Below are 80979 nucleotides of genomic sequence, written 5' to 3'. Positions count from 1 at the left end.
GCTATTTACAAGGAACTTCATCCCCAGAGGGGATAATCACTGGAGGAGCCGGATGCGACGACCCGCATGTCCGGATCTGTGAGAGGCCTATGCGCATGCGCATAGGCCTACTCGATTTTAATATATAAGAATTTATAAGTTTTCACTTATAAATGTGCTTATATATCACCGCGAAACGTCAGCTTTTGCCAAAGAGGACGGCGACAGCCGTTTACGCTTGTTGTGTTTTTGCTATGACAAGATGCCTGTGCTTCAGAGTGTGCATAATTTTCGGGAAGTAAGGAAAAATATTGGTTACACGATACAAGAAGCAGAGGCGGGGTGAATTTGGAGCGTATTAGTCTAAATCAGCTTGGATCCATGATTGTATTGTTTTTAATCGGCAGCTCCTCGTTGTTTTTGCTCGCGAGCGATGCTGACAGGGATGCTTGGCTGGCTGTTATTGTTGGTATGCTTTGCGGATTAATCATCCTATGGGGCGTAAATTTAACCTTGTATCGCTTGATGCCTCAAAGGAGTCTTATTGAGATTATTTTCGAATTATTAGGAAAGCCCCTCGGATATGTCGTATCACTGTCTTATGTTATATATTTCTGCTACAAATCGGTTCGGAATGTTAGAGAGTTCGGCGATTTAATGATCATGTATTTGCTTCCCAATACACCATTGACAACGCTGATCTTATTTATTTGCTTATTGTCCGCCTATACCGTATTTCATGGCGTAGATGTTTTGTTTCGAATGGCGGAAGCCGTTTTGCCACTTGTAATAATCATTTATCTTATACTATTTTTACTGGTGGCTGGTTCGGGTTTGCTGCATTTTGAGAACTTATCCCCAGTCCTTGAAGATGGATTCATGCCCGTGTGGGATGCGGCCTTTCCGGAGTTGATTTCTTTTCCGTTTGGTGAAATTATTTTGTTTTTGATGTTTTGGAAATATACAGAGCAGACGGCTGGCATGGTGAGCTTTACTATAAAATGTTTCTTGTTCTCGGGCTTGTTCATTACCTTCACCAACGTGTTCATTTTTGCTGCGTTAGGCAGCCTTGCCGGAACGGTAACCATTCCATTGATGCAGATCACGAATTTGATCGATTTTGCTCGTTTTTTAGAGAGAATAGATCCGATGGTCGCCCTGCTGCTTTTTACAGGAGTCTTTTTTAAGCTGACCGCCTATTATTTTGGTGCTGTGCTGGCTTTGTCTCAGATGTTTAAATGGCATAGCAAATATGTAATTGTCCTAATCGGGGCAGTCATTTTTTTGGGTTCTCTTTTGTTCAGGAACTATATGGAGCATATATGGTTCGGCTTCCGCTACAATGTAAAATACCATTTCCCGGTTTTTCAAATCCTGTTTCCCCTGCTGCTGCTTACGCTGGCAATCATCAAAAAGAGATGGAGTGAAAAGGTGCATGCAGAATGAATGAGGAAATCAAAAAGGGAATCGAACAAGATGATAAAGACCTAAAGCGTTTGTCTGCCGATTTGGAGATTAATATTAAGATGGTAACCGACGAGCTCGGCATGGAGCCGGATATCATGATTAGACATTTACACATGTTTAAAAGCAGCAGAGTTGCTATTTTATACATTGCGGGCATGACGGATGTCAATGCTGTTAATTTGCTTGTAATGAGCATGATTACCGAGTCTCCGGCGGGCAGCGGAGAGGATCAAGAAGAATCTCCATTTCAGAGCTTGATGTTCCGGTCTCTTGCGATAGGCGGCGTTCGTAAGGTTGATAGCATAAATGAAGTATTGCTTGCAATGCTGGAAGGCAATACGATCGTGATGCTTGACGGGTCAAATGAAGCTATCGCTGCTTATACCTGCGGCGTGGAGAAGCGGTCAGTCGAGGAGCCCAGCACGCAAACCGTCGTACGCGGGCCAAAGGAAGGATTTACGGAGACGCTCCACATCAACACGGGGCTAATTCGCAATAAAATAAAATCGACTAACCTAAGAATGGAATACCGAATTATCGGGCATCAGACTCGAACGACAGTTGCTCTGATCTTCATGAAAGGAATTGCAGATGAGAAGGTTTTGGCGGAAGTACGCAGGAGATTGGATCTAATCGATACGGACAGTATATTAGAAAGCGGCTATATTGAAGAGTTTATTCAAGACAAAACGTTTACCCCATTTCCGCTGCTTCAAAATACAGAGCGGCCGGATGCGGTAGCCGCTGGCTTGCTTGAGGGGCAGTTTGCAATCGTTGTGGATGGAACGCCGTTCGTTCTGCTTGCACCTGTAACGTTTGTTAAGTTTTTTCAATCAAGCGAGGATTATTACCAGCGCTATGATATTGCAACTTTTTTAAGAATCATCCGATTTTTTTCATTTTTTGCTTCGATGCTTTTACCATCTATCTACATTGCGATCACGACCTTCCATCAAGAAATGCTGCCGACCCAGCTGTTAATAAGCATCGCTGCGCAGCGGGAAGGCGTGCCGTTTCCTGCATTGGTCGAAGCGATGATTATGGAATTTACATTTGAAATTTTACGCGAAGCCGGCGTGCGAATGCCTCGAATCATCGGACCTGCGATTTCGATTGTCGGGGCTCTCGTGCTCGGTCAATCTGCCGTGCAGGCTGGACTAATTTCAGCGGCGATGGTAATCGTCGTTTCCTTTACAGCCATTGCAAGCTTCGTTATTCCATCCATCAATATGGGCACGGCCGCGCGTCTCATTCGCTTTTTATTAATGATTCTTGCAGGTACCTTTGGCGTATTTGGCATCTTAGCGGGTCTGATGATGATTCTGACTCATTTGTCGTCGCTTCGATCATTCGGCGTTTCTTATTTGACGCCAATTTCGCCGCTTAAACCAGGTAATTTAAAGGATGTATTTATACGAGTTCCATGGTGGGCAATGAAGAAACGTCCAAGTTATGACAATCATGAGGGAACAGTTCGTCAGGGAACGCCGAGCAGCATTTCAGACAAAGCTGCTGATCGATCTCAGAAAGGCGGTGAGAAGAAGTGAAGCAGCGGATAACAAGCCTACAGGCGACCGTAATCATTGTGCTTGCGATCGTTCCAAGTTCACTGCTCTATATCCCTAGCTTTGTGATCCAAATTTCAAAGCAGGATGGTTGGATATCCGTGCTGCTCACGCTCGCCGCCTCTCTGCTGCTTGCCGTCGTTATCGGATATATTTGCCGCGAAGGGGAAAGGAAACCGCTGCTGGAATGGCTCCGAAGCCGGTTTGGGAAAGGGATTGCAACGGTTATTGGGTTGTTTTTATGCGGCTATTATGGGATAACGGCCGCTGTTGTTGTAAGACAGTTTTCTAGTTTTATGTCTGAACAAACGCTGCTGCGAACTCCCCTTTTTATGTTGGCTGCGATTATTGTGCTCGTATCCGGGTATATCGCCTCGCAAGGGATAGAATCGCTCTCTCGGGTACTTTTTGTCGTGTTCTTGTTTTTCGGATTGTCCGTGGGAGTGAACGTGACTTTCATCTATGGGCAGCTTGATTTCCAACAATTTCTCCCTATCATGGAGAGCTCTCCGAATCAGTATATCGCCTCTAGTTTCATGCCCTTAGGGTGTTTTTCCGGAATTGCTGTGCTCTTGCTGCTTCTGCCGTTTCTAGAAAAAGCCGCATCCGCAGTAAAGGTGGCGGTTTGGGGAACCGTGATATCCGGCTTGCTCATGACCCTCGTTACGGCAGTGACGATTGCGGTGTTTGGAAGTAAAATCATCGGCGCAATAACCTACCCTGCATTTGCAGCTATCGGTACGGTTGAAATCGGGCAATTTATTGAACGAATTGACGTATTGCTGGTATCGGCATGGACGGCCTCCATGTTTGCGCAAGTGTCCGTTTTTATGTTTGGTTTCTTTCAACTGGTTTCTCAAACTTTTAAGCTCACAGCGCATGCCAGCCATTACATAGCCGGCGGCATGGTTATTCTTTCCATGGCATTGTTTGCCTGGCCCAGCAGTGTCGTCGTTGCAGAATTCAGCTATACGACGCTGACTATATACTTCTTATTAAACAATTATGCAATCTGCTTTCTTATCTGGTGCGGGCTTCGTTTGACGAGACGTAAGGCGAGGCCGAGCGAGGAGGCTGTATGAGAATAGCGCGTATGTTTGTTTTACCGCTCATGATAATATTGTGCACTCCAATGCTGTCAGGCTGCTGGAGCAGGATTGAATTAAATGAGCTTGCCATTACTTCAGCGACCTCCATCGACAGGAAGGGCGATGATTGGCTTGTTTCATTCCAAGTGCTTATTCCTTCCTCCATCTCTTCCGGGATCGGGATTACAGGAGGCGGCTCCGGCGCTCCGGTTAACGTTTATTCGACGACCGGGAAAACGATAAGGGAAGCAGACTCACGCAGCTTTTTTGAGAGTCCTCGTAAGCTGTATTTTGCACATAACCGTGTCATCATCGTTAGTGAAGAGACGGCACGGCGCGGATTGAATCCTATCTTGGACGTATATTTAAGAAACACGGATACACGCGAAACGGTTGACGTATTAATCACGCCCGGCAGCTCACGAAAGATACTAGAGCAAATGATGCAAATTCAGAAAATATCCGGCGATGGCATCAGAGAGATCAACCACTTGGAATCCATGCACACATCCGTGCTTCCTGAGGTGAAGCTGTTTCAGCTGGCAATGAATTTGTCCAGTGATTCAGCGAGCGCTATACTGCCGGAAGTGTACTTGTCAGGCAAAACGGATGTCTCCTCGTTGAAGGTATTTGAAAGCACGACATTGCCCGCAAAAATCAAGCTGGGCAGAGCTGCCGTTATCAAGAAGGACAAAATGGTCGGCTGGCTGTCCAGAAAGGAAGCGCTCGGGGTAGCTTTTTTGCGAAATGAAATAAATCAAACGTTATTAACCTATGCATGTCCCGGGGAAAAAAACAAGCATTTAACGATACAATTGATAAACTCGGGAACCAAGCTTGATCCCTCTCTCAAAGATGGAGACTTAAATGTAAAGGTAGGCATAAAAGGCAAGGCAGTGCTAACGCAATCAGATTGCAGTTCAATGGATCTGTATAAACCGGAGGTCATAGCCGAGCTTGAGAAAGCAGCCGAACAGGAAATTCTTCGTTATACAGATGCAGGATGGAAGGCGGCTCAACGGCTGCAGACGGATGCGGTAGGCTTTGCAGATATGGCGCATCGCAAGTATCGTAAGCAGTGGCGTACATGGAAGAAGGATTGGGACGGGGTTTTCTCTAATATCCAAATAAAAGTGGAAGCCGATATTACGCTGACCAATGTGGGGCTTAGCAATCAGCCGGTTAACGTCAATAATTTGCGAGAGGGTAAAAAATAAAGGGGGAGTGTCATGACTTTAATTACGGTAATAGTTGCAGTGACGATTATCGCTGTTCTATGGGCAGGGATCAAACCGTTTATTAAACGAGGCCTATATCGTGATTATGTGATTTATGCAGTCATGACGCTGTGGTCCATCTATTTATTTGCTTCCCAGTGGTACGATTGGCCGCCATTTACAATCATAACATTCATGACCTTCATGCTCGCTCCGATCAAACGTTTTTTGAACATCATGAGCTGGATGCGCTAAACGGATTGGCTTGTGAAAAATAACAGCGATAACGGTTATTACCACTTCGTAGGGGCAATACTATCAATTACGCATGCTTAATATGGAGAGGTTGCATAAATGGAAAAATTAACATTATTTCCATAAATGTATTATAGTTGCCGCGAGTTATTATTAGGAAACTAACTATGGCGGTTAAGACCGTTTGCGCTTGAAATATAAGAATGGATATAAATTTTATATTCCATGTAGCCTTATATTTCTACGCGAAACGAGCCTTCACTATTTTTGACGGTTACGGCCGTTTACGCTTGAAAGGAGCGGATTGCTAATGAGTTTAAGTGTTGTATTGATGTTGATCCAAGTGTTTTTTGCAGTCGTTATCGGCTTGTATTTCTGGAATTTGCTGCGCAATCAGAAGACGAACCGCTCTGCGGTTGACCGAGAGTCACGCAAGGAGATGGACAAGCTAAGAAAGCTGCGAAGCGTTTCTCTTACGAAGCCTCTCGCTGAGAAAACAAGGCCGCAGGCGATGCAGGACATCGTAGGGCAGCGTGACGGCCTGCGTGCCTTGAAGGCGGCGCTGTGCAGCGCAAACCCGCAGCATGTTATTATTTATGGTCCGCCAGGCGTCGGGAAGACAGCAGCTGCGCGTGTCGTATTGGAGGAAGCGAAAAAAAATCCTTCGTCACCGTTTTTGCCAGAAGCAAAGTTCACGGAAATTGATGCGACAACGGCTCGCTTTGATGAACGGGGAATTGCCGATCCATTAATCGGTTCCGTTCATGATCCCATTTATCAAGGCGCAGGCGCGATGGGCGTGGCAGGGATCCCGCAGCCAAAGCCTGGCGCAGTTACGAAAGCGCACGGCGGGATTTTGTTTATTGACGAAATAGGTGAATTGCATCCGGTTCAAATGAATAAATTGTTAAAAGTACTCGAAGACCGCAAGGTATTCCTGGAGAGCGCTTATTATAATTCGGAGGATTCGAACATTCCCGTGTATATTCACGATATTTTCCAAAACGGGCTCCCTGCAGATTTCCGCCTCGTGGGCGCGACTACACGTTCGCCGCAGGAGATACCTCCAGCTATTCGCTCTCGCTGCATGGAAGTATTCTTCCGTCCACTCCTGGCTGAGGAGATTGGTTTGGTAGCGGAAAATGCGGTGAAGAAAATTGGTTTTGCACCATGTCCAGAAGCGATCGATGTTGTCAAACGGTATGCGACAAACGGACGTGAAGCTGTAAATGTCATTCAGCTAGCAGCAGGCGTAGCGCTCTCTGAGAAGCGGGACAGCATCGCTGCCGGAGACATTGAGTGGGTCGTGAACAGCAGCCAAATTCCTCCGCGTCCTGATCGCAAGGTGCCTGAAGCGCCGCAAGTCGGATTCGTGAATGGTCTAGCGGTTTATGGTCCGAACATGGGAACGCTGCTCGAGATCGAAGTGAGCGCGATACCAGCGGCTGCCGGCAAGGGGCAATTTACGATTACAGGCGTTGTGGACGAAGAGGAGCTGGGCGGCGGATCGCGGACGCTCAGAAGAAAAAGCATGGCAAAAGGATCGGTCGAAAATGTGCTAACCGTATTAAGACGCATTGGGCTGAATCCGCAGGATTTTGATTTGCATATCAATTTTCCTGGAGGCACGCCAATCGATGGACCGTCTGCCGGCATTGCAATGGCAACTGCCATTACATCCGCGATTAAGGGAATTCCAATTGATAATAAGCTGGCGATGACCGGCGAGGTTGGCATTCATGGAAACGTAAAGCCCGTAGGCGGCGTATTGGCTAAGGTAGAGGCGGCGTTCCAAGCCGGTGCGAATACGGTAATTATTCCGAGAGAGAACTGGCAGGCGATTTTCGCGGATTTAGAAGGTCTAAAGGTTATTCCAGTCGAAAAGGTAGAGGAAGTGTTCAAATACGTGTTTCCCGGTGCCGAGAATTCCTCAGTACGGGTGGAAGCTCCGTTTGGAACCGATCTTTTTATCGCTTCCGCCGTTCCATATTTGCAGGCTGATTCCGTAGAATGATAAACTAGGGTAGATGTTAACATTTGGAGGTGCTGGTGTGGGACCTAGTAAAACGAAAGGTCGTCGGCTGCCCTTGCTTCCGCTAAGAGGGCTACTCGTTTATCCCAGCATGGTGCTTCACCTTGATGTGGGTAGGGACAAATCGGTTCGGGCGTTAGAGCGCTCGATGGTCGAAGATCATATGATATTGCTTTGTTCACAGTCTGAAGTGAACATTGAGGAGCCGACAGAGGAAGATATATATAAAGTCGGCACTATTGCGAAAGTAAGGCAAATGCTGAAGCTGCCTAATGGCACGATCCGCGTATTGGTGGAGGGTGTCTCGCGCGCGGAGATATTGGATTATTTGCCGAACGACGAGTTTTATGAGGTATCCGTAAAAGAATTGCCGGAGCAGGAGACGGATGATCCTGAGGTAGACGCCCTTATGCGCTCCGTCTTAAATCAATTCGAGCATTATATTTCTTTATCGAAGAAGGTTACGCCCGAAACGTATGCGGCAGTATCCGACATCGATGATCCGGGCAGGCTCGCGGATGTGATTACGAGCCATTTGTCTCTCAAAATCAAGGATAAGCAGGATATCCTTGAAACGGTTGATGTGGGGGAGCGCCTTGAGAAACTGCTCGATATTCTCAATAACGAGCGTGAGGTGCTTGAGCTTGAGCGCAAAATTAACCAACGCGTCAAGAAGCAAATGGAAAAAACGCAGAAGGAATATTATTTGCGCGAGCAAATGAAGGCGATCCAAAAAGAGCTTGGCGAGAAGGAAGGCCGTGCAGGAGAGGTCGAGGAGCTGCGGTCGCAGCTTGCTGAGTCGGGCGTTCCTGAGCTGGTGAAGGAGAAGATCGAGAAGGAAATCGATCGGCTTGAGAAGATGCCTTCCACTTCAGCAGAGGGCGGCGTCATTCGCAATTATATCGATTGGCTCCTATCTTTGCCATGGAACAAGACGACGGCTGATGATTTAAGCTTGAGCAAGGCAGAAGCGATTCTTAATGATGATCATTACGGCCTTGAGAAGCCTAAGGAGCGGGTGCTTGAATATTTAGCCGTACAACAGCTCGTCAAGCAGCTGAAGGGTCCAATCCTCTGCTTGGTAGGGCCGCCCGGCGTCGGCAAAACCTCGCTCGCTCGTTCTATCGCGAAGTCGCTTGGCCGCAAGTTTGTGCGTATCTCGCTTGGCGGCGTACGTGATGAAGCCGAAATTCGCGGTCACCGTCGTACCTATGTAGGGGCAATGCCAGGCAGAATCATTCAAGGCATGAAGACGGCTGGCTCTTCAAATCCGGTATTTTTGCTTGATGAGATCGATAAAATGGCAATGGATTTCCGTGGAGACCCGGCTTCGGCGCTGCTCGAGGTGCTTGATCCGGAACAAAACAACACGTTCAGCGACCATTTTGTTGAAGTTCCTTTTGATTTATCCAACGTTATGTTCGTAACGACAGCCAATGCGCTGCACAATATTCCTCGTCCGCTCCTAGACCGGATGGAGGTCTTGTATATTCCCGGCTATACGGAGCTCGAGAAACTGCAAATCGGTAGGCGTTACCTGCTGCCTAAGCAGAAGAAAGAGCATGGTTTAACAGAGGAGCAGCTCTTGTTGACTGATGAGGTTCTGCTGCAGCTCGTTAGGGAATATACCCGCGAGTCCGGCGTACGTAATTTGGAGCAGCAAATAGCCGCAGTATGCCGTAAGTCGGCAAAGTATTTCGTAGCCAAAGAACAGACAGAAGAAGCAGAGCCGCTTGAGGTTACAAGCGAGCTGCTGAAAGAATGGCTTGGCCCCGCGAAGTTCCGTTACGGGCTTGCAGAAAGTGAAAATCAAATCGGCGCTGTGACCGGTCTAGCTTGGACCGAGGTTGGCGGTGACACGCTTGTTATTGAAGTTACAGTCATGCCGGGTAGCGGAAAGCTAACGTTAACTGGTAAACTAGGAGATGTGATGAAGGAATCGGCTCAAGCGGCATTCAGCTATACGCGCTCGAAAGCGATAGAGCTTGGCATTGATCCGAGCTTTCATGAGAAAAACGACATTCATATTCATATTCCCGAAGGTGCCATTCCAAAAGATGGCCCATCGGCCGGCATTACGATTGCAACAGCGCTTATTTCAGCTCTTACCAACCGCTATGTAAACAAGGAAGTAGCGATGACGGGAGAAATCACGCTTCGTGGCCGCGTGCTGCCGATAGGCGGTTTGAAAGAAAAATCGCTCGCCGCGCATCGCGCAGGCATTCGCACGATTCTGTTGCCGAAAGAAAATGAACGGGATTTAAGGGATATTCCCGACAGCGTACGTCATGATATGCAATTTTTTCCTGTCAGTCATATGGATGAAGTTCTGCAGCATGCGTTGCTTCCGGTTCAAACGGAGGAGAAGGCAGGTACAACGATTTTATGAAAATTACACAAGCTCAGTTCGTCATCAGCGCAGTAAAACCGCATCAATATCCAGAGGACGCCTTGCCAGAGATAGCTCTGGCAGGGCGTTCGAATGTAGGAAAATCTTCATTGATTAATAAACTTATTTTACGCAAAAACTTAGCCAGAACCAGTTCGCAGCCGGGGAAAACGCAGCAGCTGAACTATTACCGGGTTAATGACCTGATTTATTTGGTCGATTTTCCGGGCTACGGTTATGCAAAGGTGTCGAAGACGCAGCGTGTGCAGTTCGGTGAAATGATCGAGCGGTACATTCGCGACCGCGAGCCGCTTAAGCTGCAGCTGCTTGTAATCGACATTCGGCATGAGCCCTCACAACAGGATCAGCAAATGTATAAGTGGCTAAAGCACTATGAAATTCCAACCTGTATCGTCGCAACGAAGGCAGATAAGATTCCGAAGTCGAAATGGGACAAGCATATTAAGATGATAAAAAAGACGCTTGAAGCAGATCCGCGTGATTCGGTCGTTTTATTTTCTTCGGAATTGGGTATTGGAAGAGAACAGCTTTGGGATATCATTAACGAAGCGATTGCTACATGAGGTAGCAAGAGCAGCAAGTTCTTCTATAAAGCAGAGGATACAGTGAAAAAGTCGGCCTTCCTCGTGAATTCTACCGTTATTTTGTGGAATATGCGAGAATATCGGGGATGAACGGCAGGAATAAAATGTTCGGATCACGTATAATATACTTAAGCAACAAGACCAGTGTTACAAGACTAAAGCGTGCAAGTTCAAAGAATTGAGGAGATTTTTATGGCTAAGCGGCTAGCCACAGAGTATGTAAATGCCAAACTGCAATTGACGAATGAAGAGATGGCTGAATTTATCCGTTTATTCGAAGAGCAGCAAATTCACCTTCAGGTGTTGGTGCTCGACAATGGGAATCAGGAGCTCGTTCTCGAAGATGTAGCAGGGAGGGAAGAAGTCCGACTGACCTTTGAACGTCAACAAGACTATTATGTATGCGTACTATCTTGCCGTCTTGTGCAACCGAGGCTGACCAATGCTATGCGAAAAGCGCTATCTGCTTTCCGCGGCAACGCGATCGTCAACCGAATCTACAGTCATTATACGATGATCTATCATTATACGAATGGTTCCGTTCACCAAATTGTCGAAAGCTCCAAATCAGGTGACCGTGTCGTGTTCGAATTTAAGGACACGCTTGGACAGCTGGAGAGAGTTTTCCGCAGTCGACTGATCGAGCGTGAAATCGGCTTGCTCAGCAGCGCTGTCAATGAACTGCTTGATCTCCGCAACCAAACGAAGGAAGCGGACGAAATCGGTAAAATCGATGAGCGTCTAACCGATCTGACGAGAAAGCTCTTCATTTTGGAAGCATAAAGAAGAAGACAAATAGAGAGGCCGCTGCTGCGGCTTCTTTTTTTTATTTCCAATATATTTCAGCAAGGCGATGTGCAACATTCTTTGCGTTTCTGAAGTTAGTAGCAGGGTAAGGGAAAAAAGAAACAAACGAACAAACAAACCTAGAGTGATTAACAGGAGATGACAACAATGAATCAAACCAAACGTTTTAAACAGTTCGCAATCGGCATATCCTTTGCGATTGCATTATCATTGACGGCATGCAGCAATAAGGACGCTAATGCGGATCCCACACCCCCGCCAGCAACAGAGACGCCGAGTGAGCAGCCGGATACGGATACAACCGCTCAGCCGAGCGCAGAGCCGTCCGTGGAGCCAAGCAAGGAAGCGGAAAGCAATGATAGCCAAGACGAGGCTGGCGGGTCTGAGATCGGTGAGCTGATCGGTTCCATCTATGACCAAGCAAAGGAAGGCAAGATCCCCGGAATTGATTTTGCGGCCCATTCATCGCTTTATGATGATATCGAGAAAAAATGGGGCAAAGCAGATACCAATGAATCCGCCGGCAAAGGAATGTATGCAACTTACAAAGATAAGGGCGTTGCTTTTGGCTACAACAAGGGCATGATTGTGTTCGACGTAAGATCCTATGCAGACAGCCTCCATGCGATCACGCTAAAGAAGCTGGAAATTGCCCTTGGCACAGCGGATGAAAAAACGGTAAGCGGATCGGATTCGATTTATACGTACGAGGTCAACGAACAATTTCAGCTGAGATTCGTGATTCCCGAGGCGACAGGACAGGTGGATCATATATCTGTTTACAGCCCTGACGATACAAAAAATAATATGGCGGGGTGACAAAGGTCCCGTTGCGGGATAAGCTGCCGTGTCATACATTGAAAACGGGGCTGGCGCAATAAAACGAATTTTGGACTTTGAAAAAAAACTATTGCAATTATCTCCGATAGATGTTATTTTTATTCTCGTTGAAAAGATTGTTGATGTTAATAATAGGAACCAGGATTCACTCAGGACATAGTTATGTTGCGAGAGATTAATCCCTCGAGAAGTGAATGACGTAGGTCCTAGCGGATGAAATTTTTCAAACATTTTATTCCTAGGAAGGGGGAACCGGAAGATGGAATACTCAACTTTCGGAAGACACGTTGCTGTTGATACTTGGGGTGTAGACTTTGATCTACTGAACAGCGCTGAATTTTTGCAATCACACATGGTAGAGGCTGCTGAAGCATGTGGTGCTACTGTATTGTCGGTTCAAGCAAAACAATTCGATCCTCAAGGCGCAACGGTGCTCGTGCTGCTGTCGGAGAGTCACCTCTCGATTCATACGTATCCTGAGAGAGGCTTTGCTGCGCTAGACTGTTATACCTGCGGTGAAACTGTAGATCCTCAGCTTGCGATTGACTACATGCTCGCTGTACTGAAGCCAAAAGCGACCTATGCGAAGAAGCTTGTACGCGGTATGGGCGAACTGCAAGTGGAAGAGCCACAAATGAAACAAACTGAGCTCGTATAAGAGCTTTAAAACTTATTACTCATAGCGAAATAACCATGGATGAAATCCATGGTTATTTCTTTGCATGAAAAGGGAATAATGAGTCTGTACTTTTCAAACATTATTCATAAATGAACATTATCTGAAGGACTAACTATGCTATAATAATCGATAACATCAATGGTTGATTAGCATAAGAGAAGGAGGCAGGTGACCGCGCATGCACATTATCGCAGTAGGACTGAATTATCGAACGGCTCCCGTAGAAGTGAGAGAACAATTTGCGTTCGCGGAAAGGGATTTGCCGGAGGCATTGATACAGCTCATTCAGACACAAAGCATAATGGAATGTGTCATAGTAGCGACCTGCAATCGTACGGAGCTTTATGCGGTAGTTGACAGGCATCATCTATGCGGGCATTACATTCGCAGCTTTATGGAAAAATGGTTTAAGCTGCCACGTGAGCATTTCACTAACCATTTATATATGTACGAAGATGAGAAGGCGATCGATCATTTATTCCGGGTTACCAGCGGACTTGATTCGATGGTCATCGGCGAAACGCAAATTTTGGGCCAAGTGAAAAATGCTTTCCTGCTTGCACAGCAGCAGAAGACCACTGGCACTGTATTTAATATGCTGTTTAAACAAGCTGTTACGCTTGCTAAGCGCGCCCATTCCGAAACGTCGATCGGCGAATCGGCAGTTTCCGTCAGCTATGCCGCAGTCGAGCTTGGCAAACGTATTTTTGGGCAGTTCAATAAAAAAACAGTTATGGTTATCGGCGCGGGCGAGACTGGCGAGCTTACCGCTAAGCATTTGTACGCGAACGGCGCGGAGCGTGTTGTCGTCGTTAACCGGACGTATGAGCGGGCGACTCAGCTGGCTGACAAATTTAACGGCGTTGCTTGGTCCATGGAAGAAGCGGCCGAGCGGATGCATGAAGCGGATATTATCATTAGTTCAACAGGATCGGATGGCTATGTGCTATCGCGCCAACAAGTTGCGGCTGCCATGCAGCGCAGAAAAGCGAAGCCGCTCTTTATGATTGATATTGCGGTTCCGCGCGATTTGGATCCGTCGATTGCTGCAGTCGAGAACGTCTTCCTATATGATATCGATGATTTGGAAGGCATAGTGGAGAGCAACTTGGAACATCGCCGCCAGGAGGCAGCCAAGATCGAAGCCATGATTGCGGAGGAAATGGAATTATTTGAGCAGTGGTACAAAACGTTAGGCGTTGTTCCGCTTATCCGGTCGCTGCAAACCAAAGCAGCCGGCATACATGAGGAAACAATGAATAGCTTGACGAATAAGCTGCCTGACCTCGGCGAGCATGAACTTAAGGTTATCCGCAAGCTTACGAAGAGTATCGTGAACCAAATGATGCAAGACCCGATTTTGCGTATCAAAGAAATGGCCGGTGAGAAACGAGCAGACGAAGCGATGGACATGTTCGTTAAGCTGTTTGCACTGGAGGATGAGCTTGCTAAAACGCGTCAAGCGGAGCTTGAAGCGGCAACAGATACTGTCGCTGCAGCAAAAAAGAAAAATGTTCAACCCCATGCAGCTGCGGCGGTATTAGCACCTATTACAAGATAGAGGGCTGCAAGGTGGAGGAGCTATGGTGACGCAAAACTTTTTATATGATGCGATACTTTATATCTACGCCCTGAGCCTGCTGTTTTACTTCTCCGACTTTATGAATGCAAGTCGGAAAGCGAAACGGATGGGTACAGGGCTGCTTATTTTTGTTTGGGTATTACAGACTGGTTATTTGGTTTCCCGCATCGTCTCGCATTTACAAATGACCGCCGTAACGGCATTCGAATATTGGTTAGGATTTTCTTGGCTCTTAGTTACGATATCGTTAGTCATCAGCCGGTTTATCAAAATCGATTTCATCGTGTTTTTCGTTAATGTCGTTGGTTTTGCGGTGTTGGCACTGAATCTATACAGCAGTCCAGGTAACGGTCAATCGCTAGGGGTTTGGAAAACAACAAGAGAGCTGTTATACATTCATATCAGTCTTGTGCTATGCGCCTATGCAGCATTAACGATTGGAGCCCTATTCGCCGGCATGTACTTGTTCTTACATAATCAGTTAAAACGAAAGCGATGGACCAACTTCGTGCGCAGGCTGCCAAGCTTGGATTTGATTGAGCGCTATGGTGACCGGGCAGTGATTATTGGAGTTCCCTTGCTTGCCATGTCGCTTGCTATCGCAGTCACCTCATTGCTCGTTGAAGGTAGGGCCTCACTTCTGCTGGACTGGAAGGTGCTCTCTTCCTTTGGAACCTTGATCGTATATATCATTTACGTGTATCAGAGAGCCATGCTGAAGCGGCCTGGACTCCAGCTCGCCCGGTTGTACATCTTTTCATTCAGCTTGCTGCTGTTGAATTTATTTTCTAATTATTTATCGTCATTCCATTAACGGAACAATCGAATAAAGCACGGGAGGCACAGCTCCGATGAATGGTTTTTACCCGGTGGTTATGCAGCTTAGAGGCAGACGCTGCGTTGTCATCGGCGGCGGCGGCATTGCGGAGCGGAAGCTGCTTGGTCTGCTGGATGCCGGAGCAGATGATGTAAGGGTCATTAGCCCTTTGTTAACTCCAAAGATGGCAGAATTAGCGGCCGAAGGGAAGATTAGCAGCTGCCAGAGAGAATACGTGGATGGCGACCTGAGCGGAGCATGGCTGGTTTTCGCGGCAACAAATGACAAACGCGTAAATGCAGTCATCGCAGCTGCTGCGGAGCGGCTTGGCATTTTGGTCAATTCGGCGGATGAAGCAAGCAACGGCTCGTTTATTTCCCCCTCAACCTTGCGAAGAGGGGATTTACTGCTTTCTGTTACAGCATCTGGGGCAAGCCCAGCGCTATCTCAGCGGATTAAGAAGGAGCTTGCAGTGCAATATGGTTTGGAATACGAAGAAATAACTGCCCAGCTCCGCCGCTTACGCGAAACGGTTTTGAGCAAAGGAATGGATGAGCAGCAGAGACAGGCCGTACTGAAGCTTGCAGCCGAAGAAGCCATGCAGCATAAACGGTACAATAGGGACATCGAGGAGTGGCTGCAGAGCTTGCTTCATCGGATAGACAGGGGGCTTACATAATGGATAATAATCAAGGAAAACGCGTCATCGTTGTAGGGACGAGGCAAAGCGCGCTCGCATTGACGCAAACCGGGCAAGTGATAGACGAACTGAAACGGATTAGCGAAAAGCATGGCTTTGATTACACGTTTGAAGTGAAAAAGATCGTGACCAAGGGAGATCGTATTCTCGATGTCACATTGTCCAAGGTTGGCGGGAAAGGCTTGTTTGTAAAAGAAATCGAACAAGCGCTCGTGGATGGAAAGATCGATTTGGCGGTTCATAGCATGAAAGACATGCCTTACGAGCTGCCGGAGGGGTTAATGAACGGAGCGACTCCAAGGCGCGTTGATCCGAGAGACTGCCTCGTTACCCGCCAAGGCGGCGGGCTTGATGATTTGCCTCAAGGCGCGAGAGTGGGAACAAGCAGTCTTCGCCGCTCATGCCAGTTGAAAAACGCAAGGCCGGACCTGCAGTTGGAATCCATTCGCGGAAACATTGATTCCCGTATCCGAAAGCTGGAAACCGAAGGCTTCGACGCGGTTGTGCTTGCATCTGCAGGTCTAACGCGCATGGGCTGGCAGGATCGTATATCCGCGAACATACCCGTAGATGTATGCTTGCCTGCTGTCGGTCAAGGTGCGCTTGGCATAGAATGCCGTGAGAATGACCAGCAGATTCGTGAGCTGCTTGCGTTATTGAATGACAAGGAAACCGAGCTTACCGTTAGGGCAGAACGAAGCTTTTTAGGCTCACTGAACGGCGGTTGCCAGGTTCCTATTGGTGCATATTGCATCATGGGCGATGAGGTTGAGGGCCAAAACGGCATTCGAAATCTGACGATGACAGGAATGGTCGGCTCGCCTGACGGAGCAACGTTGCTGAAGGAAGTCATGCAGGGGACTGACCCTGAGCAGCTGGGCAAGGATGTTGCGGCGGCACTCGTAGCACGCGGTGCGGACCGCATTTTAGCTGAAATTGGGGGATGACAGACTTGGTCAAGGGAAAGGTATACTTGGTTGGCGCTGGACCGGGAGATCCAAAGCTGATCACGGTGCGAGGCCTGCAATGCTTAGAGGAATGTGACGTCGTCGTATACGACCGTTTGGCAAGCCCGAGATTGCTTCGCTATGTGAAGCCGGGGACGGAGCGGATCTATGTAGGAAAGCTGCCAGACCGGCATACGATGAAGCAGGAGGAAATTAATCAGCTTCTCGTGGACTTAGCGCTGCAGGGCAAGATTGTCACGCGCCTGAAAGGCGGCGATCCAACGATATTCGGACGCGTTGGAGAAGAAGCTGAGCTGCTCTATGATAACGGAATCGAGTTTGAGATCATACCGGGCATTACCTCTGCGATTGCCGTTCCTGCATATGCAGGGATCCCGGTTACACACCGTGACTTTGCTTCATCCTTGTCCATCATTACGGGCCATGAAAGCCCGGACAAGCTTGACCGTTCCATTCATTGGGATAAAGTAACAAATGCAACGGGAACGCTTATTTTTCTAATGGGCGTTGCCAAAATAGGATATATTGCCGATCAGCTTATGAAGCATGGCAAGCCGCCGCAAACGCCGGTAGCGCTTGTGCGCTGGGGTACCCGAGTGGAACAGCGTACCATTGTCGGGACGCTGGAAACGATCGAAGAGATCGTTAAAGCGGCTAATTTCCAACCTCCGGCCGTAATTGTCGTTGGCGAGGTTGTGCTTCAGCGTGAAAAGCTGAAATGGTATGAGAAGAAGCCGTTGTTCGGTCTGCGCGTGCTTGTAACGAGGGCTAGAGCGCAGGCGAGCGAGCTCGCGGATCAGATCGAAACGCTAGGCGGAGAGCCGTGCGAGTTTCCCGTCATTGAGACGATCGAGCCTTCCGCTCCCGATGTGGTTGAAGCCCTTCGCGAGAAGCTTGAGCTTGCTGAGCAATATAACTGGCTTATGTTCACCAGCGTGAATGGCGTAGAGTATTTCTTTGGCTGGCTTTGTAAATTCCAGATCGATATCAGAAGATTTTTTGGCGCAAAAATTGCAGCGGTAGGCCCCAAGACAGCGGCAGCATTAGCCGCTCGCGGTTTAATCGCCGAGGAGCTTCCGCTAAAATTCCATGCGGAAGGACTGCTTGAGCAGCTTCGGCCGCAGCTGAAGGCGGGAGAGCGAGTACTGCTGCCGCGAGGAGATCTTGCCCGCGAAGTCTTGCCGCGCGAGCTGAACGCCTTGGGCCTGCTTGCCACAGAAATAGATGTGTATGAAACCGTGCTTGCAGAACAGCAGGATGAACTGGCGCTGGAATGGATACTCGAAAAGGCGATTCATATGATCACTTTTACGAGCTCTTCTACCGTAACAAATTTGCTTGAAGTGTTAAGACGCAAAGGGATTACGAATCCAGTGGAGTTTCTTGCGGGTATACCGATTGCCAGCATGGGTCCCATAACGACAAAGACCGTAATCGCTGCAGGGCTAAAGGTAACCATCGAGCCGGAGGATTCAACATTGGACGGCCTTCTCCAGGCGATCGTTGATTATCAGCAAAAACAACTAGCAATAACGGTTAGGGAGGAATTATAAATGATGAGCTTTCCGACAGTCAGAAACCGCAGATTGCGCAAAACCTCCGCTCTTCGGAACCTGGTAAGGGAAACGGCGCTGAGCGTGAATGATTTTATTTATCCGATTTTCGTAACTCACGGTCAAAATATAAAAGATGAAATTCCGTCAATGCCTGGCGTTTATCATCTTTCGATGGATCTTTTGGAGCAAGAGATTCGCGAGGTTGTGGCAGCGGGCATCCAATCCGTACTGCTGTTCGGCCTTCCGGAACATAAGGATGCGCTGGGTACCTCGGCATATGCTTCGAACGGTATCGTTCAACAGGCCATTCGCGCTGTAAAAGAATGGGCGCCGGAGCTTGTGGTCGTTGCGGACACCTGCTTATGTCAATTTACCGATCACGGCCATTGCGGTATCGTTCATTTGCATGAAGAATCAGGGATAGCTGAAGTGGATAACGACTCATCCTTAGATTTGCTGGTACAGACCGCAGTGTCGCAAGCAGAAGCCGGCGCTGATATTATCGCGCCTTCGAATATGATGGACGGCTTCGTGCTCGCAATTCGTCAAGGGCTTGATGATGCAGGCTTCAGCGATGTTCCGATCATGTCGTATTCGGTGAAATTCGCTTCGGCCTACTATGGCCCTTTCCGGGACGCAGCCCATTCCGCGCCGCAATTCGGCGACCGCAAAACATATCAGATGGATCCGGCTAATGTGCGCGAGGCGCTGCGGGAAGCGGAGACAGACATTGCAGAGGGCGCGGACATGCTGATGGTAAAGCCTGCACTAGCCTATTTGGATATTTTGAGACTGTTGAAAGATAAATATAATTTGCCGGTTGTCGCTTATAACGTAAGCGCTGAGTACTCGATGGTAAAAGCAGCGGCCGCTAATGGCTGGATCGACGAGAAATCGATCGTATTAGAAACCCTGTTAGGCATGAAACGAGCTGGCGCCGATCTCATCATCACGTATCATGCAAAGGATGCAGCACGCTGGTTAAAGGGAGAGGTGTAGGCAGATGAATGATCATTCGAATCTTAGAAATGACGCACGCTCTGTTGCTGCATTCGCAAGAGCGAAGAAGGTTATACCTGGCGGTGTGAACAGCCCCGTTAGAGCTTTCAAATCGGTTGGTTTGAACCCTGTCTATATGGAACGAGGGCAAGGGAGCCGCATTTATGATATCGATGGCAACAGCTATATTGATTACGTAGCTTCATGGGGGCCGCTCATCATGGGTCATGCCCATCCGGAGGTCGTGGAAGCCATTAAACGGACGGCCGAGAAAGGGACAAGCTTTGGCGCCCCTACCGAGCTGGAAACGTTGATGGCCGAGCTCGTTTGCGAGCGTGTTCCTTCGGTGGATATTGTCCGCATGGTAAACTCGGGTACGGAAGCAACCATGAGTGCGTTAAGACTCGCGCGCGGATACACGAAGCGAAGCAAGATTTTGAAATTTGAAGGCTCGTACCACGGACATGCGGACAGCTTGCTGATCAAAGCAGGCTCAGGTGTTGCAACGCTTGGCCTGCCTGACAGCCCGGGTGTACCTGAGCACGTAGCTTCGCATACGATTACGGTGCCTTACAACGATATCGAATCGGTAAAGCTCGCTTTCGAGAAGTTTGGCGAAGAGATTGCATGCGTTATCGTTGAGCCGGTTGCCGGCAATATGGGCGTCGTTCCGCCATTGCCTGGTTTTCTGCAGGGACTTCGGGACGTAACGGAGAAGTACGGCACCGTTCTTATTTTTGACGAGGTAATGACTGGCTTCCGTGTAGGCTACAACTGTGCGCAAGGACTTTATGACATCCAGCCGGATCTCACCTGCTTCGGCAAGGTAATCGGCGGTGGCCTGCCTGTTGGGGCTTATGGCGGAAAGCGTGAGCTGATGGAGCTGATCGCGCCTAGCGGTCCTATATATCAAGCTGGTACTTTATCCGGTAATCCGCTTGCGATGGCTGCAGGCTATGCGACGCTTAGTCTGCTTACACCTCAGGTTTATGAGCAATTGGAACGCCAAGCGGTGAGACTGCAGCTTGGCTTTGAAGCGAATGCACGCAAGCATGGCATTCCGAACACGATCAATCGCGTGGGCTCGATGGTATGTCCGTTCTTCACCGATTCGACCGTCATTAACTTTGAATCTGCGAAAACCTCCGATCTCGAGCGATTTAAGGCTTATTTTGCATCGATGCTTGATTTGGGAGTTAGCGTGGCTCCTTCCCAGTTTGAGGGCATGTTCGTCTCTGGGGTTCATACGGATGAAGACATCGATGCTACGATCGAAGCGCATGATATCGCATTTAGCCGCTTGTAAGGCCAAGCGCAGCATAGGGTAGAGGATTGAGGCTCGTAAGTAAGCAGAAATCCGCTGCAGTAATTACAATTGGGAGGAAATGACATGCTTGATGGTCATATGAAGAGGAACGGGCAATGGCTGGAGCTAGACAGGACAGCTATGGCAGCTATTACCGCCTCTCCAACCATTGATCCCCATTCGGAAAAGGATCCGGCAGCTCTGCCGGAGCTTGCGCAGCCGCGGGCTGGCAGCCATCCGCATCTTGTGCGGCAGTGGCTGCTGGCCCGTTCCTATTTTCCGCAGAAGTGGATTAATCGGTTATTTTCGATCGGAGGCATACAGTGGAACGGGGAAATGCTTCAATTGCTGGCATTCCCGCCGGTTGATCCGCGCAGCGATGCTGCATACCGAAATATTCGGCCGCATGCGCACGAGGGAATGCCGACGGTACTTTATGAAGATGATTTCTGCATCGTGCTCGACAAGCCTGCCGGAATGGCCGTACACGGAACTGCTCCGGGACAAAGCGGCACCTTGGATGAAGCGGCAGCTAGACATCTTCTAAGTAAGGGAGATCCGCTAAATGTGCGTCACATCCATAGGCTTGATGATGATACTTCCGGCCCCGTTTTATATGCCAAAAATGACCTGGCCCAGTGGAAGCTTGACGAGGCGATGAGGGCAAAGGCAATTGATCGGCGTTATATCGCAGTGGTGCAAGGGCAGCTGTCCAAGCCTAGCGGTACGATTGATGCGCCGATTGGAAAGGACCGGCATCATCGCGCAAGACGGCGGGTTTCCGAGAATGGGGATCAAGCGATCAGTCATTACGAGGTGCTTGCCTCAAATGCCCAAATGTCGCTCATACAGGTAAAGCTGGAGACAGGCCGAACGCATCAAATCCGGGTTCATCTCAGCTATATCGGCCATCCGCTGGTCGGGGACGGCTTATATGGTGGCGATACAAGGCTGCTGAGCCATCAAGCGCTGCATGGGGAGAAGCTGGTATTTCCGCATCCTTGGACGGATTTACTTAAGGAAGTCTCTTCGCCTTGGCCGGAGTGGCTGACTGAGCTTTCAGAAAAGATACATCATCGTTCAAAATGATAGTCATGCTCCTGCCCAACCTACCATATAGATAAGTAGTGAATGTAATGTTAGACCAAGCATTCAGTATGAGAGGGGAGGACTGAGGCGTGTCGGATCAAACGAACGGATTACGCTTTGACGTGTATGAGCGCGTCCATTTGCCCGATGATGTTGCGGCAATTGACGAGCTGGAGGAAATTGAGCTTGTTCCCCGTATTCAGGTGATCGATCAGGGGGATCATGCCGTGCTTAGAGGGCAGCTTCTTTTGAGCGGGGTATATAGGAGTCAAAATGATTCCGAAAACTCGTTGACGCTGGAGCACTGGATTCCCGTCGAAATTACGCTGCCGATGAACCGAATATCACGACTGGACGATATTTCGATTGAAATCGATAATTTTGACGTCGATTTATTGTCCGCGCGCACCTTAAACATTACGGGCGTTTTATCCCTGCGCGGGATTTCTGCCCAGCCGGTTCAAGAGCATGAGGAGATCTGGCGCGAAGAGCCATTCACTGTCGTGCATCAGCGGGAAGCATTTGACGAACGCACAGCGGAGTTTTTTTACAACCAGAATGCCGCTAACGAACAGCCGTACATACTACCGGAAGAGCAACAATTTGCTGCGCAAGAAGAGATTCCATACCTGCAGCAGCCGGAATTGTCGGATGAGTCGGAAGCTACCGTTACGATCTCTTCTATAGCTTCCGAGTCAGGCTGGTCATCATCCCAGTTGTTCGCGACCCCGGGTCAGCAGGCAGAAGAAGAAGAGGCTGAGCTGGCTGACGAGCGGGAAATCACGTTAGCCTCTCAGCAAACCAGCAGCGAGGGCTGGCTTGCAACGTCCTCAACGTTTGCGAATGCCGCTCCGAACGTCGAGCAGAACGAATACGAGTTTATCGGTTCACAGCCAGCGTTTGATCAGGAGCGGGAGGAGCAGGAGTCGGAGCCGGAAGCAAACGAGCCGCCTCCATCGCCTTTTGCAGAAGCATTGCCGCCTCAAAGGATTGAACCTGAACCGGAGAAACAGGAGCTGCGGATTGCTCTTACAGGCAAGCAGCCTCAGGACGGAACGGGCTCGCCTGCCGATGTCGGTATTCTCACGCTGCTGCAGACGAGCAGGCGGGAGCAAGCGGTTCGCGAGGCTGCCGAGCAAGTGATCGCTCAGCAGCGGGCAGATGAACAAGCAAGGGTGCAAGCATCAGGAGACGAGATTGAGTGGAAAAACTTATTTCTTGGCAAACGCTCTGAGGATACGGAATTTCGAAAAATCAGAATGTGTATCGTGCAGCGGGATGAGACGCTCGACGTCATCGCCTCTAGGTACAGCTTAAATCCGAGAGAAATTCTAATTTATAACCGTTTGGATGATTCCGGCGTGTCGGAAGGACAGCTGCTTTACATTCCATAACGGTCAGGTAGGTCGGAAATGCCCTTATTGCTCAAAAAGTTGAGCGATAGGGGCATTTCTTGCGTTAGTTTGGTTGACTCAGCCGCATAACAAAGGTATGATTAAAGGTATATATGCGTTATAACGACGTTGAAGGGGAATAGTATGCAGCAAAGCCTTCAGAGAGTGGAACCGTTACGCTGAGAGGTTCCGCAGGAAGTGACTGCTACGAGTCGCCCCAGAGTTGCCTGAGCCAAGTAGGAGCAACCTGTGCTCTACCGAAGTCAGGCCGGCCGCAGCCGTTATCTGTTTGAGTGTCACGCGGATCTTGTTCGCGTGGAACAAAGGTGGTACCACGGAAGCTAAACCTTTCGTCCTTTATGATAAGGGCGGTAGGTTTTTTTTGTTTTTGTAGATCGATTTATGGAGGATGGAACGAATGTCAGAAAATCAAACGACAACTGCAATGCCGACAACTTATGATCCGAAGGCAGCTGAGCAGAAATGGTACGATTACTGGATGCAGGGAAAATTTTTCGAGGCAGGCAAACGTCCGGATGCAGAAACCTACACGATTGTCATACCGCCGCCTAACGTTACCGGAATGCTGCATATCGGTCATGCGTTAGATTTTACGCTGCAGGATATTTTGATCAGAACGAAGCGGATGCAGGGGTATGATGCGCTTTGGCTGCCTGGTACAGACCATGCGGGGATAGCGACTCAGACAAGAGTGGAGCAAAAGCTGCGAGAGCAAGGAATCTCTCGTTATGATCTAGGCCGTGAAGCATTCCTAGAGAAGGTGTGGGAGTGGAAGGAAGAGTACGCGAATACGATTCGTGACCAATGGGCGAAAATGGGCCTTTCCCTGGATTATTCAAGAGAGCGGTTTACGCTAGACGAAGGCCTTTCGAAGTCTGTTCGCGAGGTGTTTGTCCGTCTTTATGAGAAAGGTCTTATTTATCGCGGTAAAAAAATCATAAACTGGGATCCTGCCGCACGCACGGCGCTATCCGATATCGAGGTTGAGCATAAAGAGATTAACGGCCATTTGTATCATCTCAACTATCCGCTCAAAGACGGATCAGGCTTTATCACCGTAGCAACGACTCGGCCGGAGACGATGCTGGGAGACTCGGCGGTAGCCGTTCATCCCGAGGATGACCGCTATAAGCATTTGATTGGTCAAATGATCGTGCTTCCGGTTGTTGGGCGCGAAATCCCGATTATTGCCGATGAGTATGTAGATAAAGAATTTGGTTCAGGCGCTGTGAAAATAACGCCGGCGCATGACCCGAATGATTTTGAGGTTGGCGAGCGCCACAGCCTGCCGCAAATCATTGTCATGGACGAGACGGGAACGATGAATGCTGAAGCAGGACCGTATCAAGGCCTCGACCGCGCGGACTGCCGCAAGCAGCTCGTTAAGGATTTGCAGGAGCAAGGCGTATGCATTCGAATCGAAGATCATGTGCATCAGGTTGGACACAGCGAGCGCAGCGGCGCGGTAGTTGAGCCGTATCTTTCCACGCAATGGTTCGTAGCCATGAAGCCGCTGGCTGAAGCAGCGATCGCTGCCCAGAAGGCTGGTAAAGGCGTTAACTTCGTACCGGAGAGATTCGAGAAAATCTATTTGCATTGGATCGAAAACGTACGCGACTGGTGTATTTCCAGACAGCTGTGGTGGGGTCACCGGATTCCGGCTTGGTACGATGAAGCGACCGGCGAGATGCATGTATCCCGTGAGGACATGGCGGGAGATCACCTTAGCCAGGACAATGACGTGCTTGATACGTGGTTCAGCTCCGCGCTGTGGCCGTTCTCCACACTAGGCTGGCCGGAACAAACGGAGGATCTCAAGCGTTTTTATCCAACGGATGTGCTTGTAACAGGCTATGATATCATCTATTTCTGGGTGGCTCGGATGATCTTTACCGCGCTTGAGTTTACGGATCAGTCGCCGTTCAAGGATGTGCTGATTCACGGTCTCGTTCGCGACTCTGAAGGCCAGAAGATGTCGAAGTCGAAGGGCAATGGCGTTGATCCGCTTGAGGTTATTGAGAAATACGGCGCGGATGCGATGCGCTATATGATTTCTACAAGCAGCACACCGGGACAGGATTTGCGTTTCCGCTGGGAGAAGGTTGAGCAAGCGCGCAACTTTGCGAACAAGATATGGAATGCCTCACGCTTTGCGCTGATGAATCTAGAAGGCGTTGAAGCCGAGGATATTGATATTACGGTTAATCTTGGCACAGCAGATCGTTGGATTTTGCATCGCTTGAATGAAACCGTTCGTGATGTGACCCGTCTAATTGAGAGCTATGAATTTGGTGAAACCGGACGGATTTTGTATAACTTCATATGGGATGATCTCTGTGACTGGTATATTGAATTCGCTAAGCTTAGCCTTTACGGTACGGACGAAGCGGCTAAAAAGGCAACGCAATCGGTACTCGCGTACGTCCTTGACCGCACGCAGCGCCTGATTCACCCCTTCATGCCGTATATCAGTGAAGAGATTTGGCAGCATTTGCCTCATAAAGGCGACACGATCACGTTGGCTGAATGGCCTGTGTATGATACGGCGCTTGAAGCGCCGGATGCCGTTAAAGAGATGGAGCTGTTAATGGAAATGATCCGTGCGGTACGCAACATCCGTGCGGAAGTAAACGTGCCGATGAGCAAAAAGATTGAAATGCTGATCAAGCCCTCCAGTGAAGCGGAAGCCGCGATTATGTCCCGCAATGAAGAGTTCATTAAACGTTTCTGCGGTACTTCAAGTTTGGAGACAGGTCTGCATATCAGTGCCCCAGACAAAGCTATGACAGCTATCCTAACCGGAGCAGAGCTTTATTTGCCGCTTGCAGGTTTGATCGATATCGAACAAGAGATCGCCCGTCTCGAAAAGGAGCACCAGCATTTGAATGCTGAGGTGGAGCGGATTGAGAAGAAGCTTGGCAACGAAGGTTTTGTAGCGAAAGCACCGGCTAAAGTCATTGACGAAGAACGCGCCAAAATGAACGATTATGCAGACAAACGCGACAAAGTACTAGCTAGAATTGCGGAATTGCGCGGATAACGCTGCAAACGGAAGAAGGAACGATTAGGATGACGAATCAACAGATAGAGCAGCGGCCTGCAGGGCCGCTGCAATCCTACCGGGAAGCGGTGGATTGGATTACAGGGCTAATTCCGTTTGGTATTCGTCCAGGTCTTGAGCGGATTGAAAAGCTGATGGAGCTGCTGGAGAATCCACATCGCAGGCTGAAGTTTATTCACATTGCAGGAACGAACGGCAAAGGCTCGACATGCGCATATTTGACCAGCGTATTGCTGCGCAGCGGATACGACGTAGGAACCTTTACATCACCGTATATAACGAAATTCACGAATCGCTTTCAATATAACGGTATCGATATCGACGAAGAAACGCTTCTTAGGCTTGCGAATGAGCTGAAGCCTCATGTTGAGGCGCTTGCAGAAACGGAGCTTGGCTCGCCAACAATGTTTGAAGTATCGACCGCGCTTGCCATCCTTTTTTACGCGAAGGTTACTTATCCCGATTATGTCGTATGGGAGACAGGGCTTGGCGGACGGCTTGACGTGACGAATATCGTACAGCCGGTTGTTACGGTAATTACGAATATCGGTCATGATCATATGGATCGGCTGGGCGATACAATCGCAGCAGTTGCCAGCGAAAAGGCCGGCATTATCAAAGCAGGCATACCGGTCATTAGTGCGGTGGCACAGCCTGAGGCGATTGACGTGATTAAGCGTGTCGCTGCGGATAAGAAAAGCACGCTCTACCTGCTTGGTGAGCAATTCCATGAAACTGCGCTGTCGGTTCAGGAAAATGAACAAACCTTCCGTTTCGATAATTTATTCCGAAGCATTGAGCCGTTAACGATTACGCTGAACGGCGCGCATCAACGAACGAATGCAGCCGTAGCGGTTATGACCCTTGAGGTGCTGCGTCAGTACAATGCGCTTGTTGTTGAGGATGAAATTTTAGCTGAAGGACTTAAGGCAGCCGCATGGCCGGGACGTCTGGAAATGGTATCTCAGCAGCCTCGTATTCTTATTGACGGCGCACACAATCCAGAAGGCGCAGAATCGCTGGCGGATGCGCTAAAAAACACTTACAAGTATGATCGTTTGCATCTTATGATGGGTATGCTGGAGAATAAGAATCATCAGGATGTACTTAAGCATATACTACCAATAGTGGATACGCTTATTGTGACCGAGCCTGATTTCCGAATGAAAAAAGATGCCCCAGCTTTAGCTGATTTGGTCAATGAAATGCGGCAGCAGCAGCCTGATAAGTATGATTTCGAGCTTGTAGTGGAACAGAATTGGCATACAGCATTACAAAAACTACAACAGTTAACCGGGGAAACAGACCTTGGGGTCGTAACAGGCACGCTTTATTTAATAGCTGACGTTCGCTCCCGCATTTTGTATAACTCGGATTCTGAAAAAGGTTGGTGAACCGTCTTTGAATACGGCAGAACACGTTCATTTCATCGGAATCGGCGGTTACGGAATGAGTGCCATTGCCCGCGTTATGCTGGAAATGGGCTATAAGGTGACCGGGTCCGATGTCGCGCGTCAAGAATTAACAGAGAAGCTTGCAGCAAATGGTGCCAGCATTTATATCGGTCATCAGCCGGAGCATGTAAAGGGAGCAGATTTGGTCGTTTATTCAACGGCCCTCTCCAAGGATAACGTTGAACGGAAGGCTGCAGAGGAGCTAAACATCCCTGTTTTGCACCGATCACAAATGCTTGCAAGGCTGATGAATGCAGGCAAAGGGATCGCGGTAGCCGGCGCGCACGGTAAGACGACAACCTCTTCGATGATTGCGCTTGTCATGGAAAACTGCGATGCGGATCCAACCTATATTATCGGCGGAGAAATCGTTAATGTAGGGACTAACGCAAAAGCAGGCAAAGGTGAGTATGTCGTGGCCGAAGCAGATGAGAGTGATGGATCGTTTCTCCACTATCATCCAACGTTAGCTATCGTAACGAATATTGAGCCGGATCATCTTGAAAACTATGAAGGCGATTTCGGTAAGCTGAAAGCGGCTTACGTACAATTTTTGCAGCAGGTGAAAGCGGACGGAAAGGCGATTGTATGCGCGGATGACGAGACGGTTAACGAACTGATACCGCAAGTGTATAAAGGGAATATCGATAAATCGCAGCTCATCACCTACAGTATAGATAACGAGGCAGACTATAAAGCCCAGAACATCGTGCTTGGAGACCGCAAGGTATCCTTTACGATGACGCATAAGGGAGCAATTCTAGGAGAAGTGGAGCTTTCGGTTCCAGGTCTTCATAATGTGTATAATGCTATGGCTACGATTATTACCTGTCTGGAATCAGGCTTGAGCTTTGACAAAATCGCGGTTGCGATTCAATCCTTTAGAGGCGCCAAGCGCCGCTTTCAGGTGCTGGGTGAAGTTAATGATATTCTGGTCATTGATGATTATGCCCATCACCCGACTGAAATCAAAGCTACTATCAGTGCAGCTAAGGCAACAGGAAAACGCATTATTGCGGTATTCCAGCCGCAGCGCTATACGCGGACATTTTTCCTGTTCGAGCAATTTAGCCGTGCATTTCCTGAGGCGGACGAAGTCATTATTACCGATATTTACTCACCTGCGGGCGAGCTTCAAATTGAAGGCGTGACCTCTCTCAAACTAGTAGAGCTGATAAAGAGCAACAGCAATGCAAACACATTGTATCTTCCGACTAAGGACGAAGTTTTCGAATATTTGTCTGGACGGGTCGCACCAGGCGATCTAGTCATCACAATGGGAGCAGGCGACATTTGGAAGGTAGCGGACTCGCTGGCCAAATCGTTGAAATCGAACCATTAAACAATTAATGCCCGGCGGTTCCTTTCCGGAATCATCGGGCATTTTGTATTTTTAGCGCTAAATATGAGTAATGGCAAATGCAGAAGCACAAGTGCGAACATATGCATGCTCAAATGCAACAGCTAAACCAAGAGCAGGTGCATGAGCAAAAGAACATGCAATAGAACAGGCAGTAGAACAGGCAGTAGAACAGGCAGTAGAACATGCAGTAGAACATGCAGTAGAACAGGCAATAGAACAGCCATAAGCAAACGGAGAAGCACACGCAGAAGCAAACGCAAACGCAGAAGCACAAGCAAATGCGCGAGTACAGACACTGGGTTCCTATACATATTCCTTCATTCAGGTAAATGGAGGGCGACAAAATGATGTAAAATAACTGGATGAGCACCAGTTTTAATTAAGTTTTCTCCTACGTTGCATAAACTGCAATGTAAACCTAACATGCTGCGCCGACAACCTGCTACATTGCAGAAAATGCAGCAGAAAGTACTCCTACAGGGTAGAAATCGATCGAAATCAAGTATTCTACTGCATAAACTACATTGTAGGTTGATTGTTGCCGCGCTGCGTCGAATTCTATTGTATAAAGTGCAATGTAGCTAATGAGGCGGTATTGTGGGAGAGCGGACTGATGAAGCTCTTAAGGTTTTATATTTTCCTGATTGCTTTAGAGGGGGAATCAACGGAGTAAGTAAAGCTCACTATTCAGCGAGTACGATAAATGATTACCAGCTGCGCAGATGTAATAAATGTGAGTTAACGAATCGGAAGCAAGGTTTTGCAAGAGTAAGTTAGGAAAGCAGGCAAACTGGCTGGAGTGAGTATTATCAGAAACATTAAGGAGGTGGTCGGATTGACTGATATAAAAGCATTGATTGATATTCTTGAATCAAGCGAGCTGGAGCTGCATAAGGATGAGCTCTTAATAATAAATTCCTTTATTTCGGAAATGGATACGAACCAACAACTGCGATTGAACGGCGATCTGACCCATAAAGCAAACTATAGATTATTCCATGCCATGAATCAGACTGTCCTCATACCGGGTGCTAAGGAGCACATCGCTTTTTCTTATTTCTCCGCAAGCTTCGCAAAAGAGCATAGGGTAGGAGATCACCTTTTGGAGGAGCTGCTTCAAGCATTTTCTGCGACTGGATATTTGGCTCTTGTTAGTCTATTAATTAACGCGTTAAAAAGGGATCGACTTACGGTTATTCAGTTGGAAAAAGCCGAAAAAATGATGGATAATGAAGTTTTTATTAAAGAAGCGTCGGCGTTTAGATATCGAGTGGCAGTAAAAGAAGGCAAGCTTTTAAATACGGATGATTTGCTGAAACTGTTGAATATGAGAGCGTATACGACTCTGGATTTTGTTTTAGAACGGAAAGCAGTAACAAAAGAAGCATTAGGGGGATTTTGGGAGCCTGTGATTGTTGAGAGGGATAAAAAAATCAAGGAGAGTTTATATCGAAAAGCAAAGCAGTTACTATCAGAATTAGAGTGAGCTGCCATATAGGAACCGGATGGGTTATCCTAACAAAATTTTATGTTTATAAAGAATATTTTAGAAAGATGTAACAAGTCATTGATGATTGACTGAATTAAAATGATTGGCATTTATTTATTGATGATGCCGCCGAGTCCTCGAAGACTCAAGTTGAATGATGAATTTATGCTTTTATTGCAAGGCAGAGCCTCAATCAGCTCCACCGTTTCGTTAAAATATTTCATAATTTTCCTTGTTAGTGAGCACAAAGGTATACAGTATGTATATCAATCACCAAACCGCCAAACTTTCATAAATCCTCAAAGCTTGTCTAGATCGTCTCTCCAAGTTACTATTCTAATTTTTACTCATTCCTCGCTTATTCAGATATACGCCTAGTGAGACCCTGAGAAACGCTGCTCACCTACACAATTCATCGCCTTATGAAGCAGTCCAATCGTTCGCATCATTTATTGCGGGAGTTATTCCTGCTAAATGATCAAATGCAGTCGAATGAGCAGAATTAGCAGGAGGAGTGATTCCTGTTAATAGCAATCGGCGCATGCTGAATGAAGTCTTGTTAACCTAGAAACGACAGGGTTAAAGGCGTTATAAAAGCAACCGATGTTTACCGCCAAAGGTGATCCCCTTTTCCACACTGCTCATAATCGCAACCGTATTTTCGTCGAAAGTTAAGGTGCTAGGGCCCGGAAGGGGTGTCATTGGTTCTCACCCATAGCCGGAGGAAATGCCCTAGGTTCTCCCCCTTGGAAGGGATGTTTGGAGAGGGCATATAAAACGCAGAACTGCTCCCGTCATCGGTCTAAATCTCTTAAAAGTCTCATAGATTAATACTAGAAGAAAGGGACAAGGAGTGGTTATTATGACGCAAAAAAATCGGATTACATACCGTTTTGATCGGAACGGGCAAACTGTCGACGGAGATGGGCAAAGCAGCCATAATCAGCAGGAGGTCCATGAGAGCAAAACTGCATCCACGGCCAGCACAGCTCCGAATTCGAATAAATCAGCTAAAATGAATGTGATCCCATTATATCCTTCCACAGAGCAGCATGCGATTAGTGAAGTCAGCCCTTGGAACAGCCCGTTTCAAGAGGACATTGCCGCTTTGGAGCAGCTTATTAGGAATGCCGATGCCAAGCACGAAGCATCAGCGCCGAAACAGACGATTGCGCCAAAAAAAAAGACAGCAATCGTAAAGCCAATCGACTCGCCAATCGTGAAGCCGATCTTGAAGCCAATTGCAATGGAGACAAACGACGAGCAAGAGAATGATCTAGATGCTGATGATGAAAGGTTTTTTTCTGCAAATGAAGCGCGTGATACTTACCGTCCTTATGAGGATGAGCATTTGTACGAAGAATCAAGAAATAATAAGCTCCAATATTCCAGAATGAAAAGCAAGACAGGGGCACCTTCATGGTTTAATGTGTTTTTATCGGTGGCGGCTGCGCTTGCTACCGGCGCTTTGTTTGGCTATTTGCTGCTGTCTTTATTTACGGGTGCAAGCATCTTCCCTGGAGGAGCTGGGAACAAGCCGGATTCACAGGCGGTTACAGGCAGCGTATCGACCAATGAAACAGGAGCAGGCGTAAACGATATAAACGAAGACGATGGCACAACACAGCCGGCCGTTGACGATAACTCGGAGCCAAAGCCTGACGCTAACACGGCGACGGTTAGCCTTAAGGGGCTGGACCGGACCTACTATATGCTGCAGTTCGGCGTCTTCAGCAATACAGAGGGCAGGGACGCTGCGCTTGATCAGCTAGCGAAGAAAGGTCTTGCAGGTGCTGCAATGACTAGCGCTGCTGATTATCGCGTCTACGCAGGCATGGGAAGTGATCGCAGCAAAGCGCAGACCGTTCGAGGATTGCTTCCGGATATCGATCTGTACGTTAAAGAAGTTAGTATTAATTATCCGGAAAAAATACCATTTACAGGTAAATCAACAACGGCGCAAAGCTTCTTCGAACAGACTGGCGCAATCGTCCAAATGTTGGATGAATTAACATTGGCCCAGCTGGAGCAGCCGGCATTGTCGCCCTTGAGCAAAGCAGCAGCAGCCTCCTGGCAAGCCGAGCATCAAAAATGGACAGAAAATGCAGCAGCGATGCGAATAGGTATAGGTGATACGGATGGAAAAGCGTATCTTGATCAAATCATACAAGCTATAAATTCAGCTGCTAAAACGATGATAGAGTATGATAAAAAGCCGTCTCATGCTCATTTATGGTCAACGCAAAAGGCGGTCATGAATGCGGTTATTGCGCAAAAAGAATGGTTTGAGTCCATCAACGCATTGTAAACGAATAGGTTCATGCGTATAATGGTCTTAGGTGTCATTTCATGGCGAGAGGCGTTGAAAGATGAAGAAAAACGGCTGGATTCTTCTCATTTTTATCATACTTGGCTTATTAGCTGGCGCTTTAGTAGCGCGGTGGCTGGCCCCTGTTTCTGGCATCTCTTTTTTAACGAAACCAATCGAAACGTCATGGTCTCCCGCTATTGATCTATATGTGCTCAGTTTCAACCTAACGCTTCATCTTCAGTTCAGCTTATTTAGCATCATTGGAGCTGTTATTGCAATATGGTTGTACCGCAAAATGTAGAGCAGCGGCTATTGACCGCTAGAGGAAAGCATGAAGGAGCGCAGCAATTATTTTATGGCATATAACCAATCACGCAACGAAGCGTTCAGCCAGCTAGTACTGGCCTCTTCGTCACCGCGCCGGAAGGAACTGGTCGCATCGCTGGACCTTTCTTTGCCGGTTTATATTTTGTCTACTGACACAGATGAAACAATCGAAGCGGGGTGGTCACCGGCACAAGTCGTCGAGCAGCTCAGCTTGCGGAAAGCGAATGCAGCCATACCTTTGCTGCAACAAAAGCAGGAGGATCAAGCGTCAATAATCATTGGCGCGGATACGATTGTTGTCCTTGACGGTGATGTTCTTGGCAAGCCTGCTGATGATGAAGAGGCGCGAACTATGCTGAGGCGCCTACAAGGGCGCGCTCATGAGGTGTATACCGGGGTAGCTTGCGTGAACTCTTCCACTGGCGAAGCAAAGGTTGCGCACCGTATGACCAAGGTGATGATGAAACCTCTTAGCGAGAATCAGATTGCAAGATACGTAGCTACCGGCGAACCACGCGACAAGGCAGGCTCTTACGGCATACAAGGCTTAGGTGCCACCTTAGTGGAGCAAATCGACGGCTGTTATTTTAATGTCGTTGGGCTGCCATTATCACTGCTGTCTGACATGCTCGCTGCCTATGACATTGCTGTTTTTTAATATATAAGAATTTATAAGTTTTTGCTTATAAATCAGCTTATATATTTCCGCGAAAGGCCTGTTTTTCCTCAAAGGGCGGTATCTGCCGTTTGCGTCTGAACAAACGCTTTTATGATTTCGATCGGATTTTTTTTCAAGAATTAGGCAGGATATGAATAAACCATATTTTGAGAAGGCGGGGGTTGGGACATGTTGCCGCAACCAATGATTTTGCGTGATGTCCCCCATGAAGAACGTCCAAGAGAGCGCATGATGAAATATGGGGCAGAAGCACTCAGCCATACCGAATTGCTTGCTATTTTATTGCGTACGGGAACGCAGCGCCAATCTGCAGTACATTTGGCGGGCGCGATATTAAAGCAATGCGGCAGCTTGCGTAACCTGATGGATATGAGCATGGAAGAAATGACAGCCATTCGAGGAATCGGTCCCGCCAAAGCGATACAGCTTCGTGCGGGCATTGAGCTGGGAAGAAGGATTTCACGAAGCCAAATCGGCGAGGCGGTTATCGTACGCAAGCCGCAGGATGCTGCGGACTATGTGATGGAGGAGCTCCGCTATTTGAAAAAGGAGCACTTCGTATGTTTGTTTTTAAACACCAAAAATCATATTATAGCCCGCGAAACCTTATCGGTCGGTACGCTTAACGCATCGCTAGTTCATCCTCGTGAAGTATTTCGTGCAGCCATATCGCGCAGCAGCGCGTCTATTATTTGTGTTCATAATCACCCAAGCGGCGATCCGACGCCAAGCCCGGAAGACATTTCGTTAACGAAACGCCTAGCGGAGGCCGGACAGCTAGTCGGAATAGAAGTGCTTGACCATTTAGTTGTCGGAGACGGTAGATTCGTAAGTTTGAAGGAACAAGGCCATATGTAATATAATAAAGTGATGTGGCAATTAGAAGGGAGCAACAACATGTTTGGTGGTTTTTCGAAAGATTTAGGTATTGATTTAGGGACAGCTAATACGTTGGTTTTCGTTAAAGGTAAAGGAATTGTGGTAAGGGAGCCTTCAGTGGTGGCCCTTCGTACGGATACAAAAACAATCGAAGCAGTAGGCGAGCAAGCGAAAAAAATGATCGGAAGAACGCCAGGCAACATTCGCGCCGTTCGTCCTATGAAAGACGGCGTTATCGCTGATTTCGAGACGACAGCAACGATGATTAAATATTTTATTCGTCAAGCTCAGAAGCAGCGTTCTTTATTTCCCCGCCATCCAAACGTAATGGTATGCGTACCATCAGGTATTACAGCGGTGGAGAAGCGTGCCGTAGAGGATGCTACTAAGCAAGCGGGAGCTCGCGAGGCTTATACGATTGAAGAGCCGTTTGCCGCAGCAATTGGCGCTGACTTGCCCGTGTGGGAGCCAACAGGCAGCATGGTTGTCGATATTGGCGGAGGCACAACAGAGGTTGCCGTTATTTCATTAGGCGGTATCGTTACGGCGCGTTCCATTCGCGTAGCGGGTGATGAGATGGATGAGGCAGTTACGCAATACATTAAGAGACAATACAATCTCATGATCGGCGAGCGCACGGCTGAACAGCTGAAGATGGAGATTGGTTCAGCACTTCCGTTCGACCGTCCGGAGAAGATTGAAATCCGCGGGCGCGATCTAGTATCCGGCTTGCCTAAGACGCTTGCCATCACATCCGATGAAATTACGGAAGCATTAGCTGATACGGTCAATGCCATTGTAGATGCGGTTAAAGTAACGCTTGAAAAATGTCCTCCGGAGCTTTCCGCCGATATTATGGATCGGGGAATCGTGCTTACAGGCGGAGGCGCTTTGCTGCGCAATTTGGACAAGCTGCTGCAGCGTGAAACGGGCATGCCGGTAATCGTTGCTGATAATCCGCTTGACTGCGTGGCGATCGGTACAGGCCGTTCGCTTGATAATATTCATTTATTTAAGGCAAGAAGCTCAGCATCTCGTTCGAGACGCTAAATACGGTCCGCTGGGGAAACGGATATGAAATGGGCAGGTGATCGAGCTGTTTAGGCTAATGCGAAATAAGCGTATGTTTATGCTTATGATCGGGTTTATTTTGTGCATAGCGGTCATCGGCTTCTCGCTAAGTGATCGCAAGGAGTTATCATGGCCGGAGAAATTTCTAAAGGACTCGGCAGCATACGTGCAGCAATGGTTTTACAAGCCCGCTGGTTATATAGCGGGCTTCTTTGAGGATATCGGCAATTTGCGCACGATTTATGAAGAAAACGAGCAGCTGCGCATTACGGCTGCTGCCTACTCTCGCGATAAAATTACTTATAATTTCATAGAGAAAGAGAATAAACGTCTGCAAGAGGAACTATCGTTCACAGAACGGCAGAAGGAAATGTATGAATACAAATATCTAATCGCCCAGGTCGTCTCTGTTAGTAACGAAGCGAATAATCGAACGATGACGATCAATTTAGGCTCCAAAAACGGTATCAAGCCGAATATGGCCGTGACAACCATCGATGGATTGATCGGATTGGTCAGCTCGGTAACGCCATTTACGGCAGCAGTGAAGCCGATTACTGAGCTCGATGAGACTTCGCCGACGTCTAATTCCATCGCTGTAACGATCTTGGGTCGCGAGAATGAGTCCTTTGGCGTTTTGAGCAGCTATAACAAGGAAACTTCAAGACTCATCATGACGAAAATCCCGGAAGACGATAAAATGAACATCCAGGATACTGTCATCACATCTGGTTTAGTTAATGGTTATCCTAGAGGACTGGTTGTTGGGACTGTGGAATCCTTGCAGCTCGGCGATTTCGGGCTTACTTACACGGCTTCGGTAAAGCTGGCAGCCAGCTTCGATCACTTGACTGAGGTGTTTGTCGTTCAGGTGCCTGAATTGGAGGCTGCCGAGAAATGAGCATGAACCGAATTATCCTGCTGATGGTTCTCCTTTTCATCATCGAGGGAGCTGTGATGCCATGGATTATTCCAGCTGGCTTCGGGCATCGGATCATTCCTCACTTTGTTTTCGTGATTGTTATTTTCTCGGGGCTGTACAGCAAACGCCATTTGGCCTTGCTGCTGGGCGTCAGCTTCGGCATGCTTCATGATGTCGTTTATTTTGGACATTTGCTTGGGATTAATGCATTCATTATGGGGTTAATGGGCTATTATACGGGCGTGCTTCTTGAGCGCCGCCGTTCAACGATCATGATGGCTATCTCCGTTATTGGTTTTGCCTGTATCTTGTATGACAGTGTCATTTACTTTATTTACAGCGTTTTTCGGATTACGAATGAAAGCTACGCTTGGGCACTCATTGATCATATTCTTCCGAGCTTGTTCTTACAGCTGGCTTTTGCGCTTGCATGTTATGTGCCTGCGAGAAGATTGTTTGAGGGACAGACGAAAGCGAAAGCGGAAAAGGATGAGGAATAAAATAATTGCTCAGGCAGGATTTTGTTAGGCGTATCAAGAATCCATTAGGTTGGGGAGGGACGAACGTGACCGATAAGCAGCATATTATTATAAAAGGTGTAAAAGAAGGTCTCGTCTTCCTTCTCGACGATAAATGTGAATTCGCGACGCTCCTAGATGAACTGCAGTACAAGCTGGAGAAAACGCATCAGCAGCTGCTCACTGGTCCACTCGTACACGTACACGTGAAGCTTGGCACTAGGCATGTCACAGATGACGACAAGGATCGAATCAAAAACGTGATACGATCTCAAGGAAACCTCATGGTTCAATCTGTTGAGTCCGACGCTCCTAAGGTCGATTCTCTGTTAGGACAAAAACCTAACCTGCAAGTGCTCACGTCGATCGTACGCTCTGGCCAAACCTATGAGCATGATGGGGATTTACTTTTAATCGGCGATTTGAATCCAGGCGGCACACTCATGTGCACAGGTGACATTTATGTGCTTGGGGCATTGCGCGGCACAGCGCATGCGGGGATTGGCGGACGGACCGATGTCATCATTGCGACATCGCTCATGCGTCCAACTCAGCTTCGCATTGCAGATGTAATCAGCAGACCGCCAGAGGAATGGATGACCGGCGATGCATCAATGGAGTTCGCCTTCTTAAGCGAAGGCCGAATGCAAATCGATAAGCTAGCGCAATTATTCCGCATACGGCATAATCCTATAATGTTTAAAGGAGTGTAGAATATGGGAGAAGCGATTGTTGTAACATCAGGTAAAGGCGGCGTTGGTAAGACGACCACCTCGGCAAACCTGGGTACCGCGCTAGCTTTGCTTGGCAAGAAAGTATGCATGGTTGATACAGATATTGGGCTTCGAAATCTAGATGTGGTCATGGGACTAGAAAATCGGATCATTTATGATTTGGTTGACGTCGCCGAAGGCCGTTGCCGTTTAAATCAGGCGCTCGTAAAAGACAAGCGCTTTGATGAACTTTATATGCTGCCAGCCGCTCAGACGAAGGATAAGGATTCAGTTACGCCTGAGCAGGTCCGCAATATGATTTTAGAGCTCAAGAAAGAACATGATTACGTCATTATCGATTGTCCCGCGGGCATTGAGCATGGCTTTCGAAACGCAATAGCAGGGGCTGACCGGGCTATTGTTATTACGACGCCGGAGAATGCGGCGGTTCGTGATGCTGACCGTGTAATCGGTTTGCTTGAGCAAGAGAAGATACCTAGTAAGCTTATCATCAACCGCATTCGTCAAAATATGATGAAAACCGGTGAAATGCTCGATATCGATGAAATATGTCAAGTTCTGGCCGTCGATCTTGTTGGCATCGTACCTGATGACGAGAAAGTGATTTCTGCCGCAAACAGCGGAGAGCCGACCGTTATGAATCCGGCTTCGCGCGCAGCTATCGCCTATCGGAACATTGCACGCCGTATCCTTGGCGATATGGTTCCGCTCATGCTGCTTGATGAGAAAGCTGGAGCATTTAAACGTTTCCGCAAGTTCCTTGGAATAGGATGATTACGAATTGCTTAACAAACTAAAAAAGCTGGACTGGGGAATTCTAATCATTTTAGTATTCCTCATGATTATCAGTACGGTTGTTATCCATAGCGCTACCGCAAATTTCCCGAAATATGCCGGATCAGATACAAGACAGCTCGGTTATTATGCTTTAGGTTTTTTTGTCGCAATCGGGGCAACGCTGTTCGATTACCGAATCGTGCTGAAAAATTGGTATATCCTGTATGGCATTGGCGTGATCATGCTGATACTCGTATATTTTTTTGGAGCGGTCATCAACGGGGCAAGAGGCTGGTTCGTCATTGCAGGTCAATCCTTTCAGCCCGCGGAAATCGTCAAGATTGTGCTTATTATCGGAATCGCTTTTCTGATGGGACGCAGGCAGGGAGACCGGCTGACGGTTACGCAAGATTTGCTTCCGATAGCCGCATTCGCTTTTTTGCCGTTTATGCTCGTTATGATTCAGCCTGATTTAGGCAACGCGATTATTTATCTGGTTATCGTGCTTGGCATGCTTTGGATCGGAAACGTAAAGTATACGCATGTTGTTGCGGGGCTTGCTGTCGTTATTGCGGGCTTAGTCTTGTTTGTTTCTCTTTTCAATATGTTCAACCAAGAAATTTTTGATTACTTGGACGATAATGACATGGGACACTGGCATAAGCGGATCAATACGTTTATCAATCCGGAGACTGCTACGGCAAATGACAAGCATCAATCGGAAAATGCACAAATTGCCATCGGCTCCGGCGGTTTAAGCGGTGACGGTTATTTGCAAGGGGACATGAAAAACGGCGGCTTCGTGCCATACCCATATTCTGATTCGATCTTTGTCGTAATCGGAGAGGAGTTTGGTTTCCAAGGCTCGGCGATTCTCCTGCTCCTCTATTTCCTGCTCATTTATCGCATGATCATTATTGCTTTCAAATGTTATGATTTGCGGGCCTCCTACATCGTCATCGGGATCGTATCCATGTATGTGTTCCAGGTGTTCCAGAACATCGGGATGATGATTGGCGTTATGCCGATTACTGGAATTACGCTGCCTTTTGTAAGTTATGGAGGAACATCACTCCTGCTAAATATGCTGTCTATCGGACTCGTATTTAGCATAAAAGCGCATCAAGAAAAATATGAGCTGGCCGATTAAGGCCATCCTGCAGGCAAAGCTGCTTCTGAACGGATATCCTCCGTATCGGGGCGGCTTTTTTGTCGTTACCGCGTCCGCATACTTGTCTCACTCTCCACATATCCATGTATAAAGAAACAAGCTGTCGCAATGACGATGGAAGCGGGGAGGAAAGTGAAATGCCGATGAAGGATAGCGAGAAGCAGCGGGGACAGCAAAAAGGCAAATTTGGATCGGATCGATCGTCACGGGACTCGCAAATCGAGGACCTGTATGCCAATTCAACGGTACCATTAAAGCATGAATATTTTATGGGTGAGGAGCAGGAAGAGCTTGATCCCGAGGTGGTCTGGAAAACAAATCCGAATCCATGGGCTAGCTGGGGAGACGAAAATGGTTTTATGGATAAAAGGACCTTTGTCAAGCCGCCGGATCTCACGGGGAAAAAGGATCCGCGATATGGACCGGGCAAGCATTCCTTTCGCAAGGAGCTGAAATGGAAGCTGGCGGTTGCGCTTTTGCTTTTCGCAGCCGTCTGGGCCTTGTTCCATTATGACAATGAATACACGCTTAAAGGACAAGCGCTCGTTAAACAGGCGCTTACCGATGAGATCGATTTTGCGACAGCTGCTGCATGGTATAAAGAAACGTTTGCGGGTGCTCCATCCTTTATTCCTATCTTTAAGGATAATAACGGGGATGCTGTAGGTGCTGACGGGACGGTTAAGCTGCCCATCGTTGCTCCCCTGGAGGATGGTTCTCTCGTTAGAACCTTTGCGGAGCTGCTGAGCGGCATCGAGCTGGCCGGAAAATCAGAAGGACAGGTCGTAGCTGCTGAAACGGGGCGCGTGCTTTTATTGACAGAACAGGACGAGAAAGGATCAACGATCGTTATTCAGCACGCCAATCAGCGTGTAACGGTGTACGGGCTGCTAGGTACAACAAAGGTAAGCGTGAATGACTGGGTTGAAGCGGGAGATCCGATCGGCAATCTGTTAAAGGCAGAAGGTACCCAGCCGAGCTTGCTTTATTTTGCCGTGAAGCAAAACGATCTTTACATCGATCCAGTGGGTGTGATACCGATTGATTAAATGGAAAGGGATTGTATGGTCGGTCCATCCGTTATTTGTCATCATTATGCTTGGATCGGTCATGACCGGATATTTTGCCGAGCTCATTACGTTGTTTTTGCTCGTTCTGGTGCATGAGCTTGGCCATGTATTCGTAGCGCTTGGCTTCGGCTGGACAGTCCGGGAGGTAAAGCTGCTGCCTTTTGGAGGCGTTGTGGAGGTAGAGGAAGCTGGCGGCTTGCCCGCAAAAGAGGAAGCAATTGTAGCTATCGCAGGTCCGCTGCAAAACGTTTGGATGGGGCTTGCCGCTTGGGGCTGCGGGCAGCTCGGGTTATGGGACCCGGAATGGGCTACTTATGTTTGGAAGGCAAATTTGATGATTGGTTTATTTAATCTTTTGCCCATTCATCCGCTTGATGGCGGGAAGCTGCTGCAGGCAGCCTTAAGCTACGCGGTTAATTACTACAAAATGCTGCTGTGGTCTGCTCGCATCAGCATGCTGTTCAGCATGCTGATGATCATAGCCGCATTTCTTCCGTGGCTGGTGTATAAAGATGGCATCCAGCTCAACCTGTTGATTGTCGGCTTATTTCTTGTCATGACGAATTGGACGTATTATCGCAGCGTTCCCTTTTTATTTTATCGATTTCTGATGTATCGCGAACGCATTTCCTTGCAAGCTCTCACGATGGGGCACATTGCTAGTCCGATCATCGTGAACGGAAAACAGTCGGTCATCTCGGTAGCGCGGTTGTTTCAAAGGGAAAGATACCATTTAATTTATATGGTGGAGGCGCAGAGCAAGGAAGTTAAGGTGCTGCCGGAGCAGAAGATTGTCGAAGGCTGCTTATCAGAAAATAATCCCAACCGTGCAGTGTCGGAGCTTTTCAGTTAAAATAGATGAAAAGCATATTGGCAGGTGACAGCCCTAAATGAAGCAAATGTTGATGCACGTACATGGAGAGATGCTGCAAACCGCAGTGCTGGAGAATGGCCGCCTGGTCGAATTTTTTATGGAAAAATCAAAAGCAAGCAGTTTGGTTGGCAATGTCTATAAAGGTCGTGTCGTAAACGTTCTGCCTGGCATGCAGGCGGCATTCGTTGATGTGGGACTAACCAAAAATGCTTTTTTGTATATAGATGAGCTGCTCCACCCTCATTTGGAGAAGCAGCCTCAGCAAAAGCCGCTCATTCAAGACCTTGTAAAGCCGGGCCAAGAGCTGCTTGTTCAAGTGATGAAGGAGCCGCTTGGCGGCAAAGGGGCTCGCGTGACGACACATTTTACGCTGCCTGGCCGATGGCTTGTCTATATGCCGAACGCCGACTATGTCGGCGTCTCTAAGAAAATCAGCACGGAGGGCGAGCGGGCACGTTTGCGTTACATCGGAGAGAAGCTGCGGGAACAGGAAGAAGGCATCATCCTACGAACCGCAGCCGCGTCCGAGAGCGAGCTGTCCTTGCAGACTGACGTCATGCAGCTAAGAGAAATTTGGCATAGCATCGCTCAGCGCAGTTTGGACGCAAAGCCTCCCTGCGAGCTGCATAGGGAAGCTGGCTTAATGCGGCGTGCCGTACGAGATACCTTAACAACCGATATGGATGAAATTTGGATTGACCATGCCCATAGATTTGAGGAAGCATCGGCTCTGCTTGAGGAAATGACTCCTCAGCTTCTTGAGCGGCTGAAGCGCTATGAGCCAAAGCAAGGCATTCCCTTATTTGACGCGTACCGGGTGACTGAGCAGGTGACGAGGGCTTTCGAGCGCAAAATTCCGCTATTATGCGGCGGCCATCTTATCTGGGAAGAGACGGAAGCGCTGACGGTTATCGATGTGAACACAGGGAAATTTACGGGCACCTCGGGGTTAGAAGACACCGTTTTCCGCACTAATATGGAAGCGGCCGAGGAAATTGCGAGATTACTCAGAGTAAGAGACGTAGGCGGAATTATAATTATTGATTTCATCGATATGGTGCAGGACAAGCATCGCGAGCAGGTGATGCAACGACTGAGTGAGAAAGCTCGCAATGATCAAACGAAATGTACGATTTTGGGATGGACCAAGCTCGGCCTGATCGAAATGACAAGGAAAAAGGCACGCGAGAATGCTGTTCATCAGCTAACGGATCGCTGCTCTGCCTGCGGTGCTCATACAGTCAAACGTAGCGACGCATATAAATAATCGAATTTTTCTCTTAGGATCAATTGATATAGCTTGCATAGTATGGTACAATCTTTGGGTGTGTGTCTCGTACCTCGTAAGGAATGAGATGTACAAGTACCGCTCCGATTGGGTAAATAAGCGTATGCGGCGCAAGCTGCGGACCACCTGAATTAGGCGAGTCTTCGAAAATAAGGAGGTGCACCAACAATGTTCGCAATCATCGTAACAGGCGGAAAGCAATACAAAGTTCAGGAAGGCGATGTTATCTACATCGAAAAACTGGATTCTGAAGCAGGCGAGAGCGTAACGTTTGATCGTGTTTTGGCGGTTTCTAAAGGTGACGGTCTTGTAACTGGAACTCCGGTTGTATCCGGCGCTACAGTAACAGGCAAAGTCGAGAAACAAGGCAAAGGCCAAAAAATCATCGTTTACAAATACAAAGCCAAAAAGAACTACCGTCGTAAGCAAGGTCATCGTCAACCGTTCACAAAAGTAACAATCGAGAAAATCCAAGCATAAGAGGAATTTCTATGATAACCGTTACCTTTGTACGAAGAGCCGCTGACAGACGTATCGTATCTTTTGCAGTCGAAGGACATGCTAAATATGCGAAACCCGGCAAAGATATTGTTTGCGCGGGTGTATCGGCCATATCGGTTGGTACCGTTAACGCGATCGAAGCTTTAGCAGGAGAAGAGCTGCCTGCCAAGATGAAGAACGGCTGGTTATCGTCGGATATTCCGACGCTGGCAGATGAGGCTTCAGACGGCCGGATGCAGCTGCTGCTGGAATCGATGGCGGTTATGCTTGACACTATCGCAAAATCATACGGCAAGCATGTCGTCATTCATGAACTTCTTAATGCGTAAGCTTTCGAAGTAGGTTTGCATCACAGACCTTAATGTTCATGCTTCCGAAGTAGGTTTGCTCCACAAACCTTTAAGAAGGAGGGAATAACTATGTTGAAACTGAATCTTCAGCTTTTCGCTTCGAAGAAAGGTGTAGGTTCCACGAAGAACGGACGTGACTCGCAGTCGAAGCGCCTTGGAGCTAAACGTGCTGACGGTCAAACCGTATCCGCTGGAAGCATCTTGTTTCGCCAACGCGGAACAAAAATTCACCCAGGTACTAACGTAGGCATCGGGAAAGACGATACGCTTTATGCAAAAGTAGAAGGCGTAGTGAAGTTCGAACGTTGGGGACGCGACCGCAAAAAAGTGAGCGTGTATCCAGCAGTTCTAGCTCCGGTAGCTGCAGCAGTAGAAGCTTAATACAACCTTATATATGCACCAAGACCCGGCCTGCATCGCTAGGCCGGGTTTTTTTATTTCAAGGCTGATGACCGTTGGACGGCCGCATGATATACTGGATAAGCTAGGAAATACGAAGAAAGTAGGTTTAATCGATGGGACGCTTAACAACGGCGAAATATTACGCGGCGGGTACTATTTTGTTGCCTTGCGCTGCTGTACTTATTTGGCCCACTAAAGTGTGGTTAACTGCTGTCTTTCTCGTTTGGCTTATAGCTGTTGCGACTTACTGGATACGAACGGAACGGAAAGAGCATGCGGAGCGGACTACGCGGACGATACAATCGCTGCATAATTCTGCAATTCGAACTCTCAATCATCATCGGCATGACTGGATGAATGACCTGCAAGTGGTATTTGGCTATATTAGGCTAAAAAAGCTGGATAAAGCCGCCGAGTATGTGGAGAAAATAAGTGAACGGATGGCCGTGGAGAGCAGTATCTCCAAGCTTGGCGTTCCGTCTCTTATTAGTTACATTCAATCGTTTCGTACGATTTCGAATTCGCTAGAGCTTCAGCTCGTCATTAAAGGCGATATTCATTTAGACGAATTAACGGCAGATGCCGATCAAATAGCCGAAACGCTCATTCATACGATTAACGCATATCGGTTTGCGGCGAAGCCTGGCTATGGTAATGCTGCTGTTCTTACGCTGGAGCTGTCGCTGGAAGAGGATGCGTTAAATGCAACTTTCTATTATGATGGCGAACTAATGAATGAACAGCAATGGAAGCAAAAAATACAACAGCAGTTGGAAGGCGCGCCAATGCAACCGATCAACTTCGAGCAGCCATATGCAAAGGTGCTGCTGAGGGCGGAAATGCGCGCATGAACGGGGGCACAACATGTTTGTCGATAAAGCGAAAATATTTGTAAAAGGCGGCGACGGAGGCGATGGTATCGTATCGTTTCGCCGCGAGAAGTATGTCGAGCAGGGCGGACCTGCCGGCGGCGACGGAGGCCGCGGCGGTGACTTGATTTTTCAAGTTGACGAAGGACTTCGTACGCTAATGGATTTCCGATACCAGAAACATTTTAAAGCGAACCGCGGCGAACGCGGAAAAGTAAAAAGCATGCACGGTGCAGGTGCCGAAGATACAATCGTTCGTATTCCACCAGGCACTGTCATTGTCGATGACGATACTCAGGAAATCATTGCGGACATGACGCGTCACGGTCAACAAATCGTTATTGCAAAGGGCGGGCGTGGCGGACGCGGAAACATTCGGTTTGCCACCCAAAATAACCCGGCTCCGTACATTTCAGAAAATGGCGAAGAAGGGCAAGAGCGCTGGGTTGTGCTGGAGCTTAAGGTCATGGCTGACGTTGGACTTGTCGGGTTCCCAAGCGTAGGCAAATCAACTTTGCTTTCCGTCGTTTCGGGAGCAAAACCCAAAATTGGAGCTTATCATTTTACGACGATTACGCCTAATCTAGGTGTTGTAGACGTAGGTGACGGCCGCAGCTTCGTCATGGCTGATTTACCTGGTCTGATCGAAGGCGCACATGAAGGCGTGGGACTTGGTCATGAGTTTCTCCGCCATGTGGAACGGACACGGGTGATTATTCACGTGATTGACATGTCTGCTTCCGAAGGGCGCGATCCTTTTGAAGATTGGGTAAAAATCAACGAAGAGCTAGTGCTCTACAATGAAAAGCTAGCGGATCGACCGCAAATTATTGCAGCAAACAAAATGGACATGCCGGACTCTGCGGAGCAGCTTGAGCTATTCAAGCAGCAGCTCGAAGAAGCCTGCGGTGACCGCCAGTATGAGATACTGCCTATTTCCTCGCTAACTAAGCAAGGGGTACAGGAGCTGCTGTATAAAGCGGCTGATGTACTGGATACAGTATCCGAGCAGGTTGAGATCGAGGACGTGAAGGATGTTGCTGAGCGGAAGGTCTACACTTATGAGAAACGTGAAGAAACGACATTCACCATCCATAAGGAAGATGAAGTGTATGTGATCGTGAGTGAAGGCATTGATAAGTACATGAAGCGGATGAATTTGACGTCCTATGATGCGGTTATGCGCTTTGCTCGTACAATGCGCAAAATGGGCGTGGATGCTGAGCTTCGCAAAATGGGCGCCAAAGACGGCGATATGGTTCAAATCGGTGATTTCGCTTTTGAATTCTTCGAGGGCAGCGACTACAACCCGAATGGTTAGTTGATCCATAAATAAATTAGTAAGAACAGAGACGGCGGAAGCCGTCTTTTCTTATTTACCTATTGCCCCAAGTCGCATATTTCGATATAATGTCCACTATAGATGAACAATTGTCTTTTTGAGGAGGACGAATAGTGACTAAACGCTATTATGTCGTTCGGGAGGACATTTTACCGGAAGCGATTATGAAGACGATACAAGTTAAGGAGATGCTTAGCAGGGGCGAAGCGGCAACCGTTCATGAAGCGGTGGAGCGCGCTGGTCTTAGCCGAAGCGCTTTTTATAAGTATAAAGATGGCGTTTATGCGCTAAATGAGCTCGAGCGGGAACGAATTGCAACGATCTCGATGGATTTGGAGCATCGCTCAGGCGTGCTCTCGAACGTGCTCAGCATGGTGGCTGGCTTGGAAGGAAATGTCCTGACGATGAATCAGACCATTCCGCTTCAGGGTTTTGCCAACGTCGTCATTTCAGTCGATATATCGCAGCTTTCCGGGGAACTGTCATCGTTGGTCGAAATGCTTCGCAGCCAGCCTGGCGTACGCAAAGCTTCGGTCATCGGACAAGGATAACAGGATAGATAATGGAGGGTATATATGAAGTCAGTTAAAGTTGGATTATTAGGTCTTGGTACTGTAGGTACAGGCGTCGTTCGCATCGTTGAAGGTCATCAGGAGGATCTTGCCAGTCAAGTCGGCTCACCGATCGTGATTGAAAAGGTGCTCGTTCAGAATAAAAGCAAATCGCGTAATATCGCAATAGACGCTGATAAGCTCACCGAGGATCCTTGGGATATTATCCGTCATCCCGAGATTGACGTAATCGTTGAGGTTATGGGCGGTATTGGCCTTGCGAAGGAATATATCTTGGAAGCACTCTCGCTTGGCAAACATGTCGTAACAGCAAACAAAGATCTGATGGCGCTGCATGGACCTGAGATTTTGGCAAAAGCGCAAGAGAATCGCTGCGACGTTATGTACGAAGCAAGCGTTGCCGGCGGTATCCCGATTATCCGAACGCTCGTTGAAGGCTTCTCTTCCGATCGCATCAACAAAATCATGGGAATCGTGAACGGGACGACGAATTTTATTTTAACCAAAATGAGCCAGGAAGGCGCCTCTTACTTAGACGTACTCAAGGAAGCGCAAGAGCTCGGTTATGCGGAGTCTGATCCGACTTCGGATGTCGAAGGACTTGATGCAGCGCGCAAAATGACGATTCTTGCTACAATCGGCTTCCGTGCGAATGTTGCGCTCGAGGATGTGTCGGTTCAAGGGATTTCTTCGGTAACGAAAGAAGACATTTTGTATGCGAAACGTCTCGGGTATGAAGTTAAGCTGCTTGGTATAGCAGAGCGCCAGGATGATCTGATCAGTATCAGCGTGCAGCCGACGATGGTAAAACAATCACATCCAATTGCTTCGGTTAACGGCGTGTTCAATGCGGTTTATGTTTACGGGGAAGCCGTTGGCGAAACGATGTTTTACGGAGCCGGAGCGGGCGAGCTGCCAACAGCAACCTCGATCGTCTCTGACTTAGTTGCCGTCGTGAAAAACCTGAAGCTCGGCGTAAACGGCATGCAAGGAAGTCTTGCTTACAAAGAGAAGAAGCTCAAAACAGATGATCAGATTTCATCAAAATATTTCTTGCTGCTTAAAGTAGCAGACCGTGCTGGCGTTCTGGCACGCATCACGCAAGTATTCGCTGACTTTGAGGTTAGCTTGGAGTCCGTGCTGCAGCAGCCTACGCCGTCTAATCCGGAAGCCGAAATTATCATCATTACCCATGACGCTAACAAAGCAGCTATTAAGAAGGTACTCGCGACGTTCGAATCGCTGGATGTTGTTCACAAAGTGAAGAGCGTTTACCGCGTAGAAGGGTAAGCCTCATGAATAATCGCAGAGTCATTGTAAAGATACCGGCAAGCACAGCCAATTTAGGCCCAGGCTTTGACACGCTGGGAATGGCACTCTCCTTATATGCATGGATTGAGCTTCGCGTCAGCGAGCAAACGGAATTTCATTTTTACGGCGACCAAATGAAAGGCTTGCCGAAAGACAAGTCCAACTTGATCTACAAGGTTGCTCAGCTTGTGTTCAAAGAAGCAGGTGTCAGCGTACCCGAGCTTTCGATCTCGATGCACAGCGATATTCCGCTGACGCGCGGACTCGGCAGCAGCGCATCGGCAATCGTAGGGGCTCTCGTAGCGGCGAATGCCCTAATCGGCGGGCCGCTCTCTGACGATAAGCTGTTTCAAATAGCGACAGCATTAGAGGGGCATCCTGACAATGTCGGAGCGTCCTTATTCGGAGGCATCGTAGTTTCTGCTTGGGATGGGGAAAGAGCGGAATATATCCGTATCGAGCCGGATCGCAGGCTCAAAACGCTCGTGGCAATCCCTGCGTTTCAGCTGTCGACGGAAAAAGCGCGACATGCGCTTCCGACGCAAATCAGTATGGCAGACGCTGTGTTCAACGTCGGCCGTAGCTCATTGCTCGTCGCAGCGCTTGCAAGCGGCGATCTCGGCATGATCCGCCATGCGATGAAGGACCGGCTGCATCAGCCTTACCGCGCAGCGCTGATACCAGGCATGGCGACAATCTTGGAGCGCGCGGTAGAATTTGGGGCGCTGGGCGTAGCGCTTAGCGGTGCTGGACCGACGCTTATTGCCTTTGCCCAGGATAAAGCCGAAGTGGAACAATCTTTGGAACAATTTCTGCTTGATACGTTGAAGCAGGAGGGCATCGAGGCAAAAACGCTCTGGCTGTCACCTTGCGTTCATGGTCCTCAGATTACAGTTGAGGATATATCGAATCAACCTGCCATTCCTCTTCCGGACAGGATTAAAGGAGCAATGTAGCTATGAAGACGATAGCGGTTTTACCTGCCGGCTCCGTATCGGACGAAGCGGCTAGACATTTTTTTTACGGCGAAGAAATTAATTGGAAGCATCACAGGCTGATTTCAGACGTGTTCTTATCCACGGTTAATGGAATAAGCGATTACAGCATTATTCCGATTGAGAATACGATCGAGGGCTCCGTAAGCTTACATATGGACTGGCTCGTGCATGAGGTGGATCTTCCGATCCAAGCAGAATGGGTTTACCCGTCTATTCAAAATTTGATTGGACGCGAATCTGAGCTGCTGGACGAGACCGGGGCAATCGATTATTCGCGGATTACCAAAGTAATTAGCCATCCTGTTGCAATCGCCCAGTGCCTGCAATTTTTGCGTACGAAACTGCCCCATGCGGTGACAGAGCATGTCAGCAGCACTGCAGAGGGTGTTAGAATCGTTCAAAATAACCCGAATGCCGGATGGGCAGCTATTGGTACGATGACCGCTGCCGCGAACGAGAAGCTTGATGTTATCGCTAGCGAAATTACAGATCATGATAACAATTACACTCGTTTCTTGCTGGTTGGAACAGAGCCATACACGGCACGTCAATCTGATCAGATAAAAACCAGCATATTGATTACGCTGCCCGAGGACTATCCTGGTGCGCTCCATCAGGTTCTTGCCGCATTTGCATGGCGCAAAATCAACTTATCTCGCATTGAGTCGCGTCCAACAAAGAAAAAACTCGGCAATTATTATTTCTTTATCGACATCGACATGGCGCTTGATACGGTGCTTCTGCCTTCTGCTATTCAAGAAATTGAGGCAATCGGGTGTCAGGTCCGTGTTTTAGGGAGCTACCCAAGCTTTACGGAATACAAAAAATAAAGCCAGCAAAGGCATTAAAAGCTAGATTGAAGCATTTTTGAGAAGCAAGCCGAGTTCGCCCACAGGGGGTGAGCTCGGCTTTTTTACTATTTTTTTTGTGAAAGTGGAGACACCTGCCCATATTCTGCATAGGATGTAAGGATTGATAATAGGCATTAGCAGTGCCTGGTTATTTAGAACGTGACAGGAGGTTAACAGCGAGTGAGAATCCATATTGTGAAGAAAGGCGACAGCTTATACTTGATCGGTCAAAAGTATAACGTTTCGCTTGAAGAGATTTTGAAGCTGAACCCGGGTATAACGAACCCGGACGCCATTGAGGTGGGGATGAAGCTGAAGATTCCGTCAAGCCATACGGGAGGATCAGGAGGCGGTATGGACATTATGCATCAGCATATCGTGAAACAAGGGGATACGCTTTGGAAGCTTTCTAAGGCTTGGGGAGTGCCTCTTGCAGACATGATAAAAGCGAATCCGCAGCTTAAAAACCCTAACGTACTTCTTACAGGTGAGGTTGTAAACATACCAAAGGTAAACACCGTGGATGAAGACGCCGGCGGTCATGGTGCCGGTCATGGCATGGCACAGGGTACCAGCGGTGCACACATGCTTCATCCTACATCCATTATGCAAGGCGTTCAGGGCTGGGTCGGAAAGCTTTCCACAGCTCCTATCACGGGGAAAACACCTACAGGACCAATCACGGGCAAGACGCCGACGGCTCCAATCGCTCCTGCACCTGTAGCTCCTACACCCGTAGCTCCTGCACCTGTGGCTCCTGTACAAGAAAAGAAGCCTACAGCTCCTATCGTGAAGCCTGTAGCGCCAGCGCCTCTTCCTGCGCCTAAAGCTGCGGCTGTTGAGCCAGCGAAAAAAGCGCTGCCTATCGAGAAACCGGTGGAGAAAAAGCTTAAACCGATTCATTCGGAGTATAAGCCCAATGTTGATTTGTTCAAACAATACGGCATCCCGGCAACGGAAGCTTTATCCTTGTATGATTTACCCAAAGCTCCCGAATCCGTATCTCCGGCCCAGCAGCAGCCTACTTACGGTGGATACGGTTATGGCCAGCCAATGACGATGCCAGCTCAAATGGGACACGGATATGGTCATCCAATGACGATGCCGGCTCAAATGGAACACGGGTATGGCTATGGCAACTGGCAGCAGCCTGTTCCATTCGGAAGTACGGTAAGCCCGCTCAGCGAAGGAAATGAAGCACCGTTCGATTGTCCTCCGGGAACGGTATTCGTCGGAAGCTATCCATCGCCTTCGACCATGCCTTTGGGTGCAGGAGCAGGCTGGGGTTATGGATATCCTGGCGTAAGCCCTCTCCAGCATGATGTAAATGAAAACAATCATATGGTTGCAGGAGCATCAGCGCATCCAAACCAAGGTTTCGTATCCCCCCTATCGGCACAGCCGAACCAAGGAATGGTATTGCCGCTGATGGCCCAGCCGAACCAAGGAATGGTGTCGCCGTTAATGGCCCAGCCGAACCAAGGAATGGTGTCGCCGTTAATGGCCCAGCCGAACCAAGGGATGGTATCGCCGCTATCGGCGCAGCCGAACCAAGGAATGGTGTCGCCGTTAATGGCCCAGCCGAACCAAGGAATGGTATCGCCGCTGATGGCCCAGCCGAACCAAGGAATGGTATCGCCGCTGATGGCCCAGCCGAACCAAGGAATGGTGTCGCCGTTAATGGCCCAGCCGAACCAAGGAATGGTGTCGCCGGCTGGAATGCATCCTGATTATGGTTACGGTTATGGCTATGGGCATGGCGGTCATGGGATGGTAATGCCAGCCCAAGCGCAGCATGACGGAGGCTACGGTTACGGCTATCCTTCGTATCCGCATTACCCAGGTTGGCCTCAAACGGCTGGCGCCTTCCAATCCAATCAAGATGATTGCGGCTGCAAAGGCCATCGATCGGATCAAGCCTCCGCTAAGCTAGCGGATACGGATATTGAAAAACCGGCTAAGACGGTCGTACAAAAGAAAAATGGGAAAAAAGCGGTTATCCGCACGGTATCTTCCCGTCCAAACAAACCGAAAAATCGCGGCAATCAGCCGTGGATTAATCGCTAATAACAAATGAAGACTTCCCTGATGGCCATTTGCGTCCATTAGGGTTGTCTTCTTTTGTGAAGAGGACAAGTAGGCTGCAGCCTAGCATCTAATAGAAGTTTGCTGCTATGTTTATGTTTAGATTTTGTGCGAATAAATCATTTTGAATATTTATGAAATACTGGCGCATACTATCAAAAAATATAATGAAGGGGTCTTCCCAATGATGGAATTCAGCCTTTGGAAAAACTTAAAGAAGCATCTTCGAAGAAAACGCCGACCGACATGGACTTTAGGCGCGGTTGTGCCTTTCTTGCTTGCCGGATGGCTCATAGTTTCCCAAGATGATATCGTTTTTGCAGCACCGGCGCAGTCTGAAAAACAAAGTATCATTCAAAAGCTCGAAAATGAAGATGGACCGCTGACGGTGGAGGTGCATCGTATTTATGTGTGCGGAGAAGAATCAAAGCCGCTAGGGCGGATGATGGGCCAACAAATTGTTCAGCTTCTGCTTGAACATCCGGAGTGGAAGACGGTGCTCGACCACGAGAATAAAACCGTTTATGTCGAGCAGCGCGTAGAAGACCTGTCCGAGCACTGCAAAGCCAATGCTTATATGGGCATAGACAAGCAGGGCAATCTAAATTTGTATGACGGAGTACCGAAAAAGGAAAAGGTGGTACGCACCTTCTTTCAGCTTGACGTGCGTTACATGGAAAGCAGTCTGCCCCAGGATAAACTGGATCAGCTTACCAAAGGCATTCGAATAAGCGACATGGAAGAGTATAACAGCGTATTGTCTACTTACAGTGATTATGCCTCACCGAAAAACCAGAAAGTTATGAAGCCGGCTTACTGACCGGCGGACCGCAAAGAAGGCCGCACATCGCTGTGCGGCCTTCTTTATTTATGTCTATGGCCTGAAATATCAAACGCGCGTTCTCATTCCCGTTATCTTTTGCTATAATGGATGAAGCAACTTTCAGCGAGTACGCTGAGCAAGCAAGTTTTTTGAGGAGATGGACTTTTGCGCGTTCTTGGTATTGACCCTGGTTATGCAATCGTAGGTTTTGGATTCATAGATAAAATCGGACACAAGCTTACGCCCGTTCAATACGGTGCGATTCAAACGGAAGCACATACGCCCCCGGAGCAGCGTTTGCTGCAGGTTTACGAGTCTGCGGGCGCCTTGATGGATAAATATAAGCCAGATACGGTCGGCGTGGAAAAGCTGTTCTTTAATCGAAATGTGACTACCGCCTTTGATGTGGCACAAGCTAGAGGAGCCATTATTTTGGCTGCCGCACAGCGCGGTTTGCCAATCGGTGAATATACGCCGCTACAAGTAAAGCAGGCCGTTGTCGGATATGGCAAAGCAGAGAAGAAACAGGTGCAGGAGATGGTTAAAGTATTTCTGAAGCTTTCGGCAGTACCGAAGCCGGACGATGTAGCCGATGCGCTTGCAGTGGCCATTTGTCATGCCCATTCCGTCGTACTGAACCAGAAAATAAACGAGGTGAAACGCTAGTGATCGACTTTTTGAGAGGCAATGTTGTTCATCTGGAATCCGAATATATCGTTCTGGACGTAAGAGATACAGGTTATCGCGTATTTACTCCTAATCCGTATGCGTTTGCAAAAAAAGAGGAGCCCGTAACCGTCTATATTCATCATAACGTTCGCGAGGACGCTGTATTGTTATTCGGATTCGAGACGAGGGAAGAGCAATCGTTGTTTCGCAAGCTGCTTGAGGTTTCGGGCATTGGACCGCGCGTTGCACTGGGTATTTTGTCGGGAGGAAGGCCAGACGCCGTTATTGCAGCCATTCAGCAGGAAAACCTGGCTTTTCTAACGAAGCTTCCAGGAATCGGCAAGAAAACGGCGCAGCGGATGATTCTTGATCTCAAGGACAAGCTGATCGGAGCAGGACTTGACGGAGGCTTGCTGACAGCCGCAGGCGTTGCGCTTGACCTTACTTCAAGCAGACACTCAGGCCAGGGAGCGGGAACGGCGTGGCAGGAGGCAAGAGAAGGCCTTGCGGCTCTCGGTTACACGGCTGTGGAGCTGGATAAAGCATGGAATGGATTGCAGCATAGCGTCACGGCAGAGGAATCTGTCGATTCTCTAATGAAACGGGCGCTGCAGCAGCTGTTTAAAGGGTAACGGAGGGAGATAAAAGCAAATGGATGATAGAATCATTTCCGCCAACCTGATGATGGAAGATCAGGCGGTTGAGCTAAGCTTGCGTCCCCGCTATTTAGCCGAATATATCGGACAATCAAAGGCCAAGGAAAATTTGAAGGTATATATCGAAGCAGCGAAGCTTCGCAAGGAAGCATTGGATCATGTTCTGCTTTACGGTCCGCCTGGACTGGGTAAAACAACGCTGTCGAACATTATCGCGAACGAGCTGGGGGTCAGTCTGCGCACCACATCGGGGCCGGCCATTGAGCGCCCGGGTGATCTTGCTGCGCTGCTGACGAATTTGCAGGAGGGGGACGTCCTGTTCATTGATGAAATTCATCGCTTGCACCGGACCGTAGAGGAAGTTTTGTACCCGGCGATGGAAGATTTCGCGCTTGATATTATGATCGGTAAAGGGCCAAGTGCCAGGTCCGTTCGATTGGACTTGCCACCGTTCACCTTAATTGGCGCGACAACGAGAGCCGGCTTGCTCTCGGCGCCACTTCGCGATCGTTTTGGAGTCGTGAGCAGGCTTGAGTTCTATACGATCGATGAACTTGCATTTATCGTTGCAAGAACCGCCGAGATCTTGAATGTCAGCATTGTGGGTGAGGCAGCTTCTGAGATTGCCATGCGTTCCCGGGGAACCCCGCGTATCGCGAATCGACTGCTAAAGCGCGTGCGTGATTTTGCGCAGGTTCGCGGCGATGGGGTCATTACGCATGATATTGCCCAGTCAGCGCTTGAACTGCTGCAGGTCGATCCGATGGGACTTGATATGATTGATTTCAAGATGCTGCAAGCCATGATGACAACTTTTGCCGGCAGACCTGTTGGCCTGGATACAATTGCAGCAACAATCGGGGAAGAAAGCCAAACTATTGAGGATGTATATGAACCTTACTTGATGCAAATCGGGTTTCTGCAACGCACGCCGCGCGGACGAATCGCTACAGAGCAAGCCTATCGGCATTTAGGTCTTCCGATTCCAGGGAGGTAACGGCAATGAGCAATACGGGCAACCGTGCTTCAGAGAAGCTGTACGTCATTTATGACGGATATTGCAATTTATGCCTTGCTTCCGTGGCCAAGCTGAAGGAACTCCATTCCAAAGCGGATTTGATATTTATATCGATTCAGCAATTAGAAACGGATCATGATACTACTCGGCTCATTCCTCGCATTGATAAGCTGGATTTTGCCGCGCTTTATGAGAAAATGCATGTTGCCGATGAGCGTGGGCAGTTGTTTGCAGGTGCTGACGGGATTGTACGCATTTTAAGAACGGTAGAAGGCTTTCGCTGGCTGTCCGCTTTCTATCGAATGCCAGGCATGAACCGAATCGCGGACCGCATCTATCGATTTGTAGCAAAAAGAAGATACGAATGGTTTGGCTCTACTGAGCAAAGCTGTTCCATTGACGGCTGCGATTTGCCGCAGGATAGAGGGGAGAGAAACTAGCTTGGCAATTAAACGGTCAATCAAGCGATACACGATCATGGTCTTAACGATTATACTGCTCGCAACGGTTTGGACTGCTTCACCGTCACAAGCAGCTGTGCCTAAGCTGGATAATATTCGCGTAGCTTTGTTTATGCAATTGCCTGGGAAATATGATGAAACGACGGCTGCGGCAACCTTTTCGTCAGCTGGAGGCATGAGCATTGGCGAAAGACAACCGGATGGTGTTCAACAATGGTTCAATGTGGATGCAGGCGCAATTGCTCGTTTTGCTGTGGACAGCTTTAAGGTAAAGGTATATGAGTCATCAACCTTTGCTTCAGCGCTAGCTGTACAAAAGAGGCTGCAGGCTTTGAAGGGAGCGGCATTTCTAACCTCGCTTTCCAAGAACGGCGCAATCGTTTATCAGGTCATTGAAGGTACATACAAAACAGCCGCAGAAGCCGCTGCCGCTCAAACCAAATGGACAAGCGATAGCGAGCTGTCTAAGCTGGCTGGCGGATTTAAATCCGTGCTGCAGGGACCGCTTCATTTGGAGAACGCGGCTTTACCGAATAAAGCAGCAGCAATCGCAGCTGCAAGCAGTTTTGGTGCAGTTGGGCTTGATGCTTTCGTAGCGGTTCGGTCGACACAAAGTGGAACAGTCAATTATTCGGTTATGGTAGGCGCTGCAGTGACAGAGGCAGAGCTTCAAATCGTTCGAGCTGCAGCTGCAAAGGCTGCGGGCGGGAGCGCGTTAACCGATAGTGATTCAAGCTCAGCTTATTTATTGGTGCGAAACGATCACACCGTAAGTGCTAAAGCGGAGAGCAGCTCGGAGCTTTATATGTTTGCAGGCAGCGGAGCGGAAATATCGGTTTCGCCAATCGGCTCGGAGCCGATTAAGCTTACGGAAAGAAGTAACCGCAGCTATCGCGGATTTTTTGAGCTTAGTGTGCTTAACGGACGCATGGCAGTCATAAACGAGCTTCCTTTTGAGCAATACCTTTACTCAGTCGTTGGGGTGGAAATGTATTCGACATGGCCGGCAGAGGCTTTGAAGGCACAAGCTGTAGCGGCCAGGTCCTACGCACTTAACAAAGGCTTCGGTTTTCAAATCGCTCATGTGGTAGATACGACTCTAAGTCAGGCCTATTACGGTGTCGGCTCGGAACGTCCTACAACCATAGCAGCTGTAGAAGCTACGGCTGGAGAAGTCGCTTTGTATAACGGCAAAGTCATTGAAGCTTTATTTGTGGCAAGCAGCGGGGGAATGACAGCCGATGCCAAAGAAATATGGGGAAATGCCGTTCCTTATTTGCAGCCTGTAAAGAGCCCGGATACTTCATCAGAGGTTGGATTACACAACTGGTACCGCGTTGTCCTTCCTACCGGAGCTATCGGTTATGTTCGCGATGATTTGCTCGATGAGACCGGACAAACAACGGCAGCCGGCAGCGCTATTATGCAGGTGAACACGAATGGAACAAAGGTACGAAAGCATCCACAAATTCAAGATACGATCCCGGTTGTAGCACAAGCAGACAGCGGAACGCAGGTTGTTGTGTTGGAGAAAAGAGTGGAAACGGGTTCTATGTCTTGGATAAGAGGGCCCTATACCCCGCAGGAAATGCTGACTGTTATTAACGCCAAAGTAAAATCAAAGATTGCCGGTCCGCTTCGCACCTTGGAAATAAGCCAGAGCGGAGCATCAGGGCGCGCAACTGAAATTATGGCTAACGGCGAGAAGCTTAGCGTTAGCTATCCGGATATGTTCCGAAGTACATTAGGCGTACAAGGCTCGCTGCCAAGCACCTTATTTCAAATTGAGGAAACAGCAAAGGTAGCGATGCTCAGCGCAGGCTCCGCTACACGGACTAAACCGGCAGATACGGCTCCTATCTATATGATCGGCGCGGGTGGAAAGGTTACCGAAGCAAATCAGGATAACCTATTTATTTTGGATGGCAGCAAGCATCTGCGTGCCGCAACAAAAGAGCCGTCATTCCGTTTTATAGGCACAGGAAACGGACATGGCGTCGGGTTATCGCAATACGGTGCTTTAAGCCTTGCGCAGCAAGGGTATGACTATCAATATATTTTGAAATACTACTACAAAGATGTAACCATCGCTAAGGAATGATTGAATCGATATGAATGTAGAATGGTTTGATTTTGACTTGCCAGAGCGTCTAATCGCTCAGACACCGCTGCTGGATAGAACAGCCTCGAAGCTGCTTGCTCTGAACAAGCAAACAGGTGAGATCGCGCATAACAAATTTACAGATTTGGAGCAGTATGTCGGGGCTGGTGACGTGCTTGTTTTAAATGATACTAGAGTTATTCCTGCTCGGTTAACAGGAATCAAGAGCGACACCGGAGCCAAAATCGAGCTGCTGCTGCTAAAGCAGCTCGAGGGAGACAGCTGGGAAGCGCTTGGCAAGCCAGCCAAGCGGCTGAAGATTGGCACAGCGCTATCGTTTGGCGATGATGGGCATGGCAACCCCCTGCTGCGAGCAGTGATTGAGCAGGAAGGCGAGATGGGCGGAAGAACGATTCGGTTTCAGTATGAAGGAATCTTTCAAGAGCTTCTGGACAGACTGGGAGAAATGCCGCTGCCGCCTTATATCAAGGAGAGGCTGGAAGAGCGGGAAAGATATCAGACCGTTTACTCGAAGCATGCGGGATCTGCGGCGGCCCCAACGGCAGGCCTTCATTTTACCGATGAGTTTCTTGCAAGATTGCAGGAAAAGGGAGTCCAGTTAGCCTACGTGACACTCCATGTTGGATTGGGGACTTTCCGTCCAATGTCAGTCGATTTGGTGGAGGATCATGAAATGCATGCCGAGTATTATGAGCTGAACGAGCAGAATGCGGCAATAATTAATGAAGCTAAACGGAGCGGGGCACGTATAATTGCTGTAGGGACAACCTCGTCTAGGACACTCGAGACTTTGGCGGCGCGTTTTGAAGGGAAACCGCTTGAGGCTTGCAACGGTTGGACTTCCATTTTCATTTTCCCAGGCTATGAGTTTAAGCTCGTTAATGCACTTCTCACCAATTTTCATTTGCCAAAGTCAACGCTGGTTATGCTTGTAAGTGCACTGGCAGGACGTGATGCCGTCATGCGGGCTTATGAAGAAGCGATTGCTCATGAATATCGTTTTTTCAGCTTTGGCGACGCGATGTTTATTTACTAACTAGGAATAGGAAGCGTGAATTGTGGCTGTAAAATATGAATTAATCAAACAATGCAAGCAATCGGGGGCACGCCTTGGACGTGTGCACACTCCACACGGTATTATTGAAACACCGACCTTTATGCCGGTAGGTACGCAGGCTACCGTCAAGACGATGAGTCCAGAAGAGCTGAAGACGATGGACGCTCATATTATTTTGAGCAACACGTATCATCTTTTTCTAAGACCGGGACATGAGATTGTAAGAAATGCCGGCGGACTGCATAAGTTTATGAACTGGGATCGGCCGATCCTTACAGACAGCGGCGGCTTTCAGGTGTTCAGCCTAAGCGAAATGCGTAAAATTACAGAAGAGGGCGTACACTTTCGTTCCCACCTCAATGGCGATAAGAAGTTTCTTTCTCCAGAGGTGGCAATGGAGATACAAAATGCGCTGGGCTCAGATATTATGATGGCTTTCGATGAATGCCCGCCCTTTCCCGCAGAACATGAATATGTGAAAAAATCATTGGAGCGGACAACAAGATGGGCTGAGCGGTGTCTCGAAGCGCATGCACGGCCACATGATCAAGGACTCTTCGCCATCGTACAAGGGGGGATGTACAAGGATTTGCGCATTCAAAGCGCAAATGATTTGACTTCCATGGATTTCCCGGGGTATGCTATTGGTGGACTGAGTGTAGGCGAGCCTAAGCATTTAATGTATGATGTTCTTGATTATACGGTTCCCATTTTACCAGCGAATAAACCGCGTTACCTGATGGGAGTCGGATCGCCGGATGCACTGATTGAAGGGTCTATCCGCGGTATCGATATGTTCGATTGCGTACTGCCGACACGAATAGCCCGAAACGGGACAACGATGACAAGTCAAGGCAGACTCGTTATCCGCAATGCGAAGTATGCGGAGGATTTTGGTCCGCTGGACCCGGAATGCTCATGTTATACGTGTACGAACTATTCAAGAGCTTATATCCGGCATTTAATAAAAGCGGATGAGACGTTTGGTATGAGGCTGACGACTTATCACAATTTGCATTTCTTGCTTCAACTCATGCGGGACGTTCGGCAAGCGATCATGGAGGACCGGTTGCTTGATTTCCGGGATTCCTTCTTCACAAGCTACGGCCTGTTCGATAATGAGAAAGGGTTTTGAAAGGGGGGATTTCGATGTGGCAAGCAGCAGGTGAAGCAGGACAAAGTAATATTCTAGGTATGATTTGGCCGTTTGTGCTTATGTTCGCGGTGTTTTATTTCTTACTTATCCGTCCGCAACAGAAGAAACAGAAACAGCGTTCTTCAATGCTTAACCAATTGAAAAAAGGCGATAAGATTTCAACAATTGGTGGATTGCATGGAACGGTCGTTGAGCTTAGCGACGATACGGTTGTACTTCGTGTAAACGATACAACAAAGATGACGTTTGAGCGCAGTGCCATTAACACCATTATTAACTCTGCACCAGCAGTAACTGAATAAGGTATAGGTGAAAGAAAACGGCTGACATGCATGCATGTCAGCCGTTTTCTTTTGCGTATACCCGCTTATTTTTTTAAATTCACGCCGATCATACCGCCGAATGCGCCTGTCAAGAGAGAAGCGCCGAGCAGCAAAGCGCTGTGCAGCGAAAGTGATGCATTTGAAGCAAGGAAGCTGATAATGATCACGATAGCGCCATAAATCAACCCGAGCAGCGCTCCGTTATACCAGCCTTTACTTTCAGAGCGACGGCCAGAAGTAAAGCCTCCAGCTAATGAAGCAAAGCCATGAACAAGCAATGCATTCGTGGATAAGCTGCTTTCTTTCATTCCCGTAAAATGCAAAAGCAGCGAGAGCAGCAAGGCGCCTACTGCTAGCCAAATGATTGAAAAAAGCACTCCAGCAAGCAGAGGTGAAGCAATTAATGGCGGTTTAGCAGCTTGTTTAACCGAGCTCATCCAATTCCCCCCAGCGATTGGTATGTATTACTTATCCATATGGTCAAGCTAGTCAGAATAGTACAACTATCGGCATGTCTTCAAAGACATTATTAGCACGCTTAGGATCATTGCCATATATTCGTGTAAGGATCAGAGTATGATGTTATCGAACGCTGGTGATGATACCTTTACGGACAAAAGGAGCTGTCATCAGCTCGCAGACAAAAGTTGAGGAGGCGGTTTCCGCTTGGAATTCTGGAGCCTGTTGATCCGGACGGTGATCATTTATTTTGTGGTGTTTTTGATCATGCGTTTTATGGGAAAGCGAGAGATTGGTAAGTTATCCGTATTCGATTTGGTTATTTCAGTCATGATCGCAGAAATTGCTGTCATTGTTATTGAAGATACGGATCGCGCGTTATGGAGCGGTATTCTGCCGATGGCAGTCTTATTGTTCATTCAAGTGGTCAGTGCCTTTATGACGATGAAAAGTCGAAAGTTAAGGCTGCTTTTTGACGGTAAGCCAAGTGTCATCATTGACAAAGGTAAGCTGAATAGCGATGTTATGCGAAAGCAGCGTTATAATTTGGATGACTTGATGCTGCAGCTGAGGGAAAATAAAATTAGCGCCGTGTCTGACGTGGAATTCGCTATATTAGAAACAAGCGGAAAGCTTTCCGTAATACCGAAGGAAAGCAGTAATGCTTCTGAGAATATTGGAATGGAAGGCCGTGAATCGGAAAGCTCAGAGCAGGAAAATAGACTTAAACAGTATAACCAATCAAAAATCATTCCGTCCAAATTTCGATTTGAAATTTTGCCCATTCCACTTATCATGGATGGCAAGGTACAGGATGAGAATTTAGAAAAACTTGAGAAAACAAGATTTTGGCTTAAAAATGTGCTGCAGGAAAAAGACGTCACCGATTTCAAAGACGTATTTTTTTGCACGATTGATCATAAAGGAAAGCTTTTCGTAGACACGCATGACAAAAAACAGCGATAAAGAAAGGGAATTAATTCCCTTTCCTATCGTTGTTTTTTAATTATGCCTGTTCAATTATTTAAACCAATTCCCGAATATAGGGATACGAACCATGTCATGGCGGTCAATGATTTTCATTCCAACCATAAGCAGCAAATAGACGATTGCACTCGCTGCGCAAGCAAGAAGCAGATTAATCCATTCCATGGTAAGCGGCTGTTGATTCATTGTAAACCGAGCGGCCGCGCCCATTATAATCATTGCTGCGCCTACTTTGGCGAAATCGAGAAACTTCATATGGAAGCCGATAAATCGTAGTACACTTATGCCATGCAAGACGGTAACGAGCACGATATTAACGTTGATGGCAATAAGGGCACCATATATGCCAAAATCAGGATCAGAGGCGAGCTGTACGATAAGGAACAGTTTAACGATTGCGCCGATTAATGTATTGATTAGCGCTGTTCCCGGTTTATTAAGCGCTTGGAGGGCAGCTTGCAGCGGAGCTTGCAAGTAAATGAAAATGCCAACAGGTGCGATGAGCTGCAGCATTGGCGCTATATCTGCATGATTATAGAGAATTCGGCAAATCGGTTCCGCAAACAAGGTCATTATTACGACAAACGGAGCACCTGATACAAGCGCGAGCCGCATGGATTGATGCAATCTTTTATGAATTAAGGAGTGATCTCCCCGGGCAGCGGCCTCGGATAAAGAAGGAACCAGTGAAACGGCAAGCGAGTACGTTAAGGCCGTAGGCAAGAGAAGAAGCGGTACGATCATTCCCTGAAGAGCACCGTATTGCGCAGTAGCGATGCCAGTTGCAATGCCGGCAGCCGCAAGGCTGCGTGCGGTAAGGATGGATTCCAGCAGGAAGGAGAAGGAACCAACCAATCGACTTCCGGTTACGGGGATCGATAAGCCGAGCAGTCTCCGCAGCACGGGTTCATTTTTGGCTTGCATTTTGGCGTCATGGGCTTCTTCATGTTTTATGCGAGCTTTATCACGATAATATTTCCAAAGCAGAACCGCTAGACCACCGATTTCGCCAACGACGGCTCCGAGCATGGCTCCTGCCGCTGCCCATTCTAAGCCGTAGGGCAGAAGCATGTATGCAAATGAAAGCGATGCGATGATCCGAAGCACTGTTTCTACGATTTGGGAGACGGCAGTCGGTATCATGTTTTGCTTTCCTTGGAAGTATCCGCGGTAGACCGAGGATAAACCGATAATCATGAGCATCGGAGTCATAACCAAAAAGGTTTGGTAGACGCGGGCATCCGGAAGGATATGCGTCGTGATCCATTTCGCTCCGAGCAGCATCACGCCGGTCATAATTATGCTAAGTAAAGCGACGAGCCCCATGGCTGTCCTAAAAATGTACTTTACCCGGTTAGAATCGCCCTGGGACTCGGCTTCCGCAATCCATTTGGCTACGGCAAGAGGTATGCCTCCCGTAATTATGGTGAGCATAACCATAAGAAAGGGGTAGCTGAGCTGATATAAGCCGACACCCTCAGCGCCTATGATTCGCGGCAGTGCGATACGCGGCACGAAACCCAGCAGCCTGTTAATGATGCCTGCAGCAAGCAAAATCATAGCGCCTTTTATAAATGTCTGTTTGGTAGAATTTTTTTGCTTCGCCATATTGAAATACCCTCTTCTCTATCGTGGAATAGCTGGTCTGCGCCTGCCTGAGCTATCAGACGAAGCTGTGAGACAGGCCGGTACTATCATCTTTATGCGCGGCATGTCCGATTCCATGTCATTCATTTTGCAGATTGCAGCTGAGGCGGGCAGGAATTTTGGGGGGACACAGCGAATAGTTGAATTAGAAAAGTTAAAACGGCTGAAACAGACCTAGCGGCAGCGCGTTCTGTGTTTGGTTATAGGGCGGACAAAAGCATGCAGCTGATTCTTACTTATATGGATGATGTTTTATGTCACAAGGTTGTAGGAGGCGCAGCATGGAAGACGAAGAGTTAAGTCGTATGATAGAAGAACTATGTATTAGCAAAGCAGAGGAATTTCAACTCATTGGCTATGAACATGTAACGGGCCAAGAGGTATGGGAATGCGTAAGCGAAAAATACAAGAAGACGGGCCTGCCCGAACTTCACGAATTAGTGAACGATATTTTATCTCTGAAGGTTATGAAATTCATGAATTTCGTGACGATTAGCGCATACAAAGGAACCTCGTTCTAAACAACTGGGTTTCTTTTTTTTGACTCGTTTTTACCGCGTCTGTATAATAGGAATATTGAGATCATAAGGGGGATTAAGACGTATGTTCGGGAAGAGAATTATTGCCTTCCTTGCGATCGTAGTCATTATGTTTGGCGTTATCGCTTGGACAAGCCCATCGCTAGTAAAAGATGTAAGGCTAGGCCTTGATTTAAAAGGCGGATTCGAGGTTTTGTACGAAGCATCGCCGCTTGAGGGCGGTGAGGCGGTTACGCCGGAGTCACTGAAAGAAACAGCAAGAAGCTTGGAAAAAAGAATCGATGAGCTCGGCATTGTGGAGCCTGAGATCACGACAGAAGGTACGAACCGGATTCGCTTGCGGTTAGCCGGGGTAGAAGACGAGAATGAAGTTAGAGAGATTCTCGCCAAACCAATCAACCTGACATTCCGCGGTCCGGACGATAAAATCGAGCTTGACGGCAGCGATTTTAAACCGAACGGCGCAGGCATTGGTTATGATAACTTGAGTAAGCCCTTTGTTACGATAGAGCTAAAAGACGCGAAGAAATTTGAAGAAATTACGACACGTTTAACAGGCCAATATTTAGCTATTTATCTCGATGATAAAGAGCTTTCAAGACCGTCTGTTAACTTTCCTATTTCCGGTGGATCTGCTCAGATTTCGGGCGAGTACACGGTAGATGAAGCGAACGAATTGGCAGATATGATCAACCTTGGAGCACTGCCGCTCAAGCTGACTGAAAAGTATACGCAAAGCGTTGGAGCAAAGCTTGGACTTGCCTCTTTGAAGGACACGGTTGAGGCTGGCATTATCGGAACGGTTATTATATTGGTATTCCTAATCATCTTGTTCCGTATCCCGGGCGTAGTAGCAGGCATTACCGTTGTTACTTATACATGGCTGCTGATCGTCGTATTCAATTTAATGAATGCAACCTTAACTTTGCCAGGTATTGCAGCCTTCGTGCTCGGTATCGGTATGGCGGTCGATGCGAATATCATCATGTACGAGCGGATTAAAGAAGAGATTCGCAGCGGCAAGAGCTTACTGTCCTCTTTGAAAGCCGGTTCGAAAAACTCGTTCCGTACGATTATGGATGCGAACATTACGAACATTATCGCGAGTGCCGTGCTGTATTATATCGGTAATGGCGCGATCCGCGGTTTTGCCTTGACTATGATCTTCAGTATTCTCGTAAGTATGCTGACAAACATTTTCTTGTCCCGTTTCTTGATCATGCTGCTTATCAAGAGCAATCTATTTACAAAACCAAGCTATTATGGCGTGAAGGAGGCAGAAATCCGTGAACTTTAATACAAAGATCCGTTATGATTTTATTGGAAACCGCAACAAGTTCTTTCTGTTCTCAATCACGTTAACGATAGTAGGGATATTATCCTTGCTTTTCTTTAGCCTGAATTTCGGCGTTGATTTCAAGGCCGGTACAAATATGGATATTTCGGTAGGCAAGGAAGCTACTCAGCAGGATGCAAAAGAGATTCTCGTGAAAGCAGGCATTGAAGGCATTACGCCAACTGTTGGCGGAACAGGTAATGAACGTGTATCCGCTCGTTTTGACGAGGTGCTTCCACAGGCCAAAATCGTTGAAATTCAAGAGGGCTTTAAAGCAAAATACGGTGATCAGGTTTCGTCGGAGGTCAACGTTGTATCCCCGGATATGGCACAGGAGCTTGGCATAAAAACGATCTGGGCGATCTTAATCGCGAGCGTCGCGATTATGATTTACGTTATGTTTCGTTTTGAATGGCGCTTTGCGCTGGCCGCGAATATCGCTATCTTGTATGATGCGTTTGTCGTAGTTGCCCTGTTCTCGATCTTCCGTCTTGAAGTGGATCTGCCGTTCATTGCGGCGGTATTGACTACAATCGGATACTCGATTAACGATAAGATTGTAATCTTTGACCGTATCCGTGAAAATTTGCGTTTTGGGCAATACAAAAACCGTGAGCAGCTTGCTGAAATGGTTAATGCGAGTATTTGGCAGACGATGGCAAGAAATGTTTATACCGTATTAGCTGTGCTAATTGTGGCTGTATGTTTGTTTATTTTCGGAAGCGAGTCCATTAAGCTGTTCGCATTGGCAAAAATCATCGGTCTCTCCAGCGGAGCCTATTCTTCAATCTGTATTGCAAGTCCGCTCTGGCTGCTCCTTAAAGGAAAACAGAAACCGAAAGCCGCCGTTAAAACAACGGCATAACCTTATCTTGTTTCAAACGCTTACGAAGTAGGTTTTGCATTCGCAAAACCTTGAGCATACGCTTACGAAGTAGGTTTTGCATTCGCAAAACCTTTTAGGAGGTAATCATGTCAACCACACAGCGATATGTAAAAGCAGAGTCCGCAAGCTGGGCCGGCTTATGGGGAAACATGCTGCTGGCTCTTTTTAAAGGCATAATAGGTTGGTTGTCAGGAAGCAAAGCATTGCTCGCGGATGCGTTTCGAACGGCAGCTGAGGTCGCCGCGGGAGTTGCTGCAATATCTGGACTGAGGGCAAGCCGCCGGCGGAAGGTGGACCACTCCACCACCGCGACGGAAACTGAGGATTTAAGCGGAGAGACGGCGACGACGATTTTGTTGTCTGTCGTCCTTCTTATCATTGGGCTTGAAATTGGAATATCTTCCATTCGAGATATTTCTGACGGTGTGACGACTGCTCCGCATTGGAGCTCGGCAGCAGCCATCGTGCTAACAATGATCGTGCAACAGCTGTTTTTTCCAGAGAAGGATCGGCTGACCGGGATATATTGTTCAGCTGCAGCTTTAGTTGGAGCAAGCGGGGCGATTATTGGGGAAATGCTGTCTATGCCGGTACTGTATTATTTCGATCCGGCTGCAGCGATCGTCATTGCGGTTATAGTTGTGATCAACGGATACAGAATGGCTACCGTCTTTATTCGCAAAGATGGCCATTTGACTTCAACGGATGAAAATCCAGATGAGCTGATGCAGCTCGTTCAGCGGGTTGAAGGTGTCATTACCATACAGTCTATGAGAGCTAAAGAGCATGGGCATTATGTTATTGCGGAAATGGTTATTAGCGTTAATCCGCGAATTTCGGTTCTTGAGGGACAGGAGATTGCGAAGCGGGTAAAGCAGCTCGTGATGAAGCGTTTTATCCATGTCACGGATGTATCGATTTACGTTGAGCCTTATGATCCTGGTTATCCGTATAAGTCCAATCATGATCCTAATCAGGAGCAGATGCCGACACTGCTGCAATAAGAACAGCGACACAGCAGGAGAGGAGGAAAGCAGCGTGATTCAAAGGAAAACAAGGTGGGCATTAGCGCCATGGTCCGTAACCGATGAAGATAAAGCAAAGGATCTGGCATTGAAATTGAGCTTGCCGCCGCTGGTAGCCAAGCTGCTTGTGCAGCGCGGATTTGATGAGCTGGATTCTGCAGAACGCTTTTTACGCGGCGGGATGGAGCATTTTCATGATCCTTATTTATTGCTCGGAATGAAAGAAGCGGTTGAGCGGATTAAACAGGCTGCTTCCCGCAGCGAGAAAATACGGATTTATGGCGATTACGATGCGGACGGCGTATCCAGCACTTCTCTGCTTGTGCATGTCTTTCGCACATTAAATTATAATTTTGATTATTATATCCCGCATCGTGCTTTGGAAGGGTATGGCTTAAACAATAAAGCGATTGAGCTTGCGGCTGAAGAGGGCGTCAAATTAATTGTAACTGTTGATACGGGCATCAGCGCTGTTCAAGAGATTGCATATGCGAAACAGCTGGGAATTGATGTCGTCGTAACCGATCATCATGAGCCTCCGGAGCATACGCCAGAGGCTTGTGCGGTGGTTAACCCTAAACAGGAAAACTGTGGCTACCCGTTCAAAGGTTTGGCAGGCGTTGGCGTGGCTTTTAAATTGGCGCATGCTTTGCTGGAGCGGCCGCCGCTCGAATGGGCGGATATTGTCAGTTTAGGCACGATAGCGGATTTGATGCCGCTGAAGGATGAGAACCGTATTTTAGTCCGCTACGGCTTGGAGCGGCTGCGCAGCCATGCCGGGGTAGGCTTTCGTGCATTGGCGGAGGCCGGCGGTATAGAGCTGGATACCATTACGGCTACCGGGATTGCTTTTGGAATGGCTCCCCGCGTGAATGCAGCCGGCAGGCTGGATCATGCAAAACGGGCGGTAGAGCTGCTTACCACCGAGGATTACGATAATGCGATCCTGGCTGCAATTGGACTGGACAGCTTAAACAAGGAACGGCAGCGCGTAGTGGAGAGCATCGTGAAGGAAGCCGAGCAGCAGTGGCAAGCCAAAATGGCGGAGGCCGAGGCGGCTGGGACAGCGTCTCCGCCTGTCATCGTGCTTGCTGGTGAAGGCTGGAACGTCGGCGTCATCGGGATTGTAGCCTCAAAGCTGCTCGAACGAAACTATAAACCGGTTATCATTCTCGGAATAGATGGGCAGACAGGGATGTGTAAAGGCTCTGCACGCTCGATAGAAGGCTTTGATCTGCATGCAGCTCTTACGGCTTGCGAAGAGCTGCTTGATCATTACGGCGGCCACCAGGCCGCTGCCGGCATGAGCCTTCATCGTGATCGATTGCCTGCTCTCGAGCAGCGCCTTGGCGAGTTGGCGGATGAGTGGCTAAGCGCTGATGATTGGATTCCAAAGACGGCCGTTGATCTTGTTTGCTCCGTGAGCGAAGCAACGCTGGATACCATCAATGAGCTTTCGCAGCTTGAGCCTTTTGGGATGGGAAATCCATCGCCAAGGCTGCTTTTCCAGCGTACCGAGCTGGCAGATCGTCGAACGATAGGCAAGGAATCGAAGCATTTGAAGCTGTCACTCGGGAGCGGCCGCCGTTTATTAGACGGAATCGGTTTCAGTATGGGAATGCTGGCAGAAGGGCTGAAGCCCGGCAGCAAAATCGATGTGATCGGTGAATTATCCGTAAATGAATGGAATGGGCAGCGAAAGCCTCAGCTTCAACTGCATGATGTGCATTTTGATCCCGCTGCGGAACCGTTTCCGGAACGCGAGGATTTCGGCAAGGTATATCAGCAGTTGAAACAGTTCAGCCAAGTGCCTCTCGAAGGATTAAACGTTCGTTTATCCAAGCAAAGCGGTTTATCCTTAGCGACAGTGGAACTCATGCTGGACGTGTTTGAGGAACTGCAGTTTATCGAACGCAGCAATGGGCTGATGAGTGCAGCTTCATCTCCGCAAAAACGAGATTTAGCAAGCTCTGAGCGTTATCGTAAGGCAAAAGAACAATGCGAAGCTTCACAAATGTCGATTGCCAGTCATAGATCATAATGAATAGTTTGAAATGGAAAGGGTTGACCTCAAGTGTCCAATACACAATACAACTTTAAAGATTACATCCGGGTAATTCCAGATTTCCCGCAGCCAGGCATCCGTTTCAAAGATATTACTACGCTATTGAAAGACGGTGGAGCGTACCGCGCTGTTATTGAAGAAATGCGCGCTGCGGTTCAGCACATGAAAATCGATGTTATTGCCGGTCCTGAAGCACGCGGCTTCGTTGTCGGCGCTCCGCTTGCGATTGCATTAGGCGTCGGTTTTGCTCCCATTCGCAAAAGCGGCAAGCTGCCAGGCGAAACGATTACAGCGAGCTATGATCTGGAGTATGGTAATGATCAGCTTGCGATGCACAAGGATGCCATTTCACCAGGGCAGCGCGTACTCATTGCTGACGATTTGCTGGCAACGGGCGGTACGATAGCGACATCGATCAATTTGATTCGCCAGCTTGGCGGAGAAGTTGTCGGCGCGGCTTTCCTCATCGAGCTCGCTTACTTAACAGGTCGTGAGAAGCTTGAGGGAATTGAAGTTTTTTCAGTAATGACTTACGAATAAATTACGCGGTTTAATCTGCCTTCACATGCACCGTCTGTTACTTCCAACGCTTTATGCGGGGAGGCCAGGCGGTTTTATTTTATTAAGGAAGGCCCACAGTAGTTGACGTGGTGCTGGTATTACAGGCATAATATTATAAAAACTCGGAAAACGCATGAATGGGATCCGCCAGGAGTGTAATCAGAAAGGGACGTTTCATGGGCATTGAGCATTTACTCGAGAAGGCATCCGCCTATATGAAAGAGCAGGACCTTATACGCATCCAGGAAGCCTATGACTTTGCGGAGCAAGCCCATCACGGCCAAGTGCGGAAATCGGGAGAGCCATATATTTTGCATCCCGTAGCGGTTGCGGATATTCTTGTCGATATGCAGATGGACGTGCTGTCGATTATCGCGGCATTGCTTCATGATGTCGTTGAGGATACGACTGTAGATTTGCAGACGGTTCGCGCGAAATTTGGCGAAACCTGCGCGATGCTGGTAGACGGTCTAACAAAGCTCGAAAAAATTCAATTTCGTTCAAAAGAAGAGCAGCAAAACGAAAATTATCGTAAAATGTTTGTCGCGATGGCTCAGGACATACGCGTCATTCTTATTAAATTAGCAGATCGCTTGCATAATATGCGCACGCTCAAATTCCAGTCGGAAGAAGCGCAGCGCCGCATTGCATACGAAACTTTAGAAATTTTTTGCCCCATTGCTCATCGCTTGGGTATTTCAGCGATCAAATGGGAAATGGAAGATATTGCACTTCGTTATTTGAACCCGCAGCAATATTACCGTATTGCAAATCTTATGAAGAAGAAACGCGCGGAACGTGAGCAGTTTATTGAGGATGTCATCGGACGGATAACGGAGAAGCTTGAGGAAATGGGCATTGAAGGCGACATTTCCGGGCGTCCGAAACATCTTTATAGCATTTATAAGAAAATGACCGATCGCAACAAGCAATTTACCGAAATCTATGATCTGCTTGCGATTCGGATTATCGTGGATAACATAAAGGATTGTTATGCTACGCTAGGTATTATTCATACGCTTTGGAAACCGATGCCAGGCCGCTTTAAGGACTATATCGCGATGCCGAAGGCGAATATGTATCAATCACTGCATACAACGGTTATCGGGCCAAATGGCGAGCCTACAGAGGTGCAGATTCGAACTTGGGAGATGCACCGTACATCGGAATACGGAATTGCGGCCCATTGGGCCTACAAAGAAGGTACGCTTGTACCTGGCGGCAACTTCGAAGACAAGATGTCTTGGTTCCGAGAAATATTGGAGCTGCAGCATGAGGCGCGCGATGCCTCTGAATTTATGGAATCGCTCAAAATGGACTTTTTTGCCGATCTCGTATTTGTGTTTACGCCAAGCGGGGAAGTCATTGAGCTGCCTGCGGGCTCCGTTCCGCTGGATTTTGCATATCGAATTCATACGGAGGTCGGCAATCGGACGATCGGTGCAAAGCTAAACGGCCGGATTGTCCCGCTTGACCATAAGCTGAAGACTGGCGATATTGTTGAGATCTTGACATCGAAGCATTCATACGGGCCAAGTCAGGATTGGGTCAAAATTGCTCAGTCCTCGCATGCACGAAGCAAAATTCGGCAGTGGTTTAAGAAGGAACGGCGCGAGGAGAACGTATCCAAGGGCAAGGATTTGCTTGAGCGTGAGCTGAAGCGCCTAGGACTTGAGCCTTCAGCTTGGCTTCAGGACGACAAGCTGCAGGAGGCAGCATCGAAGTTTGCCTTCAATGACATCGAAGATATGATGTCTGCCATCGGATTTGGCGGGATTACGGCGGCTCAAATCTGCACGAAGCTTACGGAGAAGATGCGCAGAGAGGCGGAGCTGGCTAACCAGCTTGAGCTTACGAGCGAAGTGAAGGAAATTAAATCGCCGGGCAATCGGAAGCCTAGACCGAATCAAGGCGTTACGGTAAAGGGCATCGATAATTTGCTGGTTCGCTTTGCCCGCTGCTGCAACCCTGTACCAGGTGATTCTATTATTGGTTACATTACGCGCGGTCGCGGCGTCTCTGTCCACCGTATGGATTGCCAGAACATTCCTTTTGGCGATCAAGGTGAAGAGGGCGAACGCGTAATCGAAGTGGAATGGGAAAATTCGATCGACGCAAACTACAGCGTTGATATCGAGATAACGGGCAATGATCGCAGAGGCCTTCTGAACGAGGTGCTGCAGGCTGTCTCGGAAAGCAAAACGAATATTTCAGCTGTAACCGGACGCACGGTTAAGAACATGTCGCTTATTCATATAACGGTGCTTATTCGCAACATTGAGCATCTCACCTCAGTGGTGGAGAAAATAAAACGCGTACAGGATATTTATTCCGTCCAACGGATTATGCAATAAACGATTGGCATGGGGAATAAGGCAAGCGAAGCGCAAATCGGGGGTTCTGAAGGCAGTGAAGGTTGTCGTTCAACGGAGTAAACAGGCTAAGGTCGTCATTGACGGGGAAATCGTTGGTTCCATAGATTCAGGCCTCGTACTGCTGGTAGGGATCACGCATGAGGATACGGAAGCAGACGTGAAGTGGATGGCGGAAAAAGTGGTTAACCTGCGAATTTTCGAAGACGAATCAGGAAAAATGAATCATTCCGTCGCCGATATCGGCGGCCAGCTGCTTTCTGTTTCGCAGTTTACGCTCTATGGCGACTGCCGTAAGGGCAGAAGGCCGAATTTTATGGCGGCAGCAAGGCCGGAGCAGGCGGAGAAGCTTTACGACAGCTTTAACGACACACTTCGTTCTATGGGTTTAAAAGTGGCAACGGGGCGCTTTGGAGCGATGATGGAAGTGGAGCTCGTTAACTCGGGACCGGTGACGTTAATTTTGGAAAGCAGTATGTAAGACGGCGATCGCGGGAAACAATATAGACAATAAGCTTTGCAGGCAGATCAATAATTTTGCCCAAGCTTAATGTGATATTGGAGGAAATTCGCGAATGCATCAATCACGCAAAGAGCAAGGCATTGAACGGGTATCTCGAAGATTGCTGCATCCCGATCGCAGAGAAGCCAAAGTGTTTGCTGAGCTTGAGGATGATATTGAAGCGGCTGAAGAATGGGCAGGCTTTCCGCAGCATCCCAGGCGCGATCATCCGAGTCATTTATAGGTGGATCTGGGCGCCGTCCGAGTGTAAAGCTCGGGCGGTGTTACGTTAATAGGGCTGAATACCGCTCCATTTCCTAAAAAAGCAGGCAAGCGCCGTAAAAACGCTTTCGAAATTGTAATATTACTGTAATCAATCTCTAACTTTCTTTTAACATCATTAACCTATAATAGAACTCGACCCCCTTTTTAAAAATATATTTTACTTTTGGACCTACAAACACGTTTTGTAGGTTTTTTTCTGTCCATCTCAATGGGGCCGATTGCTGCAGGGCTAGAACGATCTTGACTTTAATCATTGTCAGAGGTAAAATTAATCCTCAGTATAGATATGGATTCATTGATGGGACAAAGTAATTCTTCACGTTATATCCAGAGAGGGGCGCCAATAGGCTGCAAGCGTCCTTATATCGGCAGAATGAACAGACTTCCCGGAGAACAGACGGTGAACAGCGGCAGGGAGCAAGCAATAGGCTTGGCAACTTACGCGAATTAGCTGGACTGCGGATGACGGGCGTTAACCGTCTTTGAGCGAGCTGTTGCATAGGATGCAGGCTCGAAATGTGGGTGGTACCACGGGAGATTCACTCTCGTCCCTTATGGCGCAAGCTGTTAGGAACGGGAGTTTTTTGCGTTTTCCGAACTTTAAAACATTTATTACGGGGCCAGGAGGGAAATTACAATGGCATTTCAGAAAATGCCGGGCACGCAGGATATTTTGCCTGGCGCGGTAGAGAGATGGCAATATGTGGAGCAAAAAGCGCGCGATATTTGCCAACGTTACAACTTCCGTGAAATACGCACGCCGATCTTCGAATCCACGGAGCTGTTTCAGCGGGGTGTCGGTGAAACGACTGACATTGTTGAGAAAGAAATGTACACCTTCACGGACCGCGGTAATCGCAGCCTGACGCTGCGTCCGGAAGGAACCGCCGGCGTGGTGAGATCTTATGTGGAGAACAAGCTGTATGGAGAGCCGGATGTGTCTAAGCTGTACTATATCGGACCGATGTTCAGGTACGAACGGCCGCAGGCTGGACGCTACCGTCAGCTGCATCAATTTGGGGTTGAGGCCTTGGGGTCCGTTGATCCTGCCATTGACGCAGAGGTTATCGCGCTTGGTTATACCTTCTACACTGAGGTTGGCCTCAAGGGTGTTCGAGTCGAGATCAATTCCGTCGGGACTCTGGCTGTCCGCTTAGTCTTCCGCGAGCGTCTGCTTGCTTTTCTCGAGCCTAAGCGGGAGCTGCTTTGCAAGGATTGTCAGTCTAGGATGGACCGTAATCCGCTTCGCGTTCTCGATTGCAAAGTGGACCAAGAACATTTTACGGACGCGCCATCTATTTTGGACAGCTTGGACGAGGAATGCCAGCTCCATTTTGATAAAGTGAAAATGTACTTGACCGATATGGGCATTCCTTATGAAATCAACCACCGGCTCGTACGCGGGCTCGACTATTACACCCATACAGCCTTTGAATATAAGGCAGAAGGCATCGGTACGATAGATACCGTCGGAGGCGGAGGCCGCTATAACGGTCTGGTTTCGGAAATCGGCGGGCCGGATCAGCCTGGTGTCGGTCTTGGGCTTGGGCTTGAAAGAACGATTTTGCTGCTGCAGCATCAAGAAACGGAATTGCCTGTGTTTAACCAGGTGGACGTTTATGTTGTTGCTCTTGGTGACGCGGCAGAACGCGAGGTTACGAAGCTTGTCTACCAGCTTAGGCAGCGGGGAATTCGAGCGGAGCGCGATTATCTCGGACGCAAGATGAAGGCTCAAATGAAGTCTGCGGACCGTTTGCAAGCCCGTTATACCGCTATCCTAGGGGATGATGAGCTGGAGCGCGGCGAAATTTCACTTAAGGATATGGCAAAAGGCGAGCAGCGCGTTGTAGCGCTTAATAAGCTCGCTGATGAAATCATTGGTTAATGATCTACCCATAAATAATCTAACTAAACGAGGAGCATGAAAACTATGTTGTTGAAAACACATCATTGCGGACGCTTAACGAAAGCGGACGTTGGTCAAACGGTAATTCTAAACGGCTGGGTACAGCGTCGCCGCGATCTTGGCGGCGTGTTATTTATTGATTTGCGCGACCGTTCAGGCATTGTACAAACGGTATTTAACCCGGATTTCTCCGGCGATGCGCTAGCGATTGCTGACCGCGCTCGTAACGAGTTCGTACTTGCAATTCAAGGGACAGTCGTAGAGCGTGATGCAGAAACGTACAACGCGAACCTGGCTACGGGTGAAATTGAAGTGCGTGTTACGAAAATCGAAGTCATGAATGCTGCAAAAACGCCTCCTTTCCCAATTGAAGACGGCGTAGAAGTGGATGAGTCGCTTCGCTTGAAATATCGCTACCTGGACCTTCGTCGCCCAGAAATGCAAAAAACATTGTTCCTGCGCTCCAAAGCAGCTAAGGTATTCCGCGATTTCCTAGATGGAGAAGGCTTTATCGATGTGGAAACGCCAATTTTGACGAAAAGCACGCCAGAAGGCGCTCGCGATTACTTGGTGCCGAGCCGCGTGCATGAAGGCGAATTTTTTGCCCTGCCGCAATCGCCGCAAATTTTCAAGCAGCTTCTCATGGTAGGCGGAATTGAGCGCTATTACCAAATTGCCCGCTGTTTCCGCGATGAGGATCTTCGTGCAGACCGTCAACCGGAATTCACGCAAGTCGACATCGAGACATCCTTCCTTTCGCAGGATCAATTGCTCGCTATGATGGAAGAGCTGACAGCTAAGCTTCTTAAAGAAACAGTCGGCGTAGAGCTTGAGCTTCCATTCCAACGTATTACGTATGCGGATGCGATGAACAAATACGGTTCTGATAAGCCAGACCTTCGTTTTGGACTTGAAATTGAAGATATTACGGATATCGTATCCGGCAGCGAAGTGAAAGTATTCGCAAGCGTAGCGGCAGGCGGCGGTGTTGTCAAAGCGCTTAATGCCAAGGGCTGTGCAAGCTGGAGCCGCAAGGAGCTAGACGACCTGCAGCCGTTCGCTGCGCGTTACGGCGGTAAAGGTCTTGCTTGGATTACGGTAAAGGATGGCGAATGGCGCGGTCCGATCGTGAAATTCCTTAAGCCGGAAGAAATTGCTGCCCTAACCGAGCGCCTGCAAGTAGAAGACGGCGATTTGCTCACTTTCTCCGCAGATAAGAAAAAAGTCGTTTCTGATGTCCTTGGCAACCTCCGTTCAAAACTGGGCAAGGACCTCGGCTTGATCGACGAATCCAAATTCAAATTCGCTTGGGTTGTAGATTTCCCATTGCTTGGATGGGATGAGGATGCTAAGCGTTATGTAGCAGAGCATCATCCGTTCACGCGTCCGAATGAAGAAGACCTTCATTTCTTCGATACTGATCCAGGTCAAATCCGTGCGCAAGCATACGATCTTGTTCTGAACGGCTATGAAGTCGGCGGCGGTTCGATGCGTATTTATAAACGTGAAGTTCAAGAGCAAATGTTTAAAGCACTGGGCTTCAGCATGGAAGAAGCACAAGAAAAATTCGGCTTCCTGCTGGATGCATTCGAATATGGCACGCCTCCACACGGCGGTATTGCTTTCGGCTTCGACCGTCTAGTCATGCTGCTAACGGGTCGTACTAACCTGCGCGAAACGATTGCCTTCCCGAAAACGGCAAGCGCTACGGATCTGCTTTGCGACGCACCTTCCGAGGTCGAGCTATCGCAGCTTGAGCAATTGCATATCCGTACCGTGATTAAGCCTAAGCAGCCAGTAGCCGCAGCAGCTGCAGCACCTGCTGCGGAAACAAACGAAAAATAAGCAATTAATGCGAAGGAGGCGGCAGCCTGATGCTTCACCAATTTTCACGTACGGAGCTGGCGATTGGTCCAGAAGGGCTTGAGCTAATGAAGGGGAGCACGGTTGCCGTGCTCGGCATCGGAGGCGTTGGCGGCATTGCCGCTGAGGCGCTTGCACGTACAGGCGTTGGACGGATTATCCTTGTTGACAAGGATGTCGTGGATATAACGAACGTGAACCGACAAATCCATGCGCTGACAACGACGGTCGGCCAGCCTAAGGCTGATCTTATGCGCGATCGGATTAAGCTTATTAATCCAGAGTGTGATGTCGTTGCGCTTCGGATGTTTTATACGGAAGAAACCTATGAGCAGTTTTTCGAGTATCCGCTCGATTACGTTGTGGATGCATCCGATACGATTTCGTATAAGATCCATCTTATTAAACAGTGCCTGGAGCGGAAAATACCGATTATCTCGAGTATGGGTGCAGCAAATAAGATGGATCCGACTAAGTTTCAGGTTGTCGATATTTCAAAGACACATACCGATCCTTTAGCGCGGGTCATCCGCACGAAACTGCGCAAGGAAGGCATTAAACGCGGCGTGAAGGTCGTATTCTCGACCGAGCTTCCAATGAAGCCGCGGGAGGATGTTACCAAGAAAATCGTCCCGGATAATGCGCCTGAGATTCGTAAGGCCAAGCAGCCCCCGGCGAGCAATGCCTTTGTTCCGCCGGTTGCCGGTCTCATTATGGTCAGCGTCGTAGTGAATGACTTGTTGGCAGCTGGCGGGATCGAGCTATGAACGAAGCGCTTGTCAAGAAGCTGAGGCTGACGCCGGAGATGAAAGCACTGGTGCTTAAGCCGCCGTCTGAGCATTATTTGACAGAGCTTGGATTGAGCACAGACGCAAGCGTCGCAGATGCAGAAGGACACTATGATTTTGTGCTTTTGTTCATTATGAATCTGGCCGAGCTGGAAGAGAATGCGCCGGCAGCCATTCAGGCGGTTAAACCGGATGGTTTGTTATGGATTTCTTATCCGAAGGGCACCTCCAAGATAAAGACGGATATTAACCGTGACACCGGCTGGAGACTCATGCTTACATTTCACGTGGAGGGTGTCGCCATGATTGCCATGGACGATATCTGGTCTTCCATGCGCTACCGCCCGGCAGGCGCTGCCAATGAAGGTACAAAGCGTCGTACAGCCTCCGCCGCATTGGAGAGCTTGTCGATAGGCAGGGTATCCACGTCTTCGCAATCGGCAGAGGAGGCGGTGCTGCCGGAAGACTTCGCAGCAGCCCTGCAGGCCTCAAACGCAGCAGAGCAAATTTTTCGCGGTAGTCTAACGGCAGCGAAAAGACGAGATTTTGTAAAATGGATCACCGATGCGAAACGTGCAGAAACACGTGCGAATCGCGTTACAGCATCGATAGAAAAGCTGGAGAATGGCCTTAAATCTCCATTTGATAAATAACAATCAAGTATAGCCGTTTCGCAACTGAAGCTGATGAAGCTTTTTTCTGCGAAGCGGCTATTTTCATAGGCAGGCATCTGCCGTTAAGCCGCTTATCTGGCGAACAAATGTGCTTGTATGCTATGATCGGTATAACAGATGGCAGAAGGTTGGGGAGCAGGATGGACTTATTTTCTTATCAAGATGAAGAATTGCCGCGTGCCAGGCTGCTTGCAGATCGTATGCGGCCGCAGACATTAGACGAATATATTGGGCAAGAACATATAGTAGGTGCAGGCAAGCTGCTGCGTAGAGCCATTGAAGGCGATCAGGTGTCTTCTATTTTGTTATATGGTCCGCCAGGCTGCGGTAAAACGACGCTGGCCCATATCATTTCTTTGCGGACGGCAGGCAATTTCGTGAAGCTTAATGCGGTGGATGCTTCGGTTAAGGATGTGCGGGAAGTTATTGATCAGGCTCGCACGAATAAAGGGATGTATGGTAAGAAGACGATTCTATTCTTAGATGAGGTACATCGCTTTAATACGGCAAGGCAGGATGCGCTGCTTCCCGCTGTTGAGCAGGGCATCATTATTTTTATCGGGGCAACGCCCGATTATATATACAAAAATCAGAGTGAAAAATTAAAATCACTTGTGGAGACGCGGTTATACGAATTATTCGCCAAAGTGAAAATCAATTTGGAGAAAAATTATCAGGTGAAAGGGGGGTGGAGCAATGTATCAAGAGCCGTTAGCGCATAAAATGAGACCAACAACGATCGACGAAGTGATTGGGCAGCGGCACTTATTGGGCGACGGAAAGCCGATCAGGCGCATGTTGCAAAATAAAAAAATTTCGTCCATGATTTTGTTCGGTCCGCCTGGTATCGGTAAAACTTCCATTGCGAACGCGATTGCTAACAGCATCTCTCTCCCGTTTATGAAATTAAACGCTGTAGCGGCAGGCAAAAAGGATTTAGAGGATGTTGTCAAGCAAGGCAAAATCCTTGAATGTACGATTTGTCTCTATGTAGATGAGATACACCGCTTTTCGAAAACGCAAATTGAATATCTTCTTCCATATTTGGAATCGGGCGAAATTGTCCTTATTGGCTCAACAACGGAGTCGGTTATGCATTCGCTGCCATCCGCAATTTTGTCACGTTGCGCAATTTATGAACTGAAGCCGTTAACTCCTGAGGAAATAAAAATCGGTTTAGGGCGCGCACTCAAAGATCGCGAACGAGGGCTAGGCTTTTTTTCCGTCCGCTTTGAAGATGAAGCATTCGATCATATTGCTGCGGTGAGCGGCGGCGATTTGCGAACTGCGCTAAATGCCCTTGAATCGTTGGTTATTTCAAACATTCAAATCGGCTTGGACGTCGAAACCGTAATCACGATTGAAATGGTTGAAGAAACGCTCAATAAAAAGAGCATGGGCTACAACGGCGAAGACACTTTGTATAACTTACAAAGCGCCTATCAGAAGAGCTGCCGTGGATCAGATATTAATGCTGCGATGCATTACTTGGCGCGGATGCTCGAATCGGGCGACCTCGTGACCATTTGCAGACGTATGCTTGTCATCGCATGGGAAGATGTTGGACTAGCTGATCCAAACGTGGGTAACATCGTGCTAAGTGCAGTGCTTTCTGCTGAGCGCTTGGGGCTGCCTGAGGCGCGCATTCCGCTTGCAGTAGCCACGTCCGTCATTTGTCTTACCCCGAAATCCAACACAGCCTACACCGCGTTAGATCGTGCTTGGGATGATATACGCAAAGGTAAAGTCGGCGACATTCCAGATTCGCTAAAAGATGCGCATTATAACGGCGCCGCACAGCTTGGCCGCGGCATTGGTTATAAGTACCCGCATGATTTCGGCGGCTGGGTGGATCAGCAATACCTTCCTGATGTGTTGAAAGACGTGGAATATTACGTCCCAAAAGAACGCGGCGCCGAAAAAGCTTACGCAGCTTCGTATAATAAGATAAAGGAATTAAAAGGCAAATAATCGAAGTGTCAAATAAAACAGCCTGCTAGAACTTTTATACCGTTCAAGTTGGCTGTTTTTCATTAATCGGTCCGAGGATCCGTTAAACTAAACCAGCTAATATCTTGTCAAGATTTTTCTAATTAACGAACGATTGATTGATGTTATACTGGAAAATGAGCATCCCAAATAACCCTCCTTATTATGATGGAAGGTATTTCATAT

At 48.3% G+C, this 80979-nt stretch carries 73 protein-coding genes, 1 pseudogene and 2 other annotated features; of the genes and pseudogenes, 72 read left to right on the top strand and 2 right to left on the bottom strand.

Annotated features, from left to right (window positions below):
- Nucleotides 1-327 precede the first annotated feature (327 nt).
- The 56 genes from RCO25_RS23495 (at nucleotide 328) to yajC (ending at nucleotide 60888) form a co-directional block, all read left to right on the top strand.
- Nucleotides 328-1425 carry a GerAB/ArcD/ProY family transporter gene (locus RCO25_RS23495; RefSeq protein WP_308998559.1) on the top strand — a complete coding sequence of 366 codons (1098 nt, stop codon included), beginning with the start codon at nucleotides 328-330 and terminating at the stop codon, nucleotides 1423-1425.
- The gene (locus RCO25_RS23490) at nucleotides 1422-2993 is read left to right on the top strand and encodes a spore germination protein (RefSeq protein ID WP_308998558.1); all 1572 of its coding nucleotides are present in this window, start codon (nucleotides 1422-1424) and stop codon (nucleotides 2991-2993) included. Before RCO25_RS23495 ends, RCO25_RS23490 begins: the two co-directional genes overlap by 4 nt.
- Nucleotides 2990-4093: a GerAB/ArcD/ProY family transporter gene (locus tag RCO25_RS23485; protein ID WP_308998557.1), complete on the top strand. Its 1104-nt coding sequence runs from the start codon at nucleotides 2990-2992 to the stop codon at nucleotides 4091-4093. Before RCO25_RS23490 ends, RCO25_RS23485 begins: the two co-directional genes overlap by 4 nt.
- Complete coding sequence (locus RCO25_RS23480; RefSeq protein ID WP_308998556.1) at nucleotides 4090-5316, top strand: Ger(x)C family spore germination protein; 1227 nt, start codon at nucleotides 4090-4092, stop codon at nucleotides 5314-5316. Before RCO25_RS23485 ends, RCO25_RS23480 begins: the two co-directional genes overlap by 4 nt.
- A 12-nt stretch (nucleotides 5317-5328) precedes the next feature.
- On the top strand, nucleotides 5329-5571 hold the full coding sequence (locus RCO25_RS23475; protein ID WP_308998555.1) for a hypothetical protein: 243 nt from the start codon (nucleotides 5329-5331) through the stop codon (nucleotides 5569-5571).
- A 310-nt stretch (nucleotides 5572-5881) separates the two neighbouring features.
- A complete protein-coding gene (lonB, locus tag RCO25_RS23470) occupies nucleotides 5882-7585 on the top strand; it encodes an ATP-dependent protease LonB (protein WP_308998554.1) in 1704 nt (567 codons plus the stop codon).
- A gap of 37 nt (nucleotides 7586-7622) precedes the next feature.
- A complete protein-coding gene (lon, locus tag RCO25_RS23465) occupies nucleotides 7623-9992 on the top strand; it encodes an endopeptidase La (RefSeq protein ID WP_308998553.1) in 2370 nt (789 codons plus the stop codon).
- Entirely contained in the window at nucleotides 9989-10576 is a 588-nt protein-coding gene (gene yihA, locus RCO25_RS23460; RefSeq protein WP_169082764.1) for a ribosome biogenesis GTP-binding protein YihA/YsxC, read from the top strand. Before lon ends, yihA begins: the two co-directional genes overlap by 4 nt.
- A gap of 213 nt (nucleotides 10577-10789) precedes the next feature.
- A complete protein-coding gene (locus RCO25_RS23455) occupies nucleotides 10790-11380 on the top strand; it encodes a non-ribosomal peptide synthetase module (RefSeq protein ID WP_308998552.1) in 591 nt (196 codons plus the stop codon).
- A 171-nt stretch (nucleotides 11381-11551) separates the two neighbouring features.
- Nucleotides 11552-12223, top strand: coding sequence for a YjgB family protein (locus RCO25_RS23450; RefSeq protein ID WP_308998551.1), 672 nt, complete (start codon nucleotides 11552-11554; stop codon nucleotides 12221-12223).
- A 280-nt stretch (nucleotides 12224-12503) separates the two neighbouring features.
- Nucleotides 12504-12902, top strand: a complete 399-nt coding sequence (gene speD, locus RCO25_RS23445) for an adenosylmethionine decarboxylase (protein WP_138752416.1) — start codon at nucleotides 12504-12506, stop codon at nucleotides 12900-12902.
- Nucleotides 12903-13101: 199 nt separating this feature from the next.
- Nucleotides 13102-14484, top strand: a complete 1383-nt coding sequence (gene hemA / locus RCO25_RS23440) for a glutamyl-tRNA reductase (protein ID WP_308998550.1) — start codon at nucleotides 13102-13104, stop codon at nucleotides 14482-14484.
- 22 nt (nucleotides 14485-14506) lie between these two features.
- On the top strand, nucleotides 14507-15319 hold the full coding sequence (gene ccsA / locus RCO25_RS23435; RefSeq protein WP_308998549.1) for a cytochrome c biogenesis protein CcsA: 813 nt from the start codon (nucleotides 14507-14509) through the stop codon (nucleotides 15317-15319).
- Nucleotides 15320-15356: 37 nt separating this feature from the next.
- The gene (locus RCO25_RS23430) at nucleotides 15357-16001 is read left to right on the top strand and encodes a precorrin-2 dehydrogenase/sirohydrochlorin ferrochelatase family protein (protein WP_308998548.1); all 645 of its coding nucleotides are present in this window, start codon (nucleotides 15357-15359) and stop codon (nucleotides 15999-16001) included.
- On the top strand, nucleotides 16001-16969 hold the full coding sequence (gene hemC, locus RCO25_RS23425; RefSeq protein WP_308998547.1) for a hydroxymethylbilane synthase: 969 nt from the start codon (nucleotides 16001-16003) through the stop codon (nucleotides 16967-16969). Before RCO25_RS23430 ends, hemC begins: the two co-directional genes overlap by 1 nt.
- 5 nt (nucleotides 16970-16974) lie before the next feature.
- The gene (gene cobA / locus RCO25_RS23420) at nucleotides 16975-18543 is read left to right on the top strand and encodes a uroporphyrinogen-III C-methyltransferase (RefSeq protein ID WP_308998546.1); all 1569 of its coding nucleotides are present in this window, start codon (nucleotides 16975-16977) and stop codon (nucleotides 18541-18543) included.
- 3 nt (nucleotides 18544-18546) lie between these two features.
- Nucleotides 18547-19545, top strand: a complete 999-nt coding sequence (gene hemB, locus RCO25_RS23415; protein ID WP_308998560.1) for a porphobilinogen synthase — start codon at nucleotides 18547-18549, stop codon at nucleotides 19543-19545.
- Between the two features lie 4 nt (nucleotides 19546-19549).
- Nucleotides 19550-20851 carry a glutamate-1-semialdehyde 2,1-aminomutase gene (hemL, locus tag RCO25_RS23410; protein ID WP_308998545.1) on the top strand — a complete coding sequence of 434 codons (1302 nt, stop codon included), beginning with the start codon at nucleotides 19550-19552 and terminating at the stop codon, nucleotides 20849-20851.
- Nucleotides 20852-20935: 84 nt separating this feature from the next.
- On the top strand, nucleotides 20936-21940 hold the full coding sequence (locus RCO25_RS23405; RefSeq protein ID WP_308998544.1) for an RluA family pseudouridine synthase: 1005 nt from the start codon (nucleotides 20936-20938) through the stop codon (nucleotides 21938-21940).
- 89 nt (nucleotides 21941-22029) lie between these two features.
- The gene (locus RCO25_RS23400; RefSeq protein ID WP_308998543.1) at nucleotides 22030-23334 is read left to right on the top strand and encodes a LysM peptidoglycan-binding domain-containing protein; all 1305 of its coding nucleotides are present in this window, start codon (nucleotides 22030-22032) and stop codon (nucleotides 23332-23334) included.
- A 120-nt stretch (nucleotides 23335-23454) separates the two neighbouring features.
- Nucleotides 23455-23695 (top strand) — a binding site (T-box leader).
- A 57-nt stretch (nucleotides 23696-23752) separates the two neighbouring features.
- Nucleotides 23753-26395, top strand: a complete 2643-nt coding sequence (locus tag RCO25_RS23395; RefSeq protein ID WP_308998542.1) for a valine--tRNA ligase — start codon at nucleotides 23753-23755, stop codon at nucleotides 26393-26395.
- Nucleotides 26396-26424: 29 nt separating this feature from the next.
- A complete protein-coding gene (locus RCO25_RS23390; protein WP_308998541.1) occupies nucleotides 26425-27810 on the top strand; it encodes a bifunctional folylpolyglutamate synthase/dihydrofolate synthase in 1386 nt (461 codons plus the stop codon).
- A gap of 7 nt (nucleotides 27811-27817) precedes the next feature.
- On the top strand, nucleotides 27818-29212 hold the full coding sequence (gene murC, locus RCO25_RS23385; protein ID WP_308998540.1) for a UDP-N-acetylmuramate--L-alanine ligase: 1395 nt from the start codon (nucleotides 27818-27820) through the stop codon (nucleotides 29210-29212).
- 856 nt (nucleotides 29213-30068) lie between these two features.
- Nucleotides 30069-30719, top strand: coding sequence for a hypothetical protein (locus RCO25_RS23380; protein WP_308998539.1), 651 nt, complete (start codon nucleotides 30069-30071; stop codon nucleotides 30717-30719).
- Between the two features lie 865 nt (nucleotides 30720-31584).
- Nucleotides 31585-33030: an SPOR domain-containing protein gene (locus tag RCO25_RS23375; protein WP_308998538.1), complete on the top strand. Its 1446-nt coding sequence runs from the start codon at nucleotides 31585-31587 to the stop codon at nucleotides 33028-33030.
- A gap of 61 nt (nucleotides 33031-33091) precedes the next feature.
- On the top strand, nucleotides 33092-33334 hold the full coding sequence (locus tag RCO25_RS23370; RefSeq protein ID WP_308998537.1) for a DUF4321 domain-containing protein: 243 nt from the start codon (nucleotides 33092-33094) through the stop codon (nucleotides 33332-33334).
- Between the two features lie 54 nt (nucleotides 33335-33388).
- Nucleotides 33389-34018: a Maf family protein gene (locus RCO25_RS23365; protein WP_308998536.1), complete on the top strand. Its 630-nt coding sequence runs from the start codon at nucleotides 33389-33391 to the stop codon at nucleotides 34016-34018.
- A gap of 189 nt (nucleotides 34019-34207) precedes the next feature.
- Nucleotides 34208-34897 carry a RadC family protein gene (gene radC / locus RCO25_RS23360; protein WP_308998535.1) on the top strand — a complete coding sequence of 230 codons (690 nt, stop codon included), beginning with the start codon at nucleotides 34208-34210 and terminating at the stop codon, nucleotides 34895-34897.
- A gap of 39 nt (nucleotides 34898-34936) precedes the next feature.
- Nucleotides 34937-35968: a rod shape-determining protein gene (locus RCO25_RS23355; protein ID WP_308998534.1), complete on the top strand. Its 1032-nt coding sequence runs from the start codon at nucleotides 34937-34939 to the stop codon at nucleotides 35966-35968.
- A gap of 58 nt (nucleotides 35969-36026) precedes the next feature.
- Nucleotides 36027-36890: a rod shape-determining protein MreC gene (mreC, locus tag RCO25_RS23350; protein ID WP_308998533.1), complete on the top strand. Its 864-nt coding sequence runs from the start codon at nucleotides 36027-36029 to the stop codon at nucleotides 36888-36890.
- Nucleotides 36887-37411 (top strand): rod shape-determining protein MreD, encoded by a 525-nt coding sequence (mreD, locus tag RCO25_RS23345; protein ID WP_308998532.1) that lies wholly within the window; start codon nucleotides 36887-36889, stop codon nucleotides 37409-37411. The genes mreC and mreD overlap by 4 nt, the downstream gene beginning before the upstream one ends.
- Before the next feature lie 65 nt (nucleotides 37412-37476).
- Nucleotides 37477-38142: a septum site-determining protein MinC gene (locus tag RCO25_RS23340; protein WP_308998531.1), complete on the top strand. Its 666-nt coding sequence runs from the start codon at nucleotides 37477-37479 to the stop codon at nucleotides 38140-38142.
- Nucleotides 38143-38145: 3 nt separating this feature from the next.
- Nucleotides 38146-38937 carry a septum site-determining protein MinD gene (gene minD, locus RCO25_RS23335; protein ID WP_053374793.1) on the top strand — a complete coding sequence of 264 codons (792 nt, stop codon included), beginning with the start codon at nucleotides 38146-38148 and terminating at the stop codon, nucleotides 38935-38937.
- A gap of 7 nt (nucleotides 38938-38944) precedes the next feature.
- Nucleotides 38945-40090: an FtsW/RodA/SpoVE family cell cycle protein gene (locus RCO25_RS23330; RefSeq protein WP_308998530.1), complete on the top strand. Its 1146-nt coding sequence runs from the start codon at nucleotides 38945-38947 to the stop codon at nucleotides 40088-40090.
- A 158-nt stretch (nucleotides 40091-40248) separates the two neighbouring features.
- Nucleotides 40249-41160 (top strand): peptidoglycan DD-metalloendopeptidase family protein, encoded by a 912-nt coding sequence (locus tag RCO25_RS23325; RefSeq protein ID WP_308998529.1) that lies wholly within the window; start codon nucleotides 40249-40251, stop codon nucleotides 41158-41160.
- A complete protein-coding gene (locus RCO25_RS23320) occupies nucleotides 41153-42034 on the top strand; it encodes a M50 family metallopeptidase (protein ID WP_308998528.1) in 882 nt (293 codons plus the stop codon). Before RCO25_RS23325 ends, RCO25_RS23320 begins: the two co-directional genes overlap by 8 nt.
- Before the next feature lie 37 nt (nucleotides 42035-42071).
- A complete protein-coding gene (locus RCO25_RS23315) occupies nucleotides 42072-43322 on the top strand; it encodes an Rne/Rng family ribonuclease (protein WP_308998527.1) in 1251 nt (416 codons plus the stop codon).
- An 84-nt stretch (nucleotides 43323-43406) separates the two neighbouring features.
- Nucleotides 43407-43496 (top strand) — a sequence feature (ribosomal protein L21 leader region).
- Between the two features lie 15 nt (nucleotides 43497-43511).
- Nucleotides 43512-43823, top strand: a complete 312-nt coding sequence (gene rplU, locus RCO25_RS23310; protein WP_053374798.1) for a 50S ribosomal protein L21 — start codon at nucleotides 43512-43514, stop codon at nucleotides 43821-43823.
- An 11-nt stretch (nucleotides 43824-43834) separates the two neighbouring features.
- Nucleotides 43835-44173, top strand: coding sequence for a ribosomal-processing cysteine protease Prp (locus RCO25_RS23305; protein WP_308998526.1), 339 nt, complete (start codon nucleotides 43835-43837; stop codon nucleotides 44171-44173).
- A gap of 90 nt (nucleotides 44174-44263) precedes the next feature.
- On the top strand, nucleotides 44264-44575 hold the full coding sequence (gene rpmA / locus RCO25_RS23300; RefSeq protein ID WP_053374800.1) for a 50S ribosomal protein L27: 312 nt from the start codon (nucleotides 44264-44266) through the stop codon (nucleotides 44573-44575).
- A 134-nt stretch (nucleotides 44576-44709) separates the two neighbouring features.
- The gene (locus RCO25_RS23295) at nucleotides 44710-45447 is read left to right on the top strand and encodes a Spo0B domain-containing protein (RefSeq protein ID WP_308998525.1); all 738 of its coding nucleotides are present in this window, start codon (nucleotides 44710-44712) and stop codon (nucleotides 45445-45447) included.
- A 13-nt stretch (nucleotides 45448-45460) separates the two neighbouring features.
- The gene (gene obgE / locus RCO25_RS23290) at nucleotides 45461-46786 is read left to right on the top strand and encodes a GTPase ObgE (protein WP_308998524.1); all 1326 of its coding nucleotides are present in this window, start codon (nucleotides 45461-45463) and stop codon (nucleotides 46784-46786) included.
- A gap of 134 nt (nucleotides 46787-46920) precedes the next feature.
- Nucleotides 46921-47358, top strand: a complete 438-nt coding sequence (locus RCO25_RS23285; RefSeq protein ID WP_308998523.1) for an ACT domain-containing protein — start codon at nucleotides 46921-46923, stop codon at nucleotides 47356-47358.
- Nucleotides 47359-47382: 24 nt separating this feature from the next.
- Nucleotides 47383-48669 carry a homoserine dehydrogenase gene (locus tag RCO25_RS23280; RefSeq protein ID WP_308998522.1) on the top strand — a complete coding sequence of 429 codons (1287 nt, stop codon included), beginning with the start codon at nucleotides 47383-47385 and terminating at the stop codon, nucleotides 48667-48669.
- Between the two features lie 5 nt (nucleotides 48670-48674).
- Nucleotides 48675-49646: a homoserine kinase gene (thrB, locus tag RCO25_RS23275; protein WP_308998521.1), complete on the top strand. Its 972-nt coding sequence runs from the start codon at nucleotides 48675-48677 to the stop codon at nucleotides 49644-49646.
- Between the two features lie 2 nt (nucleotides 49647-49648).
- Nucleotides 49649-50518 carry a prephenate dehydratase gene (pheA, locus tag RCO25_RS23270; RefSeq protein WP_308998520.1) on the top strand — a complete coding sequence of 290 codons (870 nt, stop codon included), beginning with the start codon at nucleotides 49649-49651 and terminating at the stop codon, nucleotides 50516-50518.
- 201 nt (nucleotides 50519-50719) lie between these two features.
- On the top strand, nucleotides 50720-52606 hold the full coding sequence (locus tag RCO25_RS23265; RefSeq protein WP_308998519.1) for a LysM peptidoglycan-binding domain-containing protein: 1887 nt from the start codon (nucleotides 50720-50722) through the stop codon (nucleotides 52604-52606).
- A 202-nt stretch (nucleotides 52607-52808) separates the two neighbouring features.
- On the top strand, nucleotides 52809-53444 hold the full coding sequence (locus RCO25_RS23260) for a BofC C-terminal domain-containing protein (RefSeq protein ID WP_308998518.1): 636 nt from the start codon (nucleotides 52809-52811) through the stop codon (nucleotides 53442-53444).
- 168 nt (nucleotides 53445-53612) lie between these two features.
- Nucleotides 53613-54113 carry a crossover junction endodeoxyribonuclease RuvC gene (gene ruvC, locus RCO25_RS23255; RefSeq protein ID WP_308998517.1) on the top strand — a complete coding sequence of 167 codons (501 nt, stop codon included), beginning with the start codon at nucleotides 53613-53615 and terminating at the stop codon, nucleotides 54111-54113.
- Entirely contained in the window at nucleotides 54113-54748 is a 636-nt protein-coding gene (ruvA, locus tag RCO25_RS23250; protein ID WP_308998516.1) for a Holliday junction branch migration protein RuvA, read from the top strand. Before ruvC ends, ruvA begins: the two co-directional genes overlap by 1 nt.
- Before the next feature lie 19 nt (nucleotides 54749-54767).
- On the top strand, nucleotides 54768-55769 hold the full coding sequence (ruvB, locus tag RCO25_RS23245; protein ID WP_308998515.1) for a Holliday junction branch migration DNA helicase RuvB: 1002 nt from the start codon (nucleotides 54768-54770) through the stop codon (nucleotides 55767-55769).
- Between the two features lie 5 nt (nucleotides 55770-55774).
- Nucleotides 55775-56230, top strand: a complete 456-nt coding sequence (locus RCO25_RS23240) for a thiol-disulfide oxidoreductase DCC family protein (RefSeq protein WP_308998514.1) — start codon at nucleotides 55775-55777, stop codon at nucleotides 56228-56230.
- 1 nt (nucleotide 56231) lies between these two features.
- The gene (locus RCO25_RS23235; RefSeq protein WP_308998513.1) at nucleotides 56232-58352 is read left to right on the top strand and encodes a SpoIID/LytB domain-containing protein; all 2121 of its coding nucleotides are present in this window, start codon (nucleotides 56232-56234) and stop codon (nucleotides 58350-58352) included.
- A 10-nt stretch (nucleotides 58353-58362) separates the two neighbouring features.
- Nucleotides 58363-59409: a tRNA preQ1(34) S-adenosylmethionine ribosyltransferase-isomerase QueA gene (gene queA / locus RCO25_RS23230; RefSeq protein ID WP_308998512.1), complete on the top strand. Its 1047-nt coding sequence runs from the start codon at nucleotides 58363-58365 to the stop codon at nucleotides 59407-59409.
- 22 nt (nucleotides 59410-59431) lie between these two features.
- On the top strand, nucleotides 59432-60565 hold the full coding sequence (gene tgt / locus RCO25_RS23225; protein ID WP_308998511.1) for a tRNA guanosine(34) transglycosylase Tgt: 1134 nt from the start codon (nucleotides 59432-59434) through the stop codon (nucleotides 60563-60565).
- Between the two features lie 14 nt (nucleotides 60566-60579).
- Nucleotides 60580-60888 carry a preprotein translocase subunit YajC gene (gene yajC, locus RCO25_RS23220; protein WP_308998510.1) on the top strand — a complete coding sequence of 103 codons (309 nt, stop codon included), beginning with the start codon at nucleotides 60580-60582 and terminating at the stop codon, nucleotides 60886-60888.
- A gap of 65 nt (nucleotides 60889-60953) precedes the next feature.
- On the opposite strand, the gene RCO25_RS23215 is transcribed toward yajC, so the two are convergent.
- Nucleotides 60954-61346 (bottom strand): TIGR04086 family membrane protein, encoded by a 393-nt coding sequence (locus RCO25_RS23215; protein WP_308998509.1) that lies wholly within the window; start codon nucleotides 61344-61346, stop codon nucleotides 60954-60956.
- Nucleotides 61347-61575: 229 nt separating this feature from the next.
- On the opposite strand from RCO25_RS23215, the gene RCO25_RS23210 reads away from it, so the two are divergent.
- The gene (locus tag RCO25_RS23210; RefSeq protein ID WP_308998508.1) at nucleotides 61576-62334 is read left to right on the top strand and encodes a YetF domain-containing protein; all 759 of its coding nucleotides are present in this window, start codon (nucleotides 61576-61578) and stop codon (nucleotides 62332-62334) included.
- Nucleotides 62335-62388: 54 nt separating this feature from the next.
- On the opposite strand, the gene spoVB is transcribed toward RCO25_RS23210, so the two are convergent.
- On the bottom strand, nucleotides 62389-63963 hold the full coding sequence (gene spoVB, locus RCO25_RS23205) for a stage V sporulation protein B (protein ID WP_308998507.1): 1575 nt from the start codon (nucleotides 63961-63963) through the stop codon (nucleotides 62389-62391).
- Between the two features lie 320 nt (nucleotides 63964-64283).
- On the opposite strand from spoVB, the gene RCO25_RS23200 reads away from it, so the two are divergent.
- The 15 genes and pseudogenes from RCO25_RS23200 to RCO25_RS23130 all read left to right on the top strand — a co-directional run bounded on the left by RCO25_RS23200 (nucleotide 64284) and on the right by RCO25_RS23130 (nucleotide 80775).
- Nucleotides 64284-64523 (top strand): post-transcriptional regulator, encoded by a 240-nt coding sequence (locus RCO25_RS23200; protein WP_308998506.1) that lies wholly within the window; start codon nucleotides 64284-64286, stop codon nucleotides 64521-64523.
- An 82-nt stretch (nucleotides 64524-64605) separates the two neighbouring features.
- Nucleotides 64606-65838, top strand: a complete 1233-nt coding sequence (secD, locus tag RCO25_RS23195; protein WP_308998505.1) for a protein translocase subunit SecD — start codon at nucleotides 64606-64608, stop codon at nucleotides 65836-65838.
- Nucleotides 65828-66742, top strand: coding sequence for a protein translocase subunit SecF (secF, locus tag RCO25_RS23190; protein ID WP_308998504.1), 915 nt, complete (start codon nucleotides 65828-65830; stop codon nucleotides 66740-66742). The genes secD and secF overlap by 11 nt, the downstream gene beginning before the upstream one ends.
- Nucleotides 66743-66849: 107 nt before the next feature.
- Nucleotides 66850-67767 carry a cation diffusion facilitator family transporter gene (locus tag RCO25_RS23185; protein WP_308998503.1) on the top strand — a complete coding sequence of 306 codons (918 nt, stop codon included), beginning with the start codon at nucleotides 66850-66852 and terminating at the stop codon, nucleotides 67765-67767.
- A gap of 34 nt (nucleotides 67768-67801) precedes the next feature.
- Nucleotides 67802-69829 (top strand): single-stranded-DNA-specific exonuclease RecJ, encoded by a 2028-nt coding sequence (gene recJ, locus RCO25_RS23180; protein ID WP_308998502.1) that lies wholly within the window; start codon nucleotides 67802-67804, stop codon nucleotides 69827-69829.
- 33 nt (nucleotides 69830-69862) lie between these two features.
- Nucleotides 69863-70393: an adenine phosphoribosyltransferase gene (locus RCO25_RS23175; protein WP_308998501.1), complete on the top strand. Its 531-nt coding sequence runs from the start codon at nucleotides 69863-69865 to the stop codon at nucleotides 70391-70393.
- 197 nt (nucleotides 70394-70590) lie between these two features.
- Entirely contained in the window at nucleotides 70591-72768 is a 2178-nt protein-coding gene (locus tag RCO25_RS23170) for a RelA/SpoT family protein (protein WP_308998500.1), read from the top strand.
- A 55-nt stretch (nucleotides 72769-72823) separates the two neighbouring features.
- Complete coding sequence (gene dtd, locus RCO25_RS23165) at nucleotides 72824-73267, top strand: D-aminoacyl-tRNA deacylase (RefSeq protein WP_308998499.1); 444 nt, start codon at nucleotides 72824-72826, stop codon at nucleotides 73265-73267.
- A gap of 94 nt (nucleotides 73268-73361) precedes the next feature.
- Nucleotides 73362-73532, top strand: coding sequence for a hypothetical protein (locus RCO25_RS23160; RefSeq protein ID WP_308998498.1), 171 nt, complete (start codon nucleotides 73362-73364; stop codon nucleotides 73530-73532).
- A 678-nt stretch (nucleotides 73533-74210) separates the two neighbouring features.
- Nucleotides 74211-75458 (top strand): histidine--tRNA ligase, encoded by a 1248-nt coding sequence (hisS, locus tag RCO25_RS23155; protein WP_308998497.1) that lies wholly within the window; start codon nucleotides 74211-74213, stop codon nucleotides 75456-75458.
- A gap of 45 nt (nucleotides 75459-75503) precedes the next feature.
- Complete coding sequence (gene aspS / locus RCO25_RS23150; protein ID WP_308998496.1) at nucleotides 75504-77324, top strand: aspartate--tRNA ligase; 1821 nt, start codon at nucleotides 75504-75506, stop codon at nucleotides 77322-77324.
- A 29-nt stretch (nucleotides 77325-77353) separates the two neighbouring features.
- A complete protein-coding gene (locus RCO25_RS23145) occupies nucleotides 77354-78109 on the top strand; it encodes a tRNA threonylcarbamoyladenosine dehydratase (RefSeq protein ID WP_308998495.1) in 756 nt (251 codons plus the stop codon).
- Nucleotides 78106-78783, top strand: coding sequence for a YdeI/OmpD-associated family protein (locus tag RCO25_RS23140; RefSeq protein WP_308998494.1), 678 nt, complete (start codon nucleotides 78106-78108; stop codon nucleotides 78781-78783). The genes RCO25_RS23145 and RCO25_RS23140 overlap by 4 nt, the downstream gene beginning before the upstream one ends.
- Before the next feature lie 161 nt (nucleotides 78784-78944).
- Nucleotides 78945-79379, top strand: a pseudogene (locus RCO25_RS23135) (AAA family ATPase); the annotation flags it as partial.
- 121 nt (nucleotides 79380-79500) lie between these two features.
- Nucleotides 79501-80775 (top strand): replication-associated recombination protein A, encoded by a 1275-nt coding sequence (locus tag RCO25_RS23130; RefSeq protein WP_308998492.1) that lies wholly within the window; start codon nucleotides 79501-79503, stop codon nucleotides 80773-80775.
- Nucleotides 80776-80979 lie beyond the last annotated feature (204 nt).

The sequence above is a fragment of the Paenibacillus sp. LHD-38 genome (assembly GCF_031157315.1).
Taxonomy (GTDB): domain Bacteria; phylum Bacillota; class Bacilli; order Paenibacillales; family Paenibacillaceae; genus Pristimantibacillus.
This window is presented reverse-complemented; position numbering and strand designations above follow the sequence as displayed.

Excerpts from the sequence above, each read along its gene's own strand:
- hemA (WP_308998550.1), top strand. The coding sequence starts at position 13,102 with ATGCACATTATCGCAGTAGGACTGAATTATCGAACGGCTCCCGTAGAA.
- RCO25_RS23160 (WP_308998498.1), top strand. The coding sequence starts at position 73,362 with ATGCATCAATCACGCAAAGAGCAAGGCATTGAACGGGTATCTCGAAGA.
- RCO25_RS23325 (WP_308998529.1), top strand. The coding sequence starts at position 40,249 with ATGCCGATGAAGGATAGCGAGAAGCAGCGGGGACAGCAAAAAGGCAAA.
- RCO25_RS23430 (WP_308998548.1), top strand. The coding sequence starts at position 15,357 with ATGAATGGTTTTTACCCGGTGGTTATGCAGCTTAGAGGCAGACGCTGC.
- RCO25_RS23480 (WP_308998556.1), top strand. The coding sequence starts at position 4,090 with ATGAGAATAGCGCGTATGTTTGTTTTACCGCTCATGATAATATTGTGC.
- hisS (WP_308998497.1), top strand. The coding sequence starts at position 74,211 with ATGGCATTTCAGAAAATGCCGGGCACGCAGGATATTTTGCCTGGCGCG.
- RCO25_RS23305 (WP_308998526.1), top strand. The coding sequence starts at position 43,835 with ATGATAACCGTTACCTTTGTACGAAGAGCCGCTGACAGACGTATCGTA.
- RCO25_RS23130 (WP_308998492.1), top strand. The coding sequence starts at position 79,501 with ATGTATCAAGAGCCGTTAGCGCATAAAATGAGACCAACAACGATCGAC.
- lonB (WP_308998554.1), top strand. The coding sequence starts at position 5,882 with ATGAGTTTAAGTGTTGTATTGATGTTGATCCAAGTGTTTTTTGCAGTC.
- hemB (WP_308998560.1), top strand. The coding sequence starts at position 18,547 with ATGAGCTTTCCGACAGTCAGAAACCGCAGATTGCGCAAAACCTCCGCT.
- RCO25_RS23475 (WP_308998555.1), top strand. The coding sequence starts at position 5,329 with ATGACTTTAATTACGGTAATAGTTGCAGTGACGATTATCGCTGTTCTA.
- RCO25_RS23355 (WP_308998534.1), top strand. The coding sequence starts at position 34,937 with ATGTTTGGTGGTTTTTCGAAAGATTTAGGTATTGATTTAGGGACAGCT.
- aspS (WP_308998496.1), top strand. The coding sequence starts at position 75,504 with ATGTTGTTGAAAACACATCATTGCGGACGCTTAACGAAAGCGGACGTT.
- RCO25_RS23200 (WP_308998506.1), top strand. The coding sequence starts at position 64,284 with ATGGAAGACGAAGAGTTAAGTCGTATGATAGAAGAACTATGTATTAGC.
- ruvB (WP_308998515.1), top strand. The coding sequence starts at position 54,768 with ATGGATGATAGAATCATTTCCGCCAACCTGATGATGGAAGATCAGGCG.
- RCO25_RS23240 (WP_308998514.1), top strand. The coding sequence starts at position 55,775 with ATGAGCAATACGGGCAACCGTGCTTCAGAGAAGCTGTACGTCATTTAT.
- secD (WP_308998505.1), top strand. The coding sequence starts at position 64,606 with ATGTTCGGGAAGAGAATTATTGCCTTCCTTGCGATCGTAGTCATTATG.
- RCO25_RS23370 (WP_308998537.1), top strand. The coding sequence starts at position 33,092 with ATGAAGAAAAACGGCTGGATTCTTCTCATTTTTATCATACTTGGCTTA.
- RCO25_RS23185 (WP_308998503.1), top strand. The coding sequence starts at position 66,850 with ATGTCAACCACACAGCGATATGTAAAAGCAGAGTCCGCAAGCTGGGCC.
- mreD (WP_308998532.1), top strand. The coding sequence starts at position 36,887 with ATGAGCATGAACCGAATTATCCTGCTGATGGTTCTCCTTTTCATCATC.
- rplU (WP_053374798.1), top strand. The coding sequence starts at position 43,512 with ATGTTCGCAATCATCGTAACAGGCGGAAAGCAATACAAAGTTCAGGAA.
- RCO25_RS23295 (WP_308998525.1), top strand. The coding sequence starts at position 44,710 with ATGGGACGCTTAACAACGGCGAAATATTACGCGGCGGGTACTATTTTG.
- RCO25_RS23490 (WP_308998558.1), top strand. The coding sequence starts at position 1,422 with ATGAATGAGGAAATCAAAAAGGGAATCGAACAAGATGATAAAGACCTA.
- yihA (WP_169082764.1), top strand. The coding sequence starts at position 9,989 with ATGAAAATTACACAAGCTCAGTTCGTCATCAGCGCAGTAAAACCGCAT.
- spoVB (WP_308998507.1), bottom strand. The coding sequence starts at position 63,963 with ATGGCGAAGCAAAAAAATTCTACCAAACAGACATTTATAAAAGGCGCT.
- RCO25_RS23390 (WP_308998541.1), top strand. The coding sequence starts at position 26,425 with ATGACGAATCAACAGATAGAGCAGCGGCCTGCAGGGCCGCTGCAATCC.
- RCO25_RS23280 (WP_308998522.1), top strand. The coding sequence starts at position 47,383 with ATGAAGTCAGTTAAAGTTGGATTATTAGGTCTTGGTACTGTAGGTACA.
- thrB (WP_308998521.1), top strand. The coding sequence starts at position 48,675 with ATGAATAATCGCAGAGTCATTGTAAAGATACCGGCAAGCACAGCCAAT.
- queA (WP_308998512.1), top strand. The coding sequence starts at position 58,363 with ATGAATGTAGAATGGTTTGATTTTGACTTGCCAGAGCGTCTAATCGCT.
- pheA (WP_308998520.1), top strand. The coding sequence starts at position 49,649 with ATGAAGACGATAGCGGTTTTACCTGCCGGCTCCGTATCGGACGAAGCG.
- RCO25_RS23260 (WP_308998518.1), top strand. The coding sequence starts at position 52,809 with ATGATGGAATTCAGCCTTTGGAAAAACTTAAAGAAGCATCTTCGAAGA.
- RCO25_RS23315 (WP_308998527.1), top strand. The coding sequence starts at position 42,072 with ATGAAGCAAATGTTGATGCACGTACATGGAGAGATGCTGCAAACCGCA.
- hemC (WP_308998547.1), top strand. The coding sequence starts at position 16,001 with ATGGATAATAATCAAGGAAAACGCGTCATCGTTGTAGGGACGAGGCAA.
- RCO25_RS23375 (WP_308998538.1), top strand. The coding sequence starts at position 31,585 with ATGACGCAAAAAAATCGGATTACATACCGTTTTGATCGGAACGGGCAA.
- yajC (WP_308998510.1), top strand. The coding sequence starts at position 60,580 with ATGTGGCAAGCAGCAGGTGAAGCAGGACAAAGTAATATTCTAGGTATG.
- ccsA (WP_308998549.1), top strand. The coding sequence starts at position 14,507 with ATGGTGACGCAAAACTTTTTATATGATGCGATACTTTATATCTACGCC.
- RCO25_RS23365 (WP_308998536.1), top strand. The coding sequence starts at position 33,389 with ATGGCATATAACCAATCACGCAACGAAGCGTTCAGCCAGCTAGTACTG.
- radC (WP_308998535.1), top strand. The coding sequence starts at position 34,208 with ATGTTGCCGCAACCAATGATTTTGCGTGATGTCCCCCATGAAGAACGT.
- rpmA (WP_053374800.1), top strand. The coding sequence starts at position 44,264 with ATGTTGAAACTGAATCTTCAGCTTTTCGCTTCGAAGAAAGGTGTAGGT.
- RCO25_RS23450 (WP_308998551.1), top strand. The coding sequence starts at position 11,552 with ATGAATCAAACCAAACGTTTTAAACAGTTCGCAATCGGCATATCCTTT.
- hemL (WP_308998545.1), top strand. The coding sequence starts at position 19,550 with ATGAATGATCATTCGAATCTTAGAAATGACGCACGCTCTGTTGCTGCA.
- RCO25_RS23455 (WP_308998552.1), top strand. The coding sequence starts at position 10,790 with ATGGCTAAGCGGCTAGCCACAGAGTATGTAAATGCCAAACTGCAATTG.
- RCO25_RS23405 (WP_308998544.1), top strand. The coding sequence starts at position 20,936 with ATGCTTGATGGTCATATGAAGAGGAACGGGCAATGGCTGGAGCTAGAC.
- RCO25_RS23170 (WP_308998500.1), top strand. The coding sequence starts at position 70,591 with ATGGGCATTGAGCATTTACTCGAGAAGGCATCCGCCTATATGAAAGAG.
- RCO25_RS23395 (WP_308998542.1), top strand. The coding sequence starts at position 23,753 with ATGTCAGAAAATCAAACGACAACTGCAATGCCGACAACTTATGATCCG.
- mreC (WP_308998533.1), top strand. The coding sequence starts at position 36,027 with ATGCGAAATAAGCGTATGTTTATGCTTATGATCGGGTTTATTTTGTGC.
- RCO25_RS23215 (WP_308998509.1), bottom strand. The coding sequence starts at position 61,346 with ATGAGCTCGGTTAAACAAGCTGCTAAACCGCCATTAATTGCTTCACCT.
- obgE (WP_308998524.1), top strand. The coding sequence starts at position 45,461 with ATGTTTGTCGATAAAGCGAAAATATTTGTAAAAGGCGGCGACGGAGGC.
- speD (WP_138752416.1), top strand. The coding sequence starts at position 12,504 with ATGGAATACTCAACTTTCGGAAGACACGTTGCTGTTGATACTTGGGGT.
- minD (WP_053374793.1), top strand. The coding sequence starts at position 38,146 with ATGGGAGAAGCGATTGTTGTAACATCAGGTAAAGGCGGCGTTGGTAAG.
- RCO25_RS23145 (WP_308998495.1), top strand. The coding sequence starts at position 77,354 with ATGCTTCACCAATTTTCACGTACGGAGCTGGCGATTGGTCCAGAAGGG.
- RCO25_RS23140 (WP_308998494.1), top strand. The coding sequence starts at position 78,106 with ATGAACGAAGCGCTTGTCAAGAAGCTGAGGCTGACGCCGGAGATGAAA.